The sequence below is a fragment of the Lactobacillus sp. ESL0259 genome (assembly GCF_003693045.1).
GTDB classification, from domain to species: domain Bacteria; phylum Bacillota; class Bacilli; order Lactobacillales; family Lactobacillaceae; genus Lactobacillus; species Lactobacillus melliventris.
In genome coordinates this window covers 1-115,343 of record NZ_REHP01000005.1, presented here as the reverse complement: position 1 = coordinate 115,343, position 115,343 = coordinate 1, and the positions used below count along the sequence as shown (strand labels likewise).

The 115,343-nt window shown below is 36.6% G+C and carries 110 protein-coding genes, 29 tRNA genes, 1 rRNA gene, 2 pseudogenes, 1 riboswitch and 1 other annotated feature (1 of these 144 running past the window's edge); of the genes and pseudogenes, 24 read left to right on the top strand and 118 right to left on the bottom strand.

Annotation, left to right across the window (positions count from 1 at the left end; translation table 11 throughout):
• Nucleotides 1-316: the 5' end (the start) of an NAD kinase gene (locus F5ESL0259_RS02840; RefSeq protein WP_122037396.1), read on the bottom strand. It extends 491 nt beyond the left edge of the window; only the first 316 of its 807 coding nucleotides appear in the window; it begins with the start codon at nt 314-316; its stop codon lies beyond the left edge, outside the window.
• Nucleotides 316-945, bottom strand: coding sequence for a GTP pyrophosphokinase family protein (locus F5ESL0259_RS02835; RefSeq protein WP_122037395.1), 630 nt, complete (start codon nt 943-945; stop codon nt 316-318). The genes F5ESL0259_RS02840 and F5ESL0259_RS02835 overlap by 1 nt, the downstream gene beginning before the upstream one ends.
• Nucleotides 946-1,282: 337 nt before the next feature.
• Between F5ESL0259_RS02835 and F5ESL0259_RS02830 the strand changes: the two genes are divergently transcribed.
• Nucleotides 1,283-1,906 (top strand): CYTH domain-containing protein, encoded by a 624-nt coding sequence (locus tag F5ESL0259_RS02830; RefSeq protein WP_122025830.1) that lies wholly within the window; start codon nt 1,283-1,285, stop codon nt 1,904-1,906.
• A 71-nt stretch (nt 1,907-1,977) separates the two neighbouring features.
• Nucleotides 1,978-2,598, top strand: a complete 621-nt coding sequence (locus F5ESL0259_RS02825; protein WP_122037394.1) for a DsbA family protein — start codon at nt 1,978-1,980, stop codon at nt 2,596-2,598.
• Here the strand turns inward: F5ESL0259_RS02825 and F5ESL0259_RS02820 are convergent.
• The 6 genes from F5ESL0259_RS02820 to F5ESL0259_RS02795 form a co-directional block, all read right to left on the bottom strand.
• Nucleotides 2,584-3,426, bottom strand: coding sequence for a competence protein CoiA (locus F5ESL0259_RS02820; protein WP_122037393.1), 843 nt, complete (start codon nt 3,424-3,426; stop codon nt 2,584-2,586). The genes F5ESL0259_RS02825 and F5ESL0259_RS02820 overlap by 15 nt on opposite strands.
• A 74-nt stretch (nt 3,427-3,500) precedes the next feature.
• A complete protein-coding gene (locus F5ESL0259_RS02815) occupies nt 3,501-4,223 on the bottom strand; it encodes an adaptor protein MecA (protein WP_122037392.1) in 723 nt (240 codons plus the stop codon).
• 106 nt (nt 4,224-4,329) lie between these two features.
• A complete protein-coding gene (gene spxA, locus F5ESL0259_RS02810) occupies nt 4,330-4,728 on the bottom strand; it encodes a transcriptional regulator SpxA (RefSeq protein WP_046324575.1) in 399 nt (132 codons plus the stop codon).
• 195 nt (nt 4,729-4,923) lie between these two features.
• Entirely contained in the window at nt 4,924-6,657 is a 1,734-nt protein-coding gene (ptsP, locus tag F5ESL0259_RS02805; RefSeq protein WP_122037391.1) for a phosphoenolpyruvate--protein phosphotransferase, read from the bottom strand.
• Nucleotides 6,657-6,923, bottom strand: a complete 267-nt coding sequence (locus F5ESL0259_RS02800; protein ID WP_122037390.1) for a phosphocarrier protein HPr — start codon at nt 6,921-6,923, stop codon at nt 6,657-6,659. The genes ptsP and F5ESL0259_RS02800 overlap by 1 nt, the downstream gene beginning before the upstream one ends.
• 113 nt (nt 6,924-7,036) lie before the next feature.
• The gene (locus F5ESL0259_RS02795) at nt 7,037-7,219 is read right to left on the bottom strand and encodes a hypothetical protein (protein ID WP_046324572.1); all 183 of its coding nucleotides are present in this window, start codon (nt 7,217-7,219) and stop codon (nt 7,037-7,039) included.
• A gap of 169 nt (nt 7,220-7,388) precedes the next feature.
• On the opposite strand from F5ESL0259_RS02795, the gene F5ESL0259_RS02790 reads away from it, so the two are divergent.
• Both F5ESL0259_RS02790 and F5ESL0259_RS02785 read left to right on the top strand, forming a co-directional pair.
• Complete coding sequence (locus F5ESL0259_RS02790; protein WP_122037389.1) at nt 7,389-9,593, top strand: ATP-dependent Clp protease ATP-binding subunit; 2,205 nt, start codon at nt 7,389-7,391, stop codon at nt 9,591-9,593.
• 125 nt (nt 9,594-9,718) lie between these two features.
• The gene (locus tag F5ESL0259_RS02785; protein ID WP_110445832.1) at nt 9,719-10,000 is read left to right on the top strand and encodes a DUF1827 family protein; all 282 of its coding nucleotides are present in this window, start codon (nt 9,719-9,721) and stop codon (nt 9,998-10,000) included.
• A 28-nt stretch (nt 10,001-10,028) separates the two neighbouring features.
• Here F5ESL0259_RS02785 and F5ESL0259_RS02780 read toward each other — a convergent pair whose 3' ends face one another.
• Nucleotides 10,029-11,600: a peptide chain release factor 3 gene (locus F5ESL0259_RS02780; RefSeq protein ID WP_046324569.1), complete on the bottom strand. Its 1,572-nt coding sequence runs from the start codon at nt 11,598-11,600 to the stop codon at nt 10,029-10,031.
• On the bottom strand, nt 11,600-12,472 hold the full coding sequence (locus F5ESL0259_RS02775) for a hemolysin family protein (RefSeq protein WP_122037388.1): 873 nt from the start codon (nt 12,470-12,472) through the stop codon (nt 11,600-11,602). Before F5ESL0259_RS02775 ends, F5ESL0259_RS02780 begins: the two co-directional genes overlap by 1 nt.
• 99 nt (nt 12,473-12,571) lie before the next feature.
• Here F5ESL0259_RS02775 and F5ESL0259_RS02770 point away from each other — a divergent pair, with 99 nt between their 5' ends.
• The gene (locus tag F5ESL0259_RS02770) at nt 12,572-13,033 is read left to right on the top strand and encodes a hypothetical protein (RefSeq protein WP_046324567.1); all 462 of its coding nucleotides are present in this window, start codon (nt 12,572-12,574) and stop codon (nt 13,031-13,033) included.
• A gap of 4 nt (nt 13,034-13,037) precedes the next feature.
• Here F5ESL0259_RS02770 and F5ESL0259_RS02765 read toward each other — a convergent pair whose 3' ends face one another.
• Together F5ESL0259_RS02765 and recX are read right to left on the bottom strand one after the other, a co-directional pair.
• Complete coding sequence (locus F5ESL0259_RS02765; protein WP_122037387.1) at nt 13,038-13,517, bottom strand: hypothetical protein; 480 nt, start codon at nt 13,515-13,517, stop codon at nt 13,038-13,040.
• A gap of 8 nt (nt 13,518-13,525) precedes the next feature.
• Nucleotides 13,526-14,341, bottom strand: a complete 816-nt coding sequence (gene recX, locus F5ESL0259_RS02760; protein WP_122037386.1) for a recombination regulator RecX — start codon at nt 14,339-14,341, stop codon at nt 13,526-13,528.
• 124 nt (nt 14,342-14,465) lie between these two features.
• Between recX and rlmD (F5ESL0259_RS02755) the strand changes: the two genes are divergently transcribed.
• Nucleotides 14,466-15,842, top strand: coding sequence for a 23S rRNA (uracil(1939)-C(5))-methyltransferase RlmD (gene rlmD / locus F5ESL0259_RS02755; protein ID WP_122037385.1), 1,377 nt, complete (start codon nt 14,466-14,468; stop codon nt 15,840-15,842).
• A 238-nt stretch (nt 15,843-16,080) separates the two neighbouring features.
• On the opposite strand, the gene F5ESL0259_RS02750 is transcribed toward rlmD (F5ESL0259_RS02755), so the two are convergent.
• The gene (locus F5ESL0259_RS02750) at nt 16,081-17,037 is read right to left on the bottom strand and encodes an alpha/beta hydrolase (RefSeq protein WP_122037384.1); all 957 of its coding nucleotides are present in this window, start codon (nt 17,035-17,037) and stop codon (nt 16,081-16,083) included.
• Between the two features lie 74 nt (nt 17,038-17,111).
• Here F5ESL0259_RS02750 and F5ESL0259_RS02745 point away from each other — a divergent pair, with 74 nt between their 5' ends.
• The gene (locus F5ESL0259_RS02745) at nt 17,112-17,396 is read left to right on the top strand and encodes a hypothetical protein (protein WP_122037383.1); all 285 of its coding nucleotides are present in this window, start codon (nt 17,112-17,114) and stop codon (nt 17,394-17,396) included.
• A 36-nt stretch (nt 17,397-17,432) separates the two neighbouring features.
• Here the strand turns inward: F5ESL0259_RS02745 and F5ESL0259_RS02740 are convergent, their stop codons facing one another.
• The 6 genes from F5ESL0259_RS02740 to map form a co-directional block, all read right to left on the bottom strand.
• On the bottom strand, nt 17,433-18,596 hold the full coding sequence (locus tag F5ESL0259_RS02740) for a hydroxymethylglutaryl-CoA synthase (protein ID WP_122037382.1): 1,164 nt from the start codon (nt 18,594-18,596) through the stop codon (nt 17,433-17,435).
• The gene (locus F5ESL0259_RS02735; protein WP_122037381.1) at nt 18,580-19,806 is read right to left on the bottom strand and encodes a hydroxymethylglutaryl-CoA reductase, degradative; all 1,227 of its coding nucleotides are present in this window, start codon (nt 19,804-19,806) and stop codon (nt 18,580-18,582) included. Before F5ESL0259_RS02735 ends, F5ESL0259_RS02740 begins: the two co-directional genes overlap by 17 nt.
• Entirely contained in the window at nt 19,807-20,955 is a 1,149-nt protein-coding gene (locus F5ESL0259_RS02730; protein WP_122037380.1) for a thiolase family protein, read from the bottom strand.
• Between the two features lie 147 nt (nt 20,956-21,102).
• On the bottom strand, nt 21,103-21,996 hold the full coding sequence (gene galU, locus F5ESL0259_RS02725) for a UTP--glucose-1-phosphate uridylyltransferase GalU (RefSeq protein WP_122037379.1): 894 nt from the start codon (nt 21,994-21,996) through the stop codon (nt 21,103-21,105).
• Between the two features lie 64 nt (nt 21,997-22,060).
• Nucleotides 22,061-22,978, bottom strand: a complete 918-nt coding sequence (locus F5ESL0259_RS02720) for a YihY/virulence factor BrkB family protein (RefSeq protein WP_122037378.1) — start codon at nt 22,976-22,978, stop codon at nt 22,061-22,063.
• A 5-nt stretch (nt 22,979-22,983) separates the two neighbouring features.
• Entirely contained in the window at nt 22,984-23,811 is an 828-nt protein-coding gene (gene map / locus F5ESL0259_RS02715) for a type I methionyl aminopeptidase (protein ID WP_122037377.1), read from the bottom strand.
• Nucleotides 23,812-23,948: 137 nt separating this feature from the next.
• On the opposite strand from map, the gene F5ESL0259_RS02710 reads away from it, so the two are divergent.
• Together F5ESL0259_RS02710 and F5ESL0259_RS02705 are read left to right on the top strand one after the other, a co-directional pair.
• Entirely contained in the window at nt 23,949-24,395 is a 447-nt protein-coding gene (locus F5ESL0259_RS02710; RefSeq protein ID WP_122037376.1) for a flavodoxin, read from the top strand.
• The gene (locus F5ESL0259_RS02705) at nt 24,388-24,921 is read left to right on the top strand and encodes a GtrA family protein (protein ID WP_174795292.1); all 534 of its coding nucleotides are present in this window, start codon (nt 24,388-24,390) and stop codon (nt 24,919-24,921) included. The genes F5ESL0259_RS02710 and F5ESL0259_RS02705 overlap by 8 nt, the downstream gene beginning before the upstream one ends.
• 36 nt (nt 24,922-24,957) lie before the next feature.
• Here the strand turns inward: F5ESL0259_RS02705 and wecB are convergent, their stop codons facing one another.
• Nucleotides 24,958-26,100, bottom strand: coding sequence for a non-hydrolyzing UDP-N-acetylglucosamine 2-epimerase (gene wecB, locus F5ESL0259_RS02700; RefSeq protein ID WP_122037375.1), 1,143 nt, complete (start codon nt 26,098-26,100; stop codon nt 24,958-24,960).
• Between the two features lie 567 nt (nt 26,101-26,667).
• Here wecB and F5ESL0259_RS02690 point away from each other — a divergent pair.
• The 5 genes from F5ESL0259_RS02690 to F5ESL0259_RS02670 all read left to right on the top strand — a co-directional run bounded on the left by F5ESL0259_RS02690 (nt 26,668) and on the right by F5ESL0259_RS02670 (nt 31,336).
• Entirely contained in the window at nt 26,668-27,519 is an 852-nt protein-coding gene (locus F5ESL0259_RS02690) for a PRD domain-containing protein (RefSeq protein WP_122037374.1), read from the top strand.
• A gap of 105 nt (nt 27,520-27,624) precedes the next feature.
• Nucleotides 27,625-29,193 carry a PTS transporter subunit EIIC gene (locus F5ESL0259_RS02685; protein WP_122037373.1) on the top strand — a complete coding sequence of 523 codons (1,569 nt, stop codon included), beginning with the start codon at nt 27,625-27,627 and terminating at the stop codon, nt 29,191-29,193.
• An 11-nt stretch (nt 29,194-29,204) separates the two neighbouring features.
• The gene (locus tag F5ESL0259_RS02680) at nt 29,205-30,398 is read left to right on the top strand and encodes a MalY/PatB family protein (RefSeq protein WP_122037372.1); all 1,194 of its coding nucleotides are present in this window, start codon (nt 29,205-29,207) and stop codon (nt 30,396-30,398) included.
• A gap of 10 nt (nt 30,399-30,408) precedes the next feature.
• The gene (locus F5ESL0259_RS02675) at nt 30,409-30,897 is read left to right on the top strand and encodes a PTS glucose transporter subunit IIA (protein ID WP_122037533.1); all 489 of its coding nucleotides are present in this window, start codon (nt 30,409-30,411) and stop codon (nt 30,895-30,897) included.
• A 202-nt stretch (nt 30,898-31,099) separates the two neighbouring features.
• Nucleotides 31,100-31,336 (top strand): DUF2188 domain-containing protein, encoded by a 237-nt coding sequence (locus F5ESL0259_RS02670; RefSeq protein WP_122037371.1) that lies wholly within the window; start codon nt 31,100-31,102, stop codon nt 31,334-31,336.
• 308 nt (nt 31,337-31,644) lie between these two features.
• Here the strand turns inward: F5ESL0259_RS02670 and F5ESL0259_RS02665 are convergent.
• The 14 genes and pseudogenes from F5ESL0259_RS02665 to F5ESL0259_RS02605 all read right to left on the bottom strand — a co-directional run bounded on the left by F5ESL0259_RS02665 (nt 31,645) and on the right by F5ESL0259_RS02605 (nt 45,754).
• A tRNA-Arg gene (locus F5ESL0259_RS02665) sits at nt 31,645-31,717 on the bottom strand.
• 53 nt (nt 31,718-31,770) lie between these two features.
• Nucleotides 31,771-33,099 (bottom strand): PTS sugar transporter subunit IIC, encoded by a 1,329-nt coding sequence (locus F5ESL0259_RS02660; RefSeq protein WP_122037370.1) that lies wholly within the window; start codon nt 33,097-33,099, stop codon nt 31,771-31,773.
• Nucleotides 33,100-33,101: 2 nt separating this feature from the next.
• Entirely contained in the window at nt 33,102-34,331 is a 1,230-nt protein-coding gene (locus tag F5ESL0259_RS02655) for a DEAD/DEAH box helicase (RefSeq protein WP_122037369.1), read from the bottom strand.
• Nucleotides 34,328-35,035, bottom strand: coding sequence for a GH25 family lysozyme (locus F5ESL0259_RS02650; RefSeq protein WP_122037368.1), 708 nt, complete (start codon nt 35,033-35,035; stop codon nt 34,328-34,330). Before F5ESL0259_RS02650 ends, F5ESL0259_RS02655 begins: the two co-directional genes overlap by 4 nt.
• Nucleotides 35,036-35,170: 135 nt before the next feature.
• Nucleotides 35,171-36,172 (bottom strand): D-2-hydroxyacid dehydrogenase, encoded by a 1,002-nt coding sequence (locus F5ESL0259_RS02645; RefSeq protein WP_122037367.1) that lies wholly within the window; start codon nt 36,170-36,172, stop codon nt 35,171-35,173.
• A 110-nt stretch (nt 36,173-36,282) separates the two neighbouring features.
• Nucleotides 36,283-36,426 (bottom strand): annotated as a pseudogene (locus F5ESL0259_RS02640) (pyridoxamine 5'-phosphate oxidase family protein); the annotation flags it as partial.
• 92 nt (nt 36,427-36,518) lie between these two features.
• Entirely contained in the window at nt 36,519-37,703 is a 1,185-nt protein-coding gene (locus tag F5ESL0259_RS02635; protein WP_122037366.1) for an amidohydrolase family protein, read from the bottom strand.
• Between the two features lie 48 nt (nt 37,704-37,751).
• Nucleotides 37,752-37,991, bottom strand: a binding site (T-box leader).
• A 632-nt stretch (nt 37,992-38,623) separates the two neighbouring features.
• Nucleotides 38,624-38,767, bottom strand: coding sequence for a hypothetical protein (locus F5ESL0259_RS08950; protein ID WP_158595984.1), 144 nt, complete (start codon nt 38,765-38,767; stop codon nt 38,624-38,626).
• Between the two features lie 193 nt (nt 38,768-38,960).
• On the bottom strand, nt 38,961-39,446 hold the full coding sequence (locus tag F5ESL0259_RS02630; protein ID WP_122037365.1) for a prolyl-tRNA synthetase associated domain-containing protein: 486 nt from the start codon (nt 39,444-39,446) through the stop codon (nt 38,961-38,963).
• Nucleotides 39,447-39,553: 107 nt separating this feature from the next.
• A pseudogene (locus F5ESL0259_RS02625) lies at nt 39,554-39,793 on the bottom strand (restriction endonuclease); the annotation flags it as partial.
• Between the two features lie 23 nt (nt 39,794-39,816).
• A complete protein-coding gene (locus tag F5ESL0259_RS02620; RefSeq protein ID WP_199726684.1) occupies nt 39,817-41,724 on the bottom strand; it encodes an ATP-binding protein in 1,908 nt (635 codons plus the stop codon).
• Nucleotides 41,725-42,741, bottom strand: a complete 1,017-nt coding sequence (locus F5ESL0259_RS02615) for an SIR2 family protein (protein ID WP_199726683.1) — start codon at nt 42,739-42,741, stop codon at nt 41,725-41,727.
• Nucleotides 42,742-43,162: 421 nt separating this feature from the next.
• The gene (locus F5ESL0259_RS02610) at nt 43,163-45,016 is read right to left on the bottom strand and encodes a DUF2075 domain-containing protein (protein WP_122037364.1); all 1,854 of its coding nucleotides are present in this window, start codon (nt 45,014-45,016) and stop codon (nt 43,163-43,165) included.
• A gap of 66 nt (nt 45,017-45,082) precedes the next feature.
• Nucleotides 45,083-45,754, bottom strand: a complete 672-nt coding sequence (locus tag F5ESL0259_RS02605; protein ID WP_122037363.1) for a hypothetical protein — start codon at nt 45,752-45,754, stop codon at nt 45,083-45,085.
• Nucleotides 45,755-46,351: 597 nt separating this feature from the next.
• Between F5ESL0259_RS02605 and F5ESL0259_RS02600 the strand changes: the two genes are divergently transcribed.
• Entirely contained in the window at nt 46,352-46,786 is a 435-nt protein-coding gene (locus F5ESL0259_RS02600; protein ID WP_122037362.1) for a LytTR family DNA-binding domain-containing protein, read from the top strand.
• Complete coding sequence (locus F5ESL0259_RS02595) at nt 46,783-47,241, top strand: DUF3021 domain-containing protein (RefSeq protein WP_045927731.1); 459 nt, start codon at nt 46,783-46,785, stop codon at nt 47,239-47,241. Before F5ESL0259_RS02600 ends, F5ESL0259_RS02595 begins: the two co-directional genes overlap by 4 nt.
• 132 nt (nt 47,242-47,373) lie before the next feature.
• Here the strand turns inward: F5ESL0259_RS02595 and F5ESL0259_RS02590 are convergent, their stop codons facing one another.
• The 6 genes from F5ESL0259_RS02590 to rlmD (F5ESL0259_RS02565) form a co-directional block, all read right to left on the bottom strand.
• Nucleotides 47,374-47,739: a TIGR02328 family protein gene (locus F5ESL0259_RS02590; protein WP_122037361.1), complete on the bottom strand. Its 366-nt coding sequence runs from the start codon at nt 47,737-47,739 to the stop codon at nt 47,374-47,376.
• On the bottom strand, nt 47,736-48,116 hold the full coding sequence (locus F5ESL0259_RS02585; RefSeq protein WP_122037360.1) for a YbgA family protein: 381 nt from the start codon (nt 48,114-48,116) through the stop codon (nt 47,736-47,738). The genes F5ESL0259_RS02590 and F5ESL0259_RS02585 overlap by 4 nt, the downstream gene beginning before the upstream one ends.
• A 118-nt stretch (nt 48,117-48,234) precedes the next feature.
• Nucleotides 48,235-48,501: a hypothetical protein gene (locus tag F5ESL0259_RS02580; RefSeq protein WP_147446418.1), complete on the bottom strand. Its 267-nt coding sequence runs from the start codon at nt 48,499-48,501 to the stop codon at nt 48,235-48,237.
• 164 nt (nt 48,502-48,665) lie between these two features.
• Nucleotides 48,666-48,938 carry a hypothetical protein gene (locus tag F5ESL0259_RS02575; protein ID WP_122037358.1) on the bottom strand — a complete coding sequence of 91 codons (273 nt, stop codon included), beginning with the start codon at nt 48,936-48,938 and terminating at the stop codon, nt 48,666-48,668.
• 24 nt (nt 48,939-48,962) lie between these two features.
• The gene (locus F5ESL0259_RS02570; RefSeq protein ID WP_122037357.1) at nt 48,963-49,229 is read right to left on the bottom strand and encodes an AbrB/MazE/SpoVT family DNA-binding domain-containing protein; all 267 of its coding nucleotides are present in this window, start codon (nt 49,227-49,229) and stop codon (nt 48,963-48,965) included.
• Between the two features lie 352 nt (nt 49,230-49,581).
• Nucleotides 49,582-50,934, bottom strand: coding sequence for a 23S rRNA (uracil(1939)-C(5))-methyltransferase RlmD (gene rlmD / locus F5ESL0259_RS02565; protein WP_122037356.1), 1,353 nt, complete (start codon nt 50,932-50,934; stop codon nt 49,582-49,584).
• A 173-nt stretch (nt 50,935-51,107) separates the two neighbouring features.
• Here rlmD (F5ESL0259_RS02565) and F5ESL0259_RS02560 point away from each other — a divergent pair, with 173 nt between their 5' ends.
• Entirely contained in the window at nt 51,108-51,818 is a 711-nt protein-coding gene (locus F5ESL0259_RS02560; protein WP_122037355.1) for a Bax inhibitor-1/YccA family protein, read from the top strand.
• A gap of 67 nt (nt 51,819-51,885) precedes the next feature.
• Here the strand turns inward: F5ESL0259_RS02560 and F5ESL0259_RS02555 are convergent, their stop codons facing one another.
• From F5ESL0259_RS02555 to F5ESL0259_RS02480, 16 genes are all read right to left on the bottom strand, one after another.
• On the bottom strand, nt 51,886-52,806 hold the full coding sequence (locus F5ESL0259_RS02555; RefSeq protein WP_110445799.1) for a diacylglycerol kinase family lipid kinase: 921 nt from the start codon (nt 52,804-52,806) through the stop codon (nt 51,886-51,888).
• Nucleotides 52,807-52,836: 30 nt separating this feature from the next.
• Nucleotides 52,837-54,267, bottom strand: coding sequence for an Asp-tRNA(Asn)/Glu-tRNA(Gln) amidotransferase subunit GatB (gene gatB, locus F5ESL0259_RS02550; RefSeq protein WP_122037354.1), 1,431 nt, complete (start codon nt 54,265-54,267; stop codon nt 52,837-52,839).
• A 3-nt stretch (nt 54,268-54,270) separates the two neighbouring features.
• Entirely contained in the window at nt 54,271-55,710 is a 1,440-nt protein-coding gene (gatA, locus tag F5ESL0259_RS02545) for an Asp-tRNA(Asn)/Glu-tRNA(Gln) amidotransferase subunit GatA (RefSeq protein WP_122037353.1), read from the bottom strand.
• Complete coding sequence (gene gatC, locus F5ESL0259_RS02540; RefSeq protein WP_046324527.1) at nt 55,710-56,012, bottom strand: Asp-tRNA(Asn)/Glu-tRNA(Gln) amidotransferase subunit GatC; 303 nt, start codon at nt 56,010-56,012, stop codon at nt 55,710-55,712. Before gatC ends, gatA begins: the two co-directional genes overlap by 1 nt.
• A 14-nt stretch (nt 56,013-56,026) precedes the next feature.
• Nucleotides 56,027-57,166: a CamS family sex pheromone protein gene (locus F5ESL0259_RS02535; protein WP_122037532.1), complete on the bottom strand. Its 1,140-nt coding sequence runs from the start codon at nt 57,164-57,166 to the stop codon at nt 56,027-56,029.
• Between the two features lie 13 nt (nt 57,167-57,179).
• Nucleotides 57,180-59,192, bottom strand: coding sequence for an NAD-dependent DNA ligase LigA (ligA, locus tag F5ESL0259_RS02530; RefSeq protein ID WP_122037352.1), 2,013 nt, complete (start codon nt 59,190-59,192; stop codon nt 57,180-57,182).
• Nucleotides 59,193-59,236: 44 nt separating this feature from the next.
• On the bottom strand, nt 59,237-61,480 hold the full coding sequence (pcrA, locus tag F5ESL0259_RS02525) for a DNA helicase PcrA (RefSeq protein WP_122037351.1): 2,244 nt from the start codon (nt 61,478-61,480) through the stop codon (nt 59,237-59,239).
• A gap of 78 nt (nt 61,481-61,558) precedes the next feature.
• Nucleotides 61,559-62,206: a glycoside hydrolase family 73 protein gene (locus F5ESL0259_RS02520; protein ID WP_046324524.1), complete on the bottom strand. Its 648-nt coding sequence runs from the start codon at nt 62,204-62,206 to the stop codon at nt 61,559-61,561.
• A gap of 164 nt (nt 62,207-62,370) precedes the next feature.
• Nucleotides 62,371-62,456, bottom strand: a tRNA-Leu gene (locus F5ESL0259_RS02515).
• 73 nt (nt 62,457-62,529) lie between these two features.
• Entirely contained in the window at nt 62,530-64,281 is a 1,752-nt protein-coding gene (locus tag F5ESL0259_RS02510) for an ABC transporter ATP-binding protein (RefSeq protein WP_122037350.1), read from the bottom strand.
• 77 nt (nt 64,282-64,358) lie between these two features.
• Nucleotides 64,359-65,039, bottom strand: a complete 681-nt coding sequence (locus tag F5ESL0259_RS02505) for a MarR family winged helix-turn-helix transcriptional regulator (RefSeq protein WP_122037349.1) — start codon at nt 65,037-65,039, stop codon at nt 64,359-64,361.
• 115 nt (nt 65,040-65,154) lie between these two features.
• A complete protein-coding gene (locus F5ESL0259_RS02500) occupies nt 65,155-65,610 on the bottom strand; it encodes a SprT family protein (RefSeq protein WP_122037531.1) in 456 nt (151 codons plus the stop codon).
• A gap of 1 nt (nt 65,611) precedes the next feature.
• Nucleotides 65,612-66,310 carry a glycosyltransferase family 32 protein gene (locus tag F5ESL0259_RS02495; protein WP_122037348.1) on the bottom strand — a complete coding sequence of 233 codons (699 nt, stop codon included), beginning with the start codon at nt 66,308-66,310 and terminating at the stop codon, nt 65,612-65,614.
• 3 nt (nt 66,311-66,313) lie between these two features.
• Nucleotides 66,314-67,744: an oligosaccharide flippase family protein gene (locus F5ESL0259_RS02490; RefSeq protein ID WP_122037347.1), complete on the bottom strand. Its 1,431-nt coding sequence runs from the start codon at nt 67,742-67,744 to the stop codon at nt 66,314-66,316.
• 10 nt (nt 67,745-67,754) lie between these two features.
• Entirely contained in the window at nt 67,755-68,894 is a 1,140-nt protein-coding gene (locus tag F5ESL0259_RS02485) for a CDP-glycerol glycerophosphotransferase family protein (RefSeq protein ID WP_122037346.1), read from the bottom strand.
• 125 nt (nt 68,895-69,019) lie between these two features.
• Entirely contained in the window at nt 69,020-69,868 is an 849-nt protein-coding gene (locus F5ESL0259_RS02480) for an aldo/keto reductase (protein WP_122037345.1), read from the bottom strand.
• A 278-nt stretch (nt 69,869-70,146) separates the two neighbouring features.
• Here F5ESL0259_RS02480 and F5ESL0259_RS02475 point away from each other — a divergent pair, with 278 nt between their 5' ends.
• The gene (locus F5ESL0259_RS02475) at nt 70,147-70,887 is read left to right on the top strand and encodes a CPBP family intramembrane glutamic endopeptidase (protein WP_122037344.1); all 741 of its coding nucleotides are present in this window, start codon (nt 70,147-70,149) and stop codon (nt 70,885-70,887) included.
• Between the two features lie 192 nt (nt 70,888-71,079).
• On the opposite strand, the gene F5ESL0259_RS02470 is transcribed toward F5ESL0259_RS02475, so the two are convergent.
• The 5 genes from F5ESL0259_RS02470 to F5ESL0259_RS02450 all read right to left on the bottom strand — a co-directional run bounded on the left by F5ESL0259_RS02470 (nt 71,080) and on the right by F5ESL0259_RS02450 (nt 74,631).
• On the bottom strand, nt 71,080-71,613 hold the full coding sequence (locus F5ESL0259_RS02470; protein WP_122037343.1) for a ClbS/DfsB family four-helix bundle protein: 534 nt from the start codon (nt 71,611-71,613) through the stop codon (nt 71,080-71,082).
• Between the two features lie 148 nt (nt 71,614-71,761).
• On the bottom strand, nt 71,762-72,415 hold the full coding sequence (locus F5ESL0259_RS02465) for an amino acid ABC transporter permease (RefSeq protein WP_046324515.1): 654 nt from the start codon (nt 72,413-72,415) through the stop codon (nt 71,762-71,764).
• 16 nt (nt 72,416-72,431) lie between these two features.
• The gene (locus F5ESL0259_RS02460; protein WP_046324514.1) at nt 72,432-73,070 is read right to left on the bottom strand and encodes an amino acid ABC transporter permease; all 639 of its coding nucleotides are present in this window, start codon (nt 73,068-73,070) and stop codon (nt 72,432-72,434) included.
• On the bottom strand, nt 73,067-73,882 hold the full coding sequence (locus tag F5ESL0259_RS02455; RefSeq protein ID WP_110445784.1) for a glutamate ABC transporter substrate-binding protein: 816 nt from the start codon (nt 73,880-73,882) through the stop codon (nt 73,067-73,069). The genes F5ESL0259_RS02460 and F5ESL0259_RS02455 overlap by 4 nt, the downstream gene beginning before the upstream one ends.
• A gap of 11 nt (nt 73,883-73,893) precedes the next feature.
• Complete coding sequence (locus F5ESL0259_RS02450; protein ID WP_122037342.1) at nt 73,894-74,631, bottom strand: amino acid ABC transporter ATP-binding protein; 738 nt, start codon at nt 74,629-74,631, stop codon at nt 73,894-73,896.
• A gap of 331 nt (nt 74,632-74,962) precedes the next feature.
• On the opposite strand from F5ESL0259_RS02450, the gene F5ESL0259_RS02445 reads away from it, so the two are divergent.
• Nucleotides 74,963-75,412 carry a GAF domain-containing protein gene (locus F5ESL0259_RS02445; RefSeq protein WP_122025781.1) on the top strand — a complete coding sequence of 150 codons (450 nt, stop codon included), beginning with the start codon at nt 74,963-74,965 and terminating at the stop codon, nt 75,410-75,412.
• Between the two features lie 60 nt (nt 75,413-75,472).
• Here F5ESL0259_RS02445 and F5ESL0259_RS02440 read toward each other — a convergent pair whose 3' ends face one another.
• Nucleotides 75,473-78,142: a calcium-translocating P-type ATPase, PMCA-type gene (locus F5ESL0259_RS02440; RefSeq protein ID WP_122037341.1), complete on the bottom strand. Its 2,670-nt coding sequence runs from the start codon at nt 78,140-78,142 to the stop codon at nt 75,473-75,475.
• A 242-nt stretch (nt 78,143-78,384) separates the two neighbouring features.
• Nucleotides 78,385-80,787 (bottom strand): phosphoketolase family protein, encoded by a 2,403-nt coding sequence (locus F5ESL0259_RS02435; RefSeq protein ID WP_122037340.1) that lies wholly within the window; start codon nt 80,785-80,787, stop codon nt 78,385-78,387.
• A gap of 283 nt (nt 80,788-81,070) precedes the next feature.
• Here F5ESL0259_RS02435 and F5ESL0259_RS02430 point away from each other — a divergent pair, with 283 nt between their 5' ends.
• The gene (locus F5ESL0259_RS02430; RefSeq protein ID WP_122025778.1) at nt 81,071-81,835 is read left to right on the top strand and encodes a DeoR/GlpR family DNA-binding transcription regulator; all 765 of its coding nucleotides are present in this window, start codon (nt 81,071-81,073) and stop codon (nt 81,833-81,835) included.
• 4 nt (nt 81,836-81,839) lie between these two features.
• Nucleotides 81,840-82,211, top strand: coding sequence for a bacteriocin immunity protein (locus F5ESL0259_RS02425; protein WP_110445779.1), 372 nt, complete (start codon nt 81,840-81,842; stop codon nt 82,209-82,211).
• Nucleotides 82,212-82,263: 52 nt separating this feature from the next.
• Here the strand turns inward: F5ESL0259_RS02425 and F5ESL0259_RS02420 are convergent, their stop codons facing one another.
• The 6 genes from F5ESL0259_RS02420 to F5ESL0259_RS02395 all read right to left on the bottom strand — a co-directional run bounded on the left by F5ESL0259_RS02420 (nt 82,264) and on the right by F5ESL0259_RS02395 (nt 87,417).
• Nucleotides 82,264-82,989: a GntR family transcriptional regulator gene (locus tag F5ESL0259_RS02420; protein WP_046324505.1), complete on the bottom strand. Its 726-nt coding sequence runs from the start codon at nt 82,987-82,989 to the stop codon at nt 82,264-82,266.
• An 8-nt stretch (nt 82,990-82,997) separates the two neighbouring features.
• Nucleotides 82,998-83,921, bottom strand: coding sequence for a nucleoside hydrolase (locus F5ESL0259_RS02415; protein ID WP_110445778.1), 924 nt, complete (start codon nt 83,919-83,921; stop codon nt 82,998-83,000).
• Between the two features lie 107 nt (nt 83,922-84,028).
• On the bottom strand, nt 84,029-84,721 hold the full coding sequence (rpiA, locus tag F5ESL0259_RS02410) for a ribose-5-phosphate isomerase RpiA (protein ID WP_122037339.1): 693 nt from the start codon (nt 84,719-84,721) through the stop codon (nt 84,029-84,031).
• A 109-nt stretch (nt 84,722-84,830) separates the two neighbouring features.
• Nucleotides 84,831-85,301, bottom strand: a complete 471-nt coding sequence (locus F5ESL0259_RS02405) for a DNA starvation/stationary phase protection protein (RefSeq protein ID WP_046324501.1) — start codon at nt 85,299-85,301, stop codon at nt 84,831-84,833.
• Nucleotides 85,302-85,463: 162 nt separating this feature from the next.
• Entirely contained in the window at nt 85,464-86,825 is a 1,362-nt protein-coding gene (gene celB, locus F5ESL0259_RS02400; protein WP_122037338.1) for a PTS cellobiose transporter subunit IIC, read from the bottom strand.
• A gap of 91 nt (nt 86,826-86,916) precedes the next feature.
• Nucleotides 86,917-87,417 (bottom strand): PTS cellobiose transporter subunit IIA, encoded by a 501-nt coding sequence (locus F5ESL0259_RS02395; protein ID WP_110445775.1) that lies wholly within the window; start codon nt 87,415-87,417, stop codon nt 86,917-86,919.
• A gap of 148 nt (nt 87,418-87,565) precedes the next feature.
• Between F5ESL0259_RS02395 and F5ESL0259_RS02390 the strand changes: the two genes are divergently transcribed.
• Nucleotides 87,566-89,011, top strand: coding sequence for a 6-phospho-beta-glucosidase (locus F5ESL0259_RS02390; protein ID WP_122037337.1), 1,446 nt, complete (start codon nt 87,566-87,568; stop codon nt 89,009-89,011).
• A 101-nt stretch (nt 89,012-89,112) separates the two neighbouring features.
• Here F5ESL0259_RS02390 and F5ESL0259_RS02385 read toward each other — a convergent pair whose 3' ends face one another.
• The 10 genes from F5ESL0259_RS02385 to F5ESL0259_RS02340 all read right to left on the bottom strand — a co-directional run bounded on the left by F5ESL0259_RS02385 (nt 89,113) and on the right by F5ESL0259_RS02340 (nt 97,726).
• A complete protein-coding gene (locus F5ESL0259_RS02385) occupies nt 89,113-90,054 on the bottom strand; it encodes an aldo/keto reductase (protein WP_122037336.1) in 942 nt (313 codons plus the stop codon).
• Nucleotides 90,055-90,223: 169 nt separating this feature from the next.
• Nucleotides 90,224-90,595 carry a PTS lactose/cellobiose transporter subunit IIA gene (locus tag F5ESL0259_RS02380; RefSeq protein ID WP_046324496.1) on the bottom strand — a complete coding sequence of 124 codons (372 nt, stop codon included), beginning with the start codon at nt 90,593-90,595 and terminating at the stop codon, nt 90,224-90,226.
• A gap of 10 nt (nt 90,596-90,605) precedes the next feature.
• A complete protein-coding gene (locus tag F5ESL0259_RS02375) occupies nt 90,606-90,941 on the bottom strand; it encodes a PTS sugar transporter subunit IIB (protein WP_046324495.1) in 336 nt (111 codons plus the stop codon).
• 241 nt (nt 90,942-91,182) lie between these two features.
• Nucleotides 91,183-91,410: a hypothetical protein gene (locus F5ESL0259_RS02370; protein WP_046324494.1), complete on the bottom strand. Its 228-nt coding sequence runs from the start codon at nt 91,408-91,410 to the stop codon at nt 91,183-91,185.
• 101 nt (nt 91,411-91,511) lie between these two features.
• The gene (locus F5ESL0259_RS02365) at nt 91,512-91,730 is read right to left on the bottom strand and encodes a hypothetical protein (protein WP_046324493.1); all 219 of its coding nucleotides are present in this window, start codon (nt 91,728-91,730) and stop codon (nt 91,512-91,514) included.
• Between the two features lie 149 nt (nt 91,731-91,879).
• On the bottom strand, nt 91,880-93,073 hold the full coding sequence (locus F5ESL0259_RS02360) for an MFS transporter (protein WP_122037335.1): 1,194 nt from the start codon (nt 93,071-93,073) through the stop codon (nt 91,880-91,882).
• A gap of 6 nt (nt 93,074-93,079) precedes the next feature.
• Nucleotides 93,080-94,522 carry an FAD-binding protein gene (locus F5ESL0259_RS02355; RefSeq protein ID WP_122037334.1) on the bottom strand — a complete coding sequence of 481 codons (1,443 nt, stop codon included), beginning with the start codon at nt 94,520-94,522 and terminating at the stop codon, nt 93,080-93,082.
• A 12-nt stretch (nt 94,523-94,534) separates the two neighbouring features.
• Entirely contained in the window at nt 94,535-95,269 is a 735-nt protein-coding gene (locus tag F5ESL0259_RS02350; protein ID WP_052724629.1) for an SDR family NAD(P)-dependent oxidoreductase, read from the bottom strand.
• A gap of 1 nt (nt 95,270) precedes the next feature.
• Nucleotides 95,271-96,758 (bottom strand): FAD-binding protein, encoded by a 1,488-nt coding sequence (locus F5ESL0259_RS02345; protein WP_122037333.1) that lies wholly within the window; start codon nt 96,756-96,758, stop codon nt 95,271-95,273.
• Nucleotides 96,759-96,847: 89 nt separating this feature from the next.
• Nucleotides 96,848-97,726, bottom strand: coding sequence for a LysR family transcriptional regulator (locus tag F5ESL0259_RS02340; RefSeq protein ID WP_122037332.1), 879 nt, complete (start codon nt 97,724-97,726; stop codon nt 96,848-96,850).
• Nucleotides 97,727-97,904: 178 nt separating this feature from the next.
• Here F5ESL0259_RS02340 and udk point away from each other — a divergent pair, with 178 nt between their 5' ends.
• The gene (gene udk / locus F5ESL0259_RS02335; RefSeq protein WP_122037331.1) at nt 97,905-98,546 is read left to right on the top strand and encodes a uridine kinase; all 642 of its coding nucleotides are present in this window, start codon (nt 97,905-97,907) and stop codon (nt 98,544-98,546) included.
• Between the two features lie 76 nt (nt 98,547-98,622).
• Here the strand turns inward: udk and F5ESL0259_RS02330 are convergent, their stop codons facing one another.
• Together F5ESL0259_RS02330 and F5ESL0259_RS02325 are read right to left on the bottom strand one after the other, a co-directional pair.
• Nucleotides 98,623-99,201: an ECF transporter S component gene (locus F5ESL0259_RS02330; protein ID WP_122037330.1), complete on the bottom strand. Its 579-nt coding sequence runs from the start codon at nt 99,199-99,201 to the stop codon at nt 98,623-98,625.
• Nucleotides 99,202-99,243: 42 nt separating this feature from the next.
• A riboswitch (TPP riboswitch) is annotated at nt 99,244-99,333 on the bottom strand.
• A 75-nt stretch (nt 99,334-99,408) separates the two neighbouring features.
• Nucleotides 99,409-100,491 (bottom strand): M42 family metallopeptidase, encoded by a 1,083-nt coding sequence (locus F5ESL0259_RS02325; protein ID WP_110445757.1) that lies wholly within the window; start codon nt 100,489-100,491, stop codon nt 99,409-99,411.
• 237 nt (nt 100,492-100,728) lie between these two features.
• Between F5ESL0259_RS02325 and hpt the strand changes: the two genes are divergently transcribed.
• Nucleotides 100,729-101,298: a hypoxanthine phosphoribosyltransferase gene (gene hpt / locus F5ESL0259_RS02320; RefSeq protein ID WP_046324484.1), complete on the top strand. Its 570-nt coding sequence runs from the start codon at nt 100,729-100,731 to the stop codon at nt 101,296-101,298.
• Nucleotides 101,299-101,334: 36 nt separating this feature from the next.
• Here hpt and F5ESL0259_RS02315 read toward each other — a convergent pair whose 3' ends face one another.
• The 37 genes from F5ESL0259_RS02315 to rrf all read right to left on the bottom strand — a co-directional run bounded on the left by F5ESL0259_RS02315 (nt 101,335) and on the right by rrf (nt 115,324).
• Nucleotides 101,335-102,681, bottom strand: a complete 1,347-nt coding sequence (locus F5ESL0259_RS02315; RefSeq protein WP_046324483.1) for a hemolysin family protein — start codon at nt 102,679-102,681, stop codon at nt 101,335-101,337.
• Nucleotides 102,682-102,771: 90 nt separating this feature from the next.
• Nucleotides 102,772-103,428 (bottom strand): nitroreductase, encoded by a 657-nt coding sequence (locus tag F5ESL0259_RS02310; protein WP_046324482.1) that lies wholly within the window; start codon nt 103,426-103,428, stop codon nt 102,772-102,774.
• 435 nt (nt 103,429-103,863) lie between these two features.
• Entirely contained in the window at nt 103,864-104,322 is a 459-nt protein-coding gene (gene smpB / locus F5ESL0259_RS02305; protein ID WP_046324481.1) for an SsrA-binding protein SmpB, read from the bottom strand.
• 9 nt (nt 104,323-104,331) lie between these two features.
• On the bottom strand, nt 104,332-106,656 hold the full coding sequence (gene rnr, locus F5ESL0259_RS02300) for a ribonuclease R (protein ID WP_122037329.1): 2,325 nt from the start codon (nt 106,654-106,656) through the stop codon (nt 104,332-104,334).
• 74 nt (nt 106,657-106,730) lie between these two features.
• Nucleotides 106,731-106,964: a preprotein translocase subunit SecG gene (secG, locus tag F5ESL0259_RS02295; protein ID WP_046324479.1), complete on the bottom strand. Its 234-nt coding sequence runs from the start codon at nt 106,962-106,964 to the stop codon at nt 106,731-106,733.
• A 68-nt stretch (nt 106,965-107,032) separates the two neighbouring features.
• Nucleotides 107,033-109,093, bottom strand: coding sequence for an LTA synthase family protein (locus F5ESL0259_RS02290; protein ID WP_122037328.1), 2,061 nt, complete (start codon nt 109,091-109,093; stop codon nt 107,033-107,035).
• Nucleotides 109,094-109,162: 69 nt separating this feature from the next.
• Entirely contained in the window at nt 109,163-110,188 is a 1,026-nt protein-coding gene (locus tag F5ESL0259_RS02285; RefSeq protein WP_122037327.1) for a lysylphosphatidylglycerol synthase transmembrane domain-containing protein, read from the bottom strand.
• A complete protein-coding gene (locus tag F5ESL0259_RS02280) occupies nt 110,188-111,231 on the bottom strand; it encodes a glycosyltransferase family 4 protein (protein ID WP_122037326.1) in 1,044 nt (347 codons plus the stop codon). The genes F5ESL0259_RS02285 and F5ESL0259_RS02280 overlap by 1 nt, the downstream gene beginning before the upstream one ends.
• Nucleotides 111,224-112,396 (bottom strand): glycosyltransferase family 4 protein, encoded by a 1,173-nt coding sequence (locus F5ESL0259_RS02275; RefSeq protein WP_110445751.1) that lies wholly within the window; start codon nt 112,394-112,396, stop codon nt 111,224-111,226. Before F5ESL0259_RS02275 ends, F5ESL0259_RS02280 begins: the two co-directional genes overlap by 8 nt.
• 113 nt (nt 112,397-112,509) lie before the next feature.
• Nucleotides 112,510-112,594: transfer RNA gene (locus F5ESL0259_RS02270), tRNA-Leu, on the bottom strand.
• Between the two features lie 44 nt (nt 112,595-112,638).
• Nucleotides 112,639-112,709, bottom strand: a tRNA-Cys gene (locus tag F5ESL0259_RS02265).
• A gap of 22 nt (nt 112,710-112,731) precedes the next feature.
• Nucleotides 112,732-112,803: transfer RNA gene (locus tag F5ESL0259_RS02260), tRNA-Gln, on the bottom strand.
• 7 nt (nt 112,804-112,810) lie between these two features.
• A tRNA-His gene (locus F5ESL0259_RS02255) sits at nt 112,811-112,883 on the bottom strand.
• 12 nt (nt 112,884-112,895) lie between these two features.
• A tRNA-Trp gene (locus F5ESL0259_RS02250) sits at nt 112,896-112,966 on the bottom strand.
• A gap of 4 nt (nt 112,967-112,970) precedes the next feature.
• A tRNA-Tyr gene (locus F5ESL0259_RS02245) sits at nt 112,971-113,052 on the bottom strand.
• 7 nt (nt 113,053-113,059) lie between these two features.
• Nucleotides 113,060-113,132 (bottom strand) — tRNA-Phe (locus F5ESL0259_RS02240).
• Between the two features lie 6 nt (nt 113,133-113,138).
• Nucleotides 113,139-113,212, bottom strand: a tRNA-Asp gene (locus F5ESL0259_RS02235).
• Nucleotides 113,213-113,215: 3 nt separating this feature from the next.
• Nucleotides 113,216-113,289: transfer RNA gene (locus F5ESL0259_RS02230), tRNA-Met, on the bottom strand.
• 10 nt (nt 113,290-113,299) lie between these two features.
• A tRNA-Ser gene (locus F5ESL0259_RS02225) sits at nt 113,300-113,386 on the bottom strand.
• Nucleotides 113,387-113,413: 27 nt separating this feature from the next.
• Nucleotides 113,414-113,485: transfer RNA gene (locus tag F5ESL0259_RS02220), tRNA-Glu, on the bottom strand.
• Between the two features lie 310 nt (nt 113,486-113,795).
• Nucleotides 113,796-113,885, bottom strand: a tRNA-Ser gene (locus tag F5ESL0259_RS02215).
• Nucleotides 113,886-113,889: 4 nt separating this feature from the next.
• A tRNA-Ile gene (locus tag F5ESL0259_RS02210) sits at nt 113,890-113,963 on the bottom strand.
• A gap of 5 nt (nt 113,964-113,968) precedes the next feature.
• Nucleotides 113,969-114,039, bottom strand: a tRNA-Gly gene (locus F5ESL0259_RS02205).
• Between the two features lie 12 nt (nt 114,040-114,051).
• A tRNA-Phe gene (locus tag F5ESL0259_RS02200) sits at nt 114,052-114,124 on the bottom strand.
• Nucleotides 114,125-114,130: 6 nt separating this feature from the next.
• Nucleotides 114,131-114,204 (bottom strand) — tRNA-Asp (locus F5ESL0259_RS02195).
• 3 nt (nt 114,205-114,207) lie between these two features.
• Nucleotides 114,208-114,281 (bottom strand) — tRNA-Met (locus F5ESL0259_RS02190).
• Between the two features lie 41 nt (nt 114,282-114,322).
• Nucleotides 114,323-114,396, bottom strand: a tRNA-Ile gene (locus F5ESL0259_RS02185).
• Between the two features lie 13 nt (nt 114,397-114,409).
• A tRNA-Met gene (locus F5ESL0259_RS02180) sits at nt 114,410-114,483 on the bottom strand.
• Between the two features lie 29 nt (nt 114,484-114,512).
• A tRNA-Pro gene (locus F5ESL0259_RS02175) sits at nt 114,513-114,586 on the bottom strand.
• 6 nt (nt 114,587-114,592) lie between these two features.
• A tRNA-Arg gene (locus F5ESL0259_RS02170) sits at nt 114,593-114,666 on the bottom strand.
• Between the two features lie 9 nt (nt 114,667-114,675).
• Nucleotides 114,676-114,761 (bottom strand) — tRNA-Leu (locus F5ESL0259_RS02165).
• Between the two features lie 10 nt (nt 114,762-114,771).
• Nucleotides 114,772-114,843, bottom strand: a tRNA-Gly gene (locus tag F5ESL0259_RS02160).
• Nucleotides 114,844-114,854: 11 nt separating this feature from the next.
• Nucleotides 114,855-114,927: transfer RNA gene (locus tag F5ESL0259_RS02155), tRNA-Thr, on the bottom strand.
• Between the two features lie 32 nt (nt 114,928-114,959).
• Nucleotides 114,960-115,041, bottom strand: a tRNA-Leu gene (locus tag F5ESL0259_RS02150).
• A 12-nt stretch (nt 115,042-115,053) separates the two neighbouring features.
• A tRNA-Lys gene (locus tag F5ESL0259_RS02145) sits at nt 115,054-115,126 on the bottom strand.
• Between the two features lie 4 nt (nt 115,127-115,130).
• Nucleotides 115,131-115,203 (bottom strand) — tRNA-Val (locus tag F5ESL0259_RS02140).
• Between the two features lie 4 nt (nt 115,204-115,207).
• Nucleotides 115,208-115,324: ribosomal RNA gene (rrf, locus tag F5ESL0259_RS02135) — 5S ribosomal RNA — on the bottom strand.
• Between the last annotated feature and the right edge of the window lie 19 nt (nt 115,325-115,343).

Here is a 115,343-nt window from a genome sequence, read left to right as displayed (position 1 = left end):
CTTCCAAAAGCGGATAACTGGCAGATTCCGGCTCCCTTAAAAGTAAAGCATCTACCATTTTATCAACTTCTGGACCACGCCAATCAGTGTAAAAACCTAAATGCCCAGTGTGGATACCAATAAAGCGAATAGAACTGATCTGGTTTTCATAACGGTGAAAAGCATTGATTAAAGTACCGTCGCCTCCGACAGTAATGACAACATCGGGGTATTTAGCATCAAAAACAATGCCTGCTTTAGCTTCCAACAGTTTTCGCAAGTGCGCCACAACTTTTAGCGTTTCGGGATTGGTGTTATGGGCAATTGTAATTCTCATTATTTTTCCTTACCCTTATTTTTGGTAAAAACCTTTTGAGCTTCCTGCACTTCATCTTTTATTAAAGACATTTCTTCATCAAGTTTATATGCTGTTTCCGCAGTAGATTTTAGTCTTTTAGAAATATCTTCTGGATAAGAACCTTGATATTTATAATTAAGAGTGTGCTCAACAGTAGCCCAAAAGTTCATAGCTAAAGTTCTGATTTGAATTTCAGCCAGCAACTTTTTGGGACCATTTGGCAAATAAACGGTGTAAGAAATAACCATATGATAGGAGCGATAGCCTGAAGGTTTGGCATTTTTAACATAATCACGTTCTTCAATGACTTCCATATCATCACGTGTATGTATTAAGTCTACCACCTTATAAATATCATCGACAAATTGACATACTATCCTAATACCTGCAATGTCCTGCATATCGGTTTCGATCACGTCGAAACTGATTACACGCCTTTGCATCTTTTCTTTAATTGAGTCGACAGTTTTAACCCTGCCAACTACAAATTCTATTGGGGAATGTTCCCCTTTCGTTAAAAAACTTTGTCTTAAAGAACGAAATTTCACTTTCAATTCTCGGACGGCCTCTTCATAAGGCCATAAAAAATTATCCCAATCATTATTCATAGAAATAACCCTTTCTCAAACAGCATATCCATTTTAACATAAATTATATGATAGCAATTTCATATGGCTAATAGCTTTAATAAAAGAAGCCGTTTTTTTCGATACAGCATATATAATCCCTTGTTTGATAAAGTTTTTTCTTGCATATTAAAGCTTTTAAGATTATGATAATTTTATTAATTCAGTATAGCCTATATCTTGATAGTTTTGCTGTCTTTTCTATAATTACGCAGAAACAGCAATTTTGACAATATGTCAATAAAAAAACTATACTTTCTTAATTAGTAGCATGGAACAAAAAGTAAATTCTATCACTGAATTTGGATGGGGAATTATTATGTCGAAGAATAATGAAATTGAAGCAAAAATTATCCTGCCAAAGACAATCTATCACAAGCTTTGCCATGATTTTGCTCCAAAAAGCTGTTTTAAACAGGAAAATTATTATTTTGATACCAAAGATGGTTTGCTAAAACAAAATCAGATCAGTTGCCGCATTCGTCTTTTTGCTGATCATGCAGAACAAACACTTAAAGTTCCAAATAATGATCCCGTGCAGCACCAGTTTCATGAAGCAATCGAAATTAATGATGAGCTAAAACTAGCTGAAGCTAAAGCGCTGGTAAAAAAGGGGAGCAAAAATTTGCCAATCACTTTTAAATATACCATAGGAGACTACCTAAGCGAGCACTTTTCAGACCAATTAAAGCTCAACTTGCAAACTTTCAGTAAAACTAAGCGTATTTTAGCAAATGGTCCTGAAAATTGTGAATTAACATTTGATGATAGTACCTATCCTGACAACTATGAGGACTTTGAAATAGAGATTGAAAATCCTCATCCCCAATTAATTGCCCAAGTTCTGTTAGACTTAAAAAAGAAATATCATTTTACGCAAAATTCTGCTAATACTAATCAAGCAAAAATTGCACGCGCTTACAAGCATCGTGATAAAATATAGTCTAATGAGTAAATTTCTAAAAAGGATAGATAATTAGATTTACAAATAATCAGTATTGGAGGAGTCTGATCATGTTCGAAATTTTTCTCTTTGTCAATCCCGTTGGCATTTACTGCTATAACACAGAAGTTTTAATTCAAGATGCAATCGCTGAGCTTAATATCAACTCTTCTTTTAACTTCGTTCCTATCATTAATTCAAAAGTTATCAAAGAAGATATTATCAGAAGAAAAAAGAGCGGCCAAAGAATACTAGATATCCCGCAGTACACAATTGCTTCATTTCAAGCTTTACGAAATTACCATGCAATTAAGTTCGAATATGGCAACAAAAAGGCTCGAGCCTATCTAGTTGCTTTACAACAAGCTATCAGTGGTGATTTTAATAAATATTCTGAGCAATTACCGCGAAAAATTGCTCAAAATTTAAATTTAAATTTTGATCGTATTACAGATCGCAGGATTGCTCCTTATGTAGATAATTCCATTCGCCAAGATAAGGAACTTGCCCATCAGTTTAATGTTTGTAACATTCCTACAACTATTATTTTTAATGAAAGCGGCAATTACAGTGGAGTAATGCTTGAAGGGATTTTGGCTCATGATAAGTTGATTCGCCTTTTTAAAAATACTGGTTGTATTACCAGGGAAGACAAAGATTATTATCCTGCTAGGCACTTACGCCTGATCTAAAAACTTACTTGCATTATCTGGCGAATTAATTTTACGAAAATTGCTAAATACCCAAGACGGCAAATCATCAATGGTTTGCCGTCTTTTATATAAGTTGTTGGCAATCTTCATGCCATTGAGACTTTTTTGCATAAACTGCATTTTTAGATACTGTTTTTGCTTGGCCGAATCAATCTGGTATTTACGTAAAGCAGGTTTAAAGTGCCACAGCTTTTTTAGTCCCTTGGCATTTATAGTAAAATTCTGTTTCTGCCAATGAATTTTATTAGTCAGCGGCTCAAGCAAAACGTTATATTTCAAACTGATAACTAGCTTATCAGGATTAATTTCCAAATAATAATCATGCCAAGTTTTATTCCTTCGAAAAAAGATAAGTTGCGATTTTTTGATGTATTGTCCTAAAAAATGTCTCTTTCCCACTATCCAGATATCTTTCACCCCTATTTGCCGATATAAAAGATGACGATGACGAAATTCAGATTTGTTGAGCGGAGCACATTGAATTTCAAATGCTAAATTTGGGCTTGCTAAGATATCCGCGCGTAATTGACCATTAGCTAATTGAACTTCCATCTGTGCGTTAAAATGGGCTGCTCTTAAAGCTGTGGTCAATAAGCTTTTACTTTGTGCATGCTCTTTATTTTCTCCACTTAAATTAACTTCACTCGGGATATGCTTAAAATAAGGTGTTCTACTATTATTTATCAGCTGGACTTCGCGATAACACTGAGGACAAAAATATTGCCTTTTTATATTCTTTTCATTTTCACTTATCCGAGCTTCTGCTACAGCTAAAACTAAAACATTATTCAACAATGCCGCGTACATAATCATCACCTAATAATAAGTACGCAAAAGGGGCAGGATTTTACCTGCCCCCTTTTATTTTGCTATCTGGCATTTTAATTAATGTTACTAAAATAATCCTGCAGCTTCTCTAAAGCTTCATGCGCTATCAAGCATTTGCCATTAATGCGCACACGAGCCATTTCACTCGCTTTAACTTTAATACCATATTCATTTGTAATGGCCCATGCATCTGCCGGCCTTATTTCCAAGTAATCTTGATCAGTAAAGATTAACTCTAAGTAAAATTTACCGCGTTCAAAATAAAGACTGGAAGCCAAATCGTCTGCTTGAAGACTATCAGCCAGTTCAACTACCTGATTGAGGTCATTAAAACTATATGCCTGCTTTTTTTGCAGTTTCCAAAACTCTTTCTTCACCTTGGGGTGACCAGAAATTGCAGAACCAGTTGATTCGTCTTTATCGTTTTCATCTTCCTCAGGCTCTAAGTCGAGAAAAGACTTGCGAACATCATTCGTCTTTTTATTATTGTCAGTAAAACCATTATCAAATAACTGGGCCAGGTTATTCTGATCTTTGGCCGTAACTTTAGTGATGAGTAAATCAAGCCCACCATTATTAGGCATTACTTGAAAAGTAACAGGTGCATCTTGACTAAAAGAATGATCCGTATCAATTTCATCTAAAATTGAATAAAAGAAATGCTGGATTTTATTTTTATCACCCAGTAAATCCAAAACTTTAAGACCACGATTTGCTAATTCTTGTTTACCTATTCTCACGCGAATCGTATTTTTGTTTATATGATCTACTTGCATGAGTTCTCACCTCCATCAGATGCTTTGTTCTATTGTAGCGTACTTTACTCATAAAATAAAAGCGTTAGTTTAAAAAACCAACGCTTTTATTTTAAACTTACCTGATTTATAAGTCAGCTATCTTTTGCATTTCTTCAAGTTCGAGTCGGCGTACCTTTCTAGGTAAAAAGCGCCTAATCTCATCTTCATTATATCCAACCTGTAAACGACGGTCATCCATAATAATAGGACGTCTTAACAAACTTGGATTCTTTTCTACCAGATCAAGCAGTTGATCAATTGACATGTCATCCAGATTAACTTTAAGTTGCTGAAATGCTCTTGAACGAGTTGAAATAATTTCTTCGGTACCATTTTCAGTCATGCGCAAAATTTGCAACAATTCATCTTTTGTTAACGGTTCAGAAAAAATATTTCTTTCCTTAAAAGGAATGTCGTGCTTCTTTAACCAGGCCTTCGCTTTACGACAAGATGTACAGCTTGGAGAGATATATAAATTTACCATATATTTCACGCTCCCTTAATTAGTATCTATATAATTATATCATACTACTTCCTTTTTGTAAGTAGTTTTTTCAACTAATTTTATTATTATAGTATCTTTTAAACGTGAATATTCTGTGAACTTTTTATCAAGAAAAAATAAAGAAATAAAAAAGAATACATAATTTTTTGCTAATGTATCCTTTTATTATTATTATTAGTTATTTACTTTCTTCATTAAGTCACTAACCAATTTCTCATTTTCTTCAGCAGTTTCTGAAACATAACAAGCTTTATTGGCTAATTCCTTAATATCTGCAGTATTGAGCTTCTTCATTAAGCTTCTAATACGCAAAATTGAAGTAGCACTCATTGAGTACTCGTCTAAGCCCATTGAAAGCAAAATTGGAAACATGGTACTGTCTCCAGCAGCTTCGCCGCACATGCCACACCAAATGTTGTTTTCATGTGCTGCATCAATCGTGTGCTTAATTAAACGCAAAACAGATGGGTTTGCCGGTTGATAAAGGTAAGAAACATTATCATTGCCCCTATCAGCAGCCATTGTATATTGAATTAAGTCATTAGTACCAATTGAGAAGAAATCAACTTCTTTAGCAAATTGATCAGCTAAAACTGCAGCAGCTGGAACTTCAATCATCATTCCGACTTCTAAGTTTGTACCAATCTTAACGCCCTTTTTAACTAATTGCTCTTTTTCTTCACCCAAAATTGCTTTAGCCTTGCGCAACTCATTAAGAGTACCAATCATTGGGAACATAATGCCCAACTTGCCATAAGCTGATGCACGCAATAAAGCACGAAGCTGTGTCCGGAAAATCTGTTCATTTTGCAGTGAAAGTCTAATGGCACGCACACCTAAGAATGGGTTCATTTCTTCTGGTAAATCCCAATAATCAAGGTGCTTGTCACCACCAATATCCATGGTTCTGATAATTACCTGCTTACCATGCATACCTTCAATGACTTCCTTATAGGCTTCAAATTGTTCATCCTCAGTTGGGAAGTCCTTTGAATCCATATATAAGAATTCGGTTCTGTAAAGACCAACAGCTTCAGCACCATTATCGTTTACACCCTTCATGTCATTTGGCGTACCAATATTAGCAGCAATTGTAAACTTTTTACCGTCTGCAGTAACTGAAGGCTCGTTCTTTAATTTTTCCCACTCAGCTTTTTGTTGCAAAAAGTCAGAACTCTTCTGTTGATATTCAGCAACTTGACTGTCAGTAGGCTTAACAACTACATCACCGCTTAGACCGTCAACAGCAATCGTGTCGCCGTTTTCAACATCCTTGGTAATTGAATCAGTACCTACAACTGCTGGCAATTCAAGTGAACGTGCCATAATAGCAGAATGCGCAGTTCTTCCACCAATATCAGTAACAAAACCCTTAACAAATTTTTTGTTAAGTTGGGCAGTATCACTAGGAGTTAAGTCATGAGCAACCACAATCACTTCGTGATCAATTGAAGCTGGGTTTGGTAATTCCTTGCCCAACAAGTGAGCCATAATTCTCTTAGAAACATCACGCACATCAGCTGCACGCTGCTGCATATAAGTGTTATCAGTCATTCCTTCAAAAATACTGATAAACTTTTGGGCAGTTTCGTCAAGTGCAGCTTCACTGTTAACTTTTTGCTCCTTGATTTCGTTTTCAATGGCACCAGTAAATTCAGGATCGTTCAAGATCATAAGGTGAGCTTCAAAGACTTGAGCTTCGTCTTCACCTAAACTCTTCTTTGCACTATCACGAATTTTTTCAACTTCAGCAGTTGATACTGAAATTGCCTTCTTATAGCGTGCTAATTCACTTTCAACGTCGCTAACTGTGGATTTTGAAAATGAAAGATCAGGTTCAACCAAGAGATAAGCTGGTGCTACAGCAATACCATCACTAGCAGCAATTCCTTTTAATGTCTTGGTCATTATTCAGCTAAGCCCTCTTTTTTCATAGTCTCTGAAATAGCGTTAATTGCATCTTTTTCGTCGTCACCATTAGCACTGATAGTAACATCAGCATTTTTGCCAACACCAAGTGACATAACGCCCATAATTGACTTTAAATTAACTGACTTGCCATTGTATTCCAAATTGATATCTGAACCAAATTTAGAAGCAGCTTGTACTAGCAATGTAGCTGGACGAGCATGAATACCTGTTTCTGCAACAACATGAAAATCGCGTCTTTCCATTATATATATCTCCTTTGAATTCAAAAAATCAAACCGGTAATAAATACCTATTCGCCTACTTAGACTATCATTTTTTTGTGAATTAGACAACATAAATGTAACAGTTTACATCATTAAACTTCAGATTTTGATTTTGAGTAAATTATTTTACCACCTCGCAATGCTTTCCCTGTAATATTTTGCCTTTTTTCAAAAGACCTCAATGCTGCTTGAAATTCAAAAGCATTTTTTGGCTCAACTTCATAGTGATCGAGTTCGCCATTCGCTAATTGCACCAGAATTTTTTGAAAATCCAAAATTATCACCACTTTTTAGTCAATTTTATTTATGCAATCATCTGATCTTGCACCAATATTTTATCATATTAGCGTTACTTACAAATAATAAGATTCAGGTTTTAGCACTTGATTATTGCGAGTGCTAATTATATAATTTAGTAAACTGATATGAAAGGCGGTAATACAATTGCTTTGTCAAAACTGTCAAAAACGACCAGCTTCCATTCATCTTTTTGCGAAGGTTAACGGACAAAGTCGTGAAATTAATTTATGTGGACAATGTTATCAACAACTTAAACAACAAGGAAATATTAATATGAACAATGATAATAACGACTTCTTTGGTGATTTCAGCGACCTGTTTAATTACAACGGCAATGCGGGAAATCCAGGTGACCCCAGGATGGGCAACGGGAATCCAGGAAACGTCAATAACGGCAACAATGGTGCCGGGGGCGGACGCTCACTTCTTGATCAGTATGGAACCGATCTTACTGCTCTAGCAAGAAAAGGTAAAATCGACCCAGTTATCGGACGCGATAAAGAAATTGCTCGTGTCATTGAAATCTTGAATCGCAGAACAAAGAACAATCCTGTCCTAATCGGTGAAGCCGGTGTCGGTAAGACTGCTGTAGTTGAGGGCTTAGCCCAGCAAATTGTCGACGGTTCGGTCCCGGCCAAGCTGCAAGATAAAAGAATAATATCACTAAACGTAGTTTCTTTAGTTCAAGGTACAGGCATTCGGGGTCAATTTGAACAACGAATGCAGCAATTACTTAAAGAAGTACAAGGCCATGATGATATCATCCTCTTTATCGATGAAATTCACGAAATCGTTGGTGCAGGCAATGCCGAAGGTGGAATGGATGCAGGCAACATTATTAAACCCGCTCTTGCTCGTGGTGACCTGCAACTCGTTGGTGCTACCACATTAAAAGAATACCGGGAAATTGAAAAAGACTCTGCTCTGGCAAGAAGATTCCAGCCCGTTGATGTTAAAGAACCTTCTGTTGCAGAAACAATCCGTATTTTAAAGGGTATTCAAAAGCGCTACGAAGATTATCACCATGTTCATTATACTGATGATGCTATCAAGGCAGCAGCAGAATTATCTGAGCGCTACATTCAAGACCGCTTTTTACCTGATAAAGCCATTGACTTGTTAGATGAAGCAGGTTCAAGAATGAACCTGACAATTCCTTATGTCGACAAGGAAAAAATGAAGGAACGAATTGATGCGGCTCAGAAATTAAAACAAGAATCCCTCAAAAATGAAGATTATGAAAAAGCTGCATACTACCGTGACCAAATCGAAAAATATAACAAGATGAAGGATCAAAAGGTTGATCCGGACAAATCTCCTATTATTACCAGCAAGATCATGAACAAGATTGTTGAAGAAAAAACCGGCATCCCTGTTGGTGATTTACAAAAGCAAGAAGAAAACCAGTTACAAAACTTGGCACCAAATCTTAAAGCGCATGTTATCGGTCAAGACAAAGCCGTTGACAAGTTGGCACGGGCAATTCGCCGGAATCGGATCGGTTTTAACAAATCTGGTAGACCAATCGGCTCCTTCCTCTTTGTAGGACCAACGGGAGTTGGTAAAACCGAATTAGCTAAACAACTGGCTCGGCAAATGTTTGGTTCAGAAAATGCCTTAATTCGCTTCGATATGTCAGAATATATGGAATCATATTCTGTTTCCAAGTTAATTGGTTCAGCACCTGGTTACGTCGGTTATGAAGAAGCCGGACAACTAACAGAACGAGTAAGACGTCACCCATACAGTTTGATTTTACTTGATGAAATTGAAAAAGCTGATCCAGCTGTTATGAATCTTTTCTTACAGATTTTAGATGATGGCCGCTTAACTGATTCTCAAGGTAGAACTGTATCATTCAAGGATACGATTATCATCATGACCTCTAATGCTGGTCAAGGCATTAAGAACACCAGTGTTGGTTTCACTGCTGAAAATTCTGCAGATCAACCAGATTCCGCCAGAAGTTCAATGAGTCAATTCTTTAAGCCAGAGTTTTTAAACCGGTTGGATGATGTGATTGAATTCAACGAACTGACTAAGGATGACTTAATAAAAATTGTTAATTTGATGCTTGACGATGTAAACAGCATGGTTAAAAACCAAGGAATGCATATTAATGTTACCGAGGATGCTAAAAAGAAATTAGTTGATGAAGGATATAGTCCAGATATGGGCGCAAGACCATTGCGTAGAACCATTCAGGAAGAAATTGAAGATAAAGTTGCTGACTATAAACTTGATCATCCTGCAGTAAAGAATTTGCTGGCAAGTGTTTCTGAAGATAAGATTGTTATCAGTGAAGATGAGAACACTATTAATTCTGCAACTGACACAACTAATATTTAAAGACGTCATTTTTAAGCATGATTATTGCAAAATATAATAATCATGCTTTTTATTAAAGAAAAAAGTTTAGTTTAGTTGTATACTTAAATTAAAAAAATAACTACTAGAAGAAACGGGTGAAATCCATGCATTTAATAGATGTAACCAATAGTTATAAGGACCTAGTTCACAGTCAACTAAATACGACCAACGTAAATTATGTCAAAGTTTACTCTCTAGGCAATACCTCCGTTATCTACACCGAAAGTGATAAAGCAATCGGAATTGTCTTGGAAAATCACAATCGTCGTGTTCGTAAAGATGAAACGGACTTTGTTATTAAGCGACTTGTTAAAGAAAAAAATCCTTCATATATGTTGACATTTGATAAAAGTCAGCATGTAATTGAAATCCATATTGACAAATAAAAAAACTGGCTTAAAGCCAGTTTTTTGTTTACAGTTTTTCAGTCAGTTTAACATCTGGATATTTATCCTTGAAAAAACGCTCTGCAAATTGATTTTCAAACAAGAATAGCGGTTGGCCGTAACGGTCTTTTACTAGTAAATTTCGACTGTTAGCCATAGCCGGATCAAGCTGCTCAGGGTCAATCCAGCGTGCTACTCTGTGACCAATATTAGTCATTTCAACATCAGAATTATATTCATTTTTCATTCTGAATTTAAAGACCTCAAATTGCAGTTGCCCAACAGCACCCAAGATATACTCATCAGTCTGATAATTCTGGTATAACTGAATTGCACCTTCTTGAACTAATTGAACCATACCTTTATGAAATGATTTCTGTTTCATTACGTTCTTAGCAGTAACTCGCACAAAGAGTTCAGGAGTAAATTCTGGCAGTGGCGGATAAACCACTTTATGTTTGCCAGCATAAATACTGTCACCTATTTGGAAATTGCCAGTATCATACAAACCAACAATATCTCCTGCTACCGCATCTGAAACCTGCATTCTCTCACTAGACATAAATTCAGTAGCATTATTGAGACGAATTGGTTTACCAGTGCGAGCCAAAGTTACATCCAGTCCTTTTTTAAACTCGCCGCTGCCAATACGCACAAAGGCAATCCGATCACGGTGGTGTGGATTCATATTAGCTTGAATTTTAAACACAAAACCGGAAAATTCTTCATTATCAGGAGCTAAGTCTTCAGTGTCGTTAACTTTATGACCAGCTGGTGCAGGAGCCATTTTAACAAAACTCTGCAAAAAAGTTTCAACCCCAAAATTAGTTAAAGCGGAGCCAAAGAATACTGGTGTCTGATCGCCTTGAGCAATTTTTTGTAAGTCAAATTGATTTCCAGCTTCTTTAATTAAGTCAATTTCTCCTAATGTATCTTGAAATTGGGGATTCTGACTAAATGGTTCACTAGCCGGCAGTTTACCGTCTTTATCTAGAGGCAAAAAGCGATCAGGACCATCCTTGCGATACATTTCAACCTGATTATGAGCAATATCATATAATCCCTGTAAAGTTTGACCTGAACCAATTGGCCAATTCATAGCCACACCTTCGATGCCAAGTAAGTCTTCCAGTTCAGCAATCAAATCAAGTGGCGGTCTACCATCACGGTCCAATTTATTCATAAAGGTAAAGATAGGAATGCCTCTTTGCTTTACGACCTTAAATAATTTTTTGGTTTGCGGTTCAATACCTTTAGCTGAATCGATCACCATGACCGCTGAGTCAACCGCCATTAAGGTCCGATAGGTATCTTCCGAAAAATCTTCGTGTCCCGGGGTATCAAGAATGTTTATTCTTTTTCCCTGATATTCAAATTGCATGACGGAGCTGGTAACCGAGATACCACGTTGCTTTTCAATTTCCATCCAGTCACTAGTAGCATAATGACCACTTTTGCGGGCTTTAACTGTCCCCGCGCTGCGAATTACACCACCAAAAAGAAGCATTTGCTCCGTAATCGTAGTTTTCCCGGCATCAGGGTGCGATATGATAGCAAATGTTCTTCTCTTATTTACTTTATTCAACAGTTCGTTACTCATTAAGTATTTTGTTCTTCCTTCTTCTTAGGTTTTTCTTCTGGCACAGTCAACAAAACCGTCATTAATCTGGAACGCATCATTCTTCTAGTAGTCAATACCATACCATTATCCAATTTGACAGATAACTTTTCACCTTTTGCCGGTATTATGCCTAACTTTGTAATCATATAGCCGGCAATAGTGTCAACATCTTCCATTTCCAGATCGGTGCCGAATTGCTCGTTAAATTCATCAAGAGGCATTTTACCATATATCACATATTTGTTAGGGGCAATTTGGTGAACCAGAACTTCCGTCTGATCCACCTCATCATCAATATTACCCACTATTTCCTCAATTATATCCTCAATGGTTGCAAGCCCGACAACTCCACCATATTCATCCGTTAAAATAGCCAATTGCTGCTGAGTTTGTTGCATCTCTACTAAAAGTTCTCTGAGCTCCGTTGTTTCCGGTGCAAAAAGTGGCGGATTCATGACATCATCATAAGTAATATTATCAAAGCCCTTTTCCCACGCCTTACGCAAGACAGTTCGAATATGAATAATGCCTACTATTTTGTCTTTATCACGTCGATAAACCGGTATTCTGGAATATGGTTCACGCAGTATTTCTTTAAGATGGTCCTGCAAACTTTCCTGGCAATCTACCATGAAAGCATCAATTCGCGGCACCATTACCTCACGTACCATCCGTCCCTGAAAATCCAAAACTGCATTTAACATTGTAAATTCATTGTCACTAAGCTTTTTGTGCTCGTGTAAATTAGCAATTTCTGTAATTAAGTGCTCTCTTGTTTCTTCATCATTTGTAGGGGAAAATTTATTTTTGAAACGCTCAAATAAATTCCCCTTGTCGGGGTCGCTAGCCATTTTTGTGCTCTCTTTCTTAAAATAACATATTAAATACCAACATTATATCATGTACGCACACAATATGTTAGAATAGCACGTAAGAAATGAGGTTACACCATGAAAAAAAGTCATGTCATACTTGTTTTTACATTCTTACTGTTAATTCCTTATCTGTGTAGTCTGACCATTATTGGTATTGGCTATGATGCTCTTGTTTTGCATTCAGCTGATCTTTTCCGGACCACCATTGGCGCTATTGTTGGTGCTTTAATTATGTCTGCCATCAAAGCTACAATTCAAAGACCAGTAGATTTATTAGCGGTTGAAATAGACGATGGTTTATTAAAGCAGTTACTGCGCTTTTTCAGTATTAGAAGACGCTATTTTTTACAAATTGCTAATGTCATCTTAGATTTTATTCTTTGTTTTGCTGCCACTTTTGTGGTGCGTGAATTTCTAACCCTTGATCAAATTGTGGGTAAATCTGTTGGAATTGTGATGCTGATTATGCTTTTATCAACTTGTCTTGGTGCATATGTTGAATACGACAACTTATCAATTGACCCTAAACAACATTAATTATTTAATGACTGTCCTCAAGATATAATTCTTGGGTCAGTTTTTTTGTGGCAAAATTTAAAGTTTGCACAACGTAAGGAGTTAAACTATCACCAGGATTTTGGTAAATTTTAATCCCTTCGTCAGCAACTGCAGCTAAAAACTGCGATATAACCATATTTAAGGGCTGACTAAAAAAGGAAATATTTTGATTATCTTTTTCTGTAATTGCCACTTGGGCTTCAGGCAAAACAAATTTCATTAATCCTCGCGGAACCTCAATCTCGTTTGGCGCAATTACGCCATACCAATACATAAAATTTTCAGGTCCAAAAACAACCATATTGCTACGAGTATTAGTTAAATCATTCTTAGCGATAAAATCCTGAAAAACCTGATTCTGCTCCATTTCCATATTTGATTGATTAAAGGTTTTCTGTTCGTCCATCAATTGATCGGGAAAAGGACGACCAACAAAAGTTACTTTTTTCTGTAGTTTTTTCATAATTTCTCCTAATATTCAGCTAATTCAGCTAAAGGAATAATTTCACCCGCTAGAAAAGCATCAATTTCATTACTGGCAAATCCGTGTGTAAATAAGTAATTGCGTATTTTTTGCTGTCTCTCATTTTCTGGCAAACGGCGAAACCGCTTATAGGCTTTGATCCCTTGCTTTTTTAATGCTGCGATTTGATCTTCATCATTTTGCGGTATATCAATTTGAGCAATTATTGTACTGGCAAGCGTGCTGGAAAAGCCATGACTCAATAATTTACTGGTCATTTTCCGTTCCAGTTCGCGCCGTGCCAATTTGCCCACTTTACTTTTCATTGACTTGAGCACTCTCTTACCTGCATCCAGCCAGTCAGCATCAGCTATTTCCATTAGCGCATTAGCAATTATTTCAGGATCAATTCCTTTTTGTCTCAACTTATTGCTGACACTAAGTGGTCCATCAGTACCAATCCGCAAGTTTTGTGCGATCACTAATTGAGCGTACTTAGTATCATCCAAAAAGCCCATTTCTGTCAGTTGACTGACAGCGGCTTGTGCAGAGTCATTATCAATGCCATGTTTATTAAGATATTGTAAAACTTCATAAACAGTTCTGGGTTCATAACTTAAATAATTAGACGCAATATTGGTAGCCTTGGCGTCTTGATCAAATTGCTTAATTTCAGTAATTTGTTCTTCAGTCAGTTCTTGCCCTTTTAAAAGCATGAATTCAGCCACAGTTTGCTCAGCAGCAGAAAAAGAATACTTACCATCTAAAAAGATATTAAATCGTCCAGGTCTTTTTTGACTGCTTACTTTAGTAATAATTGGCATAACAATTTTCACCTTTCTAGTGCTTAACTCCATGCTAGCAAATTTTGGTTAATCTTGCTAAATACTTTTTTCAGGGAGTACAATAAATTGTTAACATTTACTATTTTATTGTAGAAAGAAAACTATGTACAAGAAATTTAATCAAAATAAACCAAAAGATAAGGATATTATTATTACAATCAAAAGACTGGGCATTAATGGCGAAGGAATCGGTTATTATCGTAAAAAGATAATCTTTATTCCTGGTGCCTTGCCCGCAGAAGTGGTCGTTGCCAAGATCATCAAAGAATATCCCCGTTACATTGATGCGGAACTGGTCCGCATTAAAGAAAAAAGTCCAAACAGAGTATCATTTCCGGCTAAAGTTAATCCGGCAATAGGTGGGCTGGAACTTGCTCATTTAGCTTATCCCAAGCAGCTTGAATTTAAACGAGACAACGTCCTTGAAGCTTTGAAAAAATTTCATCCCCGGGGATACAGTAAGTATAAAGTTAAGAAAACCATTCCGGCTCCAGAAGAATGGCATTATCGCAATAAAGCGCAATACCAAATTGAACAATCTCATGGTCAGATCAGTTTGGGTCTTTTTGCCCCTAATTCGCATGAATTGTTTGATTTACCAGTTATGCCAACGCAAAGCCAGGCCACCCAGGATACTGAACGCAAAATCAAAAGCTTAGTAGAAAAAATGCACGTTAAAATTGCCGACCCCTACCGCCATTTTGATGGTCTAAAAACAATTGTGGTGCGGCAAGCATATGCTACTCATGAAATACAAGTAACTTTAATTACTGTTGGTCGCAACATTAAAAATTTGGGTCAACTTGCAGAACAAGTTTTACGCTTGCCTGACGTAGTTAGTGTCTATCAAAATGAAACTGACTGGCGCAACCCCCAGGTATGGGGTAACAAAACAGTTAAATTGGCAGGAAAAAATCAGATAACTGATGAAATTTTGGGCAAAAAGTTTGCCTTGTCACCGCGAGCATTTTTCCAATTAAACCCGGTTCAAACTATTACGTTATACTCAAAAGCATTAAAATTTTTAGATTTGACCCCAACTGAAACTCTAATAGATGCATATAGCGGCGTGGGTACACTCGGAATCTTAGCTGCTGATCAGGTTAAACAGGTTATTGGCATTGAAACTATCCCCGAAGCAGTCGAAGATGCTAATCATAACGTAGAATTGAATCATATTAAAAATGCTAATTACATTCAGGGAAGCGTAGAAAAAATTTTACCGGAATTAGTTCAAAATGGTATGCCAATTGATGCTTTGATTGTTGACCCACCGCGCACGGGACTCGCAAAAAGCTTGATCAAAACCATCCTAAGCGTGAAGCCTAAAACTTTTGTATACATTTCTTGCAACCCCTCCACTCTGGCACAAGACTTAGTTCTTTTGAGCGAAGCATATAATGTCAGACTAATTGAAAATGTAGATATGTTACCGCAAACGCCAAGATGTGAATGCGTTGTCAAATTAACTTTACGGTAAAAAATAGTTGTCACTTGCTGTGACAACTATTTTTTGTGGGTCAGGTGTAGATTAAAAACTTTTCAGTTTAAATGAAAAATTTCACAGATATAAACATACAAAAATCGAATTTTTTCGCGATAAACTTGTTTTTAAAGATTCAATAACAAACATATTATGGAGATAGAAATTTTGTCAACCTTAGCCACAACTTTATAATATCAGACTTATGTAAGCGCTAGCAAATATAATGCACGGTCTACCTGACATATTTAGCTAAAAATGCTGCAACCCGTCTTTTATATTCTTGGGGATGTTTTGAAAAAGACTGGGCATGTTTAGCTTTAGGAGCAACCCATATTTCCTTTGGCCCTTTGGTAGCTTTATAATTAGGGTAGACCATCTTGGTTGGAACAAAATTATCTTGACTACCGTGAATAAAGAGCATGGGCTTGTGATTCTTATGCAATTGCTGCACGCTGGACGCAGCACCCATAAAATAACCGACTTTGATCTTATTTATGCCGCTCAGAATTTCAACTAAAGGAAAGCGCGGAAAAGCGGGCATATTGTACAGAACCCCTGCTTCATGCTCGATTTCGTCTTTAACACTAGTATAGCCGCAGTCTTCAATAAATGCTTTAACTTGGTGAGGCAATTTCAGCCCACTAGTCATCATGGCAGTTGCTGCACCCATGCTTAAGCCATAAACCACAATTTGCTGCTGATTACCTTTTGTCTGTAATAAGTATGAAATCCACTTTTTCACATCGTTTTTTTCTGGCCAGCCATAGCCAATATAATGTCCTTCACTATGACCTTGTGCTCTTGGATCTGGAGTTAGGGTATTGTAGCCTAATTCGTGAAACAAGGCATCATATTCTCCCATGTCCTCTTTAGTATCCATGTATCCTGGTAAAACTACAGCAGTTTTATGCGAATTTTTATAAGGAATAAAGTTTGCTTCTAATTTAAACTTTTCATCAGCTGATTCAATGTGCCATTTTTGTTTAGCCGCAGCTTTAAACCACTTTTTTTCATGGTAAAGGGGATCAGATTTTTTGAGAACCTTACTTGAAGAGCTTAAAAAACTCTTTTTGCCAGGAACACAAGCCACTCTAAAGAAATAGTAACCTGCCCCGGTAAATATTAAAAATACTAATAAAATAATAATAATTGATGAAAGCCACAACTTTTTATGCTTTAATTTTTTCAATTAGTTAAGCCATCCTCACTAAAAATAATATCTTATAGTATAACATTTTTAATTTGTATAGGAAAAAAGAAAAAATGAGATTAACAGATTTTTTACAATTAACTAATGACTTAAACAATCAAACCAGTTTCTATTTAACTATTGCTCATAAAAATGTTCCGTTGGCAAAAGTAAAGATTACTAGTACGGCTTGCCTATTTTTTCCCGGCAAAAAGCCCTTAACAAAAAGCAAATTCAGCAGCTTAGTAAAAAATATTCATGGTCGCAGTATTCCAATATATATTAGTTATCAAAAAGAAAAAATTGCCGTTTACGGTATTCAAATTTTACCTGACCAAAATGCAGTCAGATTAACCTAAAGAATGCCGCTTTTAGCGGCATTCTTATTTGTTTAGCTATTTTTTGCGATATTGACGAATGTGATTTTCAGTACCTGCGAAATACCAAGTACCACTCTGTTCATCACTTTCAAGTTTTAAACCATCTTGTGGGTTTTTTAAAGCTTGATTGAAGATTTGTTCATATTCCGGAATAGTTAACTTTTGTCTGCGTGCAATCAGTTCTTGATCTGCTGTTTGGTTTATTGCTTTTTCGTAGTTCTTAACTATTTGACCAGAATAAAATTCTCCCATAGCACCTGAACCATATGAAAACAAACCAACCTTTGCATTCGCGGGCAACTGAGCATTTTCCAACAAGCTCAAAAGGCTTAAGTATAAAGATGCAGTATAAATATTACCAATTGCTTTACTATAACATGCACTTGCAGCAAAGTTATCTGCTAGACGCTTTTTAGTTCCGTCATCTTGCTTCTCAATAGCCAATTGGTTAGCCTTAAAGCCCATTTTCACAAATGGTAAATGATAAAGAAGAGCAGTGAAATCGCTGGCTTTTAACCCCGTTTGCTTCTGATAGTCCGTAAATGTATGCCTGAAAAAGTCGAGGTAAACATCTTTAGAATATTTACCATCTACCAGGGCAACTGCAGAATCGTTGGGACGCCAAAAATCATTAATATCTGCACTATAAGCGCTGTGACCAGCACTTAAAGTCATTATTTGCGGGTCAGTTTTAACAAGCACACTGATACTCCCGGCACCCTGAGTTACTTCCCCACCGGTATTAATACCATAACGAGCAATATCAGCTCCAATCACAATTGCGCTGTGATTGGGATGCAAGCGCACATAATCACGAGCTATCATAATTCCGGCGGTCATGCCAAAACATGCTTCTTTTACTTCGAAAGTTCTCACATTTGGTGGTAGGTTTAATGCAGTTTTGATGAAAAGTGAAGCAGATTTGGATTGATCAACTCCGCTTTCTGTTCCCACTATTAATAAACCAACATTTTCCCTTACAATATGATCCAAATACCTTAATGTCGCGTTAATTCCCATTGACACCGCATCCTGGGTTTGATCAGCTACACTCATTTTTTGCTGTCCTATTCCAATCAGAAATTTATTCGGATCTTCATTACGAGCATGGGCTAAATCTACCATATCAACATATTTATTAGGCGTATAAAAACCAATTTGATCAATTCCGACTTGCATTGTTTTCCTTCCTAATTTCCTTTAAAAAATCTTGTGCTGCTGTTTGACTATAAAGATTTCTTTTAATTAACATCTGCAATACTTTTTTCTTCTCAGAAGAAGTGGCCTTTAAATCAGCTACAATATTTCTGGCTTGCAGCTTCATGTGCCCTTTTTGAATTCCTTTAGTGGCAATCGCCAATAAGGCTGCCAGATTGTTAGCTAAACCAATCGCAGCAATAATGTTCGCTAATTCCTGGCTAGTAATTTCATCACCTAATATCCGATAGTTTTGCTTGACATCTTTTCTGGATTTAATTGACCCACCCACAACACCAAGCGGTAAAGGAAGGCTGAGCCTTCCCAGCAGTTTTTCATCTTGCACGTACCATTTACTAAGACTAGTATACGAGCCACTTTTTGCTGCCCAAACGCTGCAGGCGGCTTCAACTGCGCGAGTATCATTACCACTAGCAAGCAATACTGCCTCAACGCCGTTCATAATACCTTTGTTATTTGTGACAGCCCTCATAGGATCAGTTTGACCAATTCTACTGAGTAACGCAATTTTTTGTGCAGTTGCTATTCCACCAATTAGTTCTACTGGTATTTCTGCTTTTGCCTTTGTTATTTGACTGGGATAGTTAGATAAAATAGCAAATAATTTTCGCTTAATGCCCGAAAAGACAGCTAACTGCTCAGCCATATACTCTAAAATAGAATTTACCCTATTGGCGCCCATCGACTCTGCAGGATCAACCAGAACCTTCAGAAAAACTAAGTCTTTTTCTTGTTCTGCGGTAATAGTTTTTACTCCACCGCCATGCCTAACTAAACTAGCATATTCATTATTTGCCTGTTTGATTAATTCAGGAAAGAAAGCTTGTAATTTAGCTATTTTAAAATCAACAGCAGCTTGTAGAACGATTTGACCCCAAATGCCATTGCGTTGACTAATAGCAGTAAAACCGCCAGCTTCAGTCACAATCTTCGCACCATGATTAGCAGCAGCAACTACTGATGGCTCTTCTGTAGCCAGTGGCACTTGATACTTGTGGCCATTCACCAACACATTCTGCACCAAACCAACTGGTAATCGCAATTGGCCTATGACATTTTCACTCAATAAGTCAAGATCATGCAAAACCTGCTCATCAATTTCATCTAATTCAATACCATGCTGATGCAGGAAGGCCCTTCTTTTTGCAGGTGTTAATTCATAAAATTTCATTTAAATTCTCTCAATTTCACATGCAATTGCCTGGCCCCCGCCAATGCACAGAGTAACCAGCGCTTTTTGACCATTTATCTGATTCATAATGTTAATAGCAGTTCCGACCAGGCGAGTACCTGTAGCTGCTAAAGGATGTCCTAGGGCAATGGCACCGCCAAAAATATTTAACTTTGCTGGTGGAATCTGTAATTTCTGTGCTAAAACCACACTGGGCGCAGCAAAAGCTTCATTAACTTCAACCACATCATAATCATTAATTGTCTTGTTGGTTTTTTGCAATAGCTTTGCTACAGCATAGTATGGTGCGATGCCCATATAAGCGGGATCATTTCCTGATTCGGCAAAGGCGCCAAGCCGAGCCAGAGGCTGTAAATTCAACTCTGCTACTTTTTCTACTGTTGCTAAAATAACCATGCTAGCGCCGTCACTTAGAGGAGAAGAATTACCGGCAGTAACATTACCATCTTTTTTAAAGACCGGCTTAAGTTTACTAAGCGCTGCTAAGTTGGTGTCGGGACGAATATTTTCATCTTGGCAAATAGTCTTGCCGTTTATTTCAACGTTAATCATTTCATCTTTGAAAAAATCCTGTTGGACAATTTCAGCTGCCTTATGGTGTGAAGCTGCACTGTACTCATCCATTTCCGCGCGGGTTACACCGTATTTTTCTGCCACATTTTCTGCTGTAAGTCCCATATGTGTGCTTGAAAAAGCATCTGTCAGTCCATTCTGCAGCATTTCACTTTCAAAGTTGGGTTTTTCTTTGCTTGCCGTCAGGTAAATTGCATTAGACATGCTCTCCGCACCGCCAACTGCGACCAGACCGAAATCACCCATTTCCATCTGTCCTTGAGCTAACCGCAAAGCTTTCAAACTCGAGCCACAAACTTCATTAATTGTGACACTGCTGCTTTGAGGACTCATACCGGTATTCAGGGCAACTTGGCGAGCCATGTTTTGTCCTAAACTGGCACCTAAAACGTTGCCCATAAATAGTGCTTCAAGATTTTTCGCATTTAAATTAATGCTTTTCAAGGTTTCACTTAATACAATTTCACCTAGATCGATCGCACTTTTTTCAGCCCATAAGCCATGATAACGACCAAAAGGTGTTCTTTTAGCTGCAACAATATATATCTCTTTCATTTTGTCTATCCTCCAGCAAAAAGTTCCAAGCAGCATGATACAAAAATTTTCTACCCGAAGACAGTGATTAGCCCGACATTAAGAAAAATTTTATATAAAAAAAACCATTTGTTAATGGCTTTTATAATTATTAAAAATGTTAATTAGCTATTTTGATGATTGTTCTGCCAATTTTTTACCTAAGTTAATAATATATTCACGCAAAGCGTCTTTAGTTTCGGGATGCTTTAGACCGTAAATAATCGAAGTTTCAAGGTAACTTAACTTATTACCCACATCGTAGCGATCGCCGTTAAAAACATGGGCAAGGACTCGCTGAGTTTTATTCATAGTGTTAATAGCATCTGTTAATTGGATTTCACCACTCTTATCAGGCTTTTGCTCCGCCAGTATCGGAAAAATTTCTGGAGTTAACAGATAACGCCCAATAATTGCATAATCACTTGGTGCCTGATCAATTGCCGGCTTTTCTACAAAAGACTTAACGTTAATCAAGCCAGGCTTGATCTCAGTATCAGGCTCTATTATGCCATATTTATAAACCTCTTTATGAGGCACTGGCATAACAGCAACTGTAGAAGCACTTGTTTCATTATAGCGATCAATCAGTTGCTTAGTTAAGGGCACTTTATCCATCATCAAGTCATCACCGAGCATTACCACAAATGGTTCATTACCCACAAAACTGCGGCCACGAGCAATCGCGTCACCTAACCCAGCAGGATATGGCTGACGCGTATAGTATATGTTAATTCCCAAGTGAGTAATTTCTTGCGACATTTTGAGCAGGCCCGTTTTACCCTTTTCCTGTAAATTTTGTTCAAGTTCAGGATTTGAATCAAAATGATCTTCAATCGGTCGCTTATTTTTACCAGTGACAATCAAGATATCCTCAATACCGGACTTTTTGGCTTCTTCAACAATGAATTGGATTGTAGGTTTGTCTACGATAGGCAACATTTCCTTAGGCATTGCCTTAGTTACCGGCATAAACCTCGTACCAAGGCCTGCTGCGGGAATAATTGCTTTTCTAACTTTCATACCTTTTACACTTTCTATAAAACATAAAACTAATATACCAAAATAAAGCCCATTGTGCCAATTTTTACCGATTGCGCTTTCTTTGAATATATTCTGCTAAGTGCCCGACTGAGTAATGCACCTCTCCGTATTTCATGGTCGCAATTGCAGCATTCACACAAGTCCCCAGTAAAAAGAGAATTGATGAAATATTCAGCCACAACATGAAAATGATAAAAGTACCAATAATCCCGTAGTTTTCCCAGCTGATACGAAAATGATGCAAGTAAAAGCTAAAAAGCCAAGACAATACAATCCAGCCCAATAAGGTAGTAAAAACGCCAGGCCAAATAACCTTTTTCTTCAATCTAATATTGGGTAAAAAAGAATTCAGATAATACAAAGAGCCGATCATGGTAATAATGATGACCGGATAGCGGTAACTGAATATTTTTTCAATTTCACCAACAGAAAAAGAAAATATTGGCCGTAAAAATTCTAAAACTTGTTGACCAAAAATAAGCGTTAAATTGAGTAGCGCAAAAACAATAATCATTATATTGGTTAACATAATGGTAATCGAACGTGTCCAGACGGTAATCTGCCATTTTTGCTTTAATTCAACAGCGCGTACGCCATATATTCGGTTCATACCGATTCTAATAGCGTTTACCAAAGAAGACACGGACCATAACGCCAAGATAATACCAAATGAAATGTACCCGGTTGATTTGCTTTTTAGCAATGAGTTAATTATCGGCATGATAAATTTAGCAATTTTATCCGGAAAAATTAACTTTAAGTAGCTGGCTATGGGGTCAGTGTCAATATGAAACAAAGGTAAAATGTTCCCGATAATGATTATAAAAGGAAATATGGAAAACAAAATATAGTATGCAATCGCTATCGCACTGGTTAAAACTTCTCCCTGAGAAAATTTCACAGAGACAGTTTTATAAAATAAAAAAGAGCGTTTCCTGATTGCCTCAGCTTTTTTATCCATGCACTTTAATCATCCATTTCGTCAAAATGTGGTAAATATTTTTCGTAACCGTCATATGGCTTTTGTAAAGTCAAAATCTTAGGACCATCTTTTGTAATGGCAAATGTATGCTCAAACTGTGCTGACTTTGAGCCATCAGGAGTAGCATAAAATACCCAATCGTCCTTTGGATCCGGGACACTTTTTTCAATAATGCGCCAGTCCCCACCGGCTTCGACCATTGGTTCACAAGTAATAGTCATCCCTTCACGCAATCTTAATCCGTGTCCAGCTTTACCCCAATGTGGCACTTCCGGATCTTCGTGAATGCTTGGTTGAATACCATGACCTACCAATTCTTTAACATCACCATAATGATGTTCATCCTCTACAAAATGCTGAATGGCTGCTCCGATATCTCCAATTCTGTTTCCTAGGACAGCTTGGTCAATACCTAAATACATAGCTTTCTTGGTAGTTTCCATTAAATCCTGATCTGCTTGAGAAATTTTGCCGACTGGATAAGTCGTGCAAGAATCAGTTTCATAGCCGTTTAAATTGCAGGTAACATCAACCTTGACCAGGTCGCCCTCTTGTAAAATGGTGTCCTTACGCGGAGTAGCGTGGGCAATCTGATCATTAACGGAAATACAGGTACCGTATTTGTAGCCCTCAAATCCCTGCTCTGACAAGCGACCGCCACGGCTTTTGACAAAATCCTGACAAAATTCTTCAATTACCCAGGTAGTAATTCCAGGTTTAATCACATCCCGCAGGCCTTCAAACATTGAAGCTAATAGCCGACCTGAAGCTTGCATACCCTTTAGTTCTCTAACAGATTTAATCGTAATCAAATTTAAATTCCCCTCTGTAAAATGATATTTGATTACATTATAGCGTTTTTTAAAACTTTACTAAAGAATTTCATTAAATGCACAAAATTAGGTATAATGTTTTGGTAAATCAGTTTTGTGTGAAAGGTTTGAGCAAAATGAAGGCTAGAATTGTCTATGCAAGTATGACAGGTAATGATGCTGATATGGCAGATATACTGGAAGAAGATCTGCAAGATTATGGTTTTGAGGTTGAAACCAGCGAAGCCGAATTTACCGATGCGAGTGACTATTTGGCGGCTGATTTGTGTATTTTTATCACCTATACTTATGGTGAAGGGACCATGACCGACGAAATTGCTGATTTTTACGACCAATTAAAAGAATTAGATTTATCTGGAAAATATTTTGCGGTGATGGGAAGCGGCGACAAAGTATATACTGGTCATTTTTGTGAAAATGTTTTTGACTTTGAAAAAATATTCAAACAGGTGGGTGCTAAAGAAGTTACTGAACCTGTAACAATCGAAAATGCCCCGGGTGATGATGATATCGCGGCAATTGATAATGCAGCTAAGGAAATGGCTGATCAACTAAATGGTTAAGAACAAAAAAATGGATTCGCAAAAATTTGACTCAATGTCTGACCCCAAAATTCATCATCTAGCACAAAACTTGGTTAAAAGGCACCGCAACTTATTTGTTTATATGGTTTTCGGCTTTATTGCAGCTCTTATTAATACTATTGTTTTTATGGTGTTGCATAAGTGGTGGCACAGCGTAGTTTTGGTTTCTAATACGATCGCATTTATTATTTCAAACCTGGCATCATTTGTATTTAATCAAAAAGCCGTATTTATTAACAATGTTGATGTGGAACATTCAACCTGGCAAAAATTGCTGGTCTTTTTTACTTATAGAATCATTAGTCTTATTCCAGACAGCTTAATAATGCTGGTAGGACTGTCCTGGCTTCATTTAGATGCCCTCTTAGTAAAAATAGTTGACCAAATTTTGGTTGGTGTTTTCAATTACCTCACTACCAGATCGGTTTTTCAGGCGCAAGAAACAACAATGATTGCGCGAGCTAAAGAGAAAATTAAAGCTCGTAAAGAAAAAAGCAAGAAATAAAGCCAAGAAATAATTTTCCTGGCTTTTTTATTTGGCTTATTTAAAATCTGCTGGTCTTGCACCTTTATGTTGCGAAAAGTAATAAGCAATATCATCCATTATTCTTTCAGAAGCATGACCATCACCATAAGGATTTCTTGCCTGGGCCATTTGCTCATAAACTGCTTTATTTTCAAGTAATTCCAGCATTGCTTTTTTGACCTGATCAACTTGTGTTCCTACTAATTTAAGTGTTCCCGCCTCGACACCTTCGGGCCGTTCCGTAGTATCCCGCAAAACTAAAACCGGCTTGTTTAAGGCAGGTGCTTCTTCTTGCACCCCACCGGAGTCTGTCATAATAAAGTAGCTCAATTTAGCTAAATTGTGAAAATCAACCACGTCTAAAGGTGCAATTAAATGAATTCTGGGGTCATTGCCTAAAATTTCGTGGGCCACTTTTTGTACTCTGGGAGAAAGGTGGACCGGATAGATTATTTCGACGTTATCGTGACTGTCAACAACTTGTTTCATAACTTTGAAAACTCGTCTCATTGGCTCGCCCTGATTTTCCCGTCTGTGCATGGTTACCAGAATTATTTTATTACCCGGTTTAATTAAATCCAATACTTCATGATGATAATCGTCCTGCACTGTTTCTGCTAGAGCATCAATGGCAGTATTACCAGTAATAAAGATATTTTCTGAATGATGATTCTCTTTAATTAGATTTTGCTTACTTACTTTAGTTGGGGCAAAATAAAGATCAGCCAAATCGTCAGTCATTTGCCGGTTCATTTCTTCTGGAAATGGTGAATACTTATTCCAGGTTCTCAGACCAGCCTCAACATGACCCAAAGGACATTGAAGGTAAAAGCTAGCCAAACTAGCAGCAAAAGTAGTAGTTGTATCTCCATGAACTAAAACAATATCTGGTTTGACCTCTTTCAACACCTTAGTCATATCAACCAAAACTTTAGCTGTTATACCTTCTAAAGATTGGTTTTTCTTCATAATATTAAAGTCATAGTCGGGCTGAATTTTAAAAATGTTAAGCACCTGATCCAGCATCTCCCGGTGCTGCGCCGTTACGACCGTGACTTCTTCAAATCGCTCATCTTGCTTTAGTTTCTGGACCAAAGGCGCCATCTTTATAGCTTCTGGTCTGGTACCAAAAACAGTCATCACTTTAATTGTTTTCATAAAGTCCTCCATGTTCTATCTTATATTAATATATTAACTACATAAAAACAAGTTAATTATGGTTTAATAAATAACAAGTAACTAAGGCTGGTGAAAAAATGGCACATGGATTTAAACTATTACTAATTACTGGGCTGCTAATTGTTGTGGCAACTTTTTGCTTTGTCTTCAGTTTTGATAAGAGAAATAAATCTAAAACCAGAAAAATTTTATTAGGGGTATCTCTTTTGCTATTTTTAATAATTGGATTACTCATCGTTAAAATTTGGAACTGGCCCCTAGATTAAGAAATAAAATTTGCAAGAATTGTAATTAAATTAATGATTTCTATAATGGCTTTTAAGCATAATAAGTAGCTGATTAATAGCTTTATTACCTAACGAATTCAAGTAGAAGTTGAAAAGTCAACTATATATTAAATAACAAATAATTTTAAAATACAATTATATTGTCAAAATGATAATAGAGCTTGACAAACCAATAATTATTTTTTAGAATTCATCTTGTAAACGTTTACGAAAAAATATAGGATTGACGAATCTGCTATTTTAAAATTAGGAGATTACTTTGCTAATTTCACAAGTATTGAATAATAATGTGATACTCGTGGAAGATGGAGGTAAACAGAAGATAATATGGGGTCGCGGTATTGGCTTTAAGGCTCATGCAGGAGAAAATTACAAATTAAAATCTCAAGATAAAGTCTTTTCTGCCATATCTGATGACGATAAGTGGTTAGCTTCCTTCAAAAAACTTTCTGAGGAAGTACCACGAAAATATTTTGAACTAACTGAAAAAATAATTCAGCTTGCTAGGGAAGAAATTGATGCTAATTTTGATGAACACCTTTTAATTCCTTTAACAGACCACATCTTCTTCGCAGTAAAGCGCTACGATATGGGTATGGAACTTTCTAATCCTATGTTGTTCGACATTAAACGCTTTTTTTCACAAGAATACAGGGTTGGTAAACAAGCTGTTAGTCTAATCGAGCAAGTTTCAGGTGTCTCCTTATCTGATGATGAAGCTGGATTTATTGCAATTCATCTTGTTGAATACAAAATCCAACAATCAGATAGCTCCATTAAAAATTTTTCCAATTTTATGGAAATCTCGAATGGAGTAAATAATATAATTGAAGCAAAGTTTGGTCGGAAATTTTCTGAAAACAGCATTGCTGTTAGTCGCTTGATGAACCATCTACACTACTTGATTCTCAGAACTAATAGCAAAAATAATAAAAGTGAAAATGAAAACCAGAATGATTCGGATCTACTGCAATTGCTTTGCCAGCATAATCGTAAAGCAGCAAGTTGTTTAAATGAAGTTGTTTATTATTTACAAGACAAGCTTAATTATAACTTTTCTGATTCGGATCGCTTATATTTACTAATTCATATTATTCATGTTACTTCTTAATTAAATACGGGCTTGTTACTTTAAATAGGCAATACCCAATAACTAGTACATTTTTGTGTACAGTTGTTGGGTATTTTTTTATCAAATATTGAGAAAGGAAATTATATGGAACAACCTATCAAAAAGGAAAGCATGAAAACCAGAGTTTATGCTTTCTTGCAAGATTTAGGAAAATCGTTTATGTTCCCAATTGCCACATTATCTGCAATGGGAATTCTAGTGGGAATTGGTAGTGCCTTTACGGCTCCGCCAATGATGGCAAGATTTTCGTTTTTACAAAATCATATTGTTAACGTCATTTTTACTTTTATAAATACTGTGGGCAGCTTTGGTTTCACCTATCTTCCAGTAATGTTTGCTATGGCTTTGCCCTTTGGCTTAGCCAAAAGAAATAAAGGGGTCGGTGCCATAGCAGCTCTAGCTGGGTATATTTCCATGAACATGGGAATTAATTTTATGCTGGGTCAGCAGCATAAGCTTGCCCCAGCTAGCAAAATGCAGGCAATGGGCCAAGCTAACGTTTTAGGAATCCAAAGTTTGGAAATGGGAGTCCTAGGTGGTATCTTGGTGGGCTTGATCACTTATTACTTACTTGAAAAATATCAAGAGATCAAATTACCCGATGCCTTTTCATTCTTTGGCGGAATCAGATTTGTGCCAATTATCTCGGTAATAGTTGAGTCCTTCGTAGGTTTGATCATTCCTTTTATTTGGCCGACTTTTCAAAGTGGAATCGTTGCTTTGGGACACTTAATTCAAAATGCAGGTGTCTTTGGTCCGTTTCTATACGGTATCGCTCTATCCATTTTAAAATTAATGGGTTTACACCACATTTTACTTGCAATGATTAGATTTACAGATGCCGGCGGTACAGCAATTGTTAAAGGTAAAGTTGTAACAGGGGCATTAAACATCTTTTATGCACAACTAAATGCAGGAGTACCAATTTCTCACAAAGCTACAGCCTTCCTTTCACAAGGATTCATGCCAACATTCATGTTTGGTTTACCAGCTATTTGTCTGGCAATTTATGTCACTGCCAAACCAGAAAATCGCAATAGAATCAAAGGCCTACTTCTTTCAGCTACCCTAATAGCCTTTGTTTCTGGAATTTCTGAACCGACGGAATACCTGTTTCTATTTATAGCACCAATGCTATATGTATTTCACACTATTTTACAAGGCTTATCACTTTCAGTAATGATGATTGCCGGAGCATGTATGGGTAACACTGATGGTGGTGTATTAGACTGGATTCTGTTTGGCTGGCTTCAGCCTAACTCCAAATGGTGGGTTTTAATTCCAATTGGACTAATCTGGTTTGCAATATACTTCTTCTTCTTCCGCTGGTACATTTTAAAATACAACGTTAAGACCCCAGGTCGTGAAGGCGAAGGTGACGTGGTAATGACACAAAATAACGGTATTTATGATCCAAAAGTCATCTTGGAAGCCCTTGGTGGTCAAAGCAATATTGTTTCTCTTGATAATTGCGTCACCCGGCTCAGACTAGAAGTAAATGATCCGTCTAAAATAGATGAAGACAAACTTAAACAATCTGGTGCACTTGCAGTTATGAGGGCAGAAAAATCTGTCCAAGTAGTTTATGGGGCTCAAGTACAAAGTGTTAAAGACGGTGTAGAAAAATTAATGAATAACGGCATAACGGCTTAATGAGGAGAAAAATGGAAAAATATGATTTTGATTCGTTAACAGACAGAACTATTGATAATGCACGAAAATGGGATAATAAAATTGTTCATAGCAAGTTTCCCAAGGTTAGGGATGATTTTATTCCACTTTGGATTGCAGACATGGATTTTAAAGCAGCACCTGAAATTAGAAAATCTTTAGCCAAAGTCGCAAATAATGGGGCTTATGGCTATACCTACTCTACAGAACGCTGGTACCAAAGTGTAATTAATTGGCAACTTAAAAAGCATAATAATCATGTAGAACATGATTGGATTAGCTTAGGCTACGGCACTGTACCGAATATGCATATTATTGTTCAGGCCTTACTCAAACCGACTGATTCCATTTTATTAAACACCCCAGTCTATGGCCCTTTTGCCTACGCTGCAGAACACAATGATAGAAAGGTAATTTGTGTTCCTTTAAAAAACATTAATAACAGATATTACCTTGATTGGGAAAAAATTGAGTATGAAATGAAAGAAAAGCACCCAAAACTAACCTTTTTCTGTAATCCTCATAACCCTTCAGGCAGAGTCTGGAGTAAAGATGAAATTACTCATATGGCACAACTTTGCCAAAAATACAATGTTTTATTAGTTTCAGACGAAGTTCACTCTGAACAAATTATGAAAGGCCCATTTACCAGCTCTTTACAATTAGACAAGCAGTACCTTGATAATCTGGTAATGTTCACATCACCTAATAAAGCATTTAATTTGGGTGGCTTAAAACTTTCATATTCCATAATTCCCAATCCTAAGATCCGTGAGCAATTTCGGCAACAATATGCGCGAAATTCAGTAACATCGCCAAATGTACCGGGTCAAGTGGCTATGGTCACTGCTTATGAAGAGTGTGATGAGTGGTTAAAGCAATGTACCGCTTATATCAAGGAAAATCTTAAAATTACTCAAGAAGCGATTGCCAGTTCTTTTCCTGGCTGGAAAATGATGGATATGGAATCTTCGTACTTACCTTGGGTTGACATTTCCGCAAGTGGAATAGATATGCATACAATTGCGCAAGTAATGGCAGAAAAAGCCGGGGTTGTAGTGGGTATTGGTGATGACTATGTTGCTAATGCAGACAACTTTTTGAGATTAAATTTAGGAACTTCACAAGCTGTTATTGAAGAAGCCATGACAAGAATGGCTGATGTATGGGAAACAATGTATCAGTAAAGGTTTAAAAATGGTAAGTTTATTTAAAAAATTATTTACAAAAAAAATTAATATTCAAGCTCCTGTGACGGGTGAATTAATTCCACTTTCTTCTGTTTCGGATGAAGTCTTTTCAACAAAAATAATGGGTGATGGCTTTGCCATTAAGCCCACTGAGAATAAACTTTATTCCCCTATCAGTGGAACCGTACTTTCTGTCTTTCCCACTAAACATGCAATTACTTTTAGCACTGATGGTGGAATTCAAGTTCTTTTACATTTAGGAATTGATACGGTTGAGCTAAAAGGTGCTCCGTTCAATATCTTAGTGCATGAGGGAGAAAACATATCTGCTGGTGATGAAATAGGAACAATGGATATTGATCAAATAATTAAAGCTGGAAAGTCTACTGAAATAATAATAGTTATTACAGATATGGAAAAACTTAAAGACATAGACAGAACATCTGACACCAATGTCAGTCACGGTGATAAAATAGGTGCTTTAAATTTAAATTGATTTAATATTTAGGTCTTTTAAAAAGTTAAAAAAGCTGATAGTTCAGTCATGTAATTCATGATTTCACTTTATCAGCTTTTTTATGTCCTAATTTTTAGACTAGCAATATGATACTTAATAAATGATATAAATTAAAATGTGTATTCTTTCACATCTACCTTTAATTCGCTGTATAATTATTTTGAAAAGAGGTGAATAAATTATGAGTAAAGAAGAAGTCACTAAAAATGTTTGGGTTACTACTCACGGTGATAAATGGGCTGTCAAAATTGCCGGGAGTGACAAAGCTTCTAAAGTCTTTGAGCGCAAGGCTGATGCTTTAGAATACGCTAAAGATTTGGCTAAAAAAGAAAAAACCGAACTAATTAGTCAAAAAAGAAATGGCCGCATTAATCTAAAAAATTCCTATGGTCATGATAATCCGAACACTCCAGGTTAGCTTTTATTATCATCATTTATCTTAAATCATTTGCATATTTTATCTAGATCTGACATTTTAATTTATCTTTATTTCTCAAACAAGAATATAAATTTTCATATTTACTTAAATAACAAATTTTCAAACTTTAGTCTGATTGTCTTCTTGATAGTCAGACTTTTAAAATGCTGTTGATTACAGTTAATAGTAGCCTCTATTATCGTGATACTATTTTCACTACTTGTGATATAAAAAAATAACTTTGATAAGTCAGTTAACAACTGAGCCCAAAGTTATACAACAAATATCAGTAATCACTGATGTATCTATGACCCCGGTGAGATTCGAACTCACCTCTACGGTTTAGGAGACCATTGTTCTATCCAGATAAACTACAGGGTCGCAACAAATTAACTTTACCAAATTTGAGCGATAAAAGCCAATTTTTTTAGTAATTAATATTGACGAGTAAAATATGGTTGTGGCGTGTTAGAATCAGCGATTTTATCAGCCGCAAAAACAAATGGCGTCCAAATTGCCAAAGCTATTAACATGTTAATAATAGAAAGAACAATTGCACGCCAATCATAATTGCACGCTAAAAATGGCCCAATAATTGGTGGCACAACTGTCGGTACCGCCACTTGCACCGGGTTGACTAAGTTCATCATACTTACACCGTAGGCAAAAGCTACGTTAACTAGAGGTGCAACCACAAATGGGATAAAGTACACAGGATTGAGCACCACGGGTAACCCAAAAATAATTGGTTCATTGATATTAAAAATTCCTGGAGCCAGCGCAACTTTGGCAATCGTGCGATAATCACTGCGTTTTGAAAAAAGCAGAATAGCTACAATCAACATTAATGTACCACCTGCTCCACCGAACCAGGCAAAAGCATCGAATGAACCCCGAACCCAAATAAAAGGCGCTTCTGTTCCTGCGCGAGCAGCGGTAACATTGACATTTTGTGCAGTCAGCCAGATTGAGTCTAAAATCGGTGCCCAAACGCTTAGGCCATTAAAACCAAAAAAGCTGAAAATTTGCACTAACAAGGTCACAAGCATTACTATGCCAAAGCCTTGGCCTAATTTTACCAGTGGAGTTTGAATTGAATTAAGGAGCCAATTGCCAAAGAAAGTGCCCGTAATTGTCTGAAAAACAAAGTTAATCATACCAACACAGAAAATGGCAATGATAGCAGGAACAAGTGAATCAAAAGCCATTTGTTCCGCATAAGGCAAATTGGCTGACAGGTGAAGCTTGATGCGCGCTCTAAAGCAAATTGCAAAAATTGTTACGCCAATTGTTCCAAATAAAATGGCGGTAAAAATTCCCGTAGTTGAAAATTGAGAGATATTAAAAGCTTTGCGAACGGGGATAATTTTGCCGTTAACTTTAAGTTTGGTTAAATTGGCGATGCTCATTGCTAAAGATGATAATGAAACAATTGCTCCAGCAACCGGATCAACTTCCATGCTTTTAGCTAAATGATAACCTAAAGACATTGACAAAAAGAGCGCAAATAAGGCAAATGTCCCCCGCCAGACAACGTTGCAAACTAAAGAAAGAGGCTGCATTGCCCAGGCAAAAGCTTTCCAGCCTAATTCGGTTTTGGCAGCAGCAATCAAGCTCTTAATCAGGACGGCCACTGAACCAGCAATAGTGATCGGCATTACGGAAACAAATGCATCCCTTAATGCTACCAGCCAATGAGTTTGCCCTAATTTATTTGCTAAAGGCAAAATATAGTCTTCCAGCCAAGCAACTAATCGACTCATTTTTACTCCTTTCTTTTTAAATAATGAGGATGATACCCCTTATTTTTATTTTTACGCTTTTTATGTTTTTCTTTTGCAGCAACATGCTGCTTTTGTTCATTTATGTCCTCTTTTTTATTTTCCTTTTTACGTGGCATTTTGGTAGACAAATGAAAGCCGGCAAAATATACCCGCTCAATTTTAACACTCCGAGCGAGTAACTTCTTCAGATCGCGAAAATCGTGGTCGTCACCTATGCTTACAACAAATCCCTTTGCGCCCATGCGGCCAGTTCGACCAGCACGATGCATATATGTGTTAAATTCACTAGGAATATCGTAATTTACCACATAAGTAACACCAGGAATATCTAAACCACGAGCCGCTAAATCCGTTGCTAACAGTAACTTGATTTTTCCGATTTTAAAATCATTCAGAGTTGCTGCTCTGTTTTGCTTGCCAAAATCATTAGCCAAGATACCAAATTTAGTTTTAGTGTGTGCTAAAATGCCTGCAAAGCGCATCATAGTTTGGTTGGAATCAAAAAACAAAATTCCTTTAAAACCATCAAGACGCATTAAGCGCTGAATAAAATCAATTTTATGGGCATTATCTATTTGTAAAAAATAATTTGCTACAGTTGATTTCTGCTCCGGTCTGACATCAATTGTAATAAACTTACGGGCAAAAATATCTTCTGCTTGCTTGGTTATTTCAGATTCTGTAGCCCCAAAAAGCAAGATTTGCGCATCTGCGGCCAAGTTTTGTCCTAAAGAACTTAATAATTCCATTTTATTAAACTCTAAAACATCGTCAGCTTCGTCGATAATTAAAGTTTTTATCTGATTAACTTTAATACGATTAGCCGAAAAGAAATCGAAAAAACGTCCTGGTGTGGCAACTACTACTTCAGGATGTTTTTTCTTCAAGTTGTCTTCCTGCCGCTTGCGATTACCAGCACCTACAAGCGTTATGCCCGTTAAATCAAGGGCATTAATAAATGGGTTAATAGCGTGGCGAATTTGTACCGCCAGCTCTGTTGTGGGAGCAATAATCACTAAACTATTGGGTTTGCCTTTTTCCAGCTTTTCTAATGCTGGCAATGCATAAGCCAAGGTCTTTCCCGTACCCGTCTTAGCAAGAGCTATACAACTTGCACCATTTAAAATAGGGGTGCGTGTTTCTTGCTGAATCAAAGTTGGTTCAGTCATTTTTAATCTGGTTAAAACTGCTTGAATTTCTTTTTTCATTATTGTGTTAACTGTCCGTATTTTTCTTTATATTGGGTAACCGTGCCATTGTATGTTAACATAACTACCCCATCTTCTAAGTTCTTAACTGATTTTACCCGTCCGTCATTGGTATAGCGCCAAAAAGCATACTGCATTTTATCTGGTGCTTTTCTGCCACCAGTAATAAATTGCACATCATGCGGAAAATACTTTTTGTACTTTACAGCAACATCTACTATGACCCGTTTATTCAATCTTAAAAGCATATCGGTAAATTGCGCCATTTGTTTGATATAAGCGATATCATAGTCATCAATTGCAGGTTTAATCCAGATCGGCAAACTACCGGTATCAGTGCCTACTTTTTTCAAAAAATATTGGTAATGTTGCATGGGTGTAGATTCATTACTGTAGGCAATCACTGTCCCAAAAGCTAATTTTGTTCCTAATACTTGATCCCGATATAATAAATAATCATCGTCAAAGTATGACCGCCCCTGTGTGCTTCGCAAATAGACAAATGAAATGCCGTTGGCTTGCAACTCATGTAAATCAATATAGCCATAATCCTGATTTAATTCCACACCGATCGCACTCGCATTACCATTTGGCGGCAAAGTAGTTTGATTGCGCATATTCGCTATACCCGTGAGAAGAAGGACGATTGCAACGATGAGCAAAATTAAAATCGCGGGTAACGTAAACTTATGATGAAACCTTTTCATCTTTTTCTCCGATAATTTTTCTACACCTGTACATTATAGCAATTTTTTTGCTATACTTGCCAACTACAATCTTAACAATAAAAAAGTGACCGGCTTTACGGTCGGTCAACTTTTAAACTAAAAATAAACTATGAGCTATTCTTCAACTAAGTAAACTGGTTTTTGACCATTTAATACACGTTTAACGTCTGTCATACTGTGTTCAATCATGTTTTTGACGGATGTCTTCGTGTAGTACGCGGAGTGAGGCGTAAAGACTACGTTAGGCATTTTAGCTAATTCCTGGTACTCAACTGGCAATTCGGAAATATCCTTAAATTTTTTCATAACAATTGCTTCTTCACCAGTCATAACATCCAATGAAGCACCAGCAATTTCTTTATTCTTGAGCGCTGCAATCAAATCCTGTGTGTTAACCAGAGGACCTCTAGCCGCATTAATCAAATATGCAGTATTCTTCATTTCTTTAAACTGCTCGGCACTAATCATATCTGCCATTGAAGGTTCTAAAGGCGTGTGCAGGGTCAAGATATCAGCATTTTTAACCACAGTATCAAAATCGGTATACTCTAAAAATGCCTCATTAGCAGGATTTTCAACCAAGTCGTAGCCAATCACTTTAGCGCCCAAGGCATGAAACATTTCTGCCACACAAGACCCGATGCGTCCAACTCCAATAATACCCACTGTCTGGTTATAGATCTCGTCACTCATTAAGTTCTCTTCACGAACAAAGTTAAGGTGTTCCTTTTCATTGTTTAAAATAGGACCCCATTTTCTTAACAAGTACATTGCAGAAGTCAAAGTATTTTCAGCCACTGCACGGGGAGAATAAGCTGGTGTATTAGTAACGATCATATGATATTTATGAACAAAGTCAAAATTGATAATATTATAACCCACAGACCTTAAGGCAATCTGTTTGATACCATAAGAGCTCAATTTACGATAGACCTCTTCCTCATCTATGTCAAAGACCTGCAAAACGCTGACAACATCATAACCTTGCGCCATCTCCACAGTCTTAGCATCAAGCTTGTCCTCAGTTGTTACTAAATCATCTTCCGGATGATTTTGGTTCCACTTATCTACATAGACCTTCTGCTCCGGGGTCATATTGTAAAGTAAAGCTTTCATTATTAATCCTCCTTTTGGATAAAAAATTATATTTCTTATTGTATCTAAAATTAGGATAAAATTAAAGATAAATTTAAAAAAGAGCAATTAATAATTTTTATTTAAAAATAAGCTGGAATATATAGCCTGTACTTTTTCCTGTCGATTTTAACATAGGACATCCAACTGTTCACTACGCTGGCAGGTTTTGCATTAATAGTAACAATGGTGACAGGTCCCTCATAATTCATGACGTCTAAAAATTTTTGATTCATTTTTCTGCTCCAAAAATAAAAAGAAGCAGCTTTTTCAGTAGCTTCTTTTATTGTAGAACATTTGTTCAGAATTAAAAATAATTTGCTGATGTTTAGTAAGCTCTCTTACCCTTTTTATAAACTGCCTTATCTTTTTGCACAACCGCACTGATTTTCTCTAGCGGATTTTCATCAAGTACCAAAAAGTCAGCGTATTTGCCTTCTTCTAAAGAACCATATTCTTTATCTATTTTTAGTAGTTTGGCGGAATTATAGCTGGTTTCCAAAGCTTCAAAATTAGTAAAGCCTTGTTCTACTAGTAAGGGCAATTCTTCAGGAGTCATCGTAAAGTCATTAAATGGAGTGCCCGCATCAGTGCCCAAAGTAATTTTGACACCAGCATTTTTGGCCTTAGTAATGTTGCCGCGCAAATCTTTCCAAGCAGCCGCAATTTTATTCATTTCCCAGTCTGGGATTTTACCTGGAGCATATTCGATGAATGCCCAAGCTCCAACAATTGTTGGGGTTAGGTATGTTCCTTTTTCAATCATCAGTTTAATTTCTTCGTCATTAACGTAAAAGCCGTGTTCAATACTGTCAACGCCGGCCTTGATCGCATTCAAAATTCCTGGGTTGCCTTCAGCGTGTGCGGCCACAGTTAAACCCTTGTGGTGAGCTTCTTCCACTGCAACATGCATTTCAGCTTCACTTAATTGAGGATCATCAAGAGAATCGTTTTCCGTCATTACGCCACCTGTGGCCATCACTTTAATTGCTTTGGCACCAGCTTTAATTCCTTGGCGCACAGCTTTACGCATTTCATCTGGTGAATCGACCAGCACACCAAAATTAGGCAAATCACCGTGACCACCAGTCATAGAAAACGGGTGACCTGCAGGCACGATTTCTGGGACTTTGGTTAACTTATTTTTCTTAATTAAATTATTAAGGGCAATATCGATATTATAAGTGCTGCCACATTCACGAATATAGGTAACACCAGATTTTAATAAATCATGCAAATGTTTTACTGCACGAACCGTAGAAGATACCACATCAGATTCACTACCACCATCGGGGGTCAAAGGATCCATAATAATATGTGTATGGCAATTGATTAGACCAGGAATCACATATTTATTGTGTAAATCGACGGTCTGATCAACTTCAGGTGCTATACCCTCACCTATTTTGGTAATCTTGCCGCTTTCATCATCAACTACCAACGTGGTATTAGATTGAATTTTATCATCAATTCCGTTAAATAAATTAACGTTAGTATAAGCAGTTTTAGTCATCTAAAAACCTCCATATTTTTGTATAAAAAAAGCACTCATCCTTTTCTACTTAAGGACGAGTGCTCGCGTTACCACCTTTTATTCATTTATTACTCACGTAATAAACCTCATTAACTATCAAACAATAGCTTGCAAAAATAACGGAAGCAACTCCGCTATTGGCTGATTATCACCAATAGACATCAATTAGAAGCCCATGTTCACTACATATCGCTAGCTGACTTTCACCCAAATATCAGCTCTCTTTATTAGTAATAAAATAGTTACTCTGCTTTGCAAGATGTTTGCTATTTAATTGACTTTTAATCTATCATTTTTTCTTAATTATGTCAACTCCATAAAAGAAAAATAAAGATTAGGCAGTACTCTTCGGGGGGTATAGCATAAATAACTTTACTAAAAAGCAGTAAAAATTATTCGCTAAAACGACTTTTCGTTTTAGTCATGCTTTACTGATGCTTTTAAAATCATAGTCTCGTTTAACATGATGATATTGCTTTTATTTAGTTTATTGCTAAGTAATTAATAACTCCTTTACTGCTCGCACCTCCAAATACGATTTTAAAATTAGTTATTAATACTCCTATTTTGATGTTCAGTCAGAATGCTAATAATTAATCTATCCCTACTCATATGCGTTTTTTATAAAATTAGTTCCTAACCAGCTTTTCCCGAGTGATTAACTAACAATCCTTTTTCCTGAAAGGGGATAAAATATAGCCTCAACTTTTTGCTACAATCAATTGCTATTTTATTTCAACGGTGATGAGATATTAGCAGATTTATCTATAAATGACTTAAAATCTATATTAAAAATCATTGACTAAATAAATATCTTTTATTCCAACTTAAACAACAATTTTTGAGAATTTAGGTTTATACACAAGAAAGAAAGATACTATAAATAATACAAGATAAAGTTACATATTTTGAATCATTATCACAGTTAAACGTATAACTACTTTTTTAACATCAGCTTTGTTACCATCATTAGCTGCGTTCAGGTCTTTAATTCTTTGTGCATTTAAAGCAATATCATAGTCCTGATCAGAGATTAACGGCAACGAAAAAGATTTTACAATGAAAGAGTAAATAATTTAACCAATTAAATTCACAAATAAAAATATTTACCTTTTGTTAATAATTTAATGGTATTTATTTAATAAATATATACAAACAAATAACTCGTATGTCTTTAATATAAAAAAGACGCAAATTGCTAATTTGCGTCTTAATATTCAGCAGTTATTGGTTGGGCTACATTTTCACTACTTTGACTGGATTGCCCAAGTCCTTTATGACTTTAAGCAAAACTTGCGGATCTAGCCAAATAGTAGCTGTATTATCGTTGGGATGAATAGCGATTCTAGGCTGGTCACTAAAATATGAATCTAAGTAAAAGGGGATTTCGTGGTGAGAGTCATTTAACAACCCCAAAGGTGTGAAAGAACCTGGTTCTAAACCTAATTTTTCTTTTAGGTCTTGCGGTGAGGCAAAACTAAGTCTGCGAGTGCCATTTTCCTCACGAAATTGCTGTAAGTTGACTCTTTTATCGCCCTTAAACGTCAAAAGATAGTAGTTACGTTTCTTGTCATCCCTCACAAACAGATTTTTTGCATCTGCTTCAGGGTGTGGCAGAGCAATTTTTTCCATTTCTGCCATATTGTAGACAGCTTGGTGTTCTACTATTTCATACTTAATTTCGAGTTGATCAAGGTAATGTAATGTTTCGCTTTTGTTCATTTGGTGTTATTTTCTTAAAAGATGCTATTTTGAATCTTACTTCATAACTTACCAGTAGAAAGTACTTTAAAGATTAATAACCAGCACTTAGTCTCTGCTAAAACAATTTAATCTTTATCAGTATAAAATGATTTTAACTTATAGGTAGTCACCGGTTCAACGTAATAATTGTACTTTGCCACCAAATCACAGATTTCGTCACCATTAATAAGCGTAATAATTCTTGTACCCTGACGTGCCGTCTTAATTGCACCGCGAGTAAAATCAGAATTCGTAATAAAAATACCAAATTCCGCGTTGTATTTATCCATTGCGCTGCGAAACTTATCTATTTCAGGAGCGATAACATTAAATTACTATTATTTTAGCCTTAATTTTCCCACAATTTTGTAAGCTCAACATCGTCGCTTTTAGGTCTAATTGATTCTTCTTTATCCACTTTTAAAAGCATGGGTATTTTTATTGCATTACCAGTTACTAGTGCTTCACCTTTTCCAAGAGTGGGTAGCATTTTATATGAATTTTTATCTAACGTTGGAACAGTCCGACTTAGCATATCAAGATCATTATCATTTACCAATCTATGTATAAAAAAGTTATGAATTTGAGACATAATAGTAGGAGATATGTCAGCGGGTCTTTGACTTGCTAGTGTCAAATAAAAGCCGAACTTCCTTCCTTCTTTTATGATTTCTTCGAATACGGATAGTCTATAATCTTGCCAATTGTCACCATTTTTTATATGTTCAGAATTAAGAATGTTATGAGCTTCATCTATAATTAGATGACAAGTAAAATCAATAGATTTTATTTTACTTATCCTTTTCTTCTGTGTATCATAAAGCATTTTTGAAACCATCATTGGAATTAAACGTTTAATTTCTTGATTTGTATTTACTAAAGAAATTATATTTAAACACTTAAACTCCTTCTCAACTTCAATATCACTATTTACTAGTTCGATCAGCGGCTCTAGACTATTCAAAGTTTGTTCAATTCTTGAAAAAAGAGGATTAATATATTCTGAATTTGTTGATTTCCAAGCAGTTTTATAAACTTTTTCAAATTTTAAAAAGTAACTTAATTTTTCAAAATCAGATTTATTTTCATAACATGATTCCAATAATGTCTTTAATTTTTTTATCTTGCATTTTCCATTATCAGTTAGTTGACCTTGAAACAATATATCGTTTGATTGCTGAATGGATGAATTAATTAGTTGCTCACTCATTCCTCCTTCAAATATTCTAGAATTACCATACGCATTGTATTGCTTAGCGTTAGCTAACGTATCAAGAATAGGCAAGTCAACCCCCATATCTTTCGCTATACTTACCCATTCTTCAATTGATATTAATTCAACTCTTTTATAGTCCTTAAGTAACGAGACTAGTAAACCAACTTCTAAATCAGCAAAATTTTGGCTATCAGTGTAAACTACTTTATTTGCATGATTTTTCTTTGGCATGCTTAATTCTTTAAATTTTTTTATAGCAGTCTTTAAGAATGGTACTTGAGTTGCTTTTCTTGCACTAAATAATAAAGATAAGAATTCGGGATCTAAAAAATATTCTTTAGTTATAGGAATTTTTTCTTTTTTTCCTCGTGTACTAATTCTAAAAACTCGTTTTTGCTCTTTTTCTACCCCAAACTGTTTATCTTGCGTATACTCTCCGTTAAAATCAATTACAACAAACCTAGACTTTTTAAAAATTTTTTCGCTATACTTAGATTTAAATAACTCTAGGTAAAGCTTATGTAAAGTATTTGATTTTCCACTTCCAGTATTACCGAAAATGCCTATATGAGAAGCAAAAAATTCATTAATTGGTAGATTTATTTCTTGTCCCTCTCTAATTGATTTCCCAATACTTATTGTAGATCCTATATCATCAACATCATAAATTGCTTTCAAATCTTCCTTAGTTGTAATCACAACCTTGTTTCCAACCATTGGAACATATTGACTCGTAAGCTGAAATTTGTTTTCATCAATTACCCCTTGCGTTTTTAACATCAAAATTCTATTTATTGAATTTTTCCTATATCTATTATCAAACTGTTCACTATTAACTGTATTTTGTTGATCCTGGATTTTTTCTGAAATAACAGTGGAAACAATTCTAACATTGTTTTGTTCAATGGTAAGAAAGGCACCTATTTTAGGTCCATTTAACAAACTTCCATCCCAAAGAAAAGTAGAATCATTAGACATATTATACATACCTACTGTAGCTATATCCCCATCAACAGCTACAATTACTCCTAATGCTTCCATTTATAATTTCCCTTTCAAGGCTAATGTTAGATCCTTCAGTTCCAACTTATCCTTATTTTTAAATTGACTCGGCTTAATAAATTTAAAATTTTGCGGAATTTCTCGATATTCATAACCTAAATTTTTCTTTATATTTTGTTCATCTTTATCTTCCCAACAAAAGCATTCAATAAGTAAACTTCTGTTTCTTAATGCTCTTCGAATCATTCTGGCAATATGATCATCTTGAAAAGAAAATCCCAAAATAAATAAAACGGACTCAGGTTTGTCTAGTTCCAGCTGGAAAACTCGCAACATATCGTGAAAGTGATTATCCATAAAAGTATCCCTACCTTCATATCCAGTTGGAGGTACTACCATGGGACTTTTGACAACTTTATTTCTAATTTTTACTTTTGCATCCTCACCTTCTCCAACTTTTTCCCAATTTACAGAGCCATGCGGCTTAATTAAAGTTAATGATGGTAGTTCATCAATATAATTATTATTTAATCCCTCATAAGAAACTGTTCTATTGAAATTTGAACTATCCAAAAATCTATTAAAATAGCCCCTAGCACCATCATTAAAAACCAATGAAACTTCTTCTTTTAATACCTCGTCAACAGCTTCTTCGATAAAAAGATCATAATTTGTAGTAAAAATGTTTGCTTCTCGAGGTGTTTCTCTAGAATTTGAAAAATTTAATATTACAGAAATACTTCTAATAAAAGCTTTAAACTCACCTAGTTTCTTTTTTTGGGTATCATCGAGAGTTTCATTGGGAGTTTCATTTAATAAACATTTACTAACTTTTTTTATTTGCTTAATCAACTTTTCGTTTTTTGCAATTTTTTCTTTTTCCTCATAACTTAGATATCTACCTGATACCTGCAAATTTTTTATTTCTTTTGTGGTCGGTTTTTTTATTTGTGACATCAAACTGATTGCCGGAGAGGAAGCTCCAGAACCAATTAAAAAGTTTAATCTTTTTGTGATAGCAAGTTTTCTTAAATTTTCACTTAAATTATTTTCCATATTTTTTCCTACTCAAATGCTTATCTTTATTTAAACCAACTATACTAATAGTATCCTATCGAAAATAAATATAGTCAAGGTTAGATTTTAAGTTAACTTTTAAGCATAATCTTAAGAGAAGTAATCAACGAAATAACTTCGAAGTATTCCAACGGATACATAGAGGTCTATAATCGCAAAATTAAATAAATGAAGCGAATAACTTTTGTCTACGTCAATTTCCATAATTTACTAACCAGGATAAGAATGTCATAAAGCAAGTTAAAATGAAAAGAACTAAGCAGTTTATTAGCTACTTAGTTCTTTTGTTTGATGTTCAGTACAGACTTATATTTTTTTATTTATCTAACTTATCGTAAAAAAATATTAACTTGGGTTAACTCATAGGTTAGAGCTTTTTAATGACTAATTATGAGTTAAATTAAGATTTATTCTTTGCTGCTTCTTTTAATGCATCTTGTAATTCTTGATCAACAGCATAAATGTAGAGACCATGAACTCCTCTAGTCATTAGAACGTTAAACTCATTTTTTAATAATTCTTTTGCGTAGCTTTTCTTAGAATTTCTCTTATTTATTGCTTTTCTATTTTCACTACCTTGATAATCATGAATTATCTTACCATTGCGATATTTCACAGATGGACCTAAAACTACTCCAACATAGTTAAGATCAAATCCCTGAACTGTGTATAGAGATCCTATTTCATTAATAGTGTAGTCTTTTTCAGCCCAAGGCAAATCGCAATACTTTACCGTTCTTAAACGAGATTTATTTAGATTATTTTCCTTATCTTTATATCTGATTCTTTTTTCTATATGGTCTCTTCTATTAATTTCGTAATTCCAAGGCATGCTCCAATTACCAGTCCTAACTTCCCAATACCTTTGTCCCTCTGGTAATTTTTCCTTACCGCCGGAATATTTCCAATCAAAAGTGGCAACCATGCGACTTATGCCATGAACTTGGGATTGATTTTTTTGTTCAATCGCGTTTTGCATTAACATTGGAGAATCAAATATTTTTATTTCATATTTTCTATCTGTTGGGATTGGCTCTATTGTTCCTTCGTCAATTAGCCTGTGAATCCATTCAATAGTCTGATCATTAGCATCAATTCTTAATTGGTCTTTTAAGTGTGTAGTTTCACCACCTGTTTTTTCAACTAAAGTTTCTAAATATCTATTATCAATTATTGAGTCAATTGATAAAACTTGTTGTGGATCAAAAACAGCTACTACAACTCTTGCTCTTTTCAAAATGTCATCAATCATTTTGTCACCATGCCCATAATATGCTTGACTTTTTTGAGTTAATAACAAATGCGCTTCATCAATAATAACAATATCATCTTTATTACTCTTGGTTGTTTTTCTAATAAAAGTTGATGGCTTTAATACTTTAATATCCGAATCATTTGGAAAAAGTTTAGCTGCAATTTCCTCATAAACTTTTAACTGTTCATTTTGGTTTACTAATAACGTTATCTTTAAGTGGTGATTATGATTTGTCTTTTTCTTAACTGAAGAGTCATTTAATCTATCTTCATGAATCAAATCATAAAAAATATTGCTCACCAAAACAGTTTTCCCAGTTCCAGCTTTACCTTCAACCAAAATCAATTTAGCTTCATTAAGATTAGTAGTTGATCTTAGAGCTTGATCTATTTTAAAAATCACTTCCGTTTTAACTTTAAGTTGTTCATTTGTAAGTTTATTAAATGGAGAAGATTTAAAAATAGCCTTTGTTTTTAAGTCTTCAGCATCTGGAAATAGATTCTCGTCTTTTTTATGCAACTCCGACCATATCCTTTTAAATAGGTCATCAAATTCTTCAGAATCATAATATTTATTCTGTTCATTAAAACGGCGATTATTTAGTCTTGAAACAGCTGAAACACTGCTTAGATACTGCATAAGCCTATTTTCAATATCCAATGTCATAGATTTATTAAAATGCTCTTGTCCTATGACATACATTTTTGCATTGGTTGAATGTTTAAAATCTGCAAAGTCGACTCTAACTTTAGGATCTTCACCTAGATGTTCAATCGTTCTTCTTTGGATATCATTAGTTTCACCAACATAAACTGAATATTCCTTGTTTCCCGAAATTTTTGAATTAATAATGTAGACAGTTGGATATTCGATTAGTAATTTTTCTGCAAATTTATTATTTTTATATTCATCATGAATTTTATTTTCAAGTTCATTAGCACTTTTGACATCGTATTTTGTGTCAAAAATTATGGGGTCTTTAATTAAATCTTCTTCCAAAACTATTCTCCTAAATAACAAATTTTAATAACATGGTTTAATTATAAATTTTATGAACGGTTATTTTTAAAATTTTATCTCAAAAATATCTTTTTCTAAGGAATTGAAATGTACTAAATTACTTTTTCCAATATCATTCTTAACAAATCGATATTCATGTTGATATTTATATTTATTAGTTTTGTAAAACATAAGGTGGTTCGTCGAAACTTTATTTATTTCATAATATTTAGGATCATAATAAATGACTGATCCATGTTCTAATTGGTATTCATTACTCTCTCTAATTAAACCTTTTACATTTTTAACGACAAATAGTTTCCTATCACCATCTTTTAATTTTTGAATATCTTCTATAACTTCAGGTTTAATTCGATATGTATTCTCAATATCTTTGTCTTTTTCTAAATCTCTAAAATAAACTGCAAAGAAACTACAAATTCCACAGTTATCCTTATCAATGGAACTCATTTCAAGATCCAAAGAAATTTTAGTAATGTCTTCTGGGTTTACCATGTGTTTAGCTATAGTTAGAGACTTTATATCATTCATCTCCCTATGAAATTTACTTTCATTTTTATCGCCAGTTTTATTATTATTTTCTACATTCTCTAAATCAATAAAATACTGTAATTTTGTAAAATATAAATTACCGTTTTTAAAATCATTGATATATTTCGGCTTGTTTTTAATGTATTTTAGAAGAAATACTATTGTATCTGCTTTATTTTTCGTCATCAATATTTCCATATTTCCCATTCTGAACTAAATTTATCTTTTTCTGTGACAAAAATCTTCACTATAATCTTTTTCTAAAGAACCTATGTCAAGATAATTTTGATCTAAAAGTTGTTTTAAAATTTCAGAGTCAATATCATATAAATCATAGTTTGCTAACCCGTTAATATATTTTCAATATTACTTTTAAGCTGATTTAATTTACCTGCTCTGATAATTCTTACTTCAACAGAAAAATCTGCTTTAAATGAAAGTTTATTTGTTGGAATTATCATAAAATTGAATAATTAAAATGACTATCCAAAAGATAATTGAAGCCAGGATTATATGCAGCCTTCTTTTTTGTTTCAGCGCACAATCTAACCTTAATTCATCAATTTCTCTAATCATCTTCATCCTTTTAAGTAAAACAACTTTTATTTAAATTATACTTTAGTATATTCATGCACTCAAACTCTCTTTTAATTATAAAAGATAAACTTGAACCAGAAACACAAATTTAGTAACCATTAATGACATTTATTCCACCATTTGCAGTAATCTGGGATAAAAGTGAAATTTATCTACTATACTTATTAACAGAAAGGAGCGCCAGGAATGAAAATTAATTGTCACATCGATCCTAATATTAGTGAAGAGCACGGTGAATTATGGATCAAAAAAATGACACCAGCAATTAATGAACTTTTGCAAAAATTATCGCAGTCCGAAAATTCACTATGGTGCCATTATCAATCTCAAATTTATCCAATTCAATTTGAAGACATTTATTCACTTGAAGTTGCTAACAGAGATATTAATGTTTATACAGAAAAGCAGCAACTTACATATAATGATCGTTTATCAAATTTGAAAGGAGATCTACCGAACTATTTTATTGAAGCTTCACGCAGCGCTATATTTAATTATCAACACATCGATCACCTTGAATTACTTAATAATGGGTTAATTGATGTAGTTTTGACTAATAATCATAGAGTGCAGATATCTAGAAGAAATATTAAGAACCTGAAAGAGAGGTTAGGAATATGAAAAACACCAAGAGATTTATCAATTATTTGTTTACTTTTGCTACTGAAGGCATCTTCATTGGCTTAATGATTTCTATCTTTTGCAGTTACGCATCACATAGCGCAGTTTATGTTCCATCCAGTCCATCTTTTACGACAAACTTTAGCAATTTGCTTAATGCTTTTACCGCCTCAATTATTCTTTGGGCGGTGACTGGAATATTTTTCGGTTTTGGCAGTTTTATCTTCACTATTAATCATTGGTCATTATTAAAGAAAACAGTTATAAATTTCTTCACCTACTATTTTGGGTTCGTTTTTTTGGCCCTTTTAGCTGGTTGGGTTTCGTTAGACTTGATTAACTTCACAAAATTTACTGTGATTTTTGTCATCATCTACTTAATTTGCTGGTATTATAATTACCATAAAATTGCAAAGGAAATTGCAAATATTAATCATAAAATCAAAAAAGAGTAATCTAATTACAATGTCAAAAAAGTTGAGCATTCATATCAAAGTGCTCAACTTTTTTACTTGTGTTTCTTAAAAAAGAGATTTAGGAAAATATCATCATTCAATGTTAATCTTCGGCTTTTTAGTAAACTAAACTTAATATAAATCTATTCCTTTTTGATGTAAATTATCTAAGCAACTTTGTAAATAAGCCTCATCATGTTCTGGATAAATTGGATTATTCCAAGGAATAGCTGTTAAACTTTCGTACTTAGGACAATACTGTCCTCTATAATATGGATCAAACCATTTAAGATCTGGATGATAATGGCGCCGTTGCATCTCAGCTAATACTAACAAATGAAATTGATACAATTTGTAAGGTGAATGTTGAAAAACATAGTTAACAGTAGCATGGGGCTTGCCCCAGCCACGTCCGCGCAAAGCAGCAATTTCGCGGTGTTGCCCTAATAATTGTTGCCTAGGCAAATGCCAAATTAAGTCTTGATGCCATAATCTCATGATTTTTCTTTATTCTCCTGAATTAAACGTGAATTTAGTAAATAAGAAACTTGATACTTTTCAGCTAAAAGTCTTAAAAATGGACCCAATTCATCTTCTGTTGGTGATAATTCTTGCAATAACAGTAAGTATGTTTGTTTTTCTTCCGGCGTACAAATTTTCTTAAAGTAGCCCCAGACATGCTGATAAGAGTTGGTTAAAGTTTTAACTGTTGGAGTTTGACTGGCCGCTTTTTCTAATAAGTTCTTGAATTCAATATTCTTTTGTTCCGACCATTCGTTGTCCTTAGCCAGCATCCTAATCTGCTCATAGCACTGTTGCGAATGAGCCATCACCCAATATTTATTGTAGGCCCATTCTTCTTGCCATTTATTCATTTTCATTTGTCCTACTTTTTCAAGTGTTTACATACATAGTTTTATTAATAATAAATTCTTCCTAACTAAATTTTATTACTAAATACTATTTCGAAACAAACGAATGAAACTAATTTTATTAAAACAACTTGTCCAAAGCTAACAGCTGTTTCATGTATTGTCTTTGGGCGTTTTTATTCTTTGATTTACTCTGAAGTTGCTGTAAATCACCATTAACAGTTTTTCTTTGTCCAAATTCAATATCCAACACATCATAGTCTTCATTAACAAAATCTTCAAAGTGCATTTTATTAACGAATTTTGGAAAGTCACCAGCAAATGTATCTAACCATATTTTGGTACTATTGTTCTGATAGGCTTTTTGCATCGATGTTTCTTTACCCATAAAGTAAAGTTTCAGATCATATAATAAATAATCAATGCGATCGTTATATTTTAAATAGCGAAGAGTATTTATAGTTGGTGCTTTATGCTGGGGCCATATGAAATGTAACTTTACACTTGATCTGATTTTGGCATAGTTTGATAAAAATTCTGGCGTAGTTAACCCTAAATTTTTAAACTTTTAACACCACAAACGATATCTGCTGACATTTTTATCTTTTGATTATTGACGTCAACAAATAAATTACATTTCTTGCACTCTAAATTATATTTAATAGCTAGATCTTTGTATAATTCATCATCACAATCATCTGGATCTTCATATAGAGCATCTTCAACATTTTTGACCATTTTAGGATCATTAGTTTCCAACCAGCGGTAATAATCACTTTGAAAGAAATTTTTCAAACGTTCAATGTTTTTTAAATATACTTGCAAAAGTCATTCATTCCCCTGACTCTATTAGCCATTAACCATCCAGTCATGGAAATACGGCGATTTTTTAGGGTCAAAACAACCATTTTTATCAATATTGACATCTTCAACCGGAATTTGCTCAACCAATTTAGCCCAATCTAATGCCGTTGGTAATTTTTTGATAGTAATTTCATTATTCTTTAACTCGAATAACACTTTGCTTCCCTTTTTCAAGCCTAAAGCTTTCCTGATTGGTGCTGGAATAACAACTTGTCCTTTTTGTGAAACTTTACCAGTAAAAACGCAGTCCATAACTATTCCTCCTATTTATTTTAAGTCTTACAACTGTTTTACCAAAAACCCCTGTTAATACCAAAAATTATGTCAATTAATTTTGTTAACAAAGTATTTGACATCAATAAAGCATCGCTTAAGAATAAATTATCTAGTACAAATTTCTCTTGTTTTTAAGCATCTGAACAAATGAGAGAAACTATTTAGTAAAAAGATTTTCATGCTACTTTTTATAATAATTGTTTTTCTCTTATCCAGAAAACACTGTGGTAAAGCTCCGAAAACAAAAAGCGTTCTAATTCTAATCTTTAAAATAGAAATTAGTACGCTTTTATTCTATTAAAAATGCCACTACACAAACATTTAGTATTTATTTCCTAGCCCATTCCAATACCGTCACTGCTTCGACATGTGGTGTTTGTGGAAACATGTCAACGGGATCGATTTGGCTAAAGGTGTAACCATCCTTCATAAACTCTTGCAGGTCACGAATCATGGTTGCGGGATTGCATGAAATATAAACAATCTTCTTTGGACCAGTTTTTACTGCTGCTTCAATAAATTCTGGCGTTAATCCTTTTCGTGGTGGGTCGACAAAGATGACATCAGCTTTCATCCCCTTAGCAGCCCATTTTGGCATCACTTCTTCAGCTTTACCAGTCACGTATTTCGCATTATTGATACCATTCAACTTAGCATTATTATTAGCATCTTTCACCGCGTCAGAGACGCTTTCAATTCCACGAACAGATTTAACGTGCTTGGCAACGCTTAAACCAATAGTTCCAATGCCAGAATAAGCATCAACCACGATATCGTCCGCCTTTAAATCAGCTTTTTTAGTGGCTAAATCATATAAGCGAGGTGTTTGCAGTGAATTAATTTGAAAGAAACTTTCAGGGGAAATCTTAAACTTCACATCACCAATTTGATCCGTAATTTGTGGCTTACCAAAGATTAAATAATCAACTTTACCTAAAATAACGTTGGTCTTCTTCGGGTTATAGTTCAAGACTAGGCTAGTTACGCCTTCAATTTGCTTAATTGCCTCTGCTACTTTAGGTAGTTGCGGAAAATCCTTGTGCAGGCAAACCAAGATGACCATAATTTCGCCGGTGGCTTTACTGCGGCGAATGTCTAAATACCTGACTTCACCCTCATTATTAATCTCATCGTATGCTGGGACATGATATTGTCTTAAAATGTCACGCACAGCGACTAAAACGCGGTCAATTTCAGGATCAGTTGTAAAGAAATTAGTCAGAGGCACCAAATCGTGCGAATGTTTTCTGAAAAAGCCAATTTCAAGCTGGCCCTTAACCTCACGCACTGGCACCTGTGCCTTGTTACGGTAGCCAGTTTGTTCTGGACTAGGCAAAGTCTCTGCTACTTTGACATCATCTAAATGGGCTTTCTGTAGTAAATTTACTACTTGATTACGTTTAAACTCCAGCTGCTTATCGTATTTAATGTGTGCTAAAGAAGCTAATCCAGTTTGAACCCACTGGTTAAGTTTAATGTTAACCCGATCAGGACTTTCCTCAATGATTCGTTCAATTTTAGCAAAAGCAAAGTGTTTTTTTACTTTTAAGATCCTGGCTTCTACCGTCTCTCCCGGTAAAGCATTATTGACAAATACCGTCATGCCCTCATAATGAGCTACTCCCATAGCTTCATATGATAAATCGGTAATTTCTAACTTAATAATTTGATTCTTTTCCATATTTTGTCCTTTTTTACAAACACTAATTAATATCTTTATTTTACTAAAAATCCTAGCAAAAGTAATGCACAAGTCGATTTCTTAACATTGGATTAATTTCAACTTTATCCCTTCACACTTATTGTTGTCTGTGTTACTTTTAATACTAATAACTTAAAGAAAGGACGTTTTTCATGAATAATTACGATACTAATTCAGACAGGCGCCAAATCCACACCATCTCCGAAACCAATACTTTTTTAACAAAAATGTATGCCTTGATGGCTGGTGCAATACTTGTTTCTGCGTTAGCAGCTTACTTAACAATGACCGTATTCAGAAGCGCTGTGATGAACATGCCAGTGGCTATGATGTGGCTCATCTTATTTGTACCTTTTGGCTTATCAATGGGTATTAGTTTTAAAGCTGATCGCAATCCAGTTGCCAGTTTAGTGATGTTAATAATATTATCAGCAATTTACGGTTTTGAATTTGCCTTAATTGCAGGCTTTTATACCGGCACCCAAATTACTTCTGCCTTTGTTTCAGCAGCAGCGGTGTTCATTGCCATGGCTTTGTTTGGCACTTTTACTAAAAGAGATATGACTAACTGGAATTCTTACTTAAGTGCTGCTTTACTAGGTTTTGTTGTTGCCTTGATAGTTAATATGTTTTTACGTAACCCGGCCGTTACTTATGTCTTCTCATTTATTGGGGTCATTCTTTTTACAGGTTTAACTGCCAGCGACGCCAACAAAATGAAAGCCATTTACACTAATTATGGCGACCAAGTTTCAACTAACGGCTTAGCAGTGCTTGGTGCATTGCAACTTTACCTTGATTTCATTAACATTTTTATGTTCTTACTAGAAATCTTTGGTGGCAGTGGCAATAGTCGCAACTAATAGATTTTGTTACTAAACTAAAGAAGCAATTACTCGTGAAAGTAATTGCTTCTTTTTTGTGCTTTATCTATTCGCCAACGAAAAATTCAATTCGTTGTTGTAAGTTTTTAAAAGTAACAGGACAATAATCGCCAATTTCACCATCAAGGTTAACCGGCAACTTCTCGCCTTTGCTTTTACCCATTAATTCAATCTTTAAACTACGCGTCTTAGTGTAAATAATGTCGGGATCATCAACGTGTTTGCCGTTTAAAGCTAAAGCCATTAATTTTAACAACTTTACTGGTTCAGACGGCTTGACAATTATTAATTGAAACAAGCCATCACTTAATTCAGCATCAGGCATAATTTGTTCAAAGCCACCGATGGAATTGGTCATTCCGAGCAATAACATTGAAAGCTTGCCTTCGTATACGCCCTCATCATAGGTAAGACGAAGTTCGTTTTCAGTAAGATGCGGCAGCATTTCCGCACCCTTAATTAAGTAGGCAGTATAGCCCAGTGCAGACTTTACTTCCGACGGAACACCATATGTCAGTTCAGTCAATGAACCACAAGCAGCAATATTAACAAAATACTGAATATCCTTGGCAAAAGTTGCCTCACCAATATCCATTTTACGGGTTTTATTTTTGAGAATAACCTTTGTTGCTTCGGCAATATCATTTCGGGGTATATGCAGAGCACGAGCATAATCGTTAGTAGTACCGGCAGGAATAATTGCCATCTTTGGTCTTTTTTCCAAATTCGCAATGCCGTTGACCACTTCATTAATGGTGCCATCACCGCCAGCGGCAACAATCAAATCAAAGCCTTCATTAGCTACCCGAGTTGCTTCTTTTTGCGCACTCTGCTTTTCTGGCTTGGTTCTAAATGCACTTGCCTCATACCCAGCTTGTTCCAAAACGTCCAATATATCCGCGACATTTTTAGGCATCTGTTCGTGACCAGATACAGGATTATAGATCAATCTTGCTTTTTCAGTCATAATTTCTACCCTTATTACTTCAAAACTTACTTAACGCTTTTGCAATTCTTCATTCAGCAACTTATTAATTACCTTTGGATTGGCCTTGCCCCTGGTTTGTTTCATCAACTGCCCGACAAGATAACCAATTGCCCGATCCTTACCGTTCTTAAAGTCTTCTACCGATTGTGGGTTGTTATCAACAACTTCTTTAACCATAGGAGCCAAAACGCTGGTATCAGATAACTGCACCATACCTTTGTCTTCAACGTATTTCTTAGGGTCTGTACCATTAGCAATTGTCTCTGCAAAGACCTTTTTAGCTATTTTAGAAGAAATCGTACCATCTTTAATCAATTTAATCATGGCAGCTAAATGTTCTGGTGTCAACTTAATATCAGCAAGTTCAACCCGATTATCATTCAAATAACCATTAACTTGAGTGTTCATCCAGTTAGCAGCAAGCTGGGGATCAGCTCCTGCAGCAACAGTCTGATCAAAGAAGTCTGAACTCTCTTTGGTTTGCAAAAGAACATTGGCGTCATATTCTTTCAGACCAAATTCATTCACATACTGGTTGTAACGTTCTTCAGCTGAACGCGGTAAATTTGACTTGATTTCATCAATCCACTCTTGGCTGATATGATCAGGTGCGATATCAGGTTCAGGGAAGTAACGGTAATCTGCATCGCCTTCTTTGACACGCTCCAAAACTGTTTTACCAGTTGCTTCGTCAAAGCGGCGAGTTGAAAGTTGCACGCGACCACCAGAAAGGAGAACTTGAGCTTGACGCTTTTCTTCATATGCCAAAGACTTACGTACATGTTCAAAAGAGTTCAGGTTCTTCATTTCAACTTTGGTACCCAGTTCCTTTTGACCGGCAGGTCTAATGGAAATGTTGGTATCAACACGCATTGATCCCTCTTCCATCTTAACGTCGGAAGCACCGGTAAATTGCACTATCTTACGCAATTTTTCAAGGTAAGCATAGCCTTCATCCGGATCAGCAATTTCGGGCTCAGAAACAACTTCAAGTAAAGGAACACCCTGCCGGTTTAAGTCAACGTAAGAATAACCGTTGGTCCCGTGAGTATTTTTACCGGCATCTTCCTCGATGTGCATTTCATGAATTCCTATGCGCTTTTTCTTACCATGAGATTCAATTTCAACATAACCATCACGAGCTAGTGGTTGGAAAAATTGGGTAATCTGATAAGCCTTAGGACTATCAGGGTAGTAGTAATTTTTCCGGTCAAAATGAGTTGTTGGCAAAATATGAGCATGTGTGGCTAATGCAACCATAATTCCTAAGCGGTAAACGTCCTTGTTAACGTAAGGTAAAACACCTGGCATCGCCCAATCAATGACATTAGTTTCCGTGTTGGGTTTAGCACCATAACTTACTGGCGAAGGTGAAAAAATCTTACTTTTAGTTTTTAATTCAAAGTGAACTTCGAACCCAATCGTTGATTTAAAATTCATCAGTTAATCCTCCATTCCAGTTGGTGTTTTTTCATAAAACTTATTGCTTCGCTCGATAAAATCAGCTACTTGGAAAATACTACCTTCATCAAACCGTTTGGCCATAATCTGCAGTCCTACAGGCATTCCATCAACTAAACCAGCAGGAACACTGGCAGCAGGAATTCCTGCTAAGTTGGCTGAAATTGTCAAGATATCATTATTGTACATTTTAATTGGGTCAGAAATTTCACTACCGATGCCAAAAGCAGGAGTGGTGGTGGTTGGGCCCACAATAACGTCATTCTCAGCAAAAATCTGATCGAATTCGTCACAAATTAACGTTCTGACTTTAGATGCTTGTCTAAAGAAACGATCATAAGAGCCAGCCGAAAGTGCAAAAGAGCCCAGCATAATCCGCCGCTTAACTTCTTCGCCAAAGCCTTCTGAGCGTGACTTAACGTAAACATCTAATAGGTTCTTAGTATCTTGAGCACGGTAGCCGTAGCGAATACCATCAAATCTTTGCAGGTTTGATGAAGCCTCACTTGAAGCAATAATGTAATAGTCGGGAACTACATACTTGGTTAAAGGCAAAGATACCTCAGTAATGATTGCTCCAGCATTTTCCAGAGCATCAATTTGTTCTTGAATTGCCTTGCGCATATCGCCATCCACTGCAGCCATATATTCTTTAACTACCGCTACATGCATACCCTTAACATCTTGACCAATGTACTTGGTAAAATCAGGCACTGCTCTAGTCGAAAGAGTAGAGTCGTGCTCGTCACTACCCGCGATCACGTTTAAAACTTGAGCCGAAGTTTTTGCCCGCTTACTCATCACGCCGATTTCATCTAATGAAGAAGCAAAAGCAATTAAGCCCCAGCGAGAAACGCGGCCGTATGTTGGCTTGATACCAAAAATGCCGTTAAACGCAGAAGGCTGCCTGATCGAACCACCAGTGTCTGAACCCAAAGCAGCAACGACTTGGCCCGAGGCAACAGCAACAGCTGAACCACCAGACGAACCGCCCGGTACTTTATCCAAATTCCATGGATTGTGGGTAATACCAAAGTATGAATGTTCCGTAGAAGAACCCATCGCAAATTCATCCATGTTGGTTTTACCCACAAAAGTCACTTGCGCCTTTTTTAATCTTTCAATGACAGTCGCATCATATACCGGAATGTAATTATCTAGAATATGACTAGCTGCCGTTGTTTTAACACCATCAGTAATAATGTTGTCTTTAATGGCAATGGGAATGCCAGCAAGTTTATTATGAGCAAAGTCTAAATCATTTTGTGGCTTTGCATCTTCTTGAACAGTAATCCAAGCATTCAACTTGTCATCTGTCTTTTTAATATTATCAATTGTATCTTGCGCTAATTTGTCGGCTGACAAAGTCTTTTGGGCAAGTTTTTCATTTAAAGAGTCAATATCTTCATTTAAGTAATTCATTACTCGTCCTCATCCTTATTAATAATTACCGGAACCTTAATGAAGCCATTGGCCTGTTCAGGAACATTTTTCATTAATTCAGCTCGATCTTGCCAGTGTTCAGGCTCATCTTCTCTAAAGACAGTATCACGATCAACAACCTGAACGGTTTCTTTCACACCAGCAGTATTAACTTCTGATAATTGATCAGCCATATTAATAATTGAACTCATTTGTTCAGTTACCTTGCTGATATCTTTTTCATCAATCTCAAGCCGCGACAAAGTCGCAACGTGTTTAATTGTATCTTCTGTAATTTCCACGCAAATATACCTCCTTATTCGCCACCATAAATATGGACTTGATAACTACTATCCCCTGTTTCTTTAGCAACTAAAGCCTGGATATCATTAACGGAACCAATCTTAATTTCGATGGGCACGTTATTAGCCAAATACTTCTTTGCGGTTGATAAAACCAGCCTGGTAAAACTTTGAATTTGCTCATACCCATAAAACTGGGTAGTAATTGTAATATTTTCTTGAGCTAACTTACCATTTTCATAGCGTAAAGTTGCTGTTACACCACTGATATTAGGGAAATAATTTTGAATAGATTCTTTAAAACTATTGAAACTGGAAGCATCACTGCTATTAATTGCTTTTTTACCACCAACCGTTGGTAAAACTTCCGCTTGAGTATTAATAGTTTTCCATTTAGTTATTTTACTACTATTAGCGGCCGCTGTCCCGCTCAAAAAGTAAGTTCCAGCTACTAAAGAATCCTTACTTTCTTTAGCAAAAAGCCCAACCGTAATTGGAATGTTCTTTAAGGCTTTCTTTTTCCGCAAACGAGCCACTACTTTTTGAGCCACTGCTTGCCCATATTGCTTTTGCTGCGTACGTGAAATTTGTGCCTGGTATTCAGGACCATCTTTTTTCTTTTGATAATAGTCAATTGAATTAAGAGCAAGCCCAATACTAATACCACCTATGTGGTAATTTGAACCGGATCCAGTCAAAAAATCTTGTTCAATTATTTCTTCTAAATAAATTGGTTGGTAATTTTTCTTAGTTCCTATTTTGGGATTAAGGCCAGTGGGATTTGACTTTGACTTTCGTCCCAGCCATTGATTAGCTACAGTGGCAGAAATATACTGGCCTTCCTGAAAGACATATGAATTTGTTGAATAAACACCTTTAGAAATCTGGACCAAGCCTCGTTCTAATTCTCTGGTGTCAACAGAATTATCATTATCAGTCGCTGTCAGGCCAGATATTGGGCTTGTTACATAATGCCCGTTTTTAAGCAAAACAGTATACCCATTATTACCAGTATCAGTAGTTTGATATGTTTTAGGGCTTGAATTCGATGATGTTTTAGCGTTATTCGCCAAGTTGGAATTTTTCAAGTTGCCGCAAGCCGTCAAACTCAATGATATTCCCAAAAGCGTTAATATTTTCAAGTATTTTTTCACTTTAAAAGTTCCTTTATTTAACTTGAGCAATTGCTTCTTCCTCAGTCAATAACGGTACACCGAGCTTCTGCGCTTTGGTGTATTTGGAACCAGCGTCCTGACCATAAATTACATAATCGGTTTTTCTTGAAACAGAACCAGTTACCTTAGCACCAAGTGCTTGTAATTTCTTGGTAAACTCACTTCTAGTGTAATGCGCCAGAGTTCCTGTTAAAACGACAGTTTTACCTTTAAAGTAATTGTCAGGGATTGCTGCGGTGTCTTCAGGTTCTGCACCCAGATAATCCATGTTAACACCACTATTTTTAAGTTCATTAACTAGATCTTTAACTTCATCTTGAGCAAAATAAGTGGTTAAAGATTCTGCAATTGTCATCCCTATTGTAGCGATAGCAGCTACATCTTGCACGTCTGCAGTTATAATCTTTGCCATATTTTTAAACTTTTGTGCAATTAATCTGGCAGCCTTTGCACCGACATGATCAATTCCAAGTCCAGTTAACAATAATTCAACGGAATTTCTTTTTGAATTATTGATGGCGTTTAATAAATTGCTGATAGATTTATCTTTAAAATGATCCAGTTTTTCCAAATCAGCAGCGGTTAAATGATACAAATCAGCTACATTATGAACTAAACCATTCTTAATTAACTGCCGCACGATCTTAGGCCCTAAGCCGTCAATATTCATAGCCGGTCTTGAAGCAAAATGAGTTATACCCTCTTCAATTTGAGCAGGACACGACGGATTAACACAGCGCAATGCTACTTCATCTTTTAGATGAATCAATTTTTCTCCACACGACGGGCAAGTTGTCGGAATCGGATAAGGTTGAGCATCCTTCGGTCTTTTAGCTAATACCACTTCTGAAATCTCGGGTATAATATCGCCCGCTTTATGTAACATAACGGTATCGCCAATACGGACATCTTTTTGTTGCAATAAATCGGCGTTATGCAAAACAGCATGAGAAACTGTAGTACCAGCTAACTGGACAGGATCCATAATTGCAGTTGGCGTTACAACTCCAGTACGACCAACCGTCCACTTAATTTCATGAACCACAGTTTCCTGCTCTTCAGGAGGAAATTTATACGCTATTTCCCAACGGGGCACTTTGATGGTATTTCCTAGTTCTTGTTGCAAATCCAAATCGTCAACTTTTAAAACGATCCCGTCAATACCGTAATCTAGCGAATTTCTTTTAGCAGTATATTCGTCAATAAAAGCAAAAATATCGGCCATTTTCGCAATTCTGCGACCGGTTTGATTAGTATGAAAACCCAGCTGCGTCATCTTTTCAATGGCTTGGTGTTGGCTGGTAATTTCTGCTGGCGGATTAACCCAAGTATAAATAAATGTGCTCAAGTGCCGGTGTTTGGTAATACTTGCATCTAATTGCCGTAAAGAGCCGGCTGCGGCGTTGCGCGGATTAGCAAAAGTTGCTTCACCTTTTTCATCACGCTCCGCATTGAGTTTAGCAAATGGTTCTTTACCCATGTAACATTCACCCCGAACTTCTGTGGTCAATTTTGCGGGCAAGGTTTGCGGTATATCAGAAATATAGCGTGCATTAGGAGTAACATCTTCACCTACTTGACCATTTCCCCTGGTAGAAGCCCTAGTTAATTTACCGTCAGTATATTCTAAGGCAATAGACAGACCATCAATTTTTAACTCTACGTTATAAGCAACTTCGTGACCTATTTGTTTTTGCACTCTGTCATCAAATTCCTGCAGTTCTTCTTTAGAAAAAACATCTCCCATTGATAACATTGGAATTTCATGAGTAACCTTAGTAAACTGATTGTCAATCTGTCCCCCTACTTTTTGAGTAATGGAATCTTGTGACACCAGCTGCGGAAATTCCTGCTCAAGTTCAACTAAACGATTATAGTTTTTATCGTACACATTATCTTCAACTTCAGGTGTGTCCTTTGTATAATAGGCATTTGCCCATTCGTCTAGTTTATCTCTTAGAGCTGCGACTTCTTTTCTGGCCTCATCAAGAGTTAAATCTGCCATTTTCTTCCTCCTGATTTAAAACTATTTTTTTATTTCTGCTTTTATTATACCTTTTTAATTGGTGCAAATGCTGCTAGAAGCCGCTTGATTCCTTTGCCACTAAAAGCAATATCAAGTTCCATGTCTTCGCCTTTGCCGTTAACTTTAGTTACAACGCCTCTGCCCCAGGACTTATGCTCTACCTGGTCGCCGACATTCCAGCCTTTTTTCTCTGCTCCCACTGCACCAGCAGGTTTAACTTTGGGAGTATAAACCTGTGCACGTGCCCGTTCATCACTATTAGCAAAAGGTGCAGTTTCAGCTTGCAAGTTATCACTAGTCAAGGTAATTGGAACGGAATTTTCAATATTCAGATCGTCTTGATCAATTTCTGCCAAAAATCTGGAAGGAGGATTATTTTGCATTCTGCCATACATCATACGTGAGTAGGCATTGGTTAAAAACAGTTCGCGCTTAGCTCGGGTAATACCCACATAAGCCAATCTGCGCTCTTCTTCCAGCTGATCATCTTCCATCAAAGCGCGTGACAAAGGAAAAAGTCCATCTTCCATTCCCACTAAAAAGACTACTGGAAATTCCAGCCCCTTTGCGGCGTGTAATGTCATTAACGCCACTTGATCATCATTATTGGTCAAATCATCTTGGTCACTTAAAAGAGAAACCTCGGCCAAAAAGTCACTCAATGCATTTTCAGCGTCATCGTTTTCTTCATATTCATCGTCAAAACGCTTAGTAACAGACAAAAATTCATCCAGGTTTTCTAATCTAGTCTCTGCCTCAATTGTATGTTCAGCTTTCAGGGCAGCAGTATAGCCAAAATCTTGCAGTATTTTTTCAGTCAGACCAGTAACTGTATGATCTTTAGCAAAGTTAATCGCATCGCGTAGTTTAGCGCCAAAATCACTTAGTCTGGCGGCTGCCCGAGCAGTAACGCCCGACATACTAATGTGATCAAAGGCTTTTAAAATTGATAAATTGTTATCACGGGCAAAGTCCATAAAACGCCGCACACTAACTGGTCCAATACCGCGCTTAGGGGTATTAATAATCCGGTTGAAACTCATGGAATCGCTGGGATTAGCTACTAACTTTAAATAAGCCATAATATCCATGATTTCTTTTCTATCATAGAACTTATGACCACCAACAATTTGGTAAGGAACATTTGACTTGACAAAGGACTCCTCAACTGTTCTGGATTGAGCATTGGTGCGGTATAATACCGCAAAATCGTGATAAGAACGCTTTTTCTCTTTTACCTCTTCTTGTATTTTAGCAATAATAAAATGCGCTTCATCGTCGCCACTTTGGGCACGATAATAAGTTACTTTTGCACCTTCACCTTGGTCTGTCCACAGCTTTTTGGCTTTGCGGTTACGGTTGTTCTTTATTACCGCATTAGCAGCCGCTAAAATATGACCAGTTGAACGGTAATTTTGCTCCAGTTTGACAGTTTGAACGCCATCATCATGATAGTCTTGTTCAAAATTCATAATGTTTTCCATATTGGCACCGCGCCAACCATAGATTGACTGATCCGCATCACCGACAACACAGATATTTTTATATTGAGCCGCTAAAGCATGACACAGTTCATATTGTGCCTGGTTGGTATCCTGGTATTCATCCACCAGTAAATAACGAAATTTATTTTGATAATAATGTAAAACTGTCGGAGCCTTCTTAAATAAGACCAGAGTTTGCATAATCAAATCATCAAAGTCCATAATTTGATCATTCTTTAAGCGTTTTTGATATTCCTGATAAACTTGAGCAGTTATTTTTTCAAAAGGTGAGGCAGCGCTGGCTGAAAATGCATCTGGAGTAAGTAAATCATTTTTGCCATTGGAAATGGCAGACAAAATCCTCCGTGGTTCATACATTTTGGGATTAATATTTTGCTCTTTTTGGATATGTTTAATTAAAGTAAGTTGTTCAGCTGAATCAGCAATCGAAAAATTACTGCTATAACCAATTTTTTCGGCATCCCGTCTTAATATGCGGACACAAAGAGCATGAAAAGTCGATATCCAGATACCGTCAGCCTGCTGTCCCAATAACTTATATTCACGCTCTTTCATTTCAGTAGCAGCTTTATTGGTAAAAGTAATAGCCAAAATATTCCAAGGCGCGATCCCTTTTTCAGCAACCAGATAAGCAATTCGCCGCGTTAGCACGGATGTTTTCCCAGAACCCGCTCCAGCAACGACTAACAATGGCCCTTCTGTAATCTGTACTGCCTTTTTTTGCTGTGGATTTAAACCTTTTAAAATTGATTCTACGCTCATTCTGAATCCTTTCACCCTAAAATTTATAACTCTTCTATTGTACCAAAAATCGCAATTGTATTTGCTCCCCTGTGCATTCTATTTATCAAAACGGTCAAGATTGTATTCTTCAATTAATTTAATCAGTTTATCTGCATAATCAGGGTCGGTGGCATAGCCGTCCTTGACTAAAGCACGAGCCTGAGCCTCATAATTTTTGGCTGCCAGAACGTGCCGGTACTGCTTGGCATCCCAAGTCGTCCCCTTTTGGAACAAGCGCGCATGAGCCCTGATTGAAGCTTCATAAGAGTCATAGATTTGAAAACGAGCTTTGATTTCAATCCATTTACCTTTTTCAAATTCTTTGGTTTTTAAGACAGCAGAAGTATTAGGGTTATTGCCTTTGACGCCAAAGAGGTTATTGTATTTTTGGGAAAGATCGCTTTTACCATAATCACTTTCGAGACAGGCTTGAGCAATTGTGATACTAGGTAAAAGATCAAAAGATTTATCCACTTCTTTAGCTATCGGGCCAATTTCGCGGATAAACGCCTTATGCTGTCTGATAATCTTTTGCCTTGCCTCTTCACGCGCAAGCTGCTCTTGTCTAATCTGTTCAGACTGAATTGCCTGCCTACGATAATAACGAAAAGCCACAAAAGCAATTATTAACAAAAATAAAATAATAAAAGTGCGCATAATGATTGCTGTATTAGATAACTTCTTGCTTCTTCGTTTCCTCGCCATTTGTTTTCCCTTGCTTTAAAAAATCTCTTCTTAAGTATAACCTCTCTTAATTATAAAACTATGCAATATAATTAATTTTTAAAATAAAGTTAGTTGGTTGCAAAATAAATCTGCTTAAAAAAATTAAGCACAAAAAAATGGAGCCAAAGCTCCATTAAAGCAAATGCGGGCAAGAAGACTCGAACTTCCACGATCTAAAAGCGATCACAAGATCCTTAGTCTTGCGCGTCTGCCATTCCGCCATGCCCGCAACACATTCAATACTATAACCCAAAATTGAATTTAGCACAAGAGTTTTCTTAATCATTTTTATTTAAAAGCGGTTAATTTACCATCTGCTCGGTGACATACTTAGCGTATAAACTATGCTTTTGCATCAATTCGTGGTGGGTGCCATGGCCCGTAACTTTTCCATGTTCTATAAAATATATTTGATCGGCATTAACAATCGTCGCCAGTCGGTGTGCAATTACCAAAGTGGTTCTGTTAACCATCAGTTTATCAAGAGCTTGTTGCACTTTTCCCTCTGATTCTGAATCGAGACTTGCCGTAGCTTCATCCAGCATTAAAATCTTGGGATTCCGTAAAAAGGCCCGGGCAATAGCTAAGCGTTGCTTTTGACCACCAGAGAGCTTAATTCCGCGCTCACCTATTTCGGTCTCCATCTGATCAGGAAATTCACGGACAAATTGATCCGCATAAGCCAAAGAAAGACCACGCCAAAGATCTTCATCGGTCATCTCTTTAGTCAAACCATAAACCAGGTTTTCCCGAATTGTGCCAGAAAAAATGGCACTATTTTGAGAAACATAACCTATTTGGCAGCGCCAATTTGCCAGGTCAATATCTTGGATATCCTGCTTCCCAATAGTAATTTTGCCACTATCTGGTTGGTAAAACCGCTCTAGTAATGCAAAAATAGTTGACTTCCCGCCACCGCTAGGACCAGCAAAAGCAATCACAGAATTGGGTCGTGAAACAAATGAAATTGACTGTAAAACTGGTTCATTTTTCACATAGCTGAAATTCAGATTTTGTGCAGTTAAAGTTTTATTAGTTAAATCGCAGGTCTGTTGACCCAAGTTCTTTTCGGGCTCTATTCGTAAAATTTCTTGGATACGTTCAGTTGAGCCTAAGGCTTTTTGAATCTGGGAGAAAAAGGTGGCAAAATTGGCAACAGGGCCAATAACATTAAATAAGTACAGTAAAAAGGCCACTAATGAACCACTTGTTAAAGAACCTTGACCAACGCGAATAATGCCAAAAGCCAAAATGCCGGCAAAAGCAGCCATCATCAAGGTCATAATGATTGGCTGTAAAACAGCTTCGACGCGTGCGTCTAAAACTCCAATGGTGAAAATTTTATTGATTCGGTGATTACCAGCTTCCTGCTCATGTTTTTCGCCGTTACTGGATTTAATTAAGCGGACCTCAGATAGTTTTTCATTGACCTCACCATTAAATTTGGCTGTTTCCGCTTGTAGTTTACGACCTAGTCTCACCATTATGCGACCAACCGGTAATAAAATTACTACCACAATAGGAACTACGACAAACATTAAGGTGGCCATTTCCCAATCCATCACAAATAAAATGATTAATGAGAAAAATAATTGGATTGCGCCGGTAATAAAATTAGGAAACTGCGAAGCCAGTAAATCTTTTATTATTCCAGTATCATTGACTAGTCGCGAGCTGCTTTCACCCACTTTATTAGCATCAAAATAAGTAACAGGTAATTTTAACAGGTGAGCCCATAACCGTTCACGCAGGATCTTGACTACGCTTTCACCAAAATAGCGCAGTACGTATCCGCCCAAAGTTCCTAAAACTAGCTGCAACACAAAAACCACGATGATAATAACTAAACTTGAATAATTAAAGTTATCCCATTTACTAGTGTCCACCAGCTGCCTGGTTAATAAAGGTAATGCTAAATTGGCTGCACTTGTGACAAGACTAAGTAGTAAACCAATTATGAACAAAGACTTTTTCACATTTAAACTTTTTAGCAGGTCTAAAAAGTCACTAATTTTAACATTTTGCTTTCCATCTTTACGTGACCCAAATGCCATAAAAGATACCGGCTTTCCTTATTTAGACTAAATAAAAAAGTTTTTCAATAATTGAAAAACTTTAATCATGTTGCTAATTATAAATCTTCATTTTCATTATGCCAAAATTTTCGCCAAAAGTCGCGGTCATACCCGTGCATCTTATCATAATCGCAATAATTTCTGTTAAAATCAGCGCGAGGAAAGTCATGATGGTAGTGATGCCGTTCATGCATATGATGACACATAGCGCGCATATCTGATCTTGAAAAGTTATGCTCAGCGGCATATTCACGCCATTTTTTAATTCTTTCCATTCGATAGGCCGGATCAACAAAAGAACTGGCTTTATCCTTAAAATCATCATCCCAGCCCGTAGCAATTTTTTGCAGATACTGACCAAATTGGTCTTGCTCTTCCGCAGTCAAACCAGCAAAAAACGGTGCAGTATCTTGCTTGGCTTTTTGTTCGGCTAACTTTGCGGCCTTTTCTTTTCCGCTCTCTGTTAGATAAACTCGTTTAACCCGTTTGTCTTGCTCATCAACTTCACGTCGGATATCGCCTTTTAACTCCATCTTTTTCAACAGTTCTGCTAAAGAGCCCGGCTTCAGAGCCAAAATCTCAGCCAGATAATTTTGGGTTAGGCCGTCTTCCAACTTTAAGATTGCTAAAACTCGTTTTTGACCAGATATCGGCTCTTTATTCTGAAACATGTAGTAGCGACTGGCACGCATAATAAAATGAAGTTGTTTCATTAATTGATCACTTGTTTGAATCATTATTAAGCTCCTTTAATAAAATAATATAAAGTTAGGTACCTAATATATTTTACAAGTTAATTATAGTTTGGTGCCTAACATTTTGTCAAATCAAAAATTTTTAAGTTGTTTTAAGTCACCTGTAGTCAACCAGTTTTAATTTACCTTTACAATGACCACACGCATATCGTCGTAAATTTAATCGGCGAACTCGCCAATACTTTTGTCCGCAAACTGTGCAAATGTATAAGTATTTTGCTCTTCTTTTGCGCCTGAGACCAATATCTGGTGCATATCTTGAACCACCAACTTTATTAAGTAAAACTTTAAAGTCATGGTCTTGATGACGATATCCTCTGTGATTTAAATGTAAGTGGTAATGCGTCAATTCGTGCTTAATTATGCCAATCAATTCTTGATAATATTGCGGCACTAAAAAATGCGCATTAATTTCAATGTGGTGATCATCTAAATGATACCGACCACCAGTTGTTGTCATGCGCTTATTAATTTTTACTCGGTGCTTAAACTGTCTGCCAAAATATTTAAGAGAAACTTCTTGCACCAGGTTCTGTAATTCTTCTTCAGTCAGATTATCTGAAAACTTTGGCATATAGTGCTGCCTCTTTTTTAGTTTTGATCCTGACTTTCAGAGCTGTCACTATTTTTCTTTTCAGTGGCTTAGCTCCTTCCATCCATGTTCCGGTAAAAACATGGATGGTCTTTGACTGCGCAGAAGGATTACAAAGTACACCATCCGGATAAACGTGTATACCGGTCTGCAATTGCTGCTCCTTGTTATTAGGCTGAGCACCATATTTATTTTTTAAAATGTCAGATACAGAAACAGTATTCACTCCTGCTAATTGGTCTTGTTTGTCAAACGTGAAATTACGGTCATCATAATAAGAAAGCATGTCTTTAATCAGTGGATGACCTTTTTCCGCTCCAAATACTGCTGTAAAAGGATTATCCTTATTTTCAAAACCGACAAAAGCTTTATTATTTAACAAATCGTGTAAATTATCCAAAACCAAAACATCCGTATCCAGATAGATACCGCCCATTTCATAGACTGCTTTAGCTCGAATGTAATCTGAAACAAAGGCCCATTTTTTAGCCTGATATGCTTGTTCTACATATTTATTTTCGTGAATATCAAAATTGTGTTCATTCCATTCGATAATTTGATAATCCTGCAAGTGTTTTGACCAGGTCTTCATGCAACGCTGAATATTTTGTGGTTTAGGGTTACCCCCTACCCACACATAATGAATTATTTTGGGAATCATTTATTAACCTCTGGTAAAAAATTTTTTCAATAATAAAATTATGTCTTGGTTAAAATCGAGTTTTAATAAAAACATTAACGCGATATATAAAACAAACATAATGATCGATTTGCAAAGCATATTAAGAAATGCCGAAGCAAACATTTGGGGCAAAAGGAGACCCACTGCCAAAACAATAGCAGCAATTATAAAATACTTGGGAATTTCACGAAAAGAGTATTTAAAATCGTAACCATCCCGCACAATCCACAAACGCAAAAGTAAAACTATAAACTCGGTTATTAAAATTGCTATCATAGCACCTGTTGCACCGTATAGTTGATCCAGAAAATAGCTTAATATTACTTCCAAGAAAGCACCAACTATGACTGGAATGGCATAATCGCGATCTCGATGATTGGCAAGCGCAAATTGATTAGCGAATACTCCGCCAGTTGGAATCATAATGATAGTGAGAGTAAAGAAAAACATCAATGGCGTCATAGGAATGAATTTATGACCGAAAAAGAAGGGTACAAATTCCTTGGTATTAGCCATAATAATAACTGCAAACAAAGTTCCCAGCATCACTGTCGCTTCAAGGGACTTTTTTAAAACTATCCGTTGTTCTTTTTTCCCCTCACCAGCCATTTTAGGCATGATTACCAGAGAAATACTAGTGACGATCCCTAAAACCATGTTAGAAATTCTTTGGGAATTGTCATAAAAGGCAACCTGCGTCGAATTTTGAAAGAGACCCAAGATAGGTTTATCGAGAGAAGTATAAATTTGGGTAGCAATTTGCGGAATTAACAGGGTAATGATTGCTTTAACAGTTGCGCGATATTGGTAAAAATGTTTGACCGGCCCACCAACATAGCGGTGAATGTCAAACCAAAAAACAAATGAGCCCAGCATTGTTGAAACTGACATGATCAACATGTACTTCCAGAGATCGCCTGGATTTTTTACCCATAATAAGATCAGAATGACAGAAACCAGCTTAACCGCAGTATTTTTTAACACAACACGACCAAAATCAGCTAATCCCTGAAAGAACCACGAAATATCAACTTGAGCGGAAATAAGATATGGCACCATTAATAGTAAATATTGACCGTACTTAATCTTAAAAAAGCTGGTAACAGCAATTACTATCACTATTGTGACGAATCCAGCTATAGCCTGAAAATACCATAGGCCCCAGAAAGCCTTGGTTAAATCCTGCTCGCTGCCAAAGGCTCTAATCTGAGAAATTGTCCTCATCCCAATATAGGACACTGAAAGAGTACAGAAAATCATTAAAAACTGAACAATATTATTGACGTTGCTGTATATCCCATATGTTTTGGGACCTAAAATTCTTGAAAGATAGGGAACTGTTATTAACGGTACTAATACCAGAAAAATTTGGTAAACCGCATTATACAGAATGTTTAAAAAAGTTCTTTTCACAACTTACCCTCTAAATACTCTTTAACAACTGAACTACATTTGCGCAACTTGATTGGTCCTGAACCTGATTTGTTAATTCTAACCAGTAACGCCGTTTCGCACTGTATTGATCTGGCATTGCCAGTGCCTGAATAAGCTCATGCTGTGTCTTTACACATATTCCAGGTACAATTTCTTCATAAGGTCCCATTAAAAGACCACGCTTTTCTTCGTATTGCCGTAAATAATTGGTTATAAATATTATCGGCTTATCAATATTTAAATAATCAAAATAAATTGAGGAAAAATCTGTAATCAAAAAAGCAGTATTGCCCAAAAGCTGGTAAAGGTCAATATCTTGCCGATATAAATAATCATTATTAAGAAAGGCAATATTAGAGTAATCACTTTGCAAATGCTTAAAAAGTTTCATTTCATAAGGGTGAAGCTTCACTACTAAATATTGGTGATTCTTTTTTAATGAATTATTTAACTGCTCAATGTTAAAATCAAACAGCGTTAAAAAATTACCCTGCTGAACTTGCTTCATAATTTGACTATCTTCCATTTCATAACGAAATGTTGGCATATAAATACCAATTTGCGCCTCATCATCCTCGGTTTTAAATAAATCACCAAGTAGCTGTTTTTTACTAATAACTGGGTTTTTCAAAGCATCAATACGAGGAAAACCAGTTTTATGGTACTTATTAGATTCAATTCCGCAGCAGGCACTCATCAAGCTTTCATATAAATCGCTGCTTGAGCAAACTATATCAGCATTCTTTTGCCATAATTTAGCATTGCGCAGGTCAACTTTGGAACTAGTATTATTGGCCATGAAGCCCATGCGTTTAAGTGGTATACCATGCCAAAATTGGATATTAACCTGCCTGGCATGAACTTTGAACGGCTGATGTGTGGTGAACACAAATTTCGCTGCCCCAATTTTTCGCCAAGTTTTAAGTGGCAAATGCGACGATGGCCAAGGTTCTACAATAGTAACCTCATATTCGGGATGGCTTTTTTGTAAATATTTGCCAAACAGATAGCCATTTGAGCCAGAACGACCTGCACCATTAAGAACAACCACTTTATTATTTTGTATTGGTGTAAAACGAGCAATTATTTTCATTGCCATCAAATATAAACGAAATAAAAAACTTTTCATTATTTAACTTCCCAATTTCTTACCTAGTATAAGGGTACAGAAAAAGCCTGAGATAACTCAAGCTTTTTTACTTTATTTTTTAGTTTTTTAATGATTAGTGTTTAAAAGAACTGTCGAAACTCGTTTTAATAAATTGCCAGGGGCTCTTTGCGTTCAGGCTTAGGAAATGCCTTTTCCAAAATCTGCAAGTCTTCTGGGGTTAGCTCAATATCCAAAGCTTTCAGGTTGGATAATAAATGCTTTGAACTACTGCTCTTTGGTATTGCCAAAACATCGGGCTGTTGCATGACCCAGGCAAGTAAAATTTGATAAGCACTTGCCTCGTGTTCCTCAGCAACTTGTAAAACGGCCTCGTTTTTCATCATTGTGCTGCCCATTTTTGGTCCACGTCCTAAAGGACTATAAGCAATTAGTGGAACGTGATGCTCTCTTTGCCAAGGTAAAAGACTATATTCAATTCCCCTGGTTTCTAAATTATATAAGTCCTCATTAACTACACAATTTTGGCCTTCCGGCAGTTGCCATAATTCCTGCATATCGTCTATATCAAAGTTCGATACGCCCCAAGAGCGAATTAGTCCCTCATTTTGTAAAGCTTGCAATTCAGAAACGGTCGCAGATAAAGGTACCATTCCCCGCCAATGATATAGATATAAATCCAGATAATCAGTTTGGAGCCTTTGCAAACTGTTTTGCAAACTTTGCCGCATTTTTGATCTAGACGCATTTTGCGGTAAAACTTTAGAAATCAAGAAGATTTTTGCGCGTTGATATGGTTTAATGGCTTCCCCCACCAACTCTTCAGAGCGACCATTTCCGTACATTTCAGCGGTGTCAATCACACTTAAGCCTGCATCAAGACCGGCTCTAATTGCTGCTATTTCTTCATCTCGAAGTTTAGGATCATCTCCTATTTCCCAAGTACCTATTCCCAGCGCTGGTAATACTTGATTATTAATTGTGACTTTTTTCATATAATGAACCTTCTTAATTAGTTAAATAAATATATTTTGAGATATAAAGTTGATGACTGCTGGTTTTAAATTTAATATAAAACAAATTAAAATACTGTTAGCTTCCAAGATAATTGTAGCACTTAGCCAAAAAGTTTATTAATTTATAGGTTATTTTTGAATTTTAACGCAAGGCAATTTAGCTAAAAATTAAATTTACTTTGTGATGCTTTCACAAGCCAGCAAATTGTCTTTTGCAAAATAACAATATAAAATCAAAAACAAAAGGAAGAATAAACATGGTTAACAATTCAAATAGTTCATATAAATTATCTGGTAAAAAATGGCTGATAATATTGCTCTCAAATTTAATAGCATACTGCTGTTTGATTATGCCAGGTGTGCAAATCCCGGATTCTCTAATTTTTGACGAAAATCATCCCACTTTAATAGCAGCAGGCTTTCAAATCTTAGTAGTAACTGTCTTTCTGATAATTCAAATAATCGGAGTGCAAATTGCTACTGGGAGTAAATGGCAGCAATTATTTCATACTCCTCGTGCCAAAGAATGGCTGTGGGTTCTAGTCTTTTTCATTTTAGCTTATTTCGTATCCGTTGTTTCAGGAGCGATCTCTCAGAAGTTGTTTGGTGCTGTTTCCGGAAATGCAGCCGCAGGATTAACTATGAGTACACCCCATGTTTGGCTCATTTTCATTTATCAGCGCTTCAGCAGTGCGATTCAAATATTAGGTGAAGAGTTTTTAGCAATTATGCCACTGTTAGCTGTGACCCAATTAGCTGATTCTATGCACATGCCACTCCCGCTTTTCTGGGGCAATATTGCTTCAGCTTTAATATTTGCTTTACTTCATTTGTCAACTTATGATTACAACTTGGGCTATGTTATTTTAGGATTAGCATTTACACGTCTGGTTTTAAACTGGGCTTTTATCAAAACCCACAATATCTGGATAAGCTTCTTAGTGCATTTCTTATTTGATACATTAGCTTTCCTAGTTTTATTATTAGTAACAAAGTAAAAATAATTATTGACTAACAAAAAAATGATAGCCGTTGAACGTAGTTCCAGCTATCATTTTTTATTTTGTAAAACATTAAGCAAAAATTAATTTCTACTGCTGCAAATAATAAAAGTAAGGGTAAAACAATGAACATTAAAAAAATGGTCAGTACTTTCAGAGCAATGCTAATCTTTATGCTTTTAGTTACATTTATTTCAATGATCTTTGATATTTACGCAATTTTTTCAGCGCCCACTCATAATGACTGGAAGTATTTGCAATAAAGTACGTACCTAAAGCGTTTGTTCCGGTCCAGGAAAATACATTCTTTTGGAAAAGTTGATCGTCAGTAAAAGTATCAAGCAATGCCATTGTTTGCTTATGACTTTCTGCCAATAATTTTTCAGCTTCATCTAGCGCAGTAGCTTGGTGCTTTTCCCAAAATTGCTGATTCATTTCACCATAATTGCGCCAATTGTACCCTTCTGGTAAAAATTCTTGTGCATGACCGGCCTGATTGTTTTTAACCCATTCCAGTAATAATCTCTGCCATTCATATAAATGAATCAACACGTCACGAACATTGCGATCTCTTTTCCAATGGGCTTCTTTTAATTTACTAGTATCAAAGTTGAAGCTACCTGTGCGAGCATCTTCCGGCAACTTAGAAAGCAAAGCAACAATCTTTTGGTAAGATGCATTACTTGCATCTATTAATTCTTGTTTGGTTTTAGGACGAGGCATAAGTTCTCCCTTTTAAATTTAGTTTTTATCTTTATAGTATTTTAACATATATGATTATCTAATAATAAATATTTCTAGCAGCTTCTTAAATACTAAAAAAAGCACCTCACAAATAGTGAAATGCTTTAAATAATAAAACGATCTTCCTTTAAGACAAGTGCTTACCAATCACATTACCAATAATTGATAATGTAAAACAAACAGCAAAATATAAAACTGCAAGTGCAGCAAACATTGGTAAGATATAGTTTGCATTTTGTCCGTAAATAACTTGTGCATGTTGCATCATTTCAGGAACAACAATAATCGTTGCTAGAGATGTATCCTTAATGAGGGAAACAAACTGACTAATAATTGCAGGAACCATATTTTTATAAGCTTGTGGCAAAACAACATGCCATAGTGCTTGTACAAATGACATCCCTGTAGACCGTGCCCCTTCCATTTGACCAACAGAAACAGACTGAATACCTGAACGTACAATTTCAGCAATCATACTCGATTCGAAAACAGTCATGGCGATTATCGCTGCTGGAATTGTTTCTGGTCTTAAGCCAAAGTTAGGTAGTCCAAAGTAAGTAAAGAAGATAATTAGAAGTAACGGAATATTACGAATAATATCAATTACAAAGCCAACAATCTGTGAAACATACTTTATTTTAGAATACCTGATTATGCCTAAAATTGAACCAAAAATGAAACTTAAGATAACCGAAATTACTGAAATATAAATAGTTACCCAGAGGCCCATTAACAAAAAGCGCACATTAAGCCATGAAAAGGCATTAATCCAATTTTGCATTTTCTAATACCTCCTTCTAACCTAATTTCTTTTCTAAGTGTCGCATGTAGTAGCTAATTGGCAAAGTAACGATTAGGTATAAAACACCTACAACTAAATAACTGTTAATGGTGTCAAAAGTAGTAGACGCAATTGAGTTTGCCTGGTACATCAAATCAAACCCTGCAACAAAGGCTAAAACTGAAGAGTTTTTAACTAAGTTAACGAATTGATTACCTAAAGGCGGAATTACTATTTTAAATGCCTGAGGCAAAATAATGTAACGCATTGCCTGCCAATAGGTCATACCGGTTGATCTGGCTCCCTCCATTTGCCCGTTAGAGACCGATTGAATACCTGAACGAATAGTCTCCGCAATAAAGGCAGAAGTATAGAGTGTTAAGCCAATAGTTCCTGCAGTAAAGCCATTGATTTTGACAACATACATCGGAATTACTAGATAGAAAAACATAGTGATTACAAGCAAAGGAATGTTACGCATAATTTCTACATATGCATGGCCAATTACACGCATTACTTTACTTGGAAGAACTTCCATAATTGCAAAAATTGTTCCAATTATTAAACTGAAAAATAGAGCAATTACACTAGATAATACTGTCCAGCCTAAGCCTACAAATAGCTGGCTGCTGAATTTTGAAAAAATATTAATCATCGGCGATACAGCTCCTTATACTTAAATCCTGGAACGTCGCCAAACCACTTTTTAATTAAGCGATTATATTCACCGTTACGCTGCATTTCAAGTACTGCCTTGTCTACAGCTTCAGTAAATGAGGTTTGTCCCTTATTAACCGCAACACCGTAAGGTTCAACAGTAAAAGTGCCACCACGAACTTCGTAGCCCGGGTTCTGCACTGCCAAACCAAATAAAATTCCGTTATCAGTAGTAAGAGCATCTCCTTGATGTGACTTCAATGCATTCATTGCCTGAGCATAATCCTGCAATTCGATCACTTTAGCTTTGGGAGCTACCTTTTTTATGTTTGCAACCGAGTTAGCACCCACAACACCGATAACTGTCTTACCATTTAGATCCTTGGTACTCTTAATTGAAGAGTTTTTAGGAACTAACAGAGATTGACCAGCATCAAAGTATGACTTTGAAAAAGAAATAATCTTTTTACGTTCTGGCGTAATTGACATAGTAGCAATCACAGCATCCACATTACCATTCTTTAACAGAGGAATTCTGGATTGAGAGGTTGTAGTGACAAATTCTGCCTTACCCTGAGGACCTAAAATATGCTTCGTAATATGTTTAGCCATATCAACGTCAAAACCTTTTTGCTGGCCATCACGAACATCGATTAAGCCGAAAAGCTTAACGTCACCTTTAACACCCCAAACAATCGTATTAGATTGCTTAGCATTTTTTAAAACGGATTGATCATTAACGCTTTTACCACAGCCGGTTAACATTAAAATACATGCCAATAAAGGAAGTAGCCAAAATTTCTTTTTCATAATTGGCCTCCTTAGTGAGAAATAATTTTACTCAAAAATTGTTGTGCCCGCTCCGTCTTTGGCTGTTTAAAGAAGCTCTCGCTATCATCATCCTCAACAATCCGACCCTGATCCATGAAGATAACTCTATTAGCCACCTCTTTGGCAAAGCCCATTTCGTGAGTAACGATTAATGAAGTCATACCACTTTCGTTGGTAACTTTCTTCATAACTTGTAAAACATCATCAATCATTTCCGGATCAAGAGCAGACGTTGGCTCATCATATAAGATAAGCTTTGGCTTCATTGCCAGAGTTCGTGCTATTGCAACACGCTGCTTTTGACCACCGGAAATTTGTGAAGGCATATTATGTGCCCATTTCCTCAGTCCAACCATATCGAGCAAGTCTAATGCCTGTTTTTTATTTTCTTCTTCAGGAATATGGCTTACTATTCTGGGTGCCAGCATAATATTTTCCAGTACATCTTTATTCTTGTACAAATTAAAATGCTGGAAAACCATCCCAACATCACTACGTAAAATATTGAGATTAGTCTTTGGGTCAGAAAGATCGTGACCGTTAACTACCAACTTACCCTTCTGGATTGATTCAAGACCGTTAACGGTCCGTACAAGTGTACTTTTACCAGAACCGGATGGCCCGATCAGAACCACCGTTTCACCTTGATCAATCTCTAAATTAATGTCGTGCAGTGCATGAAAATGGCCATAAAATTTTTGCACGTTATGGAACTCTATCATCGACATTGTCATCGCCCCTTTCATAATCAATGCATGAAATAATAAGTTGTAGTTTCTATTTTACTATAACGGTTAAGAATTTTAAAAGTGATACAGTTTTTTTAATAAAAATTTAGACAAAGCTCTGTTTGATTCACGTCAAACTAAAAGTCTGTTAGTGCCTGCCGTATAAGCAAACAATAAATAATGATGGCTATATTGTATGTTCAATACTAATATTTTTTTGTCAAAAAAAGCAATTATCATTAAAAATATCTGTGAGAAATTTATTTTGAATTACAGATTGGCACTTTTAAAAAGAGCTAAACTAGCTTACACTTTCATTAGGAGAATACTTATGGATAAAATAAAAGATTACAAGTTAATTTTGAAACAGGCTGATAATTTGCTCCAAAATGAGCATGATTTAATTGCCAATATGAGTAACATCAGTTCGCTGCTTTACAATAGCTTACCTGATGTTAGTTATGCAGGTTTCTATCGTTTTAAAGATAAAGAATTAATTTTAGGACCATTTCAGGGACCTATTGCTTGCATGCATATTCCAATCGGAAAGGGAGTTTGCGGTGTAGCTGCCAAAACTCAGCAAATTCAAATTGTGCCCAATGTTCACGAATTTTCCGGTCATATTGCGTGTGATGCGGCTACAAATTCTGAAATTGTCGTTCCGCTTATCAAAAATAACAGCTTACTTGCAGTTCTTGACCTTGACAGCAATAGTTTCAATAGATTTGACCAAATTGATGCTGAATATTTACAAAAAATAGCTGATCTTGTTTCAAAATAAACTAAAAAAGTTCCGCAATCTAAATTAAGATTACGGAGCTTTTTTATTATAGTTAGCTTTTTATTTTTTGCCCACTAGACGTTGACATGCTTTGACAATTTCAACTATCACGATCATACAAATTCCGGCACCTAAAACTATCAACCATTGTGTGGAATTCAATTCTGTGACATCAAAGAATTTTGTCATAAATGGCAACTCTACTGCCGCCATTACCACGGCAGAAATTAATATTGCCCAGTTAAACCATTTATTGGCAAATGTTCTTCTTGAAAAGATAGACTGGTGAATATACTTAGAATTGAAAGCATGAAACAGTTGAATTAAGCCTAGCGTAAGAAAGGCCATAGTTAATGCATCACCATGTTGTAAGTTAGCTTCATTCATATGAGGGCCAAAATTTAATCCTAACTGATAAGTAGTTAAAACAATAGCACCTTCTAAAATTCCCTGGTAAACAATCGAGCTTGCGACTCCACCACTGAAGAAGTTTGATTTTTTACCCCGTGGTGTCCGCTTCATGATACCTTTTTCAACTGGTTCAAGACCTAGAGCAATAGCCGGCAGCGTGTCCGTAACTAAGTTAATCCACAATAACTGAACAGGAGCTAAGATATCCCAGCCCAGCATGGTCATCATGAACACAGTTAGAACTTCACCAACGTTACAACTCATCAGGTAAAGGATGGCCTTTTGGATATTACTAAAGACTTTACGTCCTTGTTTAACGGCTTCAACGATCGTAGCAAAGTTATCATCTGCTAAGACCATATCACTGGCCCCTTTTGAAACTTCGGTACCGGTAATCCCCATACCTATCCCAATATCAGCCTGCTTCAAACTAGGAGCGTCATTAACGCCATCGCCTGTCATAGCTACAATTTTACCTTGTGCCTGCCAAGCCTTGACAATGCGGACTTTATGTTCGGGTGAAACTCTGGCATAAACGTTAAAATCTGCTACGTGCTTTTCTAGATATTCATCACTGAATTCATCCAGTTGTGCACCGGTAACAACTCGTTCATCTTCGCCCGGTTTTAAAATCCCTAATCTTTCCGCAATCGCCTGTGCAGTTACCTGAAAGTCACCTGTAATCATAACGGTTCTAATTCCAGCATTATGGGCTTCAACAATGGCCTTTTTGGCTTCTGGCCGTTCCGGATCGATCATCCCCACTAAACCTGCAAAAATTAAATCTTGTTCAACATTGTCAGTTGAAGGATCATCGTATAGCTTTGCAATAGGTTTATAGGCTAGCCCCAGAACTCGCAGCGCATTTTTAGCCATATTTTGATTAGCAAGCATAATTTCGTCTTTTTGCTTTTCACTAATTGCACTAACTTTGCCATCTAGTTCAATCTGCGTTACTCGTTTCAGCAGCTGATCCGGTGCTCCTTTAACTGCTACAAAGTAATTTCCATTGTCTTCATTGACGGTGCTCATCAGTTTACGGCCAGAATCAAACGGTACTTCCTGCAGTCTTTTATGACTTGCAAGTAGGTTATGCACATCTATCTTTTGATCAAGAGCGTATTGAATTAGGGCAGTTTCGGTAGGATCACCCAGCAATTGATTACTTTCATCAAGTTTAGAATCATTAGCTAAAACCATCGCCATTAAAGCATGATTATCATGACTAATACTGCTGGAAGATTTATGTGCTTGATTATCATAATAAATCTGCTCAACTGTCATTTTATTTTGGGTTAAGGTACCAGTTTTGTCGGAACAAATGATGTCTGTTGCGCCTAAGGTTTCAACAGCAGGTAACTTGCGCACAATCGAATTATGCTTGGCCATCACCTGCGTGCCTAATGCCAAAATAATAGTAACAATAGCCGGCAGTCCTTCTGGAATAGCTGCAACTGCAAGTGACACGGCAACTAAGAACATATCAATTGCTAATTTATCTGTTGGTTCTGTTCCCTTTTTGGTAAAAAAGCCTACAACGAATACCACAGCACAAATTAGCAGAATCATGATCGTCAGCGTCTTACCCAATTGGTTAAGGTTGCGCTTTAATGGTGTATCCGTTTCATCAGTGTTGTTAAGCATCGTGGCGATTTTACCGACCTCAGTGTTCATTCCCGTTTCGGTAACAATCCCCTCGCCGCGACCATAAGTCACATTGGTATTGGCAAAAGCCATATTATCTTGGTCTGCCAGTGCCACCTTTTCATCATTAATAGGCTCGACATTTTTGTCAACTGGAACTGATTCACCTGTTAAAGCAGATTCTTCAATTTTAAGGCTCTTAGTAACAGTTAAACGCAAATCCGCGGGAACCACATCGCCAGCTTCAAGTAAAACCACATCACCTGGCAGTAATTCTGGACTAGGAATTTCAACAATCTGACCATCTCGCCGAACATGAGCATTGGGAGTAGCCATTTTCTTTAATGCGTTAATTGCTTCTTCCGAGCGTGTTTCTTGGAAGACACCTAGAACCGCGTTCAAAATAACCACAATCATAATTATTGCAGCATCTGTCCATTCTTGTGCGACAAAACCTGAAAGTAGCGCTGCAACTATCAAAACGATGATCATGAAGTCTTTGAATTGCGCTAAAAAACGTTGCCAAATACTGGTTTTCTTTTTACTGGCCAAACTATTAGTGCCGTATTTTGCACGCAAGGCACTAATCTGACTGGTCTTCAAACCCTGACTAGTTGATGTTGACAACTCCTGAGCTACATTTTCAATTTCTTGGTTATAAAATTTCTGGGGCATTGTTACCTCCTACTAACAAAAAAGAGACCCATATGTTTAACACACACAAGTCTCACTATTTAAGATAAGTCCAGAAGTATTCCTTCGGGTGTTGGGCTTATCGCAAGTAATTGCTGTTACTCCCTCATGATGATATTTATTATAAATAAATTTTTTATTTTTAACAAGAATAAGACTATTAAAATTAGCTAAAACAAAAACAGTTTCTGTCACTTAGAAACTGCCTTCGCTCAATATTTTTGTTAATTAAGACCAGTCCATTGCCATTCTGTAACTTCAGGCATATCTTTACCATTATCACGAATGTATTGGTGATGCTTAGCAAGTAATATGTCCATTTCTGCTACAAAGCCGGCACTCTTTTCAGCGTAACGAGGAACACTTAAAATGGCATCTTTAGCCAAATGGAAGCGATCAAGTTCGTTTACTACCCGCATATCAAACGGTGTGGTAATGTCGCCTTCTTCTTCATAGCAGTGAATATGAACGTTACTGCGTTTGCGGCCGAACCAGATAGACTGCATCATAGCTTTGTAACCGTGCCATGCAAAAATCACTGGCACATCGCTTGGGAACAATTGTTCAAATTCTTCATCTGATATTGCTTCTGGATTATCCTTGGTATTCATCAACTTCATAACATCAATGACGTTAATGTAACGAATTTTCAGGTCAGGGAAATTCTTATGCAAAATATCGATTGCAGCAAGAGATTCCATTGTTGGTTCAGTTTCAGTTGAAGCAAACACAACATCAGGTTTAGCATTATGATCAGTTGAAGCCCAATCAATGTAAGATAAACCATGATTTGCAATGCGAGTTGCTTCATCAATTGAGAACCATTGTGGTCTTTCCTGCTTAGAAGTAACCAGAATATTGATACACTCACGATCTGTGAAGGCTTTTTGGGAAATTGCCAGCAATGAGTTAGTATCGGCAGGCAGATACTCATGAACCAAATCAGGACGGTTCTTTTCATACATGTGAGTTAGTACCCCTGGGTCTTGGTGGGTATAACCGTTATGGTCTTGCTGGAACACAGTTGAAGTTGCAATAAAGTTAAGTGATGGGTAATCCTTACGCCAATACTGCTCCTTAGCTTTTCTTAACCACTTCATATGCTGGGTCAGCATTGAATCTACAACACGACCAAAAGCCTCATAGGTAGCAAAGAAACCATGACGACCTGATAAAACATAACCTTCAAGCCAGCCCTCATCCTGGTGTTCTGATAATTGCGAATCGATTAAACGACCACTTGGTGCCAAGTTTTCATCATTAGGAGTATGAACGGAACTTTCCCATTGCCGCTTTTGCTCATCAATGAACTTAAACAAACGGTTAGATTTAGTTTCATCTGGACCAAAGCCACGGAAAGTATTTGGATTAAGTTCAGCGATTTCATTTAAGTACTTAGCCCATTCGGTCATATCCTCAGCTTCAATAGAACCCGGTTGATCAAATTTCAAGGCATACTTACGATAATCTGGCAAACTAAGACGTTTAGCTTTTTCACCACCTGCATTAGTGATTGGGTTCATGGCCATTCGACTATCACCGGCAACATTATCAGCTGTGACCAAAGCAGTTGGCGCACCATTTTCGTCAAATAGTTCTTCCGGTTTATAGCTCTTAAGCCAGTCAACGAGCATGTCTTTGTGCTCCATATTATCTTGAGCAACTGGAATTGGAATTTGGTGTGCTCTAAATGAGTTTTCAATTGGATTACCATCAAGATCCTTCTTTGGACCGGTCCATCCCTTAGGCACGCGGAAAATAATCATTGGCCAATGAGGTAAAGTTTCATCATTGTTTTCACGAGCATTCTTTTGAATGGCTTTAATCTCTTCAATTACGGTATCCATTAATTTAGCCATTTCTGCGTGAATTTGCATATGGTCTTTATAACCGTCAAATTCACCGCCATTATATGCAGAAATAATATAAGGATGCCAGCCCATACCTTCAAAGTATTTAGTCAGTTCTTCGTCTGACATTCTGGAAACGATCGTTGGATTGGAAATCTTAAAACCATTAATTTGCAAGATCGGCAGCACAGCGCCATCTTTAATAGGGTTAATAAATTTATCACTGAACCAGCTTGCTGCGAGCGGACCAGTTTCAGCTTCACCATCACCGATTTCTACAGCGGCAATCACATCAGGATTATCTAATATTGCACCAGTACCATGAGAAAGCGAATAGCCTAATTCTCCACCTTCATGCATTGATCCTGGAGTTTCAGGTGCAGCGTGCGAAGCGGAGCCACCCGGAAAACTGAAGCGTTTAAAGAGCTTAGCCATGCCCTTTTCGTCTTGTTGAATTTCAGGATAAAGTTCACTATACGAACCGTCAAGATATGAGTTTGAAACCATAACCTGACCACCATGACCTGAGCCTTCAATATAGAACATATTTAAACCATATTTTTTAATAACTCTGTTTAAATGAGCATAAATAAAGTTTTGCGGTGAAATAGTACCCCAGTGACCAATTGGCTTAGGTTTTACCTCACTTGCTTTTAAATCATGTTTTAATAATGGATTGCTCATTAAGAAAAGCTGACCGACTGATAAATAATTTGCAGCCCGCCAATGAGCGTCAACGCTTTTAAGGAATTCTTTTGAATCATAATCAACTGCCATTTTAATTCTCCCTTAGTTGTTTAGCTTAATTTTATTTTATAAACATATTATAGCAATTTCTGAATAAAGTTCAACCATTTTAAAAATTGGTTCGTCCCAATTTTATAAAAACGTGTTTGTTTAAAGTCAGTACATAAAAAACACTATTATTCCTCTACTTTTTATTTACAGATCAGCATATTTATGCTCAAATACTGATAAGTGCTTATTTTTATAGCTAAACGCTGAAAAAGTAGTTAAACATTATTCTCTGTAGTGTTAATTTATGTAGAGGAGAAGTATGATGTCACAGGAAGACCGTCTGTTAAAAATCAAGCAAATGCTTAAAAATGAAAAACATTTACGAACTCGCAGCTTAGCACGTTATTTCAATATTTCTTTTGACACTGCTCGTCGAGACGTGGTTCGACTAACCACAACTGGGCAAGCAATCAGAGTTCATGGCGGATTAATTGCTATTGATGAAAATGAGGTGCCTAATTTTCTTACCAGAAACCAAATCGATTCACCTATTAAAATTAAAATGGCCCAGATGGCTAGACGTTTTGTACATCCTAACCAGTGCGATTTTATTGGTCCCTCAACTACTCTTAAAAAATTGTGTGAATTAATTTGTGGTACAGATTTGCAAATAGTCACTAATTCAATTGACAACTCCTTAGCATTGATGCAAACAAAATTACCAAGTGTAAGACTGCTGGGAGGAAAAATTGATAAAGAGCATAGGTTTAATTATTCTGTAACTTCACTTGATCTTTTACATAGGATAAGTTTTAATACTGCTTTCATTGGCACCTCCAACGTTAAAGATGACGGTATTTATTCAGCAAAAATGAGTGATTCGGAGTTAATTAAAACCGCATGTTCCAGAGCAAAGCAAGTTATTGTCGTTGCCGAAAAATATAAGTTTGATAGTGAAAATTCTTCTCCTTACATGTCAATTCCACTGAATGAAATTGACGTTTTGATCACAGATTTGCCTTTGTCCGAAAAATTTCAGAAAAATTTTTCGCCGAAGACCCAAATCATTTCGGTTTTAAGGAAGTGAGGTTATGCGTAACTTTTTTGGTAGTTTGTTTTCAAAAAAGCAGCAACAACTAATCGAAGAAGTTTATCAGGATTTAGATCAGTTTTATCAGAGTTTTTACTCTAATATATATAATGAATTGAATATCAATAAATATAAGCAAATTCGTGACGCCATTGGTATGGTCATGCGCAAATTTGACAATCAAGACCATCCATTAGATTATGCTGGTAAATTAGTAATGTACATTCAGGCTAGTGTCGTGCTGCAGCATTTGCATCTAACAACTATGCAGCAAAAGCTTCTACAGGATTTAAGTGACAAAACCAAAAAGATTAACTTAAATTTTGTTTATACTGGACGGCTCACGGATATGCAACAATTTAGCAATGTTTGATTTCCTTTTTTATATAGAATGTATCCAAAAAAAGCAGGCTTTCGCCTGTTTTTTATTTATTCAAATTAACAAAAGTATTAAAGCGCATGTATTGATAATGAATACGCATAGTTGACACTTCAAATGGAGTACCATCATCTAAAAAGAAAATACCTTCCATTACGCCAACTGGTTCAGTAGACTTCAAATTAAGCCTTGCTTGATCATCTCTATCAGATGGATCAACGGTGATGTTAAGAAAGGCTTTAGTGACCACCTTATTTTGTGAATCCTCTAAGTAATTAAAAAGGGACTTTTTTAAGTGCTCAGGTTTAAGCTCAGGAACTATTTTAATAGGTACATAGCCAGTTTCTATCAAAAAGGGCTGTTCATCCAAAAAACGAAGTCTTTTAAATTGGTAAACAAAGTCATTTTCTTTAAGAAACAAGTCTTGAGCTATTCCAGCGGGTGTTTTAATCACATTAAAAGAAAGCAGCTTAATACCCTGCTTTTTTCCCGGGACTTTAAGGCTATCGGTCAACCCTAAATTTGATCCTTCATAACGAAACAATGATTGGTTCTTTAAATATAGGGGATTGATGAAAGTACCACTACCCCTTTTTTTAAAAACAATCCCTTGTTGAGAAAGCAGCTCCATTGCCCTTTTCATTGATGAGCGACTTACTTGATAGTGTTCAGCTAGACTACGCTCGTCTGGAAGACGCATTCCTTCATATTTGTTATCCAAAATATTTTGTTTGATATCGCGCATCACAGTACGATAAACGAAATCTGCCATTATCTACCTCAATTATTTATTTCCTTGATAGCGGAAATTAACCACTCGGAAAATTGTCTACGGTCAATTTCTACACCAACTTGAACATTTGCTGGTTGACCAAAAAAGTTGTCAAAATCAATCATTGATGCGCCATAAGCACTAGGGCTTTTAGTATCGACCACGACATAAGCCGGTTTAAAAGTGTACATTTCCGGTTTTACCAACATTCCAGATGCCAACGCATCATAAACTTCTCGGCCATTAGTTCTAGTGTGATCTTGCAATTTGTCCATAATATGGTAAAGCATATTACCAGTTCTGCCTATTTTCTTAATTTGCATTAAGACTGCCGGAGTAATATAAGCTTGATGGCCTAATTCCAGTGGCGCCAATAAAATTTTTATGCCACTTGCAAAAACAATTTGTGCTGCTTCAGGGTCACCCGCAACATTATATTCCGCATACGGCCCCCAATTGCCACGACCAATTGCACCACCCATAATTACTAGTTGCTCAATTTTAGGTAAATCTTCCGGAAACTGCCTAAAATAAAGCGCAAAATCAGTCGCTGGACCGATTTGCATTAAAGTTACCTTCTCGCTGCTATTAGCAACCACCTCGTGAATTGCTTCTGCAGCTAAACCTGGTTTTAATAAGCTGTAATCAGGTTCAGGAAAATCAAAACCGGCTAGGCCACTTTGGCCGTGAACGTCAGAAGCATCAATTTGGTCTCGTAATAAAGGTCTTTGTGCTCCACTCACGACTGGCACTTTAGTTTGCAAAAAAGTTTCCAGTTTTAAGGTATTGTCCAAAGTGTTTTTAAGCGGAACATTGCCCCATGTTGCAGCAATCAATTTCACATCAAGTTCAGGAGCAAATAAGGCTGTTGTCAATGCTACTACATCATCAATTCCGGGATCGGTACTAATTATCAAAGGTTTTTTTAACATAAGAATCCTCTTTTAAAATGGTTATAGCACTATGATACCAAATTTAGCTTCCACTTGCTCTTTAAAAAAAGTTAGCCAAAAACAAAATCTTAGGCTAACTCGGAAAGTTATTTTTTGCGGTTTTCAATATTGCCATCAGCATGAGCAATAATAACTTCATTGCACATCCCTAAAAAAAGACCATGCTCGACCACACCAACGGTATGATCCAGGTAATCAGCTAGGCCGCTGGGAACTGGAATAGGATCAATGTTTAAATCAATAATATAATTGCCATAATGAGTGACAAAACGCTTATTTCCAGTCAACCGCCACTTAGGATTCAGTCCTTCAGCCTGAAAAAGTTTGAAATTTTGCTCACACGATATTGGCAAAACTTCAACTGGTAATGGAAAACCACTAAGGTGGTCAACCATTTTAGATTCATCCACAATCCAAACTACTTGGCGTGAATTAATCGCAACATTTTTTTCCATTGTTAAGGCACCGCCACCACCTTTGATGCCATCAAAATTAGCGGCTATTCTGTCTGCCCCATCAATAGTTACGTCAAGTTGGTCCACAGTTGCCAATTCAGTAACCTGGAAACCATAGCTTTCCAGCTGCTTTTTACTTCTACTTGAAGTTGTAACCACTGCTGCTAGATCAAGTCCTTCTTCTTTTTTTCTTCTGCCTAATTCAGCAATTAAAAAAGCAACTGTAGAGCCTGTTCCGACTCCCAATTTCATTTTCGGCTTAACTAATTCAGCGGCCTTCACGGCAGCCAATTTTTTCAACCTATCCTGTTCTTCTTTATCCATGATCCGTGCTTTCTAAAATTAAATTATTAACCAGTAACTCAATTTCATTATAGCAGAAAAAGAAGATATAAAAAAAGCAGTCCTAGACTGCTTTTTGCAATTGACTTAATTATTCAGGATCAATTTCAGGAGCTTTGTTAATTTCGCCTGACATCATCCAAATACGTTTTTCAACATCTGAGTGGAAGCCAGTCAGCATATCATTAGTTGAGTAGTCTCCCTCTTCATCACTAACCTTGATTCCTTCCTCATATAGTTGATCAAGATAATGGTAATCAGCAATAATTTTTGCATAGCGCTCATCAATAGTTTCATCCCAATTACCCTTTTCATCAGGAATTTTTGTTTTAGCTGCTATTTCGCTTAGTGTAGAAACTGGAGAACCATCAAGGGTAATTAAACGTTCAGACACTTCATCCAGTTGGTCAGCTAGTTCATCCATTACCTTGTCTAAGTATGGGTGTAATTTCAAAAAGCGGTTACCACGCATATACCAATGATGTTGGTGAACAACCATATGTAATTGGGTCAGATCAGCAACTAATTGGTTTAAAACTTCTTTGGTTTTTGGATATTTCATAAAAAATTCCTCCACAATCAGATAATACGACTACACTTTTATTATAACGAGTAAGCGCTCTTAATACTAAAATATTGTTTAGCATTTTGTTAATTATACTGGAACATTAACAAAGAAAAAATCTGCCTTTTACAAGACAGATTTTTAAAGACTAACTATTATTTATGCGGCATCTGGAGTTGCATTACTCTTTTCATTCTTGAGAGTAACGTTATCAAAATGCTTAATGAACGGATACCAAATCAAAAAGGCTACTATTGCACAAATAATTGAAACTAGGCCACCTTGCCAGCTGGTAGTGGCAAGATAACCACCTAAACCAACAGGTGTTGGCCAAGGCTGTTGTACTCTAATAACTGGAACAATTCTTAGAGCGATTGCTAAATAACCTATGAGCCCTGAAGCCATCGGGGCACAAATAAATGGGATAAACAAATCAATATTATACACAATTGGCAAACCAAAAAGAATTGGTTCGTTGATATTGAAAATAGCTGGCACAATTTCTACTTTACCCAGTTCTTTTAATTGTGTTGAACGTGCCCGTAATACCAGCCAAATAGCCAAACCTAAGGTAGCACCAGAACCGCCAATTGTAACAAAGGCATTTAAGATTTCACCAGCAAAAACGTGGTGAGCACCTTGATTTACATTGGCTTGCATATTAGCTAAGACAATTGGGGAATAGAAGGAGCTGATAATCGTTGCACCATGAATTCCAAACCACCATAAGAAGTGAATAAGGAACAGAATGATTAAAAAGCCCCACCAAGTATCAGCAATATCGCTAATAAATGAGAATGGAATAAACAGTACATTGAATAAATCGGTCCCAGCCATAACTAACGCAATATTAATTGTAGACATTACAACTGCAATACAGAAGCCTGGAATCATCGCACTAAATGAGTTGGCAACGCCTGATGGTACTGAATCCGGCATTTTTATTTGCCAGTTATGCTTGATAGTAAAGCGGTAAATTTGTACCGCTATCCAGGCTACAACCAGACCGATAAAGATACCGACCGCACCTATTCTATAGATACCAGCAGTTGATGCTTGATAACCACCAGCAACCATTTTATTTTTTGTAAAAACTTGTAAAAATTCAACTCTACCGTTTTTCCATACTAATTCAGCTACAGTAATGAAGAAACCCATTAAAAACATCATTAACCCATCAATAGGAATTAAATTTAAGTGCTCTTCATCACGATAAATTTTGGTATAAGAATAAGCAAAAGTACCAGAGAAAACCAGCGCAATAATACCCATCGTGGCGTTGTAAACGGACTGAAACAGGTTGGTAAAACGTCCTATTGTCCCCGCATACCAAGCAGCAAATCCGGGAACAGGTATAGCTTGTGGCAACACTGTCAAAATTAAGAAAATGGACCCAATAATGGAGAATGAAATCACACTATAACCGGCATCCATAATAGCCCTGACGAACCGCGTGGCAGCAAACTTACCCGCCACTTCAGCAATTCGATCTTTTATTGGTTTTTTATTTGGTTCAGCCATAAAAACTACTCCCTCTAATAATTATTATTAGTCAACTATATTTAATTGACTATAATAGTTATTGTAAGCGTATTCAAATAAAATGCAAACATTAATTATTTTTAAATGCTTTAATTGCCTTTAAATATTTATCTTTTCCGATATTAATATTATGTATTCTGCGTTCACAAAAATAAGCCAGCAAAATACCCGCTAACAGAAACGCAACCATAAAATAGACTGAATTCTGATCAGTAATAAAGGGCAGAATTTGTTTTTTGAAAGGTAGAAATAGGCTGCAAGCCAGCAAAATATTACCGATAATTTGAAGCCATAAATAAATTCTGGTAATAGGTACATCGCTCTTGCGGTTATGCATTTTAGTCAGCTGTTCGATGGCAGCAATCCCAGACAAAATAGTCATTAGACCGGCTAAAATTATTCCTGGTAATTTCTGGTATTCAACTAAAATTAACAACCAAAACAAATTAGCAAAAAGAAAGATGACTACGCTATAACGAACCATTAAATAGCGGCTAAAATAAAGATATTTGATACTATCTTCATGTTTTTTACGTTCCACATCACTTTGATTAGAAGATTTGCTTGTCATATGTTTCAGTCCTTTACGATATTATATTAACAATTATAGCCTTACTTTTTGCAATAAAGCTAGTGTTAATGTTACTTGAAGATTAAGTAGCAATTGTATAAAATATAACTGTTAACGCTATCACAAAAATATTAAAAAGGAGATAAAAATGTATTCAGCAAAAATGCCAGAGGGATTTTTATGGGGTGGTGCCGTTGCTGCTCACCAATTAGAAGGCGCCTGGAACGAAGATGGCAAAGGAATGTCAGTTGCCGATGTCATGACTGTTGGCTCTGCCACTAAACCACGCGAAATTACTGATGGGGTTATTCCCGGCAAGAACTACCCTAACCACAGTGCTATTGATTTTTATCACCACTATCAAGAAGATATAAAATTAATGGCCGAAATGGGCTTTAAAGCCTTTAGAACTTCAATTGCCTGGACCAGGATTTTTCCTAACGGCGATGATGAAAAGCCTAACGAAGCAGGTTTAAAATTTTATGATGACTTGTTTGATACCTGCCAGCAATATGGTATTGAACCGGTAATTACTTTATCTCACTTTGAAATTCCCTTTAATTTAGTGAAAAAATATCATGGTTTTACCAATCGCAAATTAATTGATTTCTTTGTCCGCTTTGCAACAGTTTGCTTTAAGCGCTACAAGAATAAAGTAAAGTACTGGATGACCTTCAATGAAATTGATAATCAGTCTGCTTATAACGAAGACTTTTTAATGGCAACAAATTCAGGAATAATTTTTAATGGCATGACTGATAAAGAAAAAGAAGCCGCTATGTATCAAGCAGCCCATTACGAGTTAGTAGCTTCCGCTTTAGCTGTTAAAGTTGGACATAAAATTAATCCTGATTTTCAAATTGGTTGTATGATTAATTATTCTCCTGTTAGACCGCTAACTCCATCTTCAGAGGATGTGTTGTTAGCTGATAAGTTTGAACAGCGTCGTGACTGGTTCTCTGATGTTCATGTCTTTGGTGAGTATCCTAAAGAAGTTGAGGCATATATTGAACGAAATGGTTATCGTCCTGACATTACTGATGAAGACAGAATTGTTTTGAAGGAAGGCACTGTTGACTACGTAGCTTTCAGCTACTACCAAACAACTACTGTTTCAGCTAAAAACGTCAAGCCGGACGAATTAAACGACTTATCTAAAGCAATAACCCAAAACCCAACTTTAGAAAGAAGTGATTGGGGTTGGGAAATTGATCCCGCTGGATTAAGGATTGCTCTAAATCACTTAACTGATCGTTATCACAAACCTTTATTTATCGTTGAAAATGGCTTAGGAGCTTATGATAAAGTTGAAGCAGATGGCTCCATTCATGATGATTACAGAGTTGATTATTTGAGAAAGCATATTTCTGAAATGGAAAAAGCAGTTGCAATTGATGGCGTGGACTTAATGGGCTATCTGCCATGGGGACCAATCGATCTCGTATCTGCTGGAACTGGCCAAATGGACAAACGGTACGGCTTTATCTATGTTGATAAGAACGATGCTGGTGAAGGTACTTTGAAACGTTCACGTAAAGATTCATTCGACTGGTATAAAAAAGTCATTAATTCAAACGGTCTAGATTTGGATTAAATTCATAGTAAAGCACAATAAAATACACGATGCCAATTTGTTGGCAATCGTGTATTTTTTTATTTTAACATTTAAAAGTTAAACTATATTCTTAATTTTTATCAAAAGCTACTGAACAAGTGATCAATTTGCTGATATTCACTTGAAGACAATTCAACTTCTAGGGCTGCAGCGTTACTTCTAACTTGAGCAGCATTACGAGCTCCAGGAATCACAACACTTATTGCAGGATTTGCCATGTACCAAGCCAATACAATTTGCGTAACAGTTGCTTGATGATCTTCAGCGATCTTTCTAATCCCATCAATTCCTGTAATTGCTTCATCATATTGTTTCTTATCAAAATTACCTAGTAGTTTACCACCATCACTATTTTTAAACTTATCCCAGTCTGCTAAAGCATATTTACCCGTTAACAGTCCTGATGCCAGTGGGAAAAATGGCACAAAGGAAATATTATTTTTCTGTAAATACTTTAATTCTTCTTTAACTGGAGATTGGTGAACCAAACTGAATTGATCTTCAACAATATCAACTTTACCGTTTTTGTTAGCTTCTTTAATTTGATCCAATGAAAAATTAGAAACACCAATTGCTCTTATTTTTCCAGCTTTTCTTAAATCAGACAAAGTTTCAACTGCCTCGTCTTTGGGCGTTTCTTTATCCGGAAAATGCAAATAAAAAATATCAATGTAATCGGTCTTCAACCGTAATAATGCTTCGTCAACTGCTTTTTTAATAAACTCGGCACTATTATTAATGGCCATATCCTGCGACTTATCTTGGGCAGCTTTAGTGGCAATTATAACTTTCGAACGATCATAATCTTGCAAAACATCACCAATAATTTCTTCTGATCTACCAAGACCATAGACATAGGCTGTGTCCAAGAAATTAATTCCTAGATTTAAGGCTTCTCGCAGGAGGTCATATCCATCTTTTTCGTTTAAATTATTAAACAGATTATGTCCTCCGACCTTATTCGTCCCTAAACCTAACTTACTGGTATAAACGTCACTTTTGCCTATTTTTACTTGTTTCATATTTCACTCCAAATAATAGATCTAAAATGCGCAATGTAAAAAAGTACAATTATAAAACCTACCTAATAAAGACAATGATGCAAAAATTGATCACGATTAATTAACCGCGCCTTGTTTTTCAAAAACAGTATCGTTTACAAATTCATCAATTTGCTTTTGTTCATTAAGTTTATTCGTCTGCTTCTTTCTTTAATACATTCGCATTAAAGAGCTTTTCATAAAGATCAACCATTTCTCCAGCTAAATCTCTAAATGTAATAGCATTCATCAAATGGTCTTGTGAATGAACAACAAGCAGAGTAACTTTTGTATGGTCTCCTTGAGCTTCTTTGGTCAGCATTCCAGTTTGAGAGTTATGTGCTTCATTAAGAGATTTATCGGATTCTGCTAACTTAGCTCTAGCACCTGCAATGTCGCCTTTTTTAGCCAGTCTGATAGCTTCAAAAGCAAGACTTTTAGCATTACCACCATTGGCAATAAGGCCCATAGCTGCTTCTAAAGTTTCTTGCTCTTTCTGTTCTGGTGTTTGTTTTTCTGCCATCGTTATCCCCTTATCCGTTAATCAGGTCTTCAGCTTGTTGCAATACTTTTTTACCGTCCATCATGCCGTATGAACGCATATCAATAACTCCAAGAGGAATATCGTTACCATCTTTTCCTTGACCTTTTACTTTATTCTTAAAGTCATCTTCCATGTACCGAATTTGTGGTCCAAGTAAAATGCAGTCTGGATGATCTTGCTCAATATGTTGCGAAGCTTCTGAAGCAGGGCATGCAAAAATATTTGCATCAATACCTTGGTCCTTTGCAGCTTGCTGCATTTTGGTAACCAATAAAGATGTACTCATTCCGGCGCTGCAATTAAGCATGATAGTTTGTTCTGCCATAATAATAATTTCCTCCTAAAATGTATCCTAATATTTATTTCTTCTATTATAGCACTTTTAAAATAGCGCTTACTAATAAGTCTATTAATTTTTCCACTATTTTCAGAAAATTTAATGAAGGCTTACTTTTTGTCTGAAAATAAAATATACGTGGTCGGTATATCTTACCGACTACGTATATTACATAATATAGTTCAATTGTATCTATTCAATTTCACAATGATAACTGTTATAGCCTTATTTAAAAACCTTTAAAAGCTAAAACAATTGCAGCGATACCAACAATTAACAATGATAAACCAATAACTAAAGAAGTCCACATTGCCAGAGGCATAAAGCCATTATTAGTACCCTTATGTAAAATTCCGTGGATATAAACGACACTATTAACTACTTGATAAGACCCTAAGGCCATCATAATCGCAGCGATAATCATTAAAAATGCTGCACTCGTTAAAAAGCTTGCCATTTTAACACCCTCTTTTAAACTAATAACTATACTATACAATGATTTTACCACGTTTTTAAATTAAAGTGGATAATAACTTATAATTTTTTTCTATTCAAAATTTAAAAATGATAGAACAAACAAATAATTCCACCACAAAATAAAACAAGCCCAAAAAAGAAAGCAAAAGCAATTGCCAAAATTGAAAAGACATTACTAGTCCCATTTTGGAGAATACTTCTAGTATATTTATAACTAGATACTAGTTCAAAACCAGCTAGCAAAAGCAAAACGACACCCATAATTTTCTGGAATATTATGCCGTTGAAAAAGTTAGTCATTACTATCGCCTTCTTTAATTTTAAAGCCCTTTCAGTTTTATTTTGCCTAATTATAAATCCTTTAATAAAAAAAGTATAGCAATTATATGTTACCCAAATTTAGTAAAAATTTAGTGGTTCACATCACTATAAACTATTGTCTGCTTTTATTACTTCTTTGCAGCTAAAACTAAATTCTTTTGAAATTTAACCACTAAACAAACTACGGATAGCATTAGTGCCAGCAAACCGCTTAGAGAGAAAGCATTAAAACCTAAATGACTGACTAAACTAGTCAAAGGATTAATTATCAGTGGACTAACGACTCCACCTACGGAATAAATCGCAACATAAATTCCCAAAGCCATAGAAACACTGTTATCATCAACAATTAAGGAAATCAAATAAGGAAATTGTCCCATTGCAATACTCATCGCTGCTCCTACTATAAAACTACCAATAAAGACAATTAACAAAGAATGAAACAGACCAATTAATAAGTATGCAATGCCATACAAACATAATGAAAGAGCAATTGAAGAGTAGCGAAGTCTTTTGCCAATTTTACCCACAAATAAGCCACAGATCATCCCACCAACAAGAGAAATAGTAGATGTTAGAGCTGCTTGTGCAGTGGCACCAAGATTTTCTTTCACTACAAACAAAGAGATATTATTATTTAAAACATTATTAAGTAACATTATCAAAAACGCCCAGAAGGCACTATAAAACACGAATTTGTTTAAATGAATTTTAGTATTACCTGCTTTTGTGTCATTCCGAGAAACGGTTCTGTTTTCAAAGGGCAGAAGAAGAAATACAATTAGCAGTATTAGCAGTGAAAACAAGTATATCCAGTAATTATTAATCCAACTGCTTGAAGTTGCCAGTTGACCTCCGCCCATGATAAAGACCATGCCACCAATATTAATAAAAGTTGTAGATAACCCCATAGTAGATTCACGTTCACTTTGAGGCAGCAATTGTGCGATTAAAACTTGAGTTAAATTGGTGCAGGCTCCTTGACCTAAGCCCACTAAGCATGAACAAAAAAGCAAAAACGCAAAATTCGTGTGCAGTACTAGTGGCAATAACCCACCAATTGTCACCAAACAAATTGAAACAAGGGTCAACACTTTTAAATTAACTTTATTTGCTGTCAATTTACCAATGATTATTCCCGCAAGCATCATAAATAAATTTGGTAAAGATGTCAGCATTTGTACACTAGTATTGTTAAGGGTAAAAAATTTAGCAATGGCAGCGTAAGATGGGGTAGTAGCTAAAGATGCCATGCCAATCATACTAACCGCTAAGATACCTATACGAGTTTTTGAAACAGAAACTCTTTTAGCACTATTCATTGATATTTACCGCGTTTTAGTAATACTTTGAACGGCATTTCTACCTGAAAATACGGCATACCCTGCTGTACTTCCTGGTAAAGTGACAGCGTAAGTATCACCAACAAGCATCCCTGCAGCATCATTGCCAACAGCATAAACTCCGGTAAGTGGATAGCCATAGGAATTTAAAACAGCATTGTTATTATCAACGCGAATACCACCAATTGCACATGCCATACCAATACCCAATTCTACTGCATAATATGGACCATCTTTTAAAGCTGTCATGTATGCGGGAGCTTTACCAAAATCGGCATCAGTTCCTTTAGCCACTAAGTCATTATAACGCCCAATTGTTTGCGGCAAATTGGGCAAATTCAATTTTTCTGCTAATTCAGCCAGAGTGTCGGATTTGGTCAAGTACTTATCACCATTCTGTAAGTCACGCGTAATTTCTTCTTGTAAATGTTCGAATTTTTCAGGTGAAACTGGTGAATTGCCTACTTCCTTGTAAAGACCGACATTAGTTAAATGGTTAACCGTTTCTTGATTAAGGATTGAAAAGGTTCTTGACTGGGTCAAAAGGGCGCTGCCCGCATGACACATGTTGTCATTGACATCTTCATTAACAAAGCGTTCGCCTTGTTCATTTACCCATAAAATTGCCTCCTGAGTCGCTGCTGCTGCCAATTGTTCAGGCATATGAACAAAAGGTGGACGGGTTTTATCCAAAATGGCGCCGCCACCATACTGAATAGCACCCATTTGATAGTGTTCAGCTCCGGCCTGCCATGCTAGTTTCATACCGTCTCCGGTAGATTTGCCATCACTAACTGACAGCAAACGTTCAGTTGCAGGAGCCCGCTTCTTAATTAAATCAGGATTATCCACATAGCCGCCTGTAGCTAAAATTATGTTAGTTGCAGTTAATTCTCTTAACTGTCCTGTAGCCTCATTTTTAATAACTAGACCACTGACATGACCATTATGTTGTAAAATTTTTTGCGCACTAATGCTAGTCACAATTTCCACGCCAAGAGCTTTAGCCTGAGGTATTAACTTTGCAATCACAGCATGACCACCACCGGCAAAAGTGTGAATAGTAGGCCAGCTCTTGCCTTGAGGACCAACTTTACTAAACTCAACTCCAAGAGAATGAAGCCAGTCAATTACTGAACCACTTTGACTAATATATTTTCGTAAATGAGGGGCACTGGCTTCATAGTGCGAATAGTTCAGTTCATCTTGGAGCAATTGGGTAGGATCAATCTTAATGCCTTTTTCTTTTTGCAAAAAGCTGTCGACTCCCATTGCGCCTTCAATATAGTTGCCGTCACCGCCAAGTGTCCTGCCTTTTTCAATTACCAAGGTCTTAATACCCTGCTCGCCAGCACTGACAGCGGCTGCCAAACCGCTAAGCCCGCCACCAACAATTACTAGGTTATATTCGGAATTTTTAGGAAACATGAATTTTTTCTCCTACTTCAAGCCGACTGAAACACCGCCATCGCTTAGAATTGTCTGACCGGTCATAAATGTGGCTTCACTCGCCACAAAAACAAAGACTTTAGCAACTTCGGCAGCGGTTTCTGCCCTCTTCATTGGTACAGTTGGTAAAACTTTCTCCAAAAAGCCGCCTTCGTTAAGTGGGGTTTTAGTTAGGCCGGGAGCAACACTATTAACACGAATATTTTTGTCAGCATAATCAATCGCCGCAGCTTGAGTCATACCAATAATGCCATTTTTGGCTGCATTATAAGCGCCCATACCACCAGGATTATAAATACTGCCCAAAGCACTGGTATTAACGATTGAGCCATAACCTTGCTTTAAGAAAAGTTTGATTTCTTCGCGCATACATAAGAAGGTCCCACGCAAATCCAAGTTGATCGTATTGTCAAAATCTTCATCAGTCAGTTCGGCAAATGGCTTCAAAACACCACCGCCGGCATTATTCATCACGTAATCAATCTTACCGTAATCGGAAACGATAGTTTGTAAACCGTTCTTGATACTGTTTTTATCCATGACGTTCAAAATCAAGCCGGTAATCTTACCGTTATATTTTTCATTCATTTCAGCAGCAACATCCAATACTTTCTTGTTATAGTCAGTTAAAACGACATCGCTACCTTGCTTGGCAAATTCTTCACTAATAGCGTAGCCAATACCCTGAGCAGCTCCAGTAACAACAGCAACTTTTCCTTCTAACAATTTACTTTTCCCCCTGATTTAAACTCTTAATTGCTTCTTCTGCAGCAATCCAGCCAGAGACAAAGGCAAAGCCGTTAGCAATACCTTCATAACTGGGGTAGCCATCAGAATATAAACCGTTAACATTATTACCAACAATATATAAATCTTTTAGTGGAGTGCCATCTTCTTTTACCGGCTGACAGTTGCGGTCAACATTGACACCGTCTAACGTTCCTAAAATCGCACAATGTTCAATTATTGCGTAAAACGGTCCTTCTTGAACGTCAAACAATAATTCAGCAGCCGGCTTTAAGAAAGTGTCGTCCTCTTTCTGCTTAACGGCCTGGTTATAGGCATTGACACTCCTTGTGAGTGAAGAATAAGGCAGTTGTAACTTTTGGGCTATTTCTTCCAGGGTATCTGCTTTTACTACTTCACCCGTTTTAACCGCTTCGTCAAAGTCTGTTTGAATATTAGGTAAAGGCCCCACAGTTGTTCTAGGCGTTTGGCCCACATCACAGAACTGCCTTTCAAAAGTGTCTTCAAGATTAACCTCTTTTTGCTTAAAAGTGTCTAAAGTCTTTTGGTCCAGTAAAACGTAATACATACCATTAACGTTATGGGCAGCATTGCCCCACATAGCAAAATCATAAACAACGTCCTCGTTTACAAAACGATTAGCGGTCTGATCCAACCACAGTAGCGGTAAATTGGTTAGAGTTTCAACAGCACTATCTCTTTTCATAGGATTAATACTCATGCTCGGTGCACCGCCATGGGCAAAAAGAACTGGATGGTGACGACAATCTGCTCCTAATTTATGCGTTAATCTAATTCCCGTACCCGTAGATTTGCGCTCTCCCAGGTTCAAAAGTGCTTTAGTATCTGAGAAATTGGCTGTCATCATTTCCTGACTGCCGCAATAGCCGCCATCAGCAAATATTACTTTTTTAGTAGCAATTCTAATCTCTGCACCAGCTTTATTTTTGGCAATAACGGCTTTTAAGCCATTATCATATTCCAGATCGACGGCTGCAGTTTCCAACATTACCTTATTGCCAGCTGCGGTAAATTTATCTGGTAATTTATCCCAGTTAGTCATTTTCTCTTTAAAATTATTAAATTTATGGTAGACCAGTGGATCATTTAAGTGTGCTTTTTGTTCGCTTTGTTCCACAGTTACCGGTAAACCCATTTCTGCTAAACGATCGATATTGGCACCTGACTTTTTTAAAAATCGCGCCAATAATTCACCATTAACAAAGAAGTGGTTGTAATCTGTTAATCCGTTAAAAGCTTCACGATAGCCATAATTTACGTGCCGTTCTTTTTGTTCAGTGGAATTAATAGCAAAAACTCCATGAGCACCAAATTTGCCGGCACCTCCAACTTTGTTACCTTTTTCTAAAAGTACAAATGGCACATGCTTTTGATAAAGTTCAAAACAAGCTGAAATTCCAGCCGATCCTGAGCCAACAACTACGACATCAGTTGAAAAAGAATTCAATGTAACTTCACCCTTTCTGATATTTTGTGATTCTTATTACAATTGAATTCTATGTCAATTTAGATCAAAGCGCTAATACATAAAAGTTATCAGCGATAAGTTAAAGTTGTCACATGCTTAAGCATTTTACCGAATTTAGTTGAAACCATTCGATTCATTGCTATTACCACATTAAAAGTTTTTTGCAATTGAACTGGCGATAAACGCTCAATATTATTGCAGTTTTGCGGTAAATTAAATGATTCCGGTACGATTGTGATACCACCATTGAAGTTTACATTTAAACATCCAGCGGCAAAGCTATTTACCTCTGCCACTTCTTTAAATTTCCAGCCATTTTGACAATAGATTTTAAGCATAGCAAGCTGAATATCAGTAATACCAGTTGACTTCCAGTTTTGCATATAAAGCATACTGTTCTCAGCGAGCTGCTGCTCATTCCCGTGATATTGTCTTAGGTCATCTTTATTTAGCAGTAAGTCAAAACTAGTTTTTCTAAGGGGTAGACAGTCTATTTTATTATTACCGGCAAAGGCTAAGTCAAAGCCAACTAGTATGTCATAATTACCATTAATCAATCTTTTGATGCAAGAATCAAAATTTTCTTCGTCAAAATTGGGCTGACAAATATCTGGTATTTTTGAAGCAAATAATGCAGCGTCATTTTCAAAGCCTTGCAAAAAATGGACACGTAACAGCTTCTCCGGGTTAGGATCCGGGTGGTGCCAAATTTCACTGTACAAATTAATAATTTCTACGCTGCGTTTATAAAAAACTTCTCCTACTGGCGTTAACGAGAATTTACCAGCAGAACGGTTAAGCAATTTTTGACCCAGCTCATCTTCTAATTTCTTAATAGCTGAACTGACAGCTGTTTCTGAAACATAGTTTCTCCTTGCTGCTGAAATAAAGCCATGCGTTTGAACGACATCAACGAAATATTTTACCGGCATTAAGTTATAATTCATTTTGCACCTATGCTGTTTAATACAAATTACTTTTTTCACATTTATCATATAAAAAATAAAGTCAATTTTAAACCGTATTCTATAGAAAAGAAGCATTAATTACCAAATATACCTTAACTGTTGGTAATTATGGCAAAAGTAAAGTAAAATGTTTAAGGATTAAAAAAGGAGTGGCATAATGTCTAGACTTGAAAAGCCTGTAGTGATTGGTATTACCGGTGGTTCAGGCAGCGGGAAAACTACCATTGCGCAAAAAATTGTTGCCCAAATGCAAGAGAATGAACACGTTTTGATTATGACTCAGGATTCATATTACAAAGATAATACCGGGATTCCTATGAGTGAAAGAAAGAACATCAACTATGATCACCCAGATGCTTTTGATGTTCCTTTGCTTAAAAAGCAGTTGCAAGACTTATTAAATTATCGGTCAGTCGAGATGCCGGTTTACGATTTTAAAGAACATACCCGAAGTCAAAAGACCATTCATACTGAGCCTGCCGATATCATTATTCTTGAAGGAATTTTAGTTTTAGCAAACCAAAAAATTCGTGATTTAATGGATATCAAAGTTTACGTTGACACAGATGACGATATTCGTTTTATTAGGCGTTTAGAACGTGATCTAAATGAGAGAGGCCGGTCCATTGACTCCGTAATTGATCAATATTTAAGCACAGTTAAGCCGATGTATCATCAATTTATTGAGCCTACCAAGCGCTATGCAGATATTATTGTTCCAGAAGGCGGTAAAAATGATGTGGCCATTGATATGCTTACAACTAAGGTACACTCAATTTTAAGTAAAAAAGAAAAATAAAAAATATGACCCCCGGAATTAAGACAATTTCGGGGGTCATATCATTACTTCAAGAGCAATACTCCTTTTTAAATATTTAAGCTATTTTTGGCTTTAATGCTTTATCAAATAAATTAGTAATCAACTTAACTAAAACGCCATCAAAAACCAGAGCAGAAATGATATTGGTAATAAGCATTACGACTTGTACTTGCATACTGAATTTGCTCCAGCCATATAAAATATATGAGGGAATAAAACAGCCAAATGAAGCAAAAAACGCACCAGTTAAGACGCTTTTCCAAGTGAAATTTTGATAACGTTCTTTTTTAGGGAAAAAGCCGATTTCATTAGTAGCGCCTTGAATAATTCCGGAAAGAATCGTAGTAGCACCCCACTGACCACCTATGGCCATTTCAACCACAGAAGCTAATAATTCACCAATCGTACCGGATCCTGCAGTAGGAACAAAATACATCGCTAAAGGTCCAGCCATAAGCCATAAACCTGTAAAAACAGTATCAGTCACCGGTGCAAAACCTGTCGGCACCAGCAGCATTTTGATTAAATTAAAAGCCCAGTTAAAGCCATATGTATAAATGACTCCCATAATAATTCCAATTAATGCAATTAAAATAATCGACTTTACATTCCATTTTGAAGTTCTAGTAAACATAAAAAATACTCCTAACTTTACATGTCAGTAGGAGTATCATTATTACCTAATTTTACACTTCCCTAACGCAGGTATTGTCCCGATCAGGTTCAGAGGGTATTTCTCAGCTTTTTGGCACCCCTAGTGACTGCTATTCAATTTTTACTATTATAGCATACTTTAATTAAATTTGTTGCCTATTTTTGACGATTACTGTAGTTAATGCCATTAAAATTGACTAAAACTTGCCAACTTTTCTTTAGTTAAATCACGAATAATAGCAAGCGTCAAAGCAACAGAGGCTTTAAAATCTGAATAAGCACTAAAACAATAAGGAGAGTGTTCATAACGAACTGGAATACCAATCACAATGGTTGGTGCGCCATTTTCATAATAAATTGCTGCTCCATCTTGGCCACCGCCAGTGCGAACAGAACGAGTATACGGAATGTTATTCTTATCAGCTAAATCGCAGGCATACTGTTGAAATTTAGGATTAGGCAAAAACGAAGTATCCATGTCACGCAACATCGGTCCCCTTTTCAGTCCGGTTTGCGACAACCATTCTGGAGTAAAAGTATCATCTGCTGGACAAGACTCAAGCACGATTGCTACATCAGGCTTTACGGCTCTTGCTGTAACATACGCTCCGCGCAGACCGACTTCTTCCTGGCTGGAAAGTGCTGCAACAACGTTAAATGCAGTTTGTTCATCTTTTAAATTGTCTAAAACGTCAGCCATGGCAGCAGCGCCAAAGCGGTCATCAAAATCTTTGCCGAAAAACAAACCAGATTTTTCATTGTATTCACATTTAACATCCACAAAAATAGGACAACCCGTATCGATTTGATAATCATTAATTGTTTCGGCACGTGAACTGGAACCAACATCAATTGACATATCGGCTACGTCCGGTACATTATTTTTTTCGGCTGCAGTCATAAAATGAGGTGGTTTAGTAGCCACAACACCGGGAACATATTCACCTGCACGATTTTTAATTTTTACGCGCAGAGCAGGAATATTATATTTAACCCACCCGCCAAGAGGCACGAATTTAATCATGCCATTAGGACGGACAGCTTGGGTAATAAAGCCAACAGCATCTGAATGTGCATCCAGTTGAATCACTGGCCGACCTGGTTGGTTATCTTTTTTGCTGGCATACACATTGAGCATACCATCAACCTTTACGTCAGCAAAATCTTGAACAGTATCGGTAAATAGTTTAACAAATTCTCCTTCAAAGCCAGAAGTAGAATTGGCATCAGAAAATGCCTTGAGCATTTTAATTTCTTGTTGTTTTTGCATTTTTTTACCTTTCACTAAAAATACTTATGCATTAATTTTACCAAAAACTGAGGTTACACGTTAAAAATTTAAGCAAATCGAGAATTATCTTACTGCTTTTAGCAATATAGCTACTTTTTGTACGTAATTGACTGCTAAAAAAGTTAAAATAGTTGAAAATGGTCTGTTTTTTTAGCAAAAAAATGATATAATCGAAATATTAGGAATTTAAATTGTTTTACAATGAAGGGTAGATAAATGCCAAAAAACGACAATATTAATAGTATTATTGATCATAAATTGTTTAGTGAAGAGGACATTCACCAAATGTGTGTTAAGTTAGGAAAGCAGCTTACCAATGATTATGCTGGTAAAAAGCCATTAATTGTGGGTGCTCTTAAGGGTGCTGTTTTCTTTTTAACTGATTTGGTTAGAGAAATGGACGTCAAAGCTGAAATTGATTTTCTCGATGTCTCAAGCTACGGTAATGAAATGGAGTCTTCCGGGAAAGTTAAGCTAGTTTCTGATTTAGCATCTGATGTGAAAGATCGTGATGTTTTAATAGTGGAAGATATTGTTGACACTGGTCTGACTTTAGATTTTATGAAAAAGTTGCTTGAAAAACGGGGAGCAAAAAGCGTTAAATGTTGCGTTTTACTTAACAAGGAAGCAAATCGTAACGTCGATGTTGATGTCGAATATTATGGTTCAAAGGTTGGTAACGAGTTTGTAGTAGGCTACGGACTTGATTTCATGAATTATTATCGTAACCTACGTTATATTGGTGTATTAAAGCCCGAAATTATTAAACTGGTTAATAATAAATAAAAGAGTTGTCTTGAGGACAACTCTTTTTAAATGCCTTTATTCTTCTTGAGACTCTTTTGCTTTTTCGTTAATATTTTTAACGATAAACCAGCGCATGAAACCCTGTTCAATATCATCCAGCTTAAATTCAAAGCCCTCTAATTTAACTTTTTCGCCCTTTTTTAAGTCTGGATAGTGTTCCATCATATAGCCACCAATGGTGATAATATCACTATCTTGGAAACTTTTTAAGTCAGTTTTAAAATACCTGGCAAAATCATATAAGGTCGTTTTGCCAGATACATGAATATTACCTTGCTCGTCTCTAATAATATAATCATCAGAAACGTCATCTATTTCATCTTTAACCGTACCGAATAGTTCCTCATAGATATCCTTATCAGTAACTATTCCACTGGTGCCACCATATTCATCCACCACCAAAACGATTGGCGTGTGCTTTTTAATCATTAACTGCAAAATATCTTGGATAGGCATGGATTCAGGTACTGTAATCATTGTTCTAATAATACGTGTAACTGGCACCTTGTCGTCAATCTGGCTCTGTTGAATAACATCAAAGGCATAGATGTAACCAACAATATCATCTTTGTTATTATCCCGAACAACCGGAATTCTACTTGAACCTTCATCCAAGTACAACTTAAGAGCTTGCCTGATAGAATCAGTCGAATTGATAACCACTAACCGCGTTCTATCCGTCATAATATCTTTGGCTATTTTATCATTCAGCTCAAAAGCACGTTTCATATATGTCAGATCATTTTTATCAAGCGAACCACCGTGAACTGCTTTCCGCGATAATTTAATGATTTCTGATTGCGAGTAAACCTGATTTTCTTCATCAGCCGGCTCAAAACCCAGCATTTTAAGTAACCCATTTGAACTGGCATTAAGCAGCCACACAAAAGGATAAACCAAGGTATGAAAAAGTTGCAAAGGGGTCACAATTTTAAGCAAGATTTTTACTGGCATGTCAATCGCAATATTCTTAGGTACAATTTCTGTTACTACAACTTCTAAATAAGTTAACAAAATTACACCTAAAATCGCACTTAGTGAACGAATTACCGCATGATTAAGTTCTAATAAATTAAATGCTCTTTCAAATATTGCAGCCAAAGTATCCGCTGAAAACCAGCCCAAAACTACACCAACTAAAGTAGTTCCAACCTGTGTCGTTGAAAGGTATTCATTTAAATTATGAGTCATGTGCAAAGCGCGCTTTACTTTGCGCTGGTTGCCAATTTTATTAGACAACATATCTTCAAGCTGGCTGGGCCTGGTTTGAACCAAAGCAAATTCTGCAGCAACAAAGAATGATGCAAAAACAAAAATAACTAAAGTTGCTATTAAATTAGTAACTATTTGGGCTGTACTCAAAATCTATATCATCCTTATCAGTATAACCGTGAAAATTTCCTATTAAACATTTTATCATTAATAGCGCTTTATTTAAATTGAAGTACTTGTCTATTTAACTAATTTATATATTTTTTTGAATGGCAGACGATCAGGATAAAATTTGGGGTCATTAACCTCAGCTGCATTATCTTGATATCCTAACCCAATTGCCATACCAATAAGCTCATCTTCTGGAATTTTGCCATATTTACGCACTAAATCGGGATAAGACACCATTGAGTGCGCCGGCATAATTGCTAATCCAGCATTAAGCGCCAGCAACATGATGCTTTGAGAAAAAATCCCTAGATCATAAACTGACCAAATGGGGGAATTTCTAGGTATCGTAAGAAATGCCACATCCTGAGCATTAAACATGTTGTTATTTGATTCTGTAAATAAGTCCATTTTATTATTGAAAAAATATGGTTGTGAAGCTCCAACTGCAGCCATATTTTGACTGGGATATGAATCCCAATTAAGTGACAACATTTTGACAAAATCTTCATGAGGCTCAATATTGTTCTTTATTTGAGATTTGACCTCTTTTTTTAAACCAGCAAGTGCATCACCAGTTAACATATATACCTTCCAAGGTTGCGAGTTAAGCAGTGACGGGGATAATTGTGCCCTTTCAATAATATTAGCAAGTAACTTTTCGTTAACTTTTCTATTAGTAAACTTGCGAGTAACTCGTTCATGGTTATAAACTTTATCAAATTCCATTACGACTCAAATCCTTACATACAAATAGCATTATCAAACACTCTACTTATTAAACAAAATCTCTCTAAAATTTTAAAAACAGGTAGAACTAATCAAAAACACTCGTTTTTTGCGATACTCACTTGTTTACACTTTATATAAAGCTATAAATTAAAGTATTACTATCTAATAAATTCAATCATATAAACATTAATTATATTAATAAATTATACACAATATTGCAAAAGTATTCAGTAAGATTAACAAAATATTTCTAGTAAAATTGTTCTAAGGACAACTTTTGTTTAAAACATAAAATTTTTCGTGCTGCTTTTACACTATATAAGTATTACTTAATTATATATAAATGAATAAGCAAAGTGTTGATAAGTTGCCGCTTTTAAAACAAATGCAGAATTAAAAAACAGTTCAACTAGAAAACTAATTAAACCGTCCTTAAATTTTATATTGCCTGCGTAATTCACGCTCTTGATCGCGCTTCTTAATGCTCTCGCGCTTATCATATTTTTTCTTTCCTTGGCCAACACCAATAAGAACTTTGGCAAAACCATGTTTAAGATAAACCTTCAAAGGGATAATTGCAATCCCCCGCGTAGATTGGTCTTTAGCAAGTCGTTGAAGCTGCTTTTTATGCAAAAGTAATCTTCTTGAACGAAGAGGTTCATGGTTATAACGATTACCTTGTTTATATTCACTAATGTGGACATTCTCCAGAAAAGCCGAACCATTTATAACTTGTACATAGCCATCGCGCAAGTTAATACGTCTTGCCCGCACGGATTTAATTTCTGTACCTGTTAAGGCAATACCGGCTTCATATGTGTCCTTAATAAAATAGTCATGATGTGCTTTTTTATTCTGAGCAATTAAATTCTCATTTTTTTCTTTTTTCAATTTTTCAACCTAATGTTTATATCTACTTAAATGTGGATGATTGCCATTTTTTTGAAAATTGTTACGGTAATGTCCTTTATGGGCGTGATCATTGCGAAAACCCCGATTGCCCCGCCTTTCAGTTTTAACGCCGCGATTATTATGAGGCTTTTTAGGGGCATTGGGATCATAAATTTCAAAGTCAAGTTGATGCTGTTCAACATTAGCATTTGTCAGAGTGACCTTAAGCGGCATCCCTACGTGGAACTGTTTATGAGTCCCACGACCAGTTAATGTCATGCTTTTTTCATTATAATTGTAAAAATCATCTGTTAAATTGGAAATGTGAATAAGTCCCTCTACAGTGTTTGGAAGTTGAATAAACATACCAAAACTGGTAACAGATGACACTACAGCATCAAAGTGATCACCCACTTTATCAGCCATAAATTCGGTCATCTTTAGATCATTAACTTCTCTTTCAGTATCAACGGAAACTCGTTCCTGAGTTGAAGTTTGATCAGCTACATCTGGCAAATAGCTTGCAAAATGATCCTGCGTTTTCTTGTCAGTCCCTTTTTCACTATAAGCATGAATCATCCTGTGAACCATCAGATCCGAATACCTTCTGATTGGCGAAGTAAAGTGGGTATAAAACTTAGCTGCCAAACCAAAGTGTCCTAAAGGTTCTTCTGAATAATGTGCCTGCTTCAAGCTGCGCAGCATCATCATTTGGACTACGGCTTCTTCGGGAGTACCAGTAGTTTTAGCAACTACTTTTTGTAAATCAATTGGTTTAACATGGTTTGGATCAGCTGTAATATGTAAGCCAAATGCACTGCAAAACTCAAAGAAGCTCTTAATCCGCTCACCATCAGGAGTTTCATGCACGCGGTATAAAAATGGGACATGCTTACGATAAAAATCTTCCGCAACAGTTTCATTAGCCAGCAGCATGAAGGATTCAATCATCTTTTCAGCTATTCCGCGATCGTGTAACACAATATCCGTTGGTTTACCCTGATCATCCACAATAATCTTTGCTTCAGGTTCTTCAAAGTCAATTGCACCACGTTGATGCCTCTGCTGGTATAAAATATTGTGCAGTTCAGCCATATCCTGCAGCATAGGAGCAAGCTTAACATATTTTTCTTCAAGCTCTTCATGATTATCAGGATCTAAAACTTTATTAACATTGTTATATGTCATCCGGCCATGTGATCTCATTACCGAAGGATGAATACGATAATTAACCCTCTGTCCTTCCGGGGAAATTTCCATTTCACAGGATAATACTAAACGATCTTGACCTTCGTTGAGGGAGCAAATGCCATTTGAAAGCCTAAAAGGCAACATTGGAATAACGCGATCAACTAAATAAGTACTGTTGCCTCTGGTAAAAGCTTCCTTATCCAAAGGAGAATTTTCTGTCACATAGTGAGCAACATCAGCGATATGAACACCTAAATGATAGTTACCGTTAGGCAATTTCCATAACACGACTGCATCATCAAAGTCTTTAGAATCATCACCATCAATTGTAACAGCAGGCTGGTCCCTAATATCCTCACGGTTTGCCATTTCAGCTTCAGTTACGTGATCCGGAATGGCGTTAGATTGAGCAAGGGCATCATCGGACCATTCAGTTCTAACGTCATGCTCTGAAACGATTGCCATAATGTCAACGCCCGGCAAATTTTTGTTACCAATAACATTGGTAACTACACCAGTCATTGAATCAGGATTGTTCTTGTCAGGATAACTAGCAATAGCCACTTTAACAATGTCCTGCTTTTGCGGCTGTAAACCGTCTTGGCTGATATAAACCCGATAATTAGCCAGCTTTTTATTTGAACTTAAAACATAACCAATAAAATGACTAATTTTCACTTGGGCATCGGTCATTGGATAAAATTCACCCACAAGTGTCTTGGTCCCCCGCTCAAGAATTTGCTCCACTTGACCTTCAGGTCCTTTACCATTCCAGGGATTGCCACCTGCAGTAATTTTAACCTTCACGCTGTCTCCGTCAACAGCATATTCAGTATAGTCGCGGGCAATAAAAATATCATCAGCATCTTCATCATCAAGTTTGACGAAGCCAAAGCCTTTGCTATTTGCTTTAAAAATACCTTCGACTTCAGTATTTTCCTGTGCTAATTGGTAGTGACCCTTACCATCAGTAATTATTTTCTTTTTTTGCTCTAAATAAGATAGTGCTTTGACCATATCAGAAAAACTGCCAAGTCTGTCTCGGCGTAACATACGGTCAATTTGTTCTACTTGATACTGTTTTTTTGGATTACGACGAAAAATCTCTAAAACATTAGCTAAAATGCTCTCGTTTTGTGCCATGCACTTTTAACTCCATTTCATTATTAAAAAGATAAAAAAAGTCCTCCCATCACTTGATCGGGAGGAACCATTAGTTATTTTGAAGACAAATAAGCTAATACAATAGCAAAAGCGAAAAAGAGAACCAATAAAACAGAGGTTACTTTTTCCATAAATGCTTCAAAACCACGTTTCTTCGTTTGACCACTAAAAACTGCACCGCCAGAGAGTGCATTCAATGCATCTTGCTGCTTTTGCGGCTGCATCATTGTCGCAATAATGATTAAGATTGAAACAATAATTAGTAGCGTCATAAATAAATTGTACAATGCGCTGCCTCCAATATACAGATACGTTACTGGTAAATTTTAGCACAAAATAGATTTAATTTCGAGTTTTATTTTTCGAGCTCTGGAGCATCAGTTTTAAATTTATTTTGTGTTGTTTTCTGGTGGTTTTTATACCACAGAGAAGTCTTATTTTTTGAATATAGTTTTTTTAGAGCCTTTTGTTCATTATAGTCGTAATCTTGCGGTTTGACCTTTTTAAACCATTTAGGATGGTAAAAGCGTAACAGATTGCCGGCGATAACACGGTCAGATAATGAAAGCTGCGTTGTTACTTTGTTTGATATTGCTACCAATTCAGTCTTTAATTTTTTATCTGGCTTAATTATTTCTGCACCTGTCTTAGTATCATAATAGGTACTACCAACTTTAGCATATAAGGGCGTGATGAAGTCACCGTTACGTTGTGCCACTATCTGTGGTGCATTTTTACTTAACAAGTCATGACCAAACTGGATCGTTTTCTGGTTCTTAATTCCCAGCAAATTAAGCAGTGTAGGTAGTACATCAATTTCACCACCATAGGTTTTTTTGATGCCTCCCTTTAGGCCCTTCATATGAAACATTAAGGGAACCCGTTGGAACTTCAGATTATCGAAATTAGTAAATTCATCTTGGTTAAGTAGCTCTGCGCTAGCCTTGTGGTGATTACCGGAAATACCATAGTGATCACCATAAAAGACTAACAAAGTGTTTTTAGCTAAACCTGTTTTTTGCAGCCACTGCATTAACTGACCAATCGCCTGGTCGAGATAATGGGCAGTTTGAACGTAACCATCAACCGTTTCATCACCAGTTTCAGTTTTAGCAATTGACTGATTTTTCTTATCTAAATCATAAGGATAATGATTGGTGACCGTTATTAATTTAAGATAAAAGGGTTGCGGCAAACGTTCGATATATTTAATAGACTGGGAGAAGAAAATCTTATCTTTTAAACCATAGCCGATGTAATATTTAGGCTTATTTTGATAATAAGAAAGCGGCATAAAGTACTCATAACCAAATTGTTTATAAGCATTATTACGATTCCAAAAAGAACCGGCGCCGCCGTGCATAACCGCCGTAGTGTATCCACCTTGCTGACTTAAAATTGCAGGGGCGCTCTCAAACGTATTTGAAGTACCATAACTGGACATTGCTGAACCAGACTGTAAACCAAAAAGAGAATTTTCCAGCATCATTTCAGCATCCGATGTTTTTCCTTGTCCAACTTGATTGTAAAAATTGGAGAAGCTAAGCGTATTCTTGGCGTGATAGAGTTTATTTAAATTAGGGGTGACCTCTTTGCCTTTCCATTTGTACCCTATTAAAAATTGCTGGAAGCTCTCAAGGTGAATAACCATTACGTTTTTGCCCTTGGCTACTCCGGTATATGCACTATTGGGTTTGACATAATTAAGCTTTAAGTACTTTTTGACTGCTTGCAAATCAGAAACATTTGCCTTAGCCATCTGTTCACTTGTTTGCGCAGTCTTAAAAGCATCATAAACGGCATATTCATTCATACCCAAATATTTAACAATGTAACTATTGTCAAAAGTTCTCGTCAATAGCCCTGGACGGTCTTTTTGGGCCATCATCAAATTGATCCCTATCAGCAGAACTGCGATACCTTCAAGCAAAAGATTAAATTTAAGCTTTAGTGGGCGTAAATCGTACTTAACTATCTTGCTAACCATCAAAATAATGACAAAAGCAATATCAATAAAAGTTAAAAAATCAGTTGCTCGGGTAATCCCTACAATACTTTTACCTAAATTATCCGCGGTTGAACCGGAAGTTTTAATAATTGATAACGACAAAAAATTAGAAAATTCACGATAATAAAGGATGTTGGCAAATAACCATAAACTGAGTACCAAATCAGTTGCAATCAGAATCCAATATGATTTTCTGCCTTTAAAGAAAAGACTAATGCCTAATAATAGCAAACCCGCTGGTAAAGGATTTAAAAACAACAGAAAATTCTGCATTGCTCCTTCAGCACCGAGATTAAATTTTGTCAGATAAATAACGTAAGTCTTTAACCAAAAGGTCACTAAAACAATAGTAAAAAAGCCTAGTTTGGTTTGTGTCAGCCATTGTAGAAAAGACTTGATCCGTGTCATCTTATTCTCCTCTCACTAAGCTTATATCTTACCCTTAACTGCAGTTAGGAGCAGGGATTTTAATAAAAATTAATTATTTGACGGGCTTACTACTTTTTTAGGCTTGAAAATCCAGCCAAAAATTCCTAAGATCATGCCAAAAAAGTAGGTCACAAAGCGCCACAAAAACATCCCTACAATTAAGGTGCCATTGGAGGAAATAAAGGTTGAAAATAAAGTCTGAAAACTGTATTCCGCTCCCCCTGATGCTCCCGGAATTGGTATTATCGCCATAAACATGATAATCATAATATTCATTTGTGTTACGCTCGCCCAATCTGCTGGTACGTTTAATGTTACTAAAGTCATGTAAGGGATGGAATAAAAGCATAGTAATTGTAAAACGGTCAGTATGCCACATACAATTAACTTCTTTTTTTCCTTTTTTAATTTTTGGCTTTCACCATAAAAAGTATCAATCTTTTCAAGCGTGTTTTGGCGCCAAACACTAACTCGATCTTGCTTAATAAATTTAGCCAGCAAGTTCATAATCCAGTTAGCAGCGTTTTTGGTCCAGTTATAGGCAAACAAAATTGCAAGCAAAAAGATGATCGAACCTACATGAATTAAAAAGCCAATGGCAATGAAAATGGCCAAACCGGCAAACTTAGTTGCGACCATGTGAAAGCCGGTAATAATTGTCGTGACATATGCCAAAAACACTACAATTTGGTAGATAATGAACTTCATAAGCAAAAGTGAAGTTGCGCGCCCCCCTTCAATACCCATTTGCACCATCGCAGCTAATTGCGAAGGCTGGCCTCCAGTTGACATCGGAGTGATCGCATTAAAAAGGGCCTGAATTAAAGGAATTCTGAAAAAAGACCATTTCGAGCGCTTGGGTTCATTTTCACGTTTACTTAAAACAGCTAAAATACTGGCCTCAAAGACATAGGAAAGAAGCATTAAGCCGAACACCAAAATTAAAGCAATAACATTGATATTACGAGTTGCCTGTTCTAACTGAGCAATGGGAGTCGATCTCAAATCAACGTATAAAACAATACCACTGATTAAAAGGACGACGCCAACGCCCCACAAGTGCTTTTTATTCATTAGCGAATTTGTCCTAATTTCCGGCCAATTTCATATTGTTCGTGGTAAAACTCGTCCCAGATCCGTGCCAGATTGTCCTCTGAATATTTGTCACTAGCCTCAGAAGATAACTTGCTGTATTTATTTAAAATGGCTGAATCTTGGGCTGCTGTCTGCAACTGATTATTCATTTCAGTAAAGTCATGCCCCTTCATGTAATAACCACTAATTATTGCTTGATATAAGTCAAGATCTCGTAATAAGACTGGCGTTCCACAACTAAAGGCTTCAAGTACAGACATAGGAAACAATTCGTCATAAGATGGCAAAACAAATAAATCCGCTATATTGAGATAATCCACGAGCTTTTGTCGATCAATTATTCCAGTAAATTTGAGATTTTGGGGTGGATTATCAACTAATTTTTTAAAATGGTCGTAGCCATCTGTTATTTTTCCAAAAGAAAAACCACCTGCCCATATAAACTGTATCTCTGGGTTGGCTATAGCTAGTTTTGCAAAGTCATCAACCCCTTTGCGTTCTTGGACTTGGCCATCACCAAAAACAACAAATTTATCAAGAGGTATATTCAACTGATGGCGAAATGCGTTCTTTCTTTCTTGTCTTTCAGGATAAAATTCGTCTTTAGCTACAAAGTTAGGAATATATTTAACGTTTTCGCGTTTAATACCATATTTAACTAACTTATCTATAAAAATAGGATTGACAACGACTATTTCATCCATTCGTTTATAAAAATCAATCACATATTTGTAAAAAACTTTTTTTGCTAAGGGTGGCAACTTTACCGAGCCTTCAAGGGTCTCAGGCAAAAAATGAACATAGCCAATTTTGCGTCCGCGTGCTGGTGAGAAACTGTTAGCAAAATAAGTGGGGTTCACAGTATGATAATGAGTCAGATCGCTTGCACCATATTTGTTATTTGTAACATAAAACTTATCGACTAGGTGCGTTCTAAGTAAGTGAATTAATTCTATGTACGCTGAACCAACTCCCTGCCCTTTTACAGATGCAGCCTGTGAAAACATATTAATTCTAATCATTTGACTCCTCTTTGTGATCCTTTTGATAATCTAAAATGACATCCTGATAGAATTGGTAAACTGCACTGGCAAATTTTTTAGCCGATATTTGATCCATTTTAGCAGCTAATTTTGCAGGCGGAATTGGCTTGCGCCCTTGTCTTAAATAAAACAATATTTCGCTTAGCATTTCACCAGGACCATTAAAAACTTTGCCAAGTTCATCATCATCAAAAACATGTTCTGTATAATCCGTATCATAAACGACGCATTTTGTGCCGGAAGCTAAAGCTTCAATGTAAGTTAAACCCTGTGTTTCAGTATCACTGGCTGAAACAAACAAGTCTGCCATTTTATAGTACGAACCTACATCATCATGAGGTACATCACCTGTAAATATTACATTATCTTCTAATGTTAATCGTTCAACCTGCTCCTGCAAAACTTCCATATCAGGGCCGTCGCCGGCAATTACTAAACGAGTTTCAGGAAATTCATCAATAATCTCCGGCATAGCATTCAAAATACGGTCAATCTTTTTTTCCTCAGCAACTCTACTTAAGGTCAATAAAACCGGAGCATCAGCAGGTATGCCTAATTCTTGGCGCATATCATTATTAGCTGCCTTATTTAGGCTATTTACGTCCACTCCTGTTGGAATTACTCTCATAGGTATGTTTACCTTATAGCGCTTCAAAAGGGCCTCTACGCGCTTACTAGGGGCAATAACGCCATCCATATTTTTTAAGTAAACGTTAGTAAATTGTTTAACGTGATAAGGCCTTAGCAGGTGCCCATTTAAAACATAATGTAAGTAATCTTCATACATAGTGTGATAAGTATGAATTGCCGGAATTTTCAATTGGTGGGCAACATATTTGCCTATCATACCCAAGGCAAACTCAGTTTGAGTATGAACGATATCAAGTTTAACTTCCCGTGCGACCTTTGTAGCTTCAAAAAAGCCCCTGAATGCGACACGGCGGTCAGTAAATGAAATAAAGGGAACACTACTAAAGCGAAAGACATTAGCTTCAACTGTTCCCTTTTTTATATGAGGATCAGTAGTAGTAAAGATAAATACATTATGACCTTGTTTTTCAAGAGCATCTTTTAAAGTTTTGATTGATGTGGCTACACCACTTAATTGCGGAAAATATGAATCGGTAAAGATACCTATATTCATCTGAAATACCTCCATAAAAGGTATTATAAAGATTACACAAAGCTTGTGCAATTTTTATATAATATATATTTACTAAAATAAAAGCAGCTCTCTTATGAGAGCTGCTCCAACAATAGCGGTGATCGGGGTCGAACCGATACGTCCTAAACGGACACCAGATTTTGAGTCTGGCGCGTCTGCCAATTCCGCCACACCGCCATATCAATAATTTAAAATTAACAGTTCAATGAGCGAACCGATAAAGGCGGGGATCGGATTTGAACCGACGATTAAGGTTTTGCAGACCTCTGCCTTACCACTTGGCTACACCGCCATCGAATTTTATTAACAATAGATTGGGATAGCTGGATTCGAACCAGCGCATAATAGAGTCAAAGTCTAGTGCCTTACCGCTTGGCTATATCCCAATGCTAGGGCGGAATATGGGATTCGAACCCATGTATGCCGGATCCACAAACCGGTGTGTTAACCCCTTCACCAATTCCGCCATGAAGGTTAACAGGGATAGTAGGAATTGAACCCACACTAGCGGTTTTGGAGACCGATGTACTACCTTTATACGATATCCCTATTATGGAGGAGGGTGGATTCGAACCGCCGAACTCAGAGAGAGCGGTTTTACAGACCGCCGCGTTTAGCCACTTCGCTACTCCTCCAGACTGATGGCGCGGGACGGAATCGAACCGCCGACACAAGGAGCTTCAATCCTTTGCTCTACCGACTGAGCTACCGAGCCATCCTACGGTCCATATCAGATTTGAACTGATGATCTTCTCCGTGACAGGGAGACGAGATAAACCACTGCTCCAATGGACCATATTGCGGGAGGTGGATTTGAACCACCGGCCTTCGGGTTATGAGCCCGACGAGCTACCAGACTGCTCCATCCCGCGATTATAATAAAGGAGGATGTGGGATTTGAACCCACGCACGGCAAGACCGTCTAACGGTTTTCAAAACCGTCCCCTTAAGCCACTTGGGTAATCCTCCAATTGTAAATATACCAAAGAATGGTAATGACCCGTACGGGATTTGAACCCATGTTACCGCCGTGAAAGGGCGATGTCTTAACCACTTGACCAACGGGTCATATTTATCGTTCTTACGTCATAAGACGCTTAATTATAATACCGAACTTATTACTAAAAGTCAACTATTTTTTTATTTTGTTGCTTCTGTAAATCCTTTAAGTTCTTGAATCACAACGTTATTAATAATACAGGATTATGATTCATCTTGCAAGAGTTTTGTGCAAAAAGTTGAACAATTTTAGCATAAAACTTTTTTATTGCAAAGCCTAGAAAAATTAAAACTTGTTGCTCAATAAAACCTTAGTAATAATTGAAATTTACCAATCAAAAAGACCGCTAGAAAAATCTACGGCCTTTTTATTATATAGCGGAGACTGAGAGATTCGAACTCTCGCACCAGAATAACCCGATCTACACCCTTAGCAAGGGCGCCTCTTCAGCCACTTGAGTAAGTCTCCACAATGGGCCTAAATGGACTTGAACCATCGACCTCACGCTTATCAGGCGTGCGCTCTAACCAGCTGAGCTATAGGCCCCTAAAAGCGGGTAACGAGAATCGGACTCGCGACTAAAGCTTGGAAGGCTTTCGTTTTACCACTAAACCATACCCGCACTAATAATAAATGGCGCGGGACGGAATCGAACCGCCGACACAAGGAGCTTCAATCCTTTGCTCTACCGACTGAGCTACCGAGCCATCCTACGGTCCATATCAGATTTGAACTGATGATCTTCTCCGTGACAGGGAGACGAGATAAACCACTGCTCCAATGGACCATATTGCGGGAGGTGGATTTGAACCACCGGCCTTCGGGTTATGAGCCCGACGAGCTACCAGACTGCTCCATCCCGCGATTATTTTAAATTAAAAGTACAAACAAACTCCATACTTTTATGGACCTTGTAGGACTCGAACCTACGACAGGACGGTTATGAGCCGTCTGCTCTAACCAACTGAGCTAAAGGTCCAAGCTCTGGGAAATAGCGGCGGGGGGGATCGAACCCTCGACCTCCCGGGTATGAACCGGACGCTCTAGCCAGCTGAGCTACACCGCCAACAAATGTAACCATGTATTAGATTACAATCGGGAAGACAGGATTCGAACCTGCGACCCCCTGGTCCCAAACCAGGTGCTCTACCAAACTGAGCCACTTCCCGTTATTATGCGCCCTGAAGGATTTGAACCTTCAACCTTCTGATTCGTAGTCAGACACTCTATCCAGTTGCGCTAAGGGCGCATCACTAAATGCCGAGGACCGGAGTCGAACCGGTACGGTTGAAACCAACCGCGGGATTTTAAGTCCCGTGCGTCTGCCAATTCCGCCACCCCGGCAAGTAATGAAAGCGGAAGACGGGATTCGAACCCGCGACCCCCACCATGGCAAGGTGATGTTCTACCACTGAACTACTTCCGCAAAATATGAAATGCCGATTATACGATTTGAACGTACGACCCCCTGTTTACAAGACAGATGCTCTACCAACTGAGCTAAATCGGCAAAATGTAAATATGGTATATATTATTGGCGAATACGGGTGGTGGGACTTGAACCCACACGTCCGAAAACACTAGAACCTAAATCTAGCGCGTCTGCCAATTCCGCCACACCCGCAAAATGGGGCCATGAGTCGTGACGGGCTTGAACCGTCGACCCTCTGATTAAAAGTCAGATGCTCTACCAACTGAGCTAACGACTCGGAATGGAGGATACAGGGCTCGAACCTGTGACCTCCTGCTTGTAAGGCAGATGCTCTCCCAGCTGAGCTAATCCTCCATATGCACGGCAACGTCCTACCCTCGCAGGCAGTCTCCCACCAACTACTCTCGGCGTGAAGAAGCTTAACTGCTGTGTTCGGCATGGTTACAGGTGTTTCCTTCTTGCTCTTGCCACCGTACTTTTCCTTGTGAGCTTTT

Bases quoted from the DNA above. Each gene is read 5' to 3' on its own strand.
- F5ESL0259_RS02580 (WP_147446418.1), bottom strand. From the start codon at position 48,501: ATGGGTAAAGAAACATCGATGCAAAAAGCCTATCAGAACAATAGTACC.
- F5ESL0259_RS02825 (WP_122037394.1), top strand. From the start codon at position 1,978: ATGTTCGAAATTTTTCTCTTTGTCAATCCCGTTGGCATTTACTGCTAT.
- F5ESL0259_RS02670 (WP_122037371.1), top strand. From the start codon at position 31,100: ATGAGTAAAGAAGAAGTCACTAAAAATGTTTGGGTTACTACTCACGGT.
- F5ESL0259_RS02780 (WP_046324569.1), bottom strand. From the start codon at position 11,600: ATGAGTAACGAACTGTTGAATAAAGTAAATAAGAGAAGAACATTTGCT.
- F5ESL0259_RS02430 (WP_122025778.1), top strand. From the start codon at position 81,071: ATGTCACAGGAAGACCGTCTGTTAAAAATCAAGCAAATGCTTAAAAAT.
- recX (WP_122037386.1), bottom strand. From the start codon at position 14,341: ATGCCAATTATTACTAAAGTAAGCAGTCAAAAAAGACCTGGACGATTT.
- rpiA (WP_122037339.1), bottom strand. From the start codon at position 84,721: ATGGATAAAGAAGAACAGGATAGGTTGAAAAAATTGGCTGCCGTGAAG.
- F5ESL0259_RS02710 (WP_122037376.1), top strand. From the start codon at position 23,949: ATGAAGGCTAGAATTGTCTATGCAAGTATGACAGGTAATGATGCTGAT.
- F5ESL0259_RS02450 (WP_122037342.1), bottom strand. From the start codon at position 74,631: ATGTCGATGATAGAGTTCCATAACGTGCAAAAATTTTATGGCCATTTT.
- F5ESL0259_RS02520 (WP_046324524.1), bottom strand. From the start codon at position 62,206: ATGGCGAGGAAACGAAGAAGCAAGAAGTTATCTAATACAGCAATCATT.
- F5ESL0259_RS02465 (WP_046324515.1), bottom strand. From the start codon at position 72,415: ATGCAAAATTGGATTAATGCCTTTTCATGGCTTAATGTGCGCTTTTTG.
- F5ESL0259_RS02820 (WP_122037393.1), bottom strand. From the start codon at position 3,426: ATGTACGCGGCATTGTTGAATAATGTTTTAGTTTTAGCTGTAGCAGAA.
- ligA (WP_122037352.1), bottom strand. From the start codon at position 59,192: ATGGCAGATTTAACTCTTGATGAGGCCAGAAAAGAAGTCGCAGCTCTA.
- F5ESL0259_RS02605 (WP_122037363.1), bottom strand. From the start codon at position 45,754: ATGACGAAAAATAAAGCAGATACAATAGTATTTCTTCTAAAATACATT.
- F5ESL0259_RS02660 (WP_122037370.1), bottom strand. From the start codon at position 33,099: ATGAGTCGATTAGTTGCTTGGCTGGAAGACTATATTTTGCCTTTAGCA.
- gatB (WP_122037354.1), bottom strand. From the start codon at position 54,267: ATGAATTTTAAATCAACGATTGGGTTCGAAGTTCACTTTGAATTAAAA.
- hpt (WP_046324484.1), top strand. From the start codon at position 100,729: ATGCCAAAAAACGACAATATTAATAGTATTATTGATCATAAATTGTTT.
- F5ESL0259_RS02600 (WP_122037362.1), top strand. From the start codon at position 46,352: ATGAAAATTAATTGTCACATCGATCCTAATATTAGTGAAGAGCACGGT.
- gatA (WP_122037353.1), bottom strand. From the start codon at position 55,710: ATGAATTACTTAAATGAAGATATTGACTCTTTAAATGAAAAACTTGCC.
- F5ESL0259_RS02285 (WP_122037327.1), bottom strand. From the start codon at position 110,188: ATGAATAAAAAGCACTTGTGGGGCGTTGGCGTCGTCCTTTTAATCAGT.
- F5ESL0259_RS02720 (WP_122037378.1), bottom strand. From the start codon at position 22,978: ATGGATAAAAAAGCTGAGGCAATCAGGAAACGCTCTTTTTTATTTTAT.
- rlmD (WP_122037356.1), bottom strand. From the start codon at position 50,934: ATGGAAAAGAATCAAATTATTAAGTTAGAAATTACCGATTTATCATAT.
- F5ESL0259_RS02370 (WP_046324494.1), bottom strand. From the start codon at position 91,410: ATGGCAAGCTTTTTAACGAGTGCAGCATTTTTAATGATTATCGCTGCG.
- F5ESL0259_RS02495 (WP_122037348.1), bottom strand. From the start codon at position 66,310: ATGATTCCCAAAATAATTCATTATGTGTGGGTAGGGGGTAACCCTAAA.
- udk (WP_122037331.1), top strand. From the start codon at position 97,905: ATGTCTAGACTTGAAAAGCCTGTAGTGATTGGTATTACCGGTGGTTCA.
- F5ESL0259_RS02635 (WP_122037366.1), bottom strand. From the start codon at position 37,703: ATGACTAAAACTGCTTATACTAACGTTAATTTATTTAACGGAATTGAT.
- F5ESL0259_RS02435 (WP_122037340.1), bottom strand. From the start codon at position 80,787: ATGGCAGTTGATTATGATTCAAAAGAATTCCTTAAAAGCGTTGACGCT.
- F5ESL0259_RS02560 (WP_122037355.1), top strand. From the start codon at position 51,108: ATGAATAATTACGATACTAATTCAGACAGGCGCCAAATCCACACCATC.
- F5ESL0259_RS02570 (WP_122037357.1), bottom strand. From the start codon at position 49,229: ATGGACTGCGTTTTTACTGGTAAAGTTTCACAAAAAGGACAAGTTGTT.
- pcrA (WP_122037351.1), bottom strand. From the start codon at position 61,480: ATGAGCGTAGAATCAATTTTAAAAGGTTTAAATCCACAGCAAAAAAAG.
- F5ESL0259_RS02390 (WP_122037337.1), top strand. From the start codon at position 87,566: ATGTATTCAGCAAAAATGCCAGAGGGATTTTTATGGGGTGGTGCCGTT.
- F5ESL0259_RS02595 (WP_045927731.1), top strand. From the start codon at position 46,783: ATGAAAAACACCAAGAGATTTATCAATTATTTGTTTACTTTTGCTACT.
- F5ESL0259_RS02405 (WP_046324501.1), bottom strand. From the start codon at position 85,301: ATGAAATATCCAAAAACCAAAGAAGTTTTAAACCAATTAGTTGCTGAT.
- F5ESL0259_RS02340 (WP_122037332.1), bottom strand. From the start codon at position 97,726: ATGAATTATAACTTAATGCCGGTAAAATATTTCGTTGATGTCGTTCAA.
- F5ESL0259_RS02310 (WP_046324482.1), bottom strand. From the start codon at position 103,428: ATGGAATTTGATAAAGTTTATAACCATGAACGAGTTACTCGCAAGTTT.
- F5ESL0259_RS02470 (WP_122037343.1), bottom strand. From the start codon at position 71,613: ATGCCTCGTCCTAAAACCAAACAAGAATTAATAGATGCAAGTAATGCA.
- F5ESL0259_RS02765 (WP_122037387.1), bottom strand. From the start codon at position 13,517: ATGAAAAAACTACAGAAAAAAGTAACTTTTGTTGGTCGTCCTTTTCCC.
- ptsP (WP_122037391.1), bottom strand. From the start codon at position 6,657: ATGACCAAGACATTAAAAGGAATTGCTGCTAGTGATGGTATTGCTGTA.
- F5ESL0259_RS02645 (WP_122037367.1), bottom strand. From the start codon at position 36,172: ATGAAAGCTTTACTTTACAATATGACCCCGGAGCAGAAGGTCTATGTA.
- F5ESL0259_RS02680 (WP_122037372.1), top strand. From the start codon at position 29,205: ATGGAAAAATATGATTTTGATTCGTTAACAGACAGAACTATTGATAAT.
- F5ESL0259_RS02440 (WP_122037341.1), bottom strand. From the start codon at position 78,142: ATGCCCCAGAAATTTTATAACCAAGAAATTGAAAATGTAGCTCAGGAG.
- F5ESL0259_RS02630 (WP_122037365.1), bottom strand. From the start codon at position 39,446: ATGAACAAAAGCGAAACATTACATTACCTTGATCAACTCGAAATTAAG.
- F5ESL0259_RS02775 (WP_122037388.1), bottom strand. From the start codon at position 12,472: ATGGCTAGCGACCCCGACAAGGGGAATTTATTTGAGCGTTTCAAAAAT.
- F5ESL0259_RS02365 (WP_046324493.1), bottom strand. From the start codon at position 91,730: ATGACTAACTTTTTCAACGGCATAATATTCCAGAAAATTATGGGTGTC.
- F5ESL0259_RS02420 (WP_046324505.1), bottom strand. From the start codon at position 82,989: ATGGCAGATTTCGTTTATCGTACTGTGATGCGCGATATCAAACAAAAT.
- F5ESL0259_RS02675 (WP_122037533.1), top strand. From the start codon at position 30,409: ATGGTAAGTTTATTTAAAAAATTATTTACAAAAAAAATTAATATTCAA.
- F5ESL0259_RS02455 (WP_110445784.1), bottom strand. From the start codon at position 73,882: ATGAAAAAGAAATTTTGGCTACTTCCTTTATTGGCATGTATTTTAATG.
- F5ESL0259_RS02385 (WP_122037336.1), bottom strand. From the start codon at position 90,054: ATGAAACAAGTAAAAATAGGCAAAAGTGACGTTTATACCAGTAAGTTA.
- F5ESL0259_RS02505 (WP_122037349.1), bottom strand. From the start codon at position 65,039: ATGATTCAAACAAGTGATCAATTAATGAAACAACTTCATTTTATTATG.
- wecB (WP_122037375.1), bottom strand. From the start codon at position 26,100: ATGAAAACAATTAAAGTGATGACTGTTTTTGGTACCAGACCAGAAGCT.
- F5ESL0259_RS02555 (WP_110445799.1), bottom strand. From the start codon at position 52,806: ATGACTGAAAAAGCAAGATTGATCTATAATCCTGTATCTGGTCACGAA.
- F5ESL0259_RS02280 (WP_122037326.1), bottom strand. From the start codon at position 111,231: ATGATTAGAATTAATATGTTTTCACAGGCTGCATCTGTAAAAGGGCAG.
- F5ESL0259_RS02735 (WP_122037381.1), bottom strand. From the start codon at position 19,806: ATGAAATTTTATGAATTAACACCTGCAAAAAGAAGGGCCTTCCTGCAT.
- F5ESL0259_RS02275 (WP_110445751.1), bottom strand. From the start codon at position 112,396: ATGAATATAGGTATCTTTACCGATTCATATTTTCCGCAATTAAGTGGT.
- F5ESL0259_RS02615 (WP_199726683.1), bottom strand. From the start codon at position 42,741: ATGGAAAATAATTTAAGTGAAAATTTAAGAAAACTTGCTATCACAAAA.
- F5ESL0259_RS02360 (WP_122037335.1), bottom strand. From the start codon at position 93,073: ATGAATAGTGCTAAAAGAGTTTCTGTTTCAAAAACTCGTATAGGTATC.
- F5ESL0259_RS02590 (WP_122037361.1), bottom strand. From the start codon at position 47,739: ATGAGATTATGGCATCAAGACTTAATTTGGCATTTGCCTAGGCAACAA.
- F5ESL0259_RS02585 (WP_122037360.1), bottom strand. From the start codon at position 48,116: ATGAATAAATGGCAAGAAGAATGGGCCTACAATAAATATTGGGTGATG.
- F5ESL0259_RS02415 (WP_110445778.1), bottom strand. From the start codon at position 83,921: ATGTTAAAAAAACCTTTGATAATTAGTACCGATCCCGGAATTGATGAT.
- F5ESL0259_RS02745 (WP_122037383.1), top strand. From the start codon at position 17,112: ATGAGATTAACAGATTTTTTACAATTAACTAATGACTTAAACAATCAA.
- F5ESL0259_RS02290 (WP_122037328.1), bottom strand. From the start codon at position 109,093: ATGACACGGATCAAGTCTTTTCTACAATGGCTGACACAAACCAAACTA.
- F5ESL0259_RS02730 (WP_122037380.1), bottom strand. From the start codon at position 20,955: ATGAAAGAGATATATATTGTTGCAGCTAAAAGAACACCTTTTGGTCGT.
- F5ESL0259_RS02770 (WP_046324567.1), top strand. From the start codon at position 12,572: ATGAAAAAAAGTCATGTCATACTTGTTTTTACATTCTTACTGTTAATT.
- F5ESL0259_RS02375 (WP_046324495.1), bottom strand. From the start codon at position 90,941: ATGGCAGAACAAACTATCATGCTTAATTGCAGCGCCGGAATGAGTACA.
- rnr (WP_122037329.1), bottom strand. From the start codon at position 106,656: ATGGCACAAAACGAGAGCATTTTAGCTAATGTTTTAGAGATTTTTCGT.
- F5ESL0259_RS02480 (WP_122037345.1), bottom strand. From the start codon at position 69,868: ATGAAAAAAGTCACAATTAATAATCAAGTATTACCAGCGCTGGGAATA.
- F5ESL0259_RS02620 (WP_199726684.1), bottom strand. From the start codon at position 41,724: ATGGAAGCATTAGGAGTAATTGTAGCTGTTGATGGGGATATAGCTACA.
- F5ESL0259_RS02460 (WP_046324514.1), bottom strand. From the start codon at position 73,070: ATGATTAATATTTTTTCAAAATTCAGCAGCCAGCTATTTGTAGGCTTA.
- F5ESL0259_RS02830 (WP_122025830.1), top strand. From the start codon at position 1,283: ATGTCGAAGAATAATGAAATTGAAGCAAAAATTATCCTGCCAAAGACA.
- F5ESL0259_RS02380 (WP_046324496.1), bottom strand. From the start codon at position 90,595: ATGGCAGAAAAACAAACACCAGAACAGAAAGAGCAAGAAACTTTAGAA.
- F5ESL0259_RS02815 (WP_122037392.1), bottom strand. From the start codon at position 4,223: ATGCAAGTAGATCATATAAACAAAAATACGATTCGCGTGAGAATAGGT.
- galU (WP_122037379.1), bottom strand. From the start codon at position 21,996: ATGAAAGTTAGAAAAGCAATTATTCCCGCAGCAGGCCTTGGTACGAGG.
- rlmD (WP_122037385.1), top strand. From the start codon at position 14,466: ATGTACAAGAAATTTAATCAAAATAAACCAAAAGATAAGGATATTATT.
- F5ESL0259_RS02475 (WP_122037344.1), top strand. From the start codon at position 70,147: ATGGTTAACAATTCAAATAGTTCATATAAATTATCTGGTAAAAAATGG.
- F5ESL0259_RS02835 (WP_122037395.1), bottom strand. From the start codon at position 945: ATGAATAATGATTGGGATAATTTTTTATGGCCTTATGAAGAGGCCGTC.
- F5ESL0259_RS02685 (WP_122037373.1), top strand. From the start codon at position 27,625: ATGGAACAACCTATCAAAAAGGAAAGCATGAAAACCAGAGTTTATGCT.
- F5ESL0259_RS02510 (WP_122037350.1), bottom strand. From the start codon at position 64,281: ATGGCATTTGGGTCACGTAAAGATGGAAAGCAAAATGTTAAAATTAGT.
- F5ESL0259_RS02485 (WP_122037346.1), bottom strand. From the start codon at position 68,894: ATGAAAAGTTTTTTATTTCGTTTATATTTGATGGCAATGAAAATAATT.
- spxA (WP_046324575.1), bottom strand. From the start codon at position 4,728: ATGGTAAATTTATATATCTCTCCAAGCTGTACATCTTGTCGTAAAGCG.
- F5ESL0259_RS02800 (WP_122037390.1), bottom strand. From the start codon at position 6,923: ATGGAAAGACGCGATTTTCATGTTGTTGCAGAAACAGGTATTCATGCT.
- F5ESL0259_RS02330 (WP_122037330.1), bottom strand. From the start codon at position 99,201: ATGTTTACTAGAACTTCAAAATGGAATGTAAAGTCGATTATTTTAATT.
- F5ESL0259_RS02650 (WP_122037368.1), bottom strand. From the start codon at position 35,035: ATGAAAAGGTTTCATCATAAGTTTACGTTACCCGCGATTTTAATTTTG.
- F5ESL0259_RS02355 (WP_122037334.1), bottom strand. From the start codon at position 94,522: ATGTTTCCTAAAAATTCCGAATATAACCTAGTAATTGTTGGTGGCGGG.
- F5ESL0259_RS02445 (WP_122025781.1), top strand. From the start codon at position 74,963: ATGGATAAAATAAAAGATTACAAGTTAATTTTGAAACAGGCTGATAAT.
- F5ESL0259_RS02740 (WP_122037382.1), bottom strand. From the start codon at position 18,596: ATGCAAGTCGGAATTGATCAAATTGGTTTTTATACGCCTAATAAATAT.
- F5ESL0259_RS02425 (WP_110445779.1), top strand. From the start codon at position 81,840: ATGCGTAACTTTTTTGGTAGTTTGTTTTCAAAAAAGCAGCAACAACTA.
- F5ESL0259_RS02325 (WP_110445757.1), bottom strand. From the start codon at position 100,491: ATGCAAAAACAACAAGAAATTAAAATGCTCAAGGCATTTTCTGATGCC.
- F5ESL0259_RS02395 (WP_110445775.1), bottom strand. From the start codon at position 87,417: ATGACAAGCAAATCTTCTAATCAAAGTGATGTGGAACGTAAAAAACAT.
- F5ESL0259_RS02785 (WP_110445832.1), top strand. From the start codon at position 9,719: ATGCATTTAATAGATGTAACCAATAGTTATAAGGACCTAGTTCACAGT.
- celB (WP_122037338.1), bottom strand. From the start codon at position 86,825: ATGGCTGAACCAAATAAAAAACCAATAAAAGATCGAATTGCTGAAGTG.
- F5ESL0259_RS02705 (WP_174795292.1), top strand. From the start codon at position 24,388: ATGGTTAAGAACAAAAAAATGGATTCGCAAAAATTTGACTCAATGTCT.